This window comes from Mycobacterium sp. 4D054, assembly GCF_052245755.1.
In the GTDB taxonomy this organism is placed as follows: Bacteria; Actinomycetota; Actinomycetes; order Mycobacteriales; family Mycobacteriaceae; genus Mycobacterium.
Map to the genome: position 1 here is coordinate 1 of NZ_JBQQCF010000018.1, position 111,856 is coordinate 111,856.

Consider the following 111,856-nt stretch of genomic DNA (forward strand, 5'->3'; position numbering starts at 1 on the left):
CATACACGTCGGTGTGATGAAAGCCGGCATCGGCGTAATCGCGCTGGCGACAGTGGAACAACACAGCCACAGCTTCAAGCCGCTGCGCGATCGCCGCCGACTCGGCACGCGCCGCCGAACCCATCGCATCGATAAGCTCCCGCGGCTCGACACCCTCGAACATACCTTCGATTATGGCAGGCAGCACTGACACGATGACGCACCAAAAAGCGTGCGCGAAGGGGTGATTCACCGCAGCGGCGCACACCACCGCAGCCGGGTGCCACCGGAGGGCACCGGGTCGACGGTGAATATGCCGTCGGCCTCGACCGCCCGCTGCTGCAGATTGTTCAACCCGCTTCCGGTGATGTCCGCGGGGATACCCCGGCCGTTGTCGACGACCTCGATGCACAGCTGGTCCGAGGCGGTGACGCTGACGTCGAGCGTGGTGGCCGCGGCGTGGCGGACCGCGTTGCTGACGGCTTCGCGGAGAACGGCTTCGGCGTGGTCGGCAAGCACCCCGTCGACCACGGACAGCGGTCCTTTGTACTGCACCGTGGTGTGCAACGTGGGGGTGGTGAACTGGGCGACGGCCTCGTCGAGCCGTTGCCGCAACCGGGTGCTGCCGCCCTGACCGCCATGCAGATCGAAGATCGCGGTGCGGATCTCCTGGATCACCTGCTGCAGGTCGTCGACGCACTCGGTGAGTCGTTCCTGGACGTCGGCGGCGCGGGCCCGCGGAATCGTGCCCTGCAGCGCCAGTCCGACGGCGAACAAGCGCTGGATCACGTGATCGTGCAGATCGCGGGCAATGCGGTCGCGGTCGCTGAGCACGTCGAGTTCGCGCAACTGCCGCTGCGTGCTGGCCAGTTGCCAGGCCAGAGCCGCCTGGTCGACGAACGCCGCCATCATGTCGAGATCGTCGCCGTTGAACGGCGGCGCCGGCTGGGGCCGCACCGCCACCAACACGCCGGCGACCGTCTCGGCTGTCCGCAGCGGCAGCACCAGCGCGGGTCCGGGCCCCGAGTGCTGAAAGTCCAGCTCGTCGAAGCGGCGCGGCGTCCCGGTCGCGAAGACGTCCCCGACCGGGCTGTCCGCGATGGGGATCGCGGTCGAGGTGCTCACCGGGCTGTCACCGGCGGTCGCCGCCACCACCAGCTCGTCGACCGGGCCTTCCAGGTCATCGAGGTCGGGACGCACCGCGACCCAGGTGGTCTGCGCTCCGCTGAGGTGCCGCGATTCGTCGGCGACCAGCCGGAAGACCTTCGCGGGATCGACGCCGGAGAGCATCTCGGTGGCGATGTCGCGGGTGGCCTCGATCCAGGACTGCCGGATCTTGGAGTGTTCGTAGAGCCGGGCGTTCTCGATGGCGATGCCCGCCGCGGCCGCCAGCGCCTGGACCAGGACCTCGTCGTCCTCGCTGAACGGCTGCCCGCCCGCTTTCTCCGTCAGGTAGAGATTGCCGAACACCTCGTTGCGGATACGCACTGGTACGCCCAGAAACGTCCGCATCGGTGGATGGTGTTCGGGGAACCCGACCGAGGCCGAATGCTTCGAGATGCTGTCGAGCCTGATCGGCTTCGGATCGTCGATCAGCACACCCAGCACGCCGCGTCCCTCGGGGAGGTGCCCGATCTTCTCCCTGGTGGCCTCGTCGATGCCCTGGTAGATGAACTCGACCAGCTCGTGGTCGTGTCCGCGCACCCCGAGCGCGCCGTAGCGGGCGTCGACCAGGTCGATCGCGGTTCGTACGATTGTGCGCAATGTTTCGTCGAGTTCCAGCCCCGACGTCACCACCAGCATGGCGTCCAGCAGCCCGTCGAGCCTGTCGCGCCCTTCGACGATCTGCTCGACACGGTCCTGCACTTCGTTGAGAAGTTCGCGAAGCCTAAGCTGAGACAGCGTGTCGCGGAGCGGACGCGCGCCGGTTTCGGCGGCCGGCTTGCCCTTGCGGGTCACGCCACCATGGTGCCATCCGTGCGGACGAAACGTGCAACATCGGTCCGAATCCCCGTGTCAGGCATCCGAATGTGATAGTTGCGCCCGGAAATACCGCTCGGCGTCGTCGCGGTGGAACACCGAGGTGCCCGGGGTCTGCAGCTTCGCCGTGGCCGCCGCCATCCCGAACCGCACCGCCCGCTCCAGCGGCCAACGGCGGGCGAGGCCGACGGTGATGCCGGCGACCATGGCGTCGCCCGCGCCCACACCACTGACCGACGTGACCGGCAGCGCCGGAAACCGTTCGCCATCAGTGGATGTGACCAGCAGCGCGCCCTGCGAACCCAACGACACCACCACCGCTTTCGTCACGCCGCGGTCGATGAGTTCGCGGGCGGCGGCGACTTGCTCCGGTTCCGTTGCCAGCGGTCTGCCGACACACTCGCGGAGCTCACGGACGCTGGGCTTGAGCAGGTGGACTCCGGACGTGACATGGCTCAGCCCGCTCCCGGACGTGTCCAGAATCAGCAAAACGCCTGTAGCCGTGCAGACGTCGGCGACCCGCCGGTAAAAATCGGGCGGCACCCCCGGTGGCAGGCTGCCGCTGGCGACGACGATCTGCGCGGACCTCGCGGAGCGCCGAAGCGCCTCGAGGCACCGCGCCTGTTCACCTGCACTCAGGACGGGCCCGGGGAGAATGAAGCGGTACTGCTTGCCGCTGACCCGCTCGTTGACGGTAAAGCTCTCCCGCGTCGCACCGTCGATGAGCACCGGGTCCTCCGGTACGCCGGAGGCGTGCACCAGATCGATGACCCGCGCACCGGTGGAGCCACCGGCGGTGAACACCGCCGACACCGACGCACCGAGTGCGTGGGCGAAGCGGGCCACGTTGACCCCGCCGCCGCCCGCGTCGTATCTCTCTGCGCGGCAACGGATCTTCTCGGTCGGAACGACTTCGTCGGCCTCGGCGGTGACATCGAGCGCGGTGTTCATCGTCAACGTGACGATCGCCGAGCCGCTCATAGACCGGTGGGGTAGGTCTCGGGAGTCTCGCCGGCCACCCAGACGCTGGTGACCTCCAGCGGCTCCAGCGCGGTGGTCTTGTCGATGTGGATGATCCCGTCGTACTGTTCGCCGGGCCGGACGTGATAGTAGTGGCTCTGCCGCTCGGTGGCGGGCAGGTAGATCACCCCGATGGCGCGCCCGAGCCGGACGTCGTCCAACGGTTCGGCGGCGGCGCGGCTGATCAGGGGCGACACCAGGTACTCGGGACGGTCGACCTCGTGGAACAGCTCTTCCACACTGCCGTTCAGCGCCGGGCGGACCACCTTGCGCTCGGCGACCCCACCCCACTCGCTCGCCGCTGTGACGGTGCCAGCGTAGGTGGTGAAGCCGATCAGGCGGGCCTGTTCGCCGAGGCTCTCGCGTGCCAGCTGCCCGAGAGTCAGCTGGCCGTCGGCACCGACCTCGGTGGCCCGGGCATCGCCGACGTGAGAGTTGTGCGCCCACACCACGAGCCGCGCCGGTTCGGTACCGCCGCGCTGTTCCAGATGCCGGTCCAGGTGGCGGAGCAGCGCCTCCAGTATCGTGGCCATGTGCCGGTCGCGAAGATTCCATGACGTGACCCGGCCACCGAACATCCTCCGGTAGTACATCTCCGCGTCACGGACCGTCTGCGCGTTCTGCTGGGCGTAGAAGAGTTCGTCCTCGGCGAGCATCCCGTCGCGGCGCGCATACTCCAGGGCGTTGCGGTGCAGTTCGACGAGCTGTTCGACCGCTTGGCGTTCGCAGGACAGACCGGCACCGAACGCGGCGGCAAAACCGTAGGCCTGACCGTCGTCGGCCGAAGTGTAGTCGAAGCAGGAGTAGTGCTCGCGTGCCCGCTGCGCCGCAGCAGGATCGACGTTGTCCAGGAAGTGGACGACCTCGCGCATGGACCGGTGCAGGCTGTAGAGGTCCAGTCCGTAGAAGCCCGCCTCCCGGTTGCCGTGCGCGCGGCGCTCGGCATTGCTTGCCCGCAGCCATCCGACGAAATCCCGCACCACGGTGTTGCGCCACATCCACGCCGGGAAACACTCGAAGCCGCTCAACGCCTCTTCGGCCGAGCCGTCACCGCCTTGCCCGCGCACATAGCGGTTCACCCGGTAGGCGTCGGGCCAGTCGGCCTCGGCGGCCACCGCGCAGAAACCCTTCTCCTCGATCAACCACTTGGTGATCTCGGCGCGGGCGTCGTAGAACTCGCTTGTGCCGTGGGAACTCTCGCCGATCAGCACGACGCGCGCGTCACCGATCAGTTCGTCGAGCGCCTCCCGCGGCGGCACACCCGCGGGGGCGTTCACGGCGCAGCGGCCGAGGATCTCCGCGGGAGACTCGGCCAGCCGGATCCGCGCCGTGCCCGTCCCGACGGTCGGGTCTGGAGAAGTTCGCGCACTTCGTCGTCACTGACCTGCCGGAAGTCCCAGAACGACTCCCCCACTGCGAGAAACGGCGTCGGCATTGAGGCGCACACCACGTCGTCGACGAGGCCGGTGAACTCGCGGCACGTGGATTCCGGGGCTGCCGGCACCGCGATGACGATCTCGGCCGGGTCCATCTCGCGCAGCGCCTGCACAGCGGCCAACATGCTCGCCCCGGTCGCGAGCCCGTCGTCGACGAGAATCACCGTCTTACCGGCTAATTCGAGCGGCGGCCGTCCGCCGCGGTAGGCCGCCTCACGACGGAGCAGTTCCCGGCCCTCCCGCTCGGCCACGTCCCGCAGCTGCTGGGGCGACACCCGCAACGCGCGCACCACGTCGTCGTTGACAACCACCCTGCCGCCGCTGGCGAGCGCGCCCATCGCGAACTCGTCGTGGCCGGGCGCGCCGAGCTTGCGCACAATGAACGCATCCAGCGGTGCGCCCAGTGCCGCGGCCACTACCCAAGCCACCGGGATGCCGCCCCGGGCCAACCCGAGGACCACGATGTTTCTCTCGGCCGCGGTATCCGCCGAGCAGACCGGCCAACACCTGCCCCGCTTCGCGGCGATCGCGGAACACTCGTCTGGGCCCGCCGCTCACGGCGCGTCGTGCAATCGTCATGAAGGGACGCTACCCACCGTCCCGGTCCCGAATCTGTGGCACAAAGTCACTTCTTTGGTCAACCATCGGCACCGGAGGCCGTCCAGGGGCACCATGGCTGGCATGGAGGTCGCGGTGATCGAGTCCGCGGGGCTGCAGCAGCTGGTTTCCGCGCTCAAAGACATGGGATTCCGGGTGGTGGGTCCGACCGTGTCCGGCAGTGCGATCGTGCTCGCCGAGATCGACAGCGCCGACGAGCTGCCGGCCGGGTGGGGGGTCGACGTCGCTCCGGGACACTACCGGCTGCGCCGCCGGGACGACGACGCGGTGTTCAACCATTCGGCCGGTCCGCAATCGTGGAAACAGTTCCTGCATCCGCCCCGGCAGAAGATCTGGAGTTCCGGGCCGGGCGGCGCCGACAGCGAGGACCCGCCGGTGCGCTACGCGTTCCTCGGGGTCCGTGGCTGCGACCTCGCCGCGATCGCCGTGCTCAACAGAGTGCTGGGCAGGAGCACCCATCCGGATCAGAGTTTCGCCGAGCGCCTCGGACGCGCGTTCGTCGTCGCGGTCAATTGCACCGAACCGGGAGGTCTGTGCTTCTGCGCCTCGATGGGCACCGGCCCCGGCGCCGGTCCCGGCTACGATCTGGCCCTGACCGAACAGACCGGACAGGACGGCCGCCGCTACCTGGTCGACGTGGCCAGCGAAGCCGGCGCCGACGTGCTGCGCCGGGTGTCGCACCGCGATCCGCACAGTTCCGAAATCGACTGCGCGCGCGACAGTGTCGCCAAGGCGGCACACCACATGGGCCGCCAGATGCCGGCCGGTGACCTGCGCAACCTGCTCGCGGACTCCCGCGAGTCACCGCACTGGGACGAGGTCGCGTCCCGCTGCCTGACGTGTGGCAACTGCACCATGGTCTGCCCGACCTGCTTCTGCACCAGCACCGAAGACGTCACCGACCTCACCGGCACGCATGCCCAACGGTGGCTGACGTGGGCGTCGTGTTTCGAGTTCGACTTCACGTTCGTCCACGAGGGCAGCGTGCGGCAGTCCGGGTCGTCGCGGTACCGGCACTGGCTGACCCACAAACTGGGCACGTGGCACGATCAGTTCGGCACCTCGGGCTGCGTGGGCTGCGGACGCTGTATCGCGTGGTGCCCCACCGGGATCGACATCACCGAAGAGATGACGACCTTGTCGGAACTGGCGGATCCGGGCGATGACTGAGACCGGCCGCACCGCCATGACGCCGGTCCCCTACCGCGTGGTCAGCCGTGTCGTCGAGAACCGCGATTCTGCGACCTTGCGTCTAACGCCGGTCGACGCCGCGCTGCCCCCGCCCGCGCCCGGCGAGTTCATGATGATGTACGCGTTCGGGATCGGCGAGATCGCGATCTCGGTGAGCGGCCTGCCGGATCCGCCGGATCAGACCGTCGCCCACACCGTGCGGGCCGTAGGCGCGGTCAGCCGGGCCCTCCACGATGCCGAACCGAATTCGCTGATCGGCCTGCGCGGACCCTTCGGCACCAGCTGGGCGCTGGCCGGCGCCACCGGCCGCGACCTCGTGATCGTCGCGGGCGGAGTCGGATTGGCGCCGCTGCGGCCGGTGGTGTGCGTCGCGCTGGCCGAACGGCACCGGTTCGGCCGGGTGACGTTGATAGCCGGGGCGCGGACCCGCGAGGACTTCCTGTTCGCCGACGAGCTCGACGGCTGGAGCCGGCAAGGGGTCATTGACGTGCACGTCACCGTCGATGTGCCGGTGCAGGGCTGGCAGGGCGAGACCGGCAACGTCTGCGAGCCGCTGCGCAGGCTGCCGCTGCACCCAGACACCACGACGGCATTCCTGTGCGGGCCGGAGATGATGATGCGCGGCGCAGCCGCCGAGCTGCTGCGAAAAGGACTGGCGCCGAACGCTATCGAACTCTCAGTCGAACGCAACATGCAGTGCGGCGTCGGCTGGTGCGGGCACTGCCAGCTGGGCCCGCTGCTGTTGTGCCGCGACGGTCCGGTCGTCGGCTACGACGTCGTCGGGCCGTTGCTGCAGGTCGAGGAGCTGTAGATGAGTGTCCCCAGGCTCGCGGTGTGGAAGTTCGCCTCGTGTGACGGCTGCCAGCTGACGCTGCTCGACTGCGAAGACGAGCTGCTGACCCTCGCCGGGCAGGTAGAGATCGCCACGTTCCTGGAGGCGTCCAGCGCGATCGCCGCCGGCCCCTATGACGTCTCTCTGGTCGAGGGATCGATCACCACCGCGGCCGACGCGCGGCGGATCGCCGAGATCCGGGCCCAATCGCAGATCCTGGTGACGATCGGCGCGTGCGCGACCGCGGGCGGGATCCAGGCGCTGCGCAACTTCGCCGACGTCGACGAGTTCACCTCGCTCGTGTACGCGCAACCCGAGTACATCGACACCCTGGCGACCTCGACGCCCGCCTCGGCGCATGTCACGGTCGACTACCAGCTCCAGGGGTGCCCGATCGACCGCGGACAACTGCTCGACACCCTCGCGGCGCTGCTGGTCGGCAGGAAACCCCGGCTGCCCGCCAAGACGGTGTGCACCGAGTGCAAGAACCGCGGTGTCACCTGCGTCGTGGTCGCCGACGGCACCCCGTGCCTGGGCCCGGTCACACACGCGGGTTGCGGCGCGCTGTGCCCGTCGCTGTCCCGAGGGTGTTACGGCTGCTTCGGCCCGGCCGCTACGCCGAACACCGCGGCGCTGATCCCGGTGCTGCGCCGCGACGGGATGTCGGGCCCCGACGTCGAGCGGGTGTTCAGCACGTTCAACGTCACCCGCTTCGCCGGCCAACGCAACGACACCGCACGCACCGACACCGAGCGCAACGAGCCGTGAGCGCCGGGAACAACGGAAGCCGCACCCTACGCGTCGGGGCACTGACCCGGGTCGAGGGTGAGGGTGCGCTGAACGTCACGCTGACCGGCGGTGTGGTCGACACCGTGGAACTCAACATCTACGAACCGCCGCGGTTCTTCGAGGCGTTCCTGCGCGGCCGCTCCTACACCGAGACGCCCGACCTCACCGCCAGGGTGTGCGGCATCTGCCCGGTGGCGTACCAGGTCAGCGCGTGCAACGCCATCGAGGACGCCTGCGTTGTGACCGTCGACCCCGAGCTGGTGGCGTTGCGCCGGCTGCTGTACTGCGGCGAGTGGATCCACAGCCACGCCCTGCACATCTTCCTGTTGCATCTGCCCGACTTCCTGGGCTACCCCGACATCGTCGCGATGGCCCGGGACCACACCGAGCTCGTCGAGCGCGGGCTGGCGCTGAAGAAGGCCGGCAACCGGCTGATGGAGCAGCTCGGCGGCCGCGCCATCCATCCGGTCAACGTGCGGTTGGGCGGCTTCTACTCCGTGCCGTCCCGTGCACAACTGCGGCCGCTGGCCGAGCTGCTGCGCCGCGCCCTCGACGACGCGCTGCACACCGCGCACTACGTCGCGCGGCTCGATTATCCGGACGCCGAGTTCGACCACGAGTTCCTGGCGTTGACCGCCACCGACCGCTACCCGATCGAGAACGGGACAGTCGCACGCAGCTCCGGACCGTCGTTCGACGTCCGCGAATTCGGCGACCACGTCGTCGAATCGCAGGTGCCGCATTCCACGGCGCTGCACGCGACCCTGGACGGCGCCCGCTACCTGACCGGCCCGTTGGCGCGGTACTCCCTGAACTCGGCACGCCTGTCCCCGCTGGCAGCCCAGACCGCGGCGGACGCCGGTCTCGTCGCGACCTGCCGTAACCCGTTCCGCAGCATCGTCGTTCGCGCGGTGGAGGTGGTGTACGCGCTCGACGAGGCACTGCGCATCATCGACAGCTACCAACCGCCTCCGCGTCCGCACGTTGACGTGCCGGCCCGCGCCGGGGTCGGGCACGGCGCGAGCGAGGCGCCGCGCGGACTGCTCTACCACCGCTACGAGATCGGCGACGACGGCCTGATCCGCGCGGCCACGATGGTGCCCCCGACGGCACAGAACCAGGCCGCGCTCGAACACGAGATGGGCGTGCTGGTGGGCGCCAACCTCGACCTCGACGACCTCGCGCTGACCTCGCTGTGCGAGAAGGCGATCCGCAACCATGACCCGTGCATCTCCTGCGCCGCGCACTTTCTCACGCTGACGGTCGAACGCCGTTGAACGCGTTGGTGATCGGAGTGGGCAACCCGTTCCGTCGCGACGACGGCATCGGCCCGGTCGTCGCCGCCGAGGTTGGCAAGCTGTCACTCGGCGGGGTGCGGGTCATGGTCGCCGCCGATGATCCCGCCGAGATGATCGATGCGTGGGACGGGACCGAGCTGACTGTGGTGGTCGACGCGGCCGCCTGCGACGACGCCATCCCCGGCCGGATCCGGCGCTGGACGCCCGGCGACGGCCGCACGGGCGCTCCTGTGAGCTCCCACGCACTCGGCCTGCCCGCGGCCTATGCGCTCGGGCAGGTTCTGGGCCATGCGCCGCGGCGGCTGGTGGTGCTCGCCGTCGACGCGGCCGAGGTGGCATTCGGTGACGGGCTGAGCTCCGCGCTCACAGCGGCGGTGCCGACGGTGGTTGCCGCGGTGGTGTCCGAACTTCGGGACGGGCAGCCTTGCGCCGGGATCGTGTCAGGGACCGCCAGCACCCGGGTCAGCCCGGTCATCAAGTGAATTCCACCGTGCCACCGGCGACGAGATTCTGTGACTGGCCCCGGCATTCGACCAGTACCGGCGAGGCGTCACTGGGTTCTGCACTGAGCGTCGAGGACCGCCCCGACACCGTCAACCTGAGCCGGTGCCCGCGGTAGCGGAACGTATAGGCCAGCCTGCCCAGCGGCTCGGGCCACAGCGGGCCGACCACGATCCGGTCACGGCGCAGCTCCAGCCCGGTGAAGCACCGCTGCAACAGGTCGATGCTGCCCGCCATGGCCGCCAGATGGATGCCCTCGGGAGTGGTGCCGCGCTGGATGTCGACCACGTCGGAGGCCATCACCTGACGGAAGTAGTGCATGGCCTGGCGACGGTTGCCGCGGGCGAGCACCCAGGAGTGCACCACCGCGCTCAAGGTGGACCCGTGTGAGGTGCGCTGCCGGTAGTAGTCGATGGTGGCCGGGATCTGATCGGGCACGAAGTTGTAGCCGAGGCGGTCGAACAACTCGTACAGCTCGTCGGCGGACAGCAGGTAGAACAGCATCAACGTGTCGGCCTGCTTGCCCGCCTGGTAGTTGTTGACGCTGTCGCCCTCGGCTTCGAGAATGCGGTCCAGCCGCTGCAGGTTGTCGTAGCGGCTCCGGTACGCCTCCCAATCCAGTTCGCGCAGCTGCTCGTAACCCTCGAACTGGCTGATGACGCCATCGTGGAACGGCACGAACATCCGCCGGCTGACGTCCTCCCACTGCGCGAGGTCCTCGTCACCGACCCCGACCGTCTCCAGAAGCGCCAGCCGGTAGGACAGCGGCAACCGCTCGAGGGCCTCCAGGGTCCGCATGATCACCCACACCGCCATCAGGTTGGTGTAGGCGTTGTTGTCGATTCCGTCGTACTCCCGGCCCGGATAACCGGAGTGGAACTCGTCCGGGCCGATCACCCCGCGGATCACATACCGGTCCCGCTGTGGGTCCAGGCTCGCGGCGCTGACCCAGAACTTGGTGATCTCGACCAGCATCTCGGCGCCGTAGTCGATGAGGAACCCGATGTCTCCGGTGACCTGATAGTGCTGCCAGACGTTGAAAGCGATGGCCAGGCCCACGTGGTGGGCGCGGGCGCTGGCGTCGAGGTTCCACCGACCCGACCGCGGATTCAGATGCAGCCGTTGACTTTCCTCGCGGCCATCGCTGCCCGACTGCCACGGAAACATCGCCCCCGCGAACCCCGCCTCGAACGCAGCCCGTCGGGCCTCGGATAACCGCCGGTAGCGGTACAGCAGAAGCGAGCGGGTGACCTTCGGCAACCGCATGTTCATCACCGGGAAGACGAACAGCTCGTCCCAGAACACGTGGCCCCGGTAGGCCTCGCCGTGCAGTCCCCGCGCCGGCACGCCGACGTCGAGATCGGCGGTGTGCGGGGACAGCGTCTGGAGCAGGTGCAGCTGGTGCAGGCGCACGAGGCGCAACAGATCGGGGTCGTGTCCCATGTCGACGTTGAACCGCTCCCAGAGGTGGGCCCACGCCAGCCGGTGCCGTTCCTCCAGTTCGTCGAAGCCGGGGGTGGCGGCCACTTCACGCTCGGCCGCGGTGACCGGCCCGGAGATGCCATGGTCGCGGCTGGTGTACACCGCGACCACCTTCTCCAGTGTGACGGCACGACCGCCGGTGACCTCGACGGCGATGTCGTGGCCGATCCGGGTGTCGTCCCGGATGATCGCGCGGGCGACCGACGCGGGTTCCCCTCCGGTCAGGCGGTTGCGTGCCGCGACCGCGACCTGGATCTGCGACTCACCGGTCTGCGCCTCCAACAGCACGGCGTCATCGGACAATTCGCGCAGACCGTCGACCGCCAGGTGCCGCGAGGACAGGTCCCGGTACCGCTCCACTCCGAGGTTCTCCACCCCTCCGTCGATCACCGAACGGAATTCCAGTCTCCCGGACCAGTTCTCGGCATGGACGGTGGTCCGCATCGCCGCCACGTGCGGCCGGTGCATCGCCACCAGCCGGCGCTGCCGGACATCGGTGATCCGCCCTTGCCCGTCCCGCATCACGAACTCTCGGGTCAGGGTGGCGCGGCGCAGGTCCAGCGTGCAGACGTAGGAGGTGAGTTCGACCGCGTCGATGTCGAACCACTCCCCGCCGTCGATGCGGAACGTCACCGGCAGCCAGTTGGGCAGATTCACCATGCTCTCGTTGTCGACGGTGGTGCCCGAGATCTCGTCGGTGAGACGGTTGTAGATCCCCGCCGCGTAGGTGCCCGGGTAGTGGGACCGCCCGGCACCGCACTCGGGCGCGGCGCCCCTGGCCGCCAGGTAGCCGTTGCCGAGCGTGCACAGCGCCTCCCGGAGCCGCTCGTCGTCGGGCAGATAGCCGCCGAACGTGAGCATCCACGGATCGTTGGTGATGTCCTGTTCGACGGCGAGCTGATCGGATAGCCGGGTGAGAAAGCGGCAGACGGCTTCTGGCCCGTCAAGGGCGAACCGCGCCGCGGACCGGCGGTCCCCCGATTCCGCGTTGCGGACCACCACGCCGATCCCCCGCAGGCGCACCGCGTCGAAGCCGTCCTCGTCGGTGAGATCGTCACCGATGTACACGGGCAGTAGCAGTTCGTCGCCGTCGATGCGGTCGAGGATCCACTCGACCGCCTTGCCCTTGTTCCAGCCGGTATCCGGTTGCAGCTCGATGACTTTGCGCCCGCCGCCGGCGTGCAGGCCGTGACGCTGACCGATGATCCGCACCGCCGCGACGACGTCGTCGACCGAACCGGGGTCGACGTTGCGATAGTGCACGGCGATCGAGAACCGCTTGTCCTCGATCAACACGCCGTCGACCCCGCCGACCCGCCCGCGCAGCTCGGCCAGGGCACCGGCGAGCACGCGCACGGCTTCCAGACCTGCTTCGTTGTCGTGACGCACCCCGTCCGAGGAGCAGAGTTCGAACCCGTGACTGCCGGCGTACCAGATGCCGGGCACCCCGATCCGGTCCCGGATGTCGGCCAGGCTGCGGCCGCTGATCACCGCGACAGGGCAGCGTGCCGTGAGCGCTTCGAGCATCGCCCGGGCCCCCGGAATCAGCGTCGCCCCGGCCGGATCCCCGACGATGTCTGACAGCGTGCCGTCGAAATCGAGCAGCACGGCGGGAGTTCGCGTCTCGGCCAGTGGCACGATCTCGCTGTAGGACAGCAGCGCGTCGGACAGTTCGGAGATGTGCCGATAGTTGTCGCGCACGGTGACCGCGACCAGATCGGGTATCACGACGTCCGCACCACAGCGGCGCAGGTCCTCGGCGCGGTCGGCCCGGTCCACCCCGATGATCAACGCAAAGCCGCCTTCACGCGCGGCGGTGATTCCCGCGAGCCCGTCGTCGACGACGACGCAGCGCCCCGGATGGACCCCGAGCCGCTTGGCGGTCTCCCGCAGCATCGCCAGATCGGGTTCACCGGGCAAGCCCAGCTCGTCGGCCACGACGCCGTCCACCCGCACGGGGAACAGGTCAGAAACACCTGCAGCATCCAGCAATTCGGCGCAGTCACGGCTGGTCGAGAACACCGCCACGGCGATATCGGCCGCCAACAGCCGGCGCACCAGGTCCACGGTCGAGGCGAACACCGGCACCCCGTCGGCCAGCATGTCGGCGAACAGCTGCTGGCGGCGGTGAACCAGACCCCAGACGCTGGCCTCGTCCAGTCCCTCCGGCGCGCCGTCCGGGACGGCGATCCCGCGGCTCTCCAGGAATCCCTTCACCGCATCGAAAGGCTTTCTGCCGGAGATGAAGTCGCAGAAATCCCGGTCCGTCGCGGCGGACAGATCCTCGCCCGGCGCGGCGGACCGCCGGCTGAGGAAGTCGTCGAATGTGGCCTTCCACGCGGCGGCGTGCAGCGCCGCGGTGTCGGTCACCACCCCGTCCATGTCGAAGAGCACCGCGTCGTGATGGCGCGGATCGATGAACACCGGCAGCCCCATCTCCTCATGCCAGCGCGCCGGAGCCCGTCCCGGAAGGGGACGAAGTCCTTTTCCGCGGTTGAGTGTCCCAGAGAGGACCTAAGCCCCTACCAACTAAGGACTTTCGGCCCGGACGAAAGCGACCTCACACGCTACGCCGGGGCGACGGTGGGGGTGCAGGCTTGACCCATGGACTCAGGAACCCGCCACTCCCACCTGCGCGACATCTCGGCCCTGACCATCGGTGACGCCGAGGAGGCCGGCGGCAAGGGCGCCAACATGGGCGAGCTCGTCGCCGCGAAACTCCCCGTGCCGCCGGGTTTCGTCCTGCTGCGCGACTGCTACCGGGACTCCATGCGCGCCGGCGGCGTCGAGGCGGAGCTGGCGGCGCTGCATCGCGAGGCGCTCGACAACGTTGCCGACACCACGCGGCTCGGTGAGCTTTGCGAGCGCATGCAGGGCCTGGTGCGCAAGGCCGGCGTCGACGACACCACCCGATCGGCGATGCTGGCGGCTTATCACGCGATGGGCCCGGGCACCGTGGTCGCCGTGCGCTCGTCGGCCACCGGCGAGGACGGCGCCGACGCGTCGTTCGCCGGGATGAACGCGACCCTGACCAACATCACCGGCGACGACGGACTCGTCACCGCGGTGACGCGGTGCTGGATGTCGCTGTTCAGTCCGCGCGTCATCACCTACCGGGCCAGCCGCGGTTTCCTCGGCGATCCCGCGATGGCCGTGGTGGTGCAGCAGATGGTCGACTCGGACAAATCAGGTGTGGCCTTCACCGCCGACCCGAGCACCGGCGCACGGGACCGCGTGGTGATCGAAGCCGCGTTCGGTCTCGGCGAGGTGGTGGTCTCCGGCGCGGTGGAACCCGACACCTACGTGGTCTCCAAGGACACCATGCAACCGATCGACGTCCGGCTGGGCAACAAGGCTTTCAAGATTGTGCGGGGTGAGGACGGCACCGACACGCGCGTGCCGCTCGACGACGCCACGGCGGCATCCCGGGTGCTGACCGACGGGGAGCTGCACTCGATCGCCGAGCTGGCGATCGCCACCGAGCGCCACAACGGCTGTCCGCAGGACACCGAGTGGGCCATCGCCGACGGCGCCGCCTACCTGGTGCAGGCCCGGCCGATCACCACGCTCGGGCACACCACCCCGCCGGCCCGGGCCGAGCACGTGGTGCTGGCCCGCGGGCTGGCCGCGGCGCCGGGCATCGCGTCGGGCAAGGTGCGGGTGCTGCAGACACCGGACGAGGGCCACCGCCTGCAGGAGGGGGAGATCCTGGTCGCGCAGATGACGAACCCGGACTGGCTGCCCACGATCCGGCGGGCGGCCGCGCTGGTCACCGACACCGGAGGCATGACATGCCACGCCGCGATCGTGGCACGCGAACTGGGGGTCCCCTGCATCGTCGGCACCCGCACCGGGACCCGGGACCTGCACGACGGCACCACCGTCACCGTCGACGGCGCCCGCGGCGAGGTGGTGTCGGGCCGCGTCGAGCAGGCACCGCAGGTCACGGTGGCCGAACGCTCCGCGCCGGTCGCGGCGACAGGGGAGGTCACCGGAACCCGGGTGTACGTGAACCTCGCGATGCCGGAGAGCGCGGAAACCGTTGCCGCCCAGCCGGTCGACGGCGTCGGACTGCTGCGCGCCGAGTTCATGCTGACCGAGGCGCTCGGTGGTCGCCATCCCCGTGACCTGATCGCGCACGGCGAACAGGAGAGCCTCGTCGAGAAGATGGTGTCCTCGGTGGGCAGGATCGCCGCGGCGTTCGCTCCGCGGCCCGTGGTCTACCGCGCCACCGACTTCCGCAGCAACGAGTTCCGCGGCTTGTTGGGCGGCGCTGAATACGAACCGGTGGAACACAATCCGATGATCGGGTTCCGCGGCTGCTACCGCTACATCAAGGAACCAGAACTGTTCGCGCTCGAGCTGGAGGCGCTGGCCCGGGTGCGGGAGCAATCGCCGAACGTCGCGCTGATGATCCCGTTCGTGCGCACCCGGTGGGAGCTCGAGGAGTGCCTGTCGCTGGTCGATGCGAGCCCGCTGGGCCGCCAACGCGGAGTGCACCGCTGGGTGATGGCCGAGGTGCCGTCGGTGGTGCACTGGCTGCCCGAGTACATCGGCATGGGGATCGACGGGGTCTCCATCGGCAGCAACGACCTGACCCAACTGCTGCTCGGCGTCGACCGGGATTCCGACGTGTGTGCCGAACTGTTCGACGAATCCGATCCCGCGGTGCTGCATGCTATCCGGCGAATCATCCAGACCGCCAACAAGTTCGGAATCACCTCGTCACTCTGTGGTCAGGCGCCGTCGACCAACCCGGCGTTCGCCGAGCACCTGGTGCGGCTCGGCATCACCTCGGTGTCGGTGAACCCCGACGCCGTGGATGCCACCCGCCGGGTGATCGCCGCCGCGGAGCGGCGGATCCTGCTCGCCTCCGCACGGTGACGGTCGACCGGGACCGCGTGGCGACGGTGTCGGTCCCCGAGGCCCTCGCGCCGAACTGAGATTGACCTCCACCGGAACACTGACCGGGGCCGACCTGGAGCACCTCGACGACCACGAGCTCGAAGCGGCGGTCCGACGCACGACGATTTTCGCGCGCATCTCGCCGACTCAGAGCAGACCCTCCCCGGCACTGGTGGTCGCCACCGCGTCGGCAATCGTAGTCGGTGTCGCGCTCACGATCTCACCCCTGGGCCCCCACCTCGGATTCACGCCACTTCCCTGGCAGTTCTTCGCCGCGCTGGCGGTATTGACCCTCGGCTACCTGGTCCTGGTCGATGTCACCAAGACGATGTTTTACGGCGAACCCGTGCATGTGGCCGACGAGCCCCTGCGCACCCGTGGGCGTGCCCACCGGGTGCACCGGCGCGCCGCGCGGTTCAGTCACCCTGCAAGGACCAATGGCCCTAGGCCGGTTCCGCGCGGCTCCCTAACGTGAGAATCACACTCTGCGAACGGAGAACGCGATGACAACCGCGAACAGCTCCATGCCCGTGGTCGCCGGTGTCGACGGTTCGGCGGCGGCGCTGGGCGCTGCGCTGTGGGCGGTGCACGAAGCCGCCGCACGGGGGACCGCACTGCGGTTGGTCTACGTCACCAAGCCGGTCCACCGCAACGCCGCCGAGTACGCCTGCGAGTACGCCGAGGACGTGCGCCGGGGTCGTGAGAGTCTGCGTGAGGCAAAGGCTCTCGCGGAGGCCGCGGGTGAATCCGTGGACGTCGAGACCGCGATCGCCGACGGACCGCCGGCACAGGCGCTGGTCTCGCTGTCCGAGCATGCGCAGATGGTGTGTGTGGGTTCGGTCGGCATCGGCCGGTACGCCCGTTCGATTCTCGGCTCCACCGCCGCGGACGTGGCCGCGAAGGCCCGCTGCCCGGTCGCGGTGATCCGGCCTCGGCCGCGTGACAGCACCGACGGACCGAGCTGGATCATCGTCGCGGTCAACGACCGTCCCCACAACGGCGTCGTCATCGAGCAGGCGCTGCAGGAGGCGGCACTGCGTCATGCTCCGGTGCTGGTTCTGGGCGACAGCGAGGCGGCGGCGTCGACTGACGCACTCGAACAACGAATCCGTCCCTGGCATCAGCGCTACCCGCAGGTGCACGTGTATCCGATCACCGACCGGGCCGACGTCGCGCACTTCCTGAAAAAGCACGACGAACCCGTACTTCTCGCTGTGATCGGTGACGACGAGGCCCACGAGGTCGCACAGATCGTCGGCCACGGCCGCTCCGCGCTGCGGCACGGCGCGTCCTCGGCGCTCGTCGTCCGGTCCTGATGGTTTCCGAAACACCCGCCCAACACACAAGGAGACAGCCATGCGCGAAGCCACCGATCTCGGGATCCTCGTCGGCGTCGACGGCTCATCCGAGTCGCATGCGGCGGTGCGGTGGGCCGCCCAGGAAGCGGTCCTGCGTCAGCGCCCGGTGACACTGATGCACGTCGTGTCGCCGATCGTGGTCACGTGGCCGATCGAGACGGTCGTGTCGAGTTTCTATGACTGGCAGGAAGACAACGCCCAGCGGGTGCTCAAGCAGGCCCAGGAGATCCTGGCCGCAGCGGTGCCGGACGGCGCGCCGCTGGCGGTAAACGTCGAGCTCCGCCACGACGGCATCGTGCCCGAGTTCACCGATGCCTCCAAACACGCCGACGTGCTGGTGCTCGGCAGTCGTGGGCTGGGCCCGGTCGGCGGCGCAGTGCTGGGGTCGGTCAGCCGCACACTGCTGCACCATGCGCGGTGTCCGGTCGTGATCACCAAAGAGGGTGTGGTGCAGAAGGACAGCGGCACACTGCCGGTGCTGCTCGGCATCGACGGTTCCCCGGCGTCGGAGAAGGCCACGGCGTTCGCCTTCGACGAGGCCTCCCGACGCGGCGCCGACCTGGTGGCGCTGCACGCTTGGAGCGACGTCGCCGTCTTCCCGATCCTCGGGATGGACTGGCAGCAGTACGAGCAGCAGGGACACGAGATCCTCGCCGAGCGGCTGGCCGGCTGGCAGGAGCGCTATCCCGACGTTCACGTCCGGCGCCGGATCGTGTGCGACAAGCCGGCCCGGTGGCTGATCGACGAGTCCCGGCAGTGTCAGCTCGTGGTCGTCGGCAGCCGCGGTCGCGGCGGCGTCGCGAGTCTGCTGTTGGGCTCGGTCAGCACCGCCGTCGCCGAGTCGGCGCTCGCGCCGGTCGCCGTCGTGCGCAGCTGAGATGCCCGGCGTGCAGCCGTCCCGCTGGCGCCCCCTCCTGGAGCCCACGTTGACCGTTCTCACCGTCGGGGCACTGGCGGCCGGCGGAGTGGCGTGGCTGTCAGGGGCTCCCCGGGTCGCCGACCTCTGCTGGGCCGCCGGGACGGCCATCGCGATCGTGCCCGCCGTGCTGTGGGTGCTGCTCGCACTGCGCAACGGAAGCCTCGGCGTCGACCTGATCGCGGTGCTGTCGCTGGGGGGCACGCTGCTGGTCGGCGAGTATCTCGCGGGTGCGCTGGTCGCGGTGATGCTGGCCGGCGGCCGCGCCCTGGATGCCGCGGCCTCGCGCCGGGCGTTGCGGGATCTCAAGGCGCTGCTGGAACGGGCGCCCCGCTTCGCTCGGCGCCGCACCGGCGACGAGGTCGAGGTGATCCCCATTGGCGATGTCGTGGTGGACGACATCCTGGTCATCGCCCCCGGAGACGTAGTGCCAGTGGACGGACGCGTCATCGAGTCCGTCGCGGTGCTCGACGAGTCCGCGCTGACCGGCGAATCCCTCCAGGTGGAACGCCCCGCCGGGGACGCCGTGCGCAGCGGAGTGGTCAACGCCGGCGACGTGTTCGCGTTGCGCGTCACGGCGACGGCCGAGGACAGCACCTACGCCGGGGTCGTACGGCTGGCGCAGCAGGCCGGGGCCGAGAGCGCGCCGGTGGTACGGCTCGCCGACCGCTACGCTGCCTACTTCCTGCCGCTCGCGCTGGCGATGGCGGGCATCGCGTGGCTGGTCAGCGGGTCGCCGGTGCGGGCCGTCGCGGTGCTGGTCGTGGCCACCCCGTGCCCGCTGCTGCTGGCCGCTCCGGTCGCGATCGTGTCGGGTCTGTCCCGCGCCTCCCGGTCCGGGGTGGTGATCCGCAGCGGCGGCGCCCTGGAGAACCTCGGCCACGCGAGCACATTGGTGATGGACAAGACCGGCACGCTGACGATGGGCCGACCCGAGGTCGTCGACGTGGTCACGGCTCCGGGCGCCGACACCGCCGAGGTGCTGCGCCTGGCGGCCTCGGTCGATCAGGTCTCCCCCCACGTGCTGGCCGAAGCCATCGTCGCGGAGGCACTGGCCCGCGGCCTGCGGCTGTCGCTTCCGGCCGAGGCCGCGGAGCAGCCCGGGCGGGGGGTCAGTGCGGTGTTGGATGGCCGGCGGGTGAGCGTCGGCAAACTGGGCGACGACGCCGCGCGATCGGAGTGGGCGCAGGGCGCGGTGAACCGGGCGCGCCTGGACAGCGCCGCGCTGGCGTGGGTGTGCGCCGACGGAGAACCGGTCGGTGCGGTACTGCTGCGGGATCCGCTGCGCCGTCAGGCGCCCCGGACGATGCGGCGCTTACGCGAAGCCGGGTTCGATCGCCTGGTGATGCTCACCGGCGACCGGCCCGAACCGGCCCGCGAGGTCGCCACCGTGCTCGGCCTGGACGAGGTGTACACCCAGCAGACCCCCGCCGACAAGGTCGCCGCGGTGCAGCGGGAGCGCACGCGCGCGATCACGGTGATGGTCGGCGACGGCATCAACGACGCCCCCGCGCTGGCAGCGGCCACGGTGGGGGTCGCGATGGGTGCGCGGGGGGCCACCGCGTCGTCGGAGGCCGCCGACATCGTGTTGACCAGCGATCGCCTGGACCGTCTCGCCGACGCGATGGACATCGCCCGGTGGTCGCGGCGCATCGCGGTGCAGAGCGCGGTCGTGGGTATGTCGCTGTCCCTGGTGGCGATGGCCGCGGCCGCGATGGGCTGGCTGCCGCCCGCGGCCGGCGCGCTGTTGCAGGAGGGCATCGACGTGGCGGTCATTCTCAACGCGCTGCGGGCGTTGCGTCACAACCCGCACACCAGGGTCGACGTGGCTGCCCGCACCGAGACGATGCTGCACGGGTTCGCCGCCGAGCACGAGGAGCTTCGCGATGCGGTCGGACAAATCCGCGACAGCGCGGACCGGCTGGCCGCGGGCGCCGACGCGGCCGCATACGAGTCGGTGCGGCAGTGCTACACGCTGCTCACCGACCGGATCCTGCCGCACGAGCGCGCCGAGGAGACCGAGCTGTATCCGGCGCTGGCGGCACCGCTGCGCAGCGGCGAGGCCACCGCCACCATGAGCCGGATGCACGCCGAGATCCAGCGCCTGTCCGACCGCATCGGCACCCACGTGCACCTGGCCGAGACCGCAGGCGGAATCCAGCCCTATCAGGTCGACGACCTGCTGGCGTGCCTCTACGGCCTGCACGCGCTGCTGCGGCTGCACTTCGCCCAGGAGGAGGAGAACTACTTCACGCTGGCGCAGGAGGACGCCGATCGGTGAGGCCGCCGGTGGCTACAGGCCGACGTACACCCGGTAGGCCTCGGCCACCGAGTCGGCCGGCGCTCCCGCGGTATCGACCCGGTGCGCGCCCGGCCAGTCCGCTTCCCGGCCGGAAAGCTCGGCTGCCATCGCGGGGTGGCGTCGGACGCCGACCCGGTCCTGTCCGCGATGCGTCGTTTCGCTTCGGAAGTCGTTAGCGCGCAACGTAATTCAATGATCGGCGAGTACGTCTCGGCCGCCACGGCGTGCGCCTGGCTCCGGTGACCGCCCTCGCGCCACGTCCCGTCCACCACCACCGGGTGCCCGGCGCCGAGCCAGGTGCGCGCCCGGTAGAGCACCTCGTCGTACACCGCCGATATCTTCTCGGGCGCATAGAGACCGGTGCCGAGTTCACCGGACCGGCCCTCGATCTCACCACTGCTGATCAGCTCGCGCCGCACCTCGTCCGTGGAGATCACCTGCGCCCCGATCTTCTCGGCCAGCCCGTGGGCCACCGTCGTCTTGCCGGTGCCCGGCCCCCCGCCGATCACGACCAGCTTCACACTCGCCGACCGCAGACGCGCCAGCGCGATCGACAGGTGCAGCCGGGCGTCGGCCGCGGCGTCGGGATGTCCCTGATCGACCCGCACACAATCGACCTTGGCGCGCACGGTCGCGCGGTAGGCGATACAGAAGTGGTGCAGCGAGCGTGCCGCCACATCCTCGGCCCGGCGGCAGTACTCCTCGAGGAAGAGCGCGGCCAGATCGGGTCGGCCGAGGAACTCCAGATCCATGGCCAGGAACGCCGCGTCGTCGATCCCGTCGACATACCGGAGCCGGTCGTCGAACTCCAGGCAGTCCAGCAGCATCGGACCTTCACCGGTGCAGAAGATGTCCTGGCTGAGCAGATCGCCGTGGCCGTCAACGACGCGGTGCGCGGCGACCCGGGCCGCGAAGAGCGGCTCACGACCGGCGAGGTACTGCATCGCCAACCGCTCGATCTCGATGATCGACTCGTCGGACAGCACGGTGCCGGCGTGCCGCCGCAACTCCGCGAGGTTCTGCTGCCACCGGGCGGTCAGCACCGCCGGGGTGGCCTCCCGGTCGATCGCCGGTCCGCGCTCGGCGCGCGCGTCGAACCGCGCCACCACCTCGGCTATCGACACCAGCCACCGCTCGACCGGGGCGCCGGCGCGCACCAGCGCGGACAGCCGTTCGTCGTCGGGGTACCGGCGCATCACGATCATAGGTTCCGTGTCGCCCGACGGCGACTGGAACTGCCCCAGTCCGAGGTACGACGAGGGCGCCAGCCGACGGTTCAGCTCCACCTCACGCCGGCACGCGGCCTCCCGCCGGTCCTGGGTGCTGAAATCGAGAAAATCGGTGACCACGGGTTTCTTCACCTTGAACGCCCGGCCCCCGACCAGCGCGACCAGGCCGGTATGTGTCTCGTGTACTTCGGCGCCGAGGTCGCCGAGGGCCGTCGAGGGCATGCCGCTCATGGCGGTGATTCTGCTTCAGCACCGCCGCGCGCCGGCAGGGCCACCCGGTCCCGGCGCTGAGGACCATTGGCCCTGGACGCTCCGACCGGCTCCGGTCACAGTGGAGGGGCCGGACGGAGGTTTTCAGATGCGCGACACGGCCGTGGACATCGAGGTCATCACCGACGCCGTGGCCCTGGCCTCCCGCGCGCCGTCCCTGCACAACAGCCAGCCGTGGCGGTGGGTCACCGACGGTGTGGCGGTGATGCTCTTCCTCGACGACGCCGCGGCCCCGCGGCACACCGACCCCACCGGGCGGGAGCTGGTGATCAGCTGCGGAGCGGCGCTCGACCATTTCCGGGTGGCCATGGCGGCGGCGGGCTGGCGGGCCGACACCGACCGGTTCCCGAACCCGAACAACCGCGACCACCTGGCGTCCGTGGACTTCAGCCCCATGGATTTCGTCACCGACGCCCACCGCCGCCGTGCCGATGCCATCCTGCGCCGGCACACCGATCGGCTGCCGTTCGCCGAACCGCCCGACTGGGACGGATTTCTGCGGGAACTCGCCCAGGCGCCGGGCACCGCCGGGGTGTCCCTGCACGTCCTCCCCGACGAGGCGCGGGCCGCGCTCGTAAAGGCCTCGGAGCTGACCAGGGCGGCACGGCGCTACGACTCCGACTATCACGCCGAACTCGTCGGGTGGACCGCCGATGTCGAGGTGGCCGAGGGGATTCCGTCGTCGGCGCTGCTGTCCCCGGCTGAGCGCGATGACACCGACATCGGCCGCGACTTCCCGCCCGCGGGTCACGGTGACCGGCGCGCGGAGATCACCGAGGACCGCGCCAAGGTGGTCGTGCTGTCGACCGGGGATGACGATCGGGACAGTCTGCTGCGGTGCGGGGAGATGCTCTCGTCGTTCCTCCTCGACGCGACCATGGTGGGACTGGCGACGTGCACGCTGTCCCACCTGACCGAGATCGCGGAGAGCCGGAAGACCGTCGCGGGGCTGACCGGCGCGCAGAGTTCTCCGCAGCTGTTGATCCGCGTGGGTTCCGCCCCTGCCGAGCGTGGGCTCGAACCGCCGACCCCTCGCCGTGCGGTCTCGGACGTCCTCCAGGTCAGGGACTGAGCCGTGTCCAGGTCGCCGGCGGTGCTCGTCGGGATCGACGGCTCCCGAACCGGTACCGCGGCCGCGGTCTGGGCCATCGACGAGGCCACCAGCAGAGATCTCCCGTTGCGCCTCGTGCACGCCGTCACCACGACGGCGGGCGGCCAGGTCGGTGCCGATGACCTCGCCCGCGCCGGCCACATCGTCCACAGCGCGCTCGCCGCCGTCGAGGCCGTCGGCACGCCGGTCCGGGTGGAGGCCCAGATCGTCTGTGGCGCAACGGCGCCCATCCTGGCCGCCGCGTCACGCGATGCGGCCCTGCTCTGTCTGGGCTTCACCGACCCCTCTCACGGGAACCGCCAGGTCAGATCCACCGTCGCCGAGGTGGCATCGTCGGCCCGCTGCCCGGTGGCGATCATCCACTCGACGGACCACCTCCGCAGCGCGCGCTGGGTGGTGGCCGAAATCGGCGAGTCCCCGCCCGACGACGCGACGCTGTCACGCGCGGTCGACGAGTCTCTGCTCCGCGACGCCCCGCTGCGCGTCGTGGCGGCGTGGCCGTCCCGCTACCCGGACATCTACGACGATCACGCGGTGGCCAGAAAGAACCGTCTGGTCAGGGCCCGGTGGGAGCGCCGGCTGGCTCCGTGGCGCCGACAGCACCCGAAGCTCGATGTACACGTCACCGCGATCCCCGGGAGCATCCTCAATTACCTTGCCCGGCACCGTAAGAGCATCCGGCTGGCAGTGCTGCCCCACGAACGGGCGGCCGATGTCGCCGAACTGCTCACCCCGTGCGTCGATTGCGGATTCGACATCCTGATCTGCGATGGTCCCCCTGAACCCGCGCCTCAAGACCGGACCAGCAACAGCGAGCAGTCCGGGTAGCCGGGGATCGGATGGCAGTTGCGCCTGCCCACCCCGGCCAGCTCCTGAGCGTCCCGGCGTCCCACCACGGCAAGTCCGACCCCGTTGCCGGACAGTTCGTTTCGGGTGTACTGCCGGCCGGTGCCCGCGGCGACCAGCTCGACGTGCACGTCCGGGTACCGCCGCACCCAGCTGCCGGTGCGCCGGTCGATCTGCCGCACGGTCGCGTGACGGAGCCGGCCCTCGTGCATCGCCAGGCCCACGGCGGCGTCGCTGTCGTCGTCGTCGGAGAGCACCACCGAGATCACGCCGTCGGTCCGCGGTGAACCGTCTCGTCCAGTCCTGATGATCGCGACCGGACAGCCCGCCGCTTCGGCCAGCGCCCGTGCGGTCGGGCCGACCGACTCCGACTCGGAGTCCTCGACCGGCCGGGAGCCGACACAGATCATCGACGCGTGCCGGGACTCCCGCAGCAGGATCTCCCCGGGTGTGCCGGGTTCCGACGCGGTTTCCACCTGCAGCCCGGACCGTCCCGCCGCGGCTTCGGCCCGCTCCAGGGCCCGCGCGAGCACGTCGTCGTCCGGCGCCGGTGTCGCGACGACGTGCACGAGGCGCAGGCACACGCCCAGGGCGAGCGCCTCGGCGGCGGCCCACTGCACGGCGTTGATCGCCGCCCGGGATCCGTCGACACCGACGACCACCGGCGCGTGAGCCAGCGGCGGTTCTGTGCTCATGTCGGGTTGTTCCTGCGGCCGCCGTTGTCGGCGAGGTCGTCGAGATCCCGGTCCCACGCCGCGAACCGAAGATGGTCGAGCCGCAGGCGCAGCAGCAGCCAGGTCGCCGCCCCCAGACCGGTCACCGCCGACCACACCCCGAGCGCGACGATGACCGCCTGGGCGGCGGCGTCCTCGTCGGTCTGCACCTTCTCGACCAGTTCCCCGGATTCGCGCACCGATATCGTCAGCTGCTCGCCGGCGCTCATCCGGTACGTCCTGATCCCGGCGGTGTGCGCGACACCCGCGAAGTTCCAGCCGACTTCGGTCAGGTACGGCTTCTCGTAAGGCTGAGGCGCCGCCCGGCTGTCCTGCACCACGGTCGCCTCGACTGCCCGGTAAGAGAGCCGTTGCGCGGCGAAAGCATGTGCCAGGCGGTCGTATTCGGCGGTGCCGACCGCCCCGGCGACCGGAACGGTCAGCACGCTCGCGACGGCGATCAGCATCACCGCGGTCGCCTCGACGCGGTCGGTCGGCCGGACGAGAGGGCTGCGGGACAGGAGGCGACGTAGCCAGACACCGAGGCCGAGGGTGAAGGTCTGCATAACGGGCTCCGGTCTGCGATGGGTCGGCCTCAGTCAGCGCCGCGCGCCACGATCACAGGGATGCGCGCCGCCTGCGCCACGGCGCTGCTGACCGAGCCGAGCAGCAGGCCGGCGAACCCGCCTCTACCGTGGCTGCCGACGACCAGCAGTTGGGCCCGTCGCGACTCCTCGATCAGCCGGTGCGCCGGATGGTCCTGTGCCACCACCCGCCGAACCAGGACGTCGGGGTACCGCTCACCCCATCCCGCCAGGCGCTGGGCCAGTTCTTCGTCGGCCTGCGCCGCCAGGTCCCCGACGGCCACGTCGACGTAGAAATCGGCTCTGTTCATCCAGGTGTGCACCGCGACGAGCCCGACCCCGCGCCGTGACGCCTCGTCGAAGGCCAGCGCCAACGTCGGTTCCGAAGCCGGTGACGCGTCGACACCGACGACCACCGGCGCCGACAGATCCCCGTCGGTGCGCGGCTGCTCGTCATGGATCACCGCGACCGGGCACCGGGAGTGATGCAGCATCGAGGTGGTGGTGGACCCCAGCAGAAGCCGCCCCAGCGCACTGAGGCCCCGGCAACCGACGACCAGCAGGTCGGCCTGCTCGGACGCATCGACCAGCACCGCTTTCACCCGACCGGACAGGGTCAGTTCCTTGACCGGCACCTGACGCCGATCCTGCAGGGCCGCGGAGACGGCTTTGACCGATTCCGCGATGATCTCAGCCGAACGGCGGTCGAGCGCCTCGGTGTACTGGGGTGTCACCGGCACGTCCAGCCACGGGCCGATCTCGTCGGTCGGTTGGACATGGACCAGCGTCATGGGCACATCCCGCAGCGACGCCTCGCGTGCCGCCCACTGCGCCGCCGCCAGCGAGGTCGGTGAGCCGTCGACCGCCGCGACTACGCCGTACGGCCTGTTCACAGGGAGAGACACTGTGTCACCTTTCGTTCGGGATGTGAGCCGGCGAGACGGTCGTCATCACGGAGCCCCTGCCGGGGTGAGCAACCCGTAGTCACCGTCGAAGCGCCGGTACAGCACGCTGGCCCGGCCCTGTGCGGCGTCGACGAAGAACAGGAACGGCAGGTCGAGCAGGGCCAGGCGCTCGAGCGCATCCTGCTCGCGCAGGCAGGGAAGCGGGTGCGGGCTGATCGTCACGAGTTCCCGATACGGGGTTACCTCACCGGCCAGGGCCGGCGCCACCAACGCCAGACGGTATCCCGTGGGCCCCGACCGGTAGATGACCGCCGCTGTGCCCGAACCGCTTTCGGTGAACAGGTGGAAGTCGTAATCGAGCGGTTCCATCTCCGTCACGGCCTCGTCGACCGTGCACGGCGCCATGGCGTAGGACTTGCGGCGCACCAGCCTGGGCTCCGGCGCCGTCCTTTCCAGAGCCCGGGGACTCCGCTGCGCCTTCTCCTCGTGCCGCCACGGCGGAGCCGCATCCGGGCCGCGCGGCGCATCCCAGCGCTCGGCCAGGTGTTTCAACCGGCGACGCAAGCGCGCTTCCAGCTCGTCGACCGCCTCCCGCGCGGTGACCGCCTCGACCTGCGCGCGCACGAGAAACCCGCCGACCTCGAGATTCGCCTGAGCGATCACCGGTCGCTCCACCGCCGGGTCGTGCCGCCGGGTCAGTCGGACACGCGCGTAGGTCACCGGCCTGCGGGCCAGGCGGGACAATCCGCCGATCTTGGCCTGCGCGTAGTCGGCAGCGCCCGGAAACTCGCCGTGTGTCGTCACATCGACGTCGACGGCCGGAGACGCCTCTACTCGGTTGCTCATGACTCGTTGGTACGCCGTGGCGTCGCAGCACGTTAGGGCCGAAGGTCCTCCGTCGCCGTCGCCGTCGCCGCCACCGTGCTGCGTTCCGCGCGTCGTTTGACGCCGAGCAGGATGCCGCGGGTGACGAACGCCCGCGCCGGCCCGATCAGTTCGGCCAGCACCACCTCGCCCGGATGGCGCAGTGCCAGACGCGATCTGATCAGCAACCGGCAGTGGTCGTCCCGGTGCGGGATCAGCTGAAACGACCACACCATCTCCCACGGCAACCTCGGTGGCGCCGCCCGCAACACGATCGACTGCGGTGCGGTGATCCGCGCGACGGCCATCTCCACGCCGTCGGCCAGACCGAACCACTTTCTGGGCACCAGCCGGACGGAGTCTCCGACGGCCAGGTGCTGCCACTCGGGGTGGATGGTATCGGCGTTGTGGTAGTCCAAACCCGCTGCGTTCTCCAGCATTTCGAAGCTGTACAGCCCGCCGCGATCCTGACCCATCTGCACCAGCCACGGCCAGACCGCGTCGGCAGGCGCATCGATCGAGACCGCCTCGGTGGCCTGCAGCACCGGCGGACCCAGCAACTCGTCACCTGCGAGACGGCCCGATGACTCCTCCTTGGTGGTCCCCCAGTCGCGGAAATAGCGCCGCGCGCCGTACAGCACCGCTGCTGCCACAGCGGCTTTGACCATTCGGTTCGCCATGTCCTCACCTTCGCGCGCACGGCGGTCGCGCACTAGGGCCGGTAGTCCTTCGCGCGCTCGGGCCCACCGAACGGCCCAGGGCGCCACGGGACCATGGGTCCTGGCTCCGGCTGACTTTCGCCTCTACCGCGGACCGGCGTCGCAGCCATACCGTCCGGGTATGGGAAAGCAACGACCATTGTTGGCAGATGTCCTGGCGGCCATCGGTGTCGCGGCGCTGTACCGGGCGCATGTGCGGCCGTGGATCCACACCTGGGGCGCCGACGCCGACGAGGTCGCCGCGACGCTTCCCGGGGATGAACTCGTGGATCCGCAGACACCGCGGACCACCCGAGCGGTGACCATCCGGGCCCCGCGGCACGACGTGTGGCCGTGGCTGGTGCAGATCGGAGAAGACCGGGCCGGCTTCTACAGCTACTCGCTGCTGGAACGCGCAGCCGGCGCCGACATGCACAACGCCGACGCCCTCCACCCCGAGTGGCAGCAGCTGCAGGTCGGGGACACGGTGTGGCTGGCCCGCAGGTACGGCCCGGACGCCCGGCAGATCGTGGCGGCCGTGAAACCGAGATCACACCTGGTTCTCGTGTCCCCGGCCGACTACGAGCTGATCAGGCGCGGCGAAAAGGCCTCCGGCTGCTGGTCTTTCACCCTGCATCGCGAGGCCGGCCGGACCCGGCTGCTGGCCCGCGGCAGCGGTGGCGCGGTCGGCCACTTCTGGTTCGACATCCCGCACTTCGTGATGGAGCAGAAGATGATGCGCGGTATCCGGCAGCGTGCCGAACGATCGCGCCGCCACGACATCGCCGTCGGCGTCCCCGCGCACATGGTCTGATCAGTTGTGCACCACCAGCACCGGCCGTTGCGACCGGTGCACGACCCCGACAGCGACGCTGCCCAGCAGGATCTCCCGCGTCGCCGACCGGCCGCGGGAACCGACGGCGAGTACGGCGGCGTCGTGTCGGCGGGCGCACGCGAGCAGTTCGGCGGCGACTGCGCGCTCGCGTAACCGTCCGATGCCGGAGGGCTCCTTCAAAGGCACCATCTCCAGTCCCTGCGCCGCCGGTCCGGGCGCCACAGCCCCGTCCTCGTCGGGCGCGGCCGCCAGGATCACCCGCCGGCCCGGGAACAGCTGCCGGACACTCTCCACGGCCGCCTCGGCGCCTGCCGACCCGTCGTAGCCCACAACGACGGGCCCGTGGGAAAGCGCGTCCACCTCCTCGGCCAGCAGCGGGTACGGAACCACCAGCACGGGAACGGTGGCGTAATGCACGACCATGTCGCACACGGCGCCGAGGACGGCGTCGCTGAGCTCAAGACCGCGATCCCCGACGATGATGACGTCGGTGTCCAGCTTCTCCGCCAGTTGAGCCAGCCGCAGTCCGTCCGAACCGATCGTGCGTTTGACGATCGGTTCGGCATCCCATTCGGCGGCTGTGGCGAGCGCGACCCCCGTCGTGGCGATCGCCTCGGCCTCGCGCAGCCCTTCACGCTCGATCAACTCGACCAGTTCGTCGGTGGATTGCGCGACGTCGCGCAGGCGCCGCCGCAGTTTCGTGCTGGCGAACGGCGGCGTCCAGATGTGCGCCACCCACGCATGCGCGTTTGGGAACAGCACCCCGCCGGTGTTGATGGCCGCATTCGCGGCCGGTGACCCGTCGTATCCGACCATCACGCTGACCGGCATCCGCACCTCCCCCGCCACGGTCGTCGCTGCGGCCATCAACACCGTCCGCACCGACCGTATTAATCCGCGCCGCGCGTCGCTAGGGACTTAATGCCCCTGTATGACTCTGTCGCCCCGTACCCGATTTGCGCTGGACAGACGGCGCATACTTGATGCGATGACCGGACCTGACCACCAGCCCCGCAAGCCCGTGATCCTGACCGTCGATGACGACCCCGCGGTGTCGCGCGCCGTGGCCCGCGACCTTCGCCGGCATTACGGCGAGAAGTTCCGCATCGTGCGCGCGGAATCGGGGCCGGACGCGCTGGAAACCCTCAACGAGCTGAAGCTGCGCGGCGAGACGGTGGCGGTCTTCGTCGCCGACTACCGGATGCCGCAGATGAGCGGCATCGAGTTCCTCGAAGCGGCGATGGACATCTTCCCGATGGCAAGGCGGGTGCTGCTGACCGCGTACGCCGACACCCATGCCGCGATCGACGCGATCAACGTCGTCGACCTCGACCACTATCTACTCAAACCGTGGGACCCGCCGCAGGAGAAGCTGTACCCGGTGATCGACGCGCTGATCGAGGCGTGGCGCTCCACCGGGGACCGGGCGATCTCGCACACCAAGATCATCGGGCATCCGTGGAATGCGCGGTCGTCGGAGGTTCGCGAGTTCCTGGCCCGGAATCGCCTGTACTACACCTGGTTCCGCTCCGACGAGCCCAAGGGCGCGGCGCTGCTGGAGGCCGCGGGCCAGGACGGGCTGACGCTGCCGGTGGTGATCACCGAGCAGGGTGAGACGCTGATCGACCCGACCGACGCGGAGCTGGCGGCGACGCTGGGCCTGACGACCACCCCGTCCGGGGATTTCTACGACATCGTCGTCATCGGCGGCGGGCCCGCGGGGCTGGCCGCCGCCGTCTACGGCGCGTCGGAGGGGCTCAAGACGGTGCTCATCGAGCGCACGGCCACCGGCGGCCAGGCCGGCCAGAGCTCCCGCATCGAGAACTACCTCGGGTTTCCCGACGGGCTGTCCGGCGCGCAGCTGGCCGAGCGGGCCCGCAGACAGGCCGAGAAGTTCTCCGCCGAGCTGATCACCGCCGCCGAGGTCACCAGGCTCGACGTCGACGGCAACGCCCGCACCGTGCACCTGTCCGACGGCCGCACGATCGGCACCCGCGCGGTGATCCTGGCGATGGGGGTGGAGTACCGGCAGCTACCGGCCGAGGGTTGCGAGGACCTGACCGGCGCCGGGGTCTACTACGGCGCGACGGCATCGGTGGCCGCCGACTGCGACGACGACGAGGTGTACGTGATCGGCGGGGCGAACTCGGCCGGCCAGGCCGCGATGTACCTGGCGCGCACCGCGAAGTCGGTGACGATCGTCAGCAGGCGCACGCTCGAAGACTCGATGTCGCACTACCTGATCCAGCAGATCCGGGCCCAGGACAACATTCGGGAGATGCCCTACACCGTGGTGCACGCGGTGAAAGGCGACGGCCACCTTGAGGGCATCTGCCTGGAGAACACCAAGACCGGTGAACGTGCGGACTTCGCGTGCGGACGGATGTTCATCTTCATCGGCGCCGAACCGCGCACCGAGTGGCTCGACGGGGTCGTGGTGCGCGACGACCACGGGTTCATCCTGGCCGGGCCGGACCTGCGCGACGTCAGCGGCTGGACGCTGGACCGGCCACCGCACCACTTGGAGTCCAGCGTGCCCGGGGTGTTCGTCGCCGGCGACGTCCGCGCCGAATCGGCCAAACGGGTCGCCGCGGCCGTCGGTGAGGGATCGATGGCGGTCATGCTCGTGCACCGCTACCTGGCCGAGACATGAGCACATGCCCACCGTGAGGCGGGCGGAATCAACGCCCGGTGATCCGCGTTTCATTACTTCACTGCCTCTGTAGGAAGGATCCACATGGGTGAGAAGTGTCTGCCCGAGGAACTGCGCACCCTGTTCCTGTTCGAGGCGCTGACCGATGAGCAGCTCGCGACGTTGTGCGCCAACGGCCACATCGCGACGTTCGAGCCGGGGCCGGTCCACACCGAGGGCGACCCGGCGACCTGCTTCTACGTGCTCATCGACGGTGAGCTGGTGATGTCGAAGCGCTCCGGCGGCGTGGACATCGAGACCAACCGGACCTCGCAGCGCGGCGTCTACTGCGGCGCGTGGTCGGCCTACATTCCCGGCGAGGAGCACGTCTACCAGGCCTCGGTGCGGGTGACGCGGCCGTCGCGCTTTTTCGTGCTGGACGCGGAGGCGTTCGCCGAGTTCATGCAGAAGGAATTCCCGATGGCGGTGCATCTGCTGGAGGGCCACATGGTCGGCGGGTTGCGGCAGCGCCAGATCCTCGGCCAGCGGGAGAAGCTGCTCGCGCTCGGGCAGCTGTCGGCCGGGCTGACCCACCAGCTGAACAACCCGGCCGGAGCCACCGCCCGCGCGGTCGCCGACCTGCGTGAGGGGGTCGGCAAGATGCGGCACAAGCTCGCGATGCTCGCCGACGGCAAGTTCACCCCGGCCGCGCTGAAGGTGCTGGTCAGCATCCAGGACGAGGTGGCTGAGCAGGTCGCCAAGTCAAAGTCGCAGGAACTCACGGCGTTGGAGACCTCCGACCGGGAGGATCAGATCGGCGATTGGCTGGAGGCGCACGGCATCTCGGCGGCCTGGGATTACGCGCCGACGTTCGTGGAGGCAGGTCTCGACGTCGACTGGCTGGAGCGGGTCGAGTCCTCGATCGACGACGTGGACTGCTCGGCGACGCTGCCCGGGGCGATCGGCTGGCTGAAGTACACCATCGACAACGAGTTGCTGATGAACCAGATCGCCGAGGCCAGCAAGCGCATCTCGGCGCTGCTGGCCGGCGCCAAGCAGTACTCGCAGATGGACCGCGCCGAATATCAGAGCGCCAACGTCCACGAGCTGATCTACAGCACGATCAAGACGATCTTCGGCGACAAGGTCGGCAAGGACGATGCGGTCAAGCTGGTGTGGGACAAGGATCCCACGCTGCCCGAATTGCAGTGCTATCCAGGCGATCTCAACCAGGTGTGGACCAACATCATCGACAACGCGATCCAGGCGATGGACGGGCACGGCACGCTGACCATCCGCACCTACCGCCAGAGCAGCGACGCCGGCGTGGTCGTCGAGATCTGCGACGACGGACCGGGCATCCCGGAGGACGTCATCGACCGGATCTTCACCCCGTTCTTCACCACCAAGCCGTTCGGCGAGGGCACCGGCCTGGGCCTGGACCTGGCCTGGCGCATCGTCGTCGAGAAGCACCACGGCCACCTGACCGTGGAATCCGTTCCCGGCAACACCCGGTTCATCGTGTCCCTGCCGTGGCAGGCGCCGGCGCCGCGGAACCCGGCAGAGGCCGCCCTCAACGAGTGACATCAAGCCCGAGCTGGGCAGATTCGGCGTCGGCCACCGCGAGTCACATCAGGAGTAACGTAGACCGATCGATGCGCTCACCGATCAGAACGTGGCGAAACCGGGTAGTGACCGTCTGGTGGACGGCGTGGCCTACGGCTCCGTCGACTCCATCGCGGCCCGGCTCAGCGAGCACCTGGATGCAGGTCCCGACAAGCTGGTGCGTGCACTGGCCAAGCTCGCCGGGCCGCTCGGATTGCGAGGAAAGGGATAGAGCATGACCGAAAGTGAGGGCCCGTCGCTGAAGCCCGCCCTGGGCCGCTTCGGCGTCTGGACCGGTACGCCGGTGTCGCCGGATCAGGCCGTCGAGATCGAGAAGCTCGGGTACGGCGCGGTGTGGGTCGGCAAGTCACCGGCGGCGGACCTGGCGTTCGTCGAGCCGATCCTGGAGAAGACGGAGTCGCTTCAAGTCGCGACGGGCATCGTGAACATCTGGACCGCCGACGCCGACGAGGTGGCCGAGTCCTATCACCGGATCGAGAACGCGTTCCCGGGACGGTTCCTGCTCGGGGTCGGGGTGGGGCACCCGGAGCACACCCAGGAGTACACCAAGCCGTACCGGGCGCTGGTCGACTACCTCGACAAGCTGGACGCCGCGAAGGTGCCGACCAGCAGGCGGGTGATCGCCGCGCTGGGCCCGAAGGTGCTGCAGTTGGCCGCGCAGCGCAGCGCCGGCGCCCACCCCTACCTGACCACGCCCGTGCACACCGGCCAGGCCCGCGAATTGCTGGGCCCCAGAGTGTTTCTCGCCCCGGAGCACAAGGTGGTGCTGACCAATGACGCCGAGAAGGCCCGCGAGATCGGCCGGGAGGCCGTGGACTTCTATCTCGGGCTGTCCAATTACCTGAACAACTGGAAACGGCTCGGCTTCACCGACGAGGACCTGACCCGGCCCGGCAGCGACCGGTTCATCGACGCGGTGGTCGCGCACGGGTCGCCGGAGGACATCGCCGCGCGGCTGAACGAACACCTGGCCGCCGGTGCGGACCACGTCGCCATCCAGGTGCTCGGTGGCGACAACGAGTTGTTGTCGACCCTGGAGGAACTGGCCGGCCCGCTGGAACTGACCCGCTGAGCGCTACGGCGATATCGTGGTGCGCTCGTCGATGACGGCCATCGCATCCGTCAGCGCCTGCCGCTGATCCACCGGCCCCTGCGCGTCAAGGGCCAGCAGGAAGGTGTTCTCGGGACCGGGGATCACCACGGTCTTGCGCGCCACGAAGTTCGGTGTGCCGTCGACGTCGGCCTGCCCGGCGATCGCGGTGGCCTGGAAGCCGCCCAGCTCGCTCGGCGTGCCGGTGACCGGGCCGTCCCAGCCGGGAAGACGGGTCACCGCGTTCGGGGCCAGCTCCAGAATCGTGGCGACGTCAAAGGTGCCGCCGTCCAGCCGCGCCATCCGGGCCAGAATCGCCGGCGGGTTCTGGGTGCCCTTGCCCGCGCTCAGATAGATCGCGCCGTAGACGTCCTGCGGCACGTCACTGGCGTCGGTGACCGGTTCCCAGCCGTCGGGCATGGGCAGCTCCACGCCCGGCACCCCGGGGTCGCCGGCCTTGACGATGGTCTGGGTGACGCCGTTGGCGGTCAGGTAGTCGCCGACGGTCTGGCCGCCGGCGGCCGAGGTACTCGTCTCGGAGGCCGAACTGGCCGCCGTGTCGGTGGTCGCACCGCCATCACCGTCGCCGCCGGAGCCGCACCCGGCCACGCCGATCACCACCGCGAGGGCGCCGAGAACGCTCACCGTCGCCGAAATCCGCATGTGCTCTCCCCTGTGCTGACGGCCCACCGTCCTAGGAGAACACAGGGCGGTGGATGCCAGCGTCATTTGCGGTAGATAGGCTCGGTGGCCATGCGGTTGCTGGTGACCGGCGGCGCGGGATTCATCGGAGCCAATTTCGTGCGCCGAGCTGTGCGGCAGCGTCCCGACGTACGCCTGACGGTGTTGGATTCGCTGACCTATGCCGGTAGCCGCGAGTCGCTGCGCGGGGTGGACTCCGAGATCCGCCTCGTCGAAGGCGATGTCACCGATGCCGCGCTGGTCGGCACACTCGTCGCCGACGCCGATGCGGTCGTGCATTTCGCCGCCGAGACGCACGTCGACAACGCCCTGGCCGACCCGGAACCGTTCGTGCACTCGAATGTGCTCGGCACCTTCACGGTCCTGGAGGCCATCCGGCATGCATCCACCACGAGACCGATACGGCTGCACCATATTTCGACCGACGAAGTGTACGGGGACCTGGCGCTCGACGATCCGGCCCGCTTCACCGAATCCACCCCGTACAACCCGTCGAGCCCCTATTCGTCGACCAAGGCGGCGGCCGACATGCTGGTGCGCGCGTGGGTGCGGTCCTACCGGGTGGCCGCGACCCTGTCGAACTGCTCCAACAACTACGGGCCCTATCAGCATGTGGAGAAGTTCATCCCGCGCCAGATCACCAACGTGCTGACCGGACGGCGTCCCAAGCTGTACGGCACCGGGGCGAACGTGCGTGACTGGATCCACGTCGACGACCACAACAGCGCGGTGTGGCGGATCCTGACCGACGGGACGCTCGGGCGCACCTACCTGATCGGCGCCGACGGCGAACGCGACAACCTGACGGTGATGCGGACCATCCTGCGCCTGATGGGCCGCTCCCCCGACGACTTCGACCACGTGACCGACCGGGCCGGCCACGACCTGCGCTATGCCATCGACCCCACCCCTCTTCGGGACGAACTCGGCTGGCGACCGGAGCACACCGACTTCGAAAGCGGGCTGCGCGACACCATCGAGTGGTACCGCGACAACGAATCCTGGTGGGGCCCACTCAAAGATGCTGTGGAGGCAACGTACGAGGAGCGACGGCAGTGAACGTGCGCGAGCTCGACGTCCCCGGCGCGTGGGAGATCACGCCCGTGGTGCACAGCGACGCGCGGGGGGCGTTCTTCGAGTGGTTCACCGACCCCGGGTTCAGCGCGATCACCGGGCACCGGTTCGACCTTCGGCAGGCCAACTGCTCGGTGTCGCGGGCCGGGGTGCTGCGCGGGGTGCATTTCGCGCAGTTGCCGCCGGGTCAGGCCAAGTACGTGTCGTGCATGCGGGGCGCCGTCGTCGACGTCGTGGTCGACATCCGGGTCGGCTCGCCCACCTTCGGCCGGTGGGACGCGGTCGTGCTGGACGACACCGCGCACCGGTCGGTGTATCTCTCCGAGGGACTCGGACACGCTTTCCTTGCACTGCAGGATGATTCGATGGTGAGCTACCTGTGCTCGGCCGGCTACGACCCCGTCCGCGAGCACACCGTCGACCCGCTGGACCCGACCCTGGGAATCGACTGGCGGTCCTGGCTGACGGGCCGCTGGGCCGGCGAGCTGATCCTGTCCGACCGCGACCGGGACGCCCCTTCGCTCGAGCAGGCGCGCGCGGCCGGGCTGCTCCCGACATGGGAGCAGGCGCAGGCATTCGTCGCGGAACTGCGTCAGGAGCGGCGGCCATAGTTCCAGGCCGACGAACCGTCAGCTGTGTTCGGCTCCTCCGCGAGCATCAGCAGGATGCCGGACCGGTGAAACCGCGGCCCGCGCCTCGGAGCGCCGGTTCCACCATGGTTCGATCTTGTCACTAAAGAACGGAATGTACAGCGTGTACATGAGTCCGCCGTAGACCAGCAGATTCACAAAACGGGCCAAGCTGTCGGAAAGCAGGATCATCATGGAACAGTGGAGCCCAACGCCGATCACGAGGGCGACCCAACGCGTGCTCCGGAACCAGAACCCGACGGCGAGAAAGCCTTCGGCGATGACGACGCCGATGCTCATCGGGATCAGCAGCGCTGAAGGAGCCGGCTGCCCGATGACGGTGGCCCATACAGACCGTTCCACCATCGAGATGTGCAGTTCGGTGCCGGAAAGGAAGACGTCGTTGACCTTCGCGAGAGTCCCGAACGCGTACACGATGGTGAGCTGAATCTTGAGGAGCAACGCGACCTCGATGTCGACCGCGAGGATCAACGCAATGAGGATCAACAGGTAGAGGTGGTGGTTGTACGCACCGAACGGGATCAGGAACATCAGGCCCGTGGCGACCACGACCGATGCTGCGAGGCGCCGGCGATAGCCGACGATGAGCGCGATGCCGGCCGCGGCCATCAGCAATCCGCAGGCAACCGCCAGTACACCAATGCTGAACGATCCCGCCGTCGCAACCGTGCCGATCAGCAAAGACACGGCCTTCAATGTGCACAAAGCACCAAACGCGCTGCGGAAGACGTTCAACATGAAACGAACTCGGTAAAGTCGTCAAGCTCGGGGTCATCCGCCCGCCGCTGCACCGCGACCAGCTCGGGGTTCGCGTCGCACAACATCGCAGGGACCGAGTAGTCGTACGCGACGCCGCGGAGGACAGGGATGAGCCCCTCGGTGCTCAGCGCAATTTCTTCGCCGGCATCATCGATGCCGAAGTACTCAATACTCGAGGCCCTGCTGTACATCTGCCAGGAAAACGGGAACTCCGTGGTCGGCTGCGAACCCTCTTTCACCCAGCGGAGCCCAAGAAATCCGGCAGGAACGAGAATCTGGATGCCGACGAACAGCATGGCGAGGATGCGGTTCCGCGGCGAAATAGGGCGCTTCACTACATCGCGCATGACACGGTCCCCTCCGATATCCGACGCCGGACGATCCGCCCGAGACACGAACCGGATGGGCGCGTGCGCAGCGAATCCCCGAACCGCTGCGATCCCGCGTCCCATCTGCATGCCAATTGGGAGCCGACCAGCTGGGGCGCCGGATCGGGCGAAATGTTATGCGCCGACCATACAATTTTCAGCGAACACCTGTAGCTGATTGGCGCACTAAGTCGAAGCCACTCCGACCAGCTTCCGACATCTCTTGTCGTAGACGCCAATCCCGCCTCTTGCCAAGCGCGGTCACGATTACTAGGATATCCAAGTATCTACGCGGAAGGCTTCACCATGACCACACAGACAGCGGATACCCGTATCCCCCATTTCATCGACGGGAAGCGCAGCGAGCTCTCGTCCACCCGTACGGCCGACGTGCTGAACCCGAGCACCGGCGAGGTTCAGGCGCAGGTCCTGCTGGCCAGCAAGGCCGACGTCGACACCGCCGTCGCCTCGGCCGTGGAGGCCCAGAAGGAATGGGCCGCCTGGAACCCGCAGCGCCGCGCCCGCGTGATGATGAAGTTCATCGAGCTGGTCCACGCCAACATCGAGGAATTGGCAGAACTGCTCTCCATCGAGCACGGCAAGACGGTCGCCGACTCCAAGGGCGACATCCAGCGCGGCATCGAGGTCATCGAGTTCGCGATCGGCATCCCGCACCTGCTCAAGGGTGAGTTCACCGAGAACGCCGGCAGCGGCATCGACGTCTACTCCATCCGGCAGCCGCTCGGCGTCGTCGCCGGAATCACGCCGTTCAACTTCCCCGCCATGATCCCGCTGTGGAAGGCCGGCCCGGCGCTCGCATGCGGAAACGCGTTCATCCTCAAGCCTTCCGAGCGGGACCCCTCGGTGCCGGTGCGCCTGGCCGAGCTGTTCGGAGAGGCCGGGCTGCCCGCCGGTGTCTTCCAGGTGGTCCAGGGCGACAAGGAAGCGGTCGACGCGATCCTGACCCACCCCGACATCCAGGCCGTCGGCTTCGTCGGCAGCTCCGACATCGCGCAGTACATCTACTCGACCGCCGCGGCGCACGGAAAGCGTTCACAGTGCTTCGGTGGCGCGAAGAACCACATGATCATCATGCCCGACGCCGATCTCGACCAGGCCGTCGATGCGCTGATCGGCGCCGGCTACGGCAGCGCCGGCGAGCGCTGCATGGCGATCAGCGTCGCGGTGCCCGTCGGCGAAGAGACCGCGAACCGTCTGCGTAATCGCTTGGTGGAGCGTGTCAATCAGCTCCGGGTCGGCCACAGCCTCGATCCGAAGGCCGACTACGGACCGCTGGTCACCGGTGCTGCGCTCGAGCGCGTGCGTGACTACATCGGCCAGGGCGTCGAGGCCGGCGCCGAGCTGGTGGTCGACGGGCGCGAGCGCGCCACCGACGAACTGACCTTTGACGGAGCGGAGCTTTCTGCCGGATTTTTCATAGGCCCCACCCTGTTCGACCACGTCACCACCGACATGTCGATCTACACCGACGAGATCTTCGGGCCGGTGCTGTGCATCGTGCGCGCCAAGGACTACGAAGAAGCGCTGAGCCTGCCGACCAAGCACGAGTACGGCAACGGCGTGGCGATCTTCACCCGCGACGGTGACGCCGCCCGTGACTTCGTGTCCAAGGTCCAGGTCGGCATGGTCGGGGTGAACGTGCCGATCCCGGTCCCGGTGGCCTACCACACCTTCGGCGGCTGGAAGCGGTCCGGCTTCGGCGACCTCAACCAGCACGGGCCGGCGTCGATCCAGTTCTACACCAAGGTCAAGACCGTCACCGAGCGGTGGCCGTCGGGCATCAAGGATGGCGCCGAATTCGTCATCCCCACCATGAAATAGATTCGGAAATGGACTATTTCGGCATGGACGAGGACGAACGCGTCATCGTCGAGACGGCGGCCGCGTTCGCGGAGAAGCGGCTGGCCCCGCACGCGCTGGAGTGGGACGAAACGCACCACTTCCCCACCGACGTGCTGCGCGAGGCCGCCGAACTCGGCATGGCGGCGATCTACTGCCGCGACGACGTGGGCGGCAGCGAGCTGCGGCGTATCGACGCGGTACGCATCTTCGAGAAGCTGGCGACCGCCGATCCGACCGTCGCGGCGTTCCTGTCGATCCACAACATGTGCGCGTGGATGGTCGACAGCTTCGGCACCGAGGAGCAGCGCAAGGAATGGGTGCCACGGATGGCGTCCATGGAGACGATCGCCAGTTACTGCCTGACCGAACCGGGCGCCGGATCGGATGCAAGCGCCTTGCGCACCAGGGCGGTTCGCTCGGGGTCGGATTTCGTCCTGGACGGGGTGAAGCAGTTCATCTCGGGTGCGGGCACCTCCGAGGTCTACGTGGTGATGGCCCGCACCGGCGATGACGGACCGCGCGGCATCTCGACGTTCGTGGTTCCGAAGGACACCCCGGGCCTGAGCTTCGGCACCGACGAGGTGAAGATGGGCTGGAACGCCCAGCCCACCAAGCAGGTCATCTTCGAAGGCGCCCGGGTGCCCGCCGACGCTCTGCTCGGCGGAACCGAGGGTGAGGGCACCGGGTTCGGCATCGCGATGAAGGGTCTCAACGGCGGACGCATCAACATTGCGGCCTGCTCGCTGGGCGGCGCGCAGGCGGCCTACGACAAGTCGGTGGCGTACCTGGCCGACCGGCAGGCGTTCGGCGGGTCCCTGCTCGACGAGCCGACCATCCGGTTCACGCTCGCCGACATGGCCACCGCGCTGGAGACGTCACGGGCGTTGTTGTGGCGCGCGGCAACGGCTTTGGACAACGAGCACCCGGAGCGCGTCGAGTTGTGCGCGATGGCCAAACGCTATGTCACCGACGCCTGCTTCGAGGTCGCCGACCAGGCCCTGCAACTGCACGGCGGCTACGGCTACCTGCGCGAATACGGGCTGGAGAAGATCGTGCGCGATCTGCGGGTGCATCGCATCCTGGAGGGCACCAACGAAATCATGCGCGTGGTGATCGGGCGGTCCGCCGCCGCCCGTGCCCGCGCTTCCTGACAAGAGAGGTCAGACTCTATGACGACGATCGCGTTCCTGGGCCTGGGCAACATGGGCGGCCCGATGGCGGCGAACCTTGTGGCGGCCGGGCACGCCGTGCACGCCTTCGACCTGGTCGACGACCTGAAGGCGGCGGCAAAAGCCAAGGGCGCGAGCGTTTTCGACAGCGCCGCGGCCGCGGTCGCCGACGCCGACGTGGTGATCACGTCGCTGCCCAACGGCACCATCGTCAAGACCGTGTATGACGAGGTGGTGCCGGCGGCCAAGGCGGGCGCCCTGCTGATCGACACGTCCACGATCTCGGTCGACGACGCCCGCGCCATCCACACCCAGGCGACCGGCAAGGGACTGTCCCAGATCGACGCGCCGGTCTCCGGCGGCATCAAGGGCGCCACGGCGGGCACGCTGGCGTTCATGGTCGGCGGCGAGAACGACGCGTTCGAGCGCGCCAAGCCGGTGCTGGAACCCATGGCGGGCAAGATCATCCACTGCGGCGCCTCCGGCGCCGGGCAGGCCGCGAAGCTGTGCAACAACATGGTCCTCGCCGTGCAGCAGATCGCGATCGGCGAGGCGTTCGTGCTCGCCGAGAAGCTCGGGCTACCCGCCCAGTCGCTGTTCGACGTGATCACCGGTGCCACCGGAAACTGCTGGGCCGTGCACACCAACTGCCCCGTGCCCGGGCCGGTTCCGACGTCACCGGCGAACAACGATTTCAAGCCCGGCTTCGCGACGGCACTGATGAACAAGGACCTCGGCCTGGCGATGGCTGCGGTGAACTCGACCGGGGCGTCGGCGCCGCTGGGCACCCACGCCGCCGAGATCTACGAGCAGTTCACCAAGGACCACGCCGAGAAGGACTTCAGCGCGATCATCGAGATGCTGCGCGGTTGAGCCCGCGCCGCACCGCTTAGGCGGCCGTTGGGCTGCGGTGCGTGTCGTTCCACGAGTCGTGCAGGCGCTGACAGTCGCCGACACACCGCGGGGCCGCTGCGTCGCTGTCGATCAGGACGGTCGCCACGCCGGTGGCCGCGGCCGCGCGTCGGCTCTCCTGCGACCCCGCGAACGCCAGACACTCCTGCGCAGGGGCGCCGAGTTCGGCCAGCATGGCCGCGTACAGCTCACCGCGCGGGGCGTCGTCGGTGGTGACGATCGTGGTCACCACGCCGTCGCCGACGAGTTGCCGCACCAGCGGTTCGACCCAGGTATGGCTGCCCGTGCTGATCAGCCCGACGCCGATGCCGGCACCGTAGGCCTCGGCGATGAGCTCCGCCATCCCGGGCCGCGCCGTGATGTCGGCGTCGAGCACCGTCTCGTCGAGGATCATCGCCTTCGTCGCGCAGATCTCGTCGACCAGCAGCTCGGCGAGCACGTCGCATTCGGTCATCACGCCCCGCTTGCGCAGTTCAGCGGCGACGCGGCGACGTTCGTCGGGCAGCGCCTGCAGTTGCCGGTAGCGCGCGGACGTCCACTCGATGTCCAATCCGAGCTCGGCGAACGCCTTGTTGAAGGCGGGCCGGTGACCGGCGTCCTCGATGTCGGCGAGCGCGTCGAGATCGAAGATCACCGCGCGCAGCATCTTCATCGGCTGGGCCGGGGCGCCGTTGGGCTGGGGCCAGTCCCACCAGAATCGGCCGGCCCGCCATGCTCTCTGCTCTGTCGATTGCACGATCAGATCGTGGCGCACGTCACACCTGATCCGCCTCCCCCGCGCGGGGGATTGTCCGGGCCAAGTTGGGCAGCGACCCGCCGGCGCGCCTCTAAGGTGGGGGCCATGGCTGCCGATCCGGTGCGCATCGTGCTGGTCGACGACCACGAGATGGTCATCGAGGGCCTCAAGGCCATGCTCGCCGCGTTCGGCGACCGGGTCACCGTGGTCGGCCAGGCAGTGGGCGCAGACCACGTGCTGGGCGTGGTCGCCGGCCTGGACCCCGACATCGTGCTCTGCGATGTGCGCATGCAGGGCTCCAGCGGGCTGGACGTGTGCCAGCAGCTGCGCGAACGCGACCCCGGCCGCAAGGTGGTGATGCTGTCGGTCTACGACGACGAGCAGTACCTGTACCAGGCGCTGCGGGTCGGCGCATCGGGCTACCTGCTCAAGAGCATCAGCAGCGAGGAGCTGGTCAAACAGCTCGAGTACGTGCACGGCGGCCAGACCGCGATCGACCCGAGCATGGCGGCCCGGGCCGCCGACACCGCGGCCCGGATGCAGCGCGACGAGTTCTGGCCAGGCGCCCGGCACGGTCTGACCCAGCGGGAGAGCGAGATCCTGGCACTGGTGGTCAACGGACTGTCCAACCGCGCCATCGCCGCCAGGCTCATCATCGGCGACGAAACCGTCAAGACCCACCTGAGCTCCATCTACCGCAAGCTCGGCGTGTCCGACCGCACCGGCGCCGTGGCCACCGCGCTGCGGGAAGGCATCTACCAGTGACCCGGCCACTGCTGACCGCCGACCGCGAGCTCGCGCTGCTGCGCGAACTCATCAGGGCCGCATCCAGCGGTCCCGGCGTCGAGCCGCTGGCCGCCGCGGCGGCCAGGATGATCACCGCGGCCACCGACTCCGACGTGTGCTTCGTGCACGTGCTCGACGACACCGAGCGCTCGCTGACGCTGGCCGGCGCCACCCCGCCGTTCGACTCGGAGGTCGGCAAGATCAGATTGCCACTGGGACAGGGTATTTCGGGTTGGGTAGCCGGCAACCGGCAGCCGGTGGTGATCAAGAAGGACAAGGAGTCCGACCCTCGCTACCTGCCGTTCCAGTCGCTGCGCGGCCGCGATTTCACCTCGATGGTGTCGGTGCCGATGGAGACCGACCCGGGCGGACTGGTCGGCGTGCTCAACGTGCACACCGTGGCCGAGCGCGACTTCGGCGACCGCGATGTGGAACTGCTGCTGGTCATCGGTCGCCTGATCGCCGGTGCGATGCACCAGGCCCGGCTGCACCGGCAGCTGGTGGCGCGCGAGCGTGCGCACGAGAACTTCGTCGAGCAGGTGATCGAGGCGCAGGAACTGGAGCGCCGCAGGCTCGCCGGCGACATCCACGACGGCATCTCCCAGCGCCTGGTCACGCTGTCCTACCGCCTCGACGCCGCCGCTCAGGCCGCGAGATCACCGGGCGATCGGGACGCCCTGCACGAGCAGCTGGACCGGGCCCGGGAGCTCGCCGAGCTGACGCTGCAGGAAGCCCGCGCCGCGATCAGCGGGTTGCGACCGCCGGTGCTCGACGACCTCGGGCTCTCCGGCGGGCTGGCCAGCCTGGCCCGCTCGATCCCGCAGATCACGATCGACGTCGACCTCGACGACACCCGCCTCCCCGACCACATCGAGCTGGCCCTGTACCGCATCGCGCAGGAATGCCTGCAGAATGTCGTCAAGCACGCCGACGCCTCGCTGGCACGGCTGGTGTTCCGGGTCGACGACAACACAGCCAGGCTCGAGATCGCCGACGACGGAGTCGGTTTCGACACCTTCGAACATCCGTTGGGCAGTGACGAGATGGGTGGTTACGGGCTGTTGTCGATGGCCGAGCGCGCGGAGATCGTCGGCGGCCGGCTCAACATCCGCTCCCGGCCCGGCTCGGGCACCACCGTCACCGCGACGATCCCGCTGCCGCCGGTCACCCACCCGGCCGCGGACACCGACCGGACGTGAGCTGACGCGTCAGAAGTCGCCGGCGCTGTGGCGCAGTGTCTGGATCGCCTCGGCCAGCGTCCGGGACTGTTCGGCCGAGATACCGATGTCGGCGAACACGTCGTTGTTCAGCGTCACCGTCGCATCCTCGACCGTCGAGCGGCCCAGCTCGGTGATCCGCACCAGCGTGGTGCGGCCGTCGGTCGGGTGCGGCACGCGTTCGACCAGACCGTCGGCCTCCAGCCGGCGGATCGCGTGCGTGACGCTGGTGACGTGCACCTGCAGCCGGTCGGAGGCCTTGGTGATCGGCAGCGCCCCGGTACGGCTGAAGGCCAGCAGGCGCAGCAGCTCGAACCGCGAGAAACTCAGGTCGTAGGGCCGCAGCGCGGTCTCCACCCGGGCCAGCAGGATCTGATGGGCCCGCATCACCGAGGTGACCGCGACCATGCCGTCGGCGACGTCCCCCCACCCGGAGCGTTCCCAGTTCGCGCGCGCGGTGGCGATCGGGTCGCGCCGTTCGGATGCCACGCCTCTTCTTACCGCACGGCCCGCACCGGTTCACAGCCGCCGTTCCAGCAACACCTTTCCGTCCGGCGCCGACACCAGCTGCACGGCCGCGATCTGCGTCATGGGCATCGGGGTGGTGGCGCTGGGCAGAGCGGTGGCGCCCGAGACGCCCAGCCAGGTGGCGATCTCGCTGCGGCTCCCGTCGTGGCCGATCACCACCATGCCGAGGTTCTGCGGGGGCGCGTCCCGGCGTCCCCAGTCCCCGTACGAACAGGCCATGTCGATGCGCGTACCCCAGCCGTAGCCTTCGAGCGCGATGCTGGCGTTGATCGGCGTCTCGGCGAGCTTGGTCATCTCCTGCATCTGCGCGACGGGCTGATCAGACGGCGGCCGGATCACGAGCACCAGCGCCACGGCCAGCGCCGCGGCGGCCACCCCGACCGCGGCCGTGGTGAGCCACCGGGCGCGGCGGCGCCGCGCACCGGCGCGCTCGATCGCGTCGACGTCGTCGGCCGCCAGCACGGCCAGCATCTGCGGCATGTCGGTGATCTCGGTGACCGCCGAGCGGCAGTGCCGGCAGCCGGCCAGGTGATGTTCGTACTCGCGGCGTTCGTCACCGTCGAGCGCGCCGAGCACATACGCGGCGTCCCACGTCAGGTAGCGGTCCTGCATCACGGCGTCACCCCCATCTCCTGCAGTCCGAGCCGCAGCGCGCGGACCGCGTAGTGCAGCCGGGACTTCACGGTGCCCTCCGGGATCCTCAGGTCCGCGGCGATCTGTCCCGTGGTCCAGCCCTGGTAGTAGGCCCGCCGCACGACGGCCCGGTGTTCGTCGGACAGCCTGCCCAGCGCAGTGCGCAGCAGCATCCGGTTCAGCGTGGTGTCCGACTCGTCGGGTGAGGCCCGGTCGGCGACATACTCGACGTCGGGCATCCCGGTCTCGTGACGGGACCGGGCGCTGCGGTGTTCGTCGATGATCATGTTGCGCGCGACGGTGAACAGCCAGGCTCGCGCCGAGCGGTCGGCGTCGGCGGTGACCTCGGGGTGGCGCCACGCCCTCAGCAGCGTCTCCTGCACGATGTCCTCGGCCCTGGCCCGATCACCGGTCAGCCGCAGCGCGTAACTCCAGAGCGCGGCCGCATGCTCGTCGTAGAGCGCCCGCATCGTCGCCGGATCGTCCATCACGTCCTCCGTCTACGACACGACGGCGGAGGACGATCGGTTCAGACCGGTCTCAGGCGGTCAGAATCCTCGGTCCGTCGTCGGTGACCGCGACAGTGTGCTCCCAGTGTGCCGCGCGGGAGCCGTCGGCGGTGACGACGGTCCAGCCGTCGTCGAGCACGATCGTCTTGCTCGTCCCGAGGGTGAGCATCGGCTCGATGGCCAGCACCGAGCCCGGGGCCAGGTACGGACCGCGGCCCGGTGACCCCTCATTGGGCAAAAACGGGTCCATGTGCATCTCGCGGCCGATGCCGTGGCCGCCGTAACCGGCGACGATGCCGAACGTGCGGCCGTGCCGCTTCGCCGCGGCCCGGGTGCCCTGCTCGATCGCGTGCGAGACGTCGGTCAGCCGGTTGCCCGGCACCATGGCGGCGATGCCGGCCTCCATGGATTCCCGGGTGGCGGCCGACAGCGCATCGTCGACGGCGATGACGCCGCCGACGCCGAACGTGACCGCCGAGTCGCCGTGCCAGCCGTCGAGGATGGCGCCGCAGTCGATCGACACCAGATCCCCGGCCGCCAGCTTCTCGTCAGCGGTCGGGATGCCGTGCACCACGCGGTCGTTCACCGACGCGCAGATCGACGCCGGGAAGCCGTGGTAGCCGAGGAATGACGGAACACCTCCGCCGTCCCGGATCACCGATTCGGCGACGGCGTCGAGCTCGAGCGTGGACACGCCCGGCGCGGCCGCGGCCCGCACCGCGCGCAGGGCGGCGGCGACCAGCGCGCCGGCGGCGGCCATCGCGTCCAGCTCACCGGCAGTGCGCTGGGGAACGACCTTGCGGCTGCGGAGCCCGGGAATGGAGACCATTCAGCGGCCGAGCGCGGTGAGCGCCCGCTCGAAGACCTTGTCGAGCTCGCCGACGGCGTCGACGGTCTTGAGGTCGGCGGAGTAGTAGTCCAGCAGCGGCGCGGTCTCGTCCCGGTAGACCTTGAACCGGTTGCGGATCACGTCCTCGGTGTCGTCGGCGCGACCGCGGCCCTTCAGACGGGAGACCAGTTCCTCCTCCGGGACCCGGAACTCGACCACCGCGTCGAGCGCCTGGCCGCGCTTCTCCAGCATCTCGGCGAGGGCCTTGGCCTGCTCCACCGAGCGCGGGAAGCCGTCGAGGATGAAGCCCTGCTTGGCGTCCTCGTCGTCGAGGCGGTCGTCGACCAGCGCGTTGGTGAGCGTGGCGGGGACCAGGTCGCCGGCGTCGAGATACTTCTTGGCCTCGATGCCCAGCTCGGTGTTGTTGCTGATGTTGTGACGGAACAGATCGCCGGTCGAGATGTGCGGGATGCCGAGCTTCTCCGCCAGCTTCGCGGCCTGCGTACCCTTGCCCGCGCCGGGCGGTCCCAACAACACGATTCTCACTTGAGGAACCCTTCATAGTTGCGCTGCATGAGCTGGCTTTCGATTTGCTTGACGGTGTCGAGCGCGACGCCCACGGCGATGAGGACGGCGGTACCGCCGAACGGCAGGTTCTGCACCGAACCGGTGTTGCCGATCTCAAGGAACAGGTTCGGCAGCACGGCGATGATGCCGAGGTAGATCGAGCCCGGCAGCGTGATGCGAGACAGCACGAACCGCAGGTAGTCGGCGGTCGGCTTGCCCGGGCGGATGCCGGGGATGAAGCCGCCGTACTTCTTCATCTCGTCGGCGCGTTCCTCGGGGTTGAACGTGATCGAGACGTAGAAGTAGGTGAAGAACACGATCAGGCCGAAGTAGATCGCTATGTAGACCGGGCTGCTCGGGTCGGTCAGGTACTCGGCGACGAAGGTCTGCCACCACCCGGTGCTCGGGGTGTCGCTGGCGCTGGTGATCAGCTGGGTGATCAGGTGCGGGATGTAGATCAGCGACGACGCGAAGATGACCGGGATGACGCCGGCCTGGTTGACCTTCAACGGCAGATAGGTCGACGTGCCGCCGTACATCTTGCGGCCCACCATGCGCTTGGCGTACTGGACCGGGATACGGCGCTGACCCTGCTCGACGAAGACCACGCCGACGACGATCGCGACGGCCGCGAGACACACCAGCGTGAAGACCATGCCACCGCGGCTGTCCAGGATGTTCTTGCCCTCACCCGGGATCGACGCCGCGATGCTGGCGAAGATGATCAGCGACATGCCGTTGCCGACGCCGCGCTCGGTGACGAGCTCGCCCATCCACATGACCAGCGCCGCGCCGGCGGTCATCACGATGACGATGACGGCCAGGGTGCCGATGTTGAGGCCCTCGCTCTGCCCCTCGATGATGTCGAGCGCACAACCCTGCAGCAGCCCGCCGTTGGCGGCCAGCGCCACGATGCTGGTCGCCTGCAGGATCGCCAGCGCGATCGCGAGGTAGCGGGTGTACTGAGTGAGCTTCGTCTGGCCTGCCTGCCCCTCTTTGCGCAGCTGCTCGAAGCGCGGGATCACCACGCCGAGCAGCTGCACGATGATGCTCGCGGTGATGTAGGGCATGATGCCCACCGCGAACACCGACAGCTGCAGCAGCGCGCCGCCGGAGAACAGGTTGATCAGCGAGTAGATCTGTCCGGACTCGCCGCCGCTGACCTGGGCGATGCACTGCTGCACGTTCGGGTAGTTCACCCCCGGCGACGGCACCGAGGCGCCGACCCGGTAGAGGATCACGATGCCGAGCGTGAACAGGATCTTTCGCCTCAGATCGACTGTCCGCAGTGATGAGATGAAAGCCGAGAGCACTCTTTCCTCCTGCACGGCCGGTCGATCTCGGCGTGCTCATGTGGCTGGCGGAACCAGCGTCGTGGTTAAGGCGTGGGCGCGACGGCACGAGCAGGCAGAACAGCCTGCGCAAGTCACGCGTTCAAACAGTCTACGAGACTAACAGTTGCAGGTTGGTTGCCCCGAATCCGGCGGCCCCGGAATCGGCGTACATTCGAAGGCAGTTATTAACCTGGCTAATTAATAGGAACAGGATTTCCGCGCATGCCACGTACCGACAACGACACCTGGGACCTCGCCTCGAGCGTGGGTGCGACCGCGACGATGGTCGCCGCCGCACGCGCGGTGGCCACCCGTGCCGAGCAGCCCGTGATCGACGATCCATTCGCCGAACCGCTGGTGCGCGCGGTCGGGGTCGACTTCTTCACCCGTCTGGCCACCGGTGAGCTGACGACGGCCGAACTGGACGCCCGTGACGGCGGCGAGTCCCCCGTCGGGATGAGCCGGTTCGCCGACGGCATGGCCGCCCGCACCCGGTTCTTCGACGACTTCTTCGCCGCCGCGATCGCCGCCGGTGTCCGGCAGGGCGTCATCCTGGCCTCCGGCCTGGACGCCCGCGCCTACCGGCTGACGTGGCCCGAGGACATGACGCTGTTCGAGATCGACCAGCCCGAGGTGCTGGAGTTCAAGGCCCGGACGCTGGCCGACCTCGGCGCCGCCCCGTCGACGACGTTGAAGACGGTCGCCATCGATCTGCGCAACGACTGGCCCGCGGCGCTGGCCGAGGCCGGCTTCGATGCGAGCGCGCCGACGGCGTGGATCGCCGAGGGGCTGCTGGGCTACCTGCCGCCGGAAGCGCAGGACCGGCTGCTGGACACGATCACCGAGCTGAGCCCGGCGGGCAGCCGGCTGGCGGTCGAGGCCGTGCCCACTCATCAGGACGTCGACGACGACGAGCTGCGCGAGCAGATGAAGGAGTCCACCGACCGCTGGCGGGCCCACGGGTTCGACATCGACTTCTCCGACCTCGTGTTCACCGGGGATCGCGCGGAGGTCGACGAGTACCTGCGCGACCGCGGCTGGACCGTGGACGCGACACCCACCAACGACCTGCTGACCCGGTACGGCCTGACGTCGTTGAGCCCCGACGAGCGCTTCGGCGACGTGCGGTACGTCAACGCGAGCAAGTAGAGGGGACCGCAGATGGCACGCACCGAGGGCGACTCCTGGGATCTTACGTCGAGCGTCGGGGCGACGGCGACGATGGTCGCCGCTGCGCGCGCCATCGCCAGCCGCGAACCCGCGCCGCTGATTGACGACCCGTATGCAGCACCATTGGTGCGCGCGGTCGGGATCGAGTTCTTCACCAAGGTCGTCGCCGGAGAGATCGACTACGCCTCCGGTGACGACTCCGGGGGAGCCTCGTTAATGACGGACGTGATGGCAGTCCGGACGCGGTTCTTCGACGACTTCTTCGCCGACGCGTGTGGAGCCGGGCCGCAACAGATCACGCAGGCCGTCATCCTGGCGTCGGGGCTGGACTCCCGCGCCTACCGGCTGGATTGGCCGACGGGCACCACCGTGTTCGAGATCGACCAGCCCGCCGTCATCGAGTTCAAGACGGCGACGCTGGCGGCACTGGGCGCCCAGCCTGCTGCACAACTGCACACCGTTGCGGTCGACCTGCGCGACGACTGGCCGGCCGCGTTGCGCGAGGCCGGCTTCGACGCGGACGTGCCGACCGCGTGGATCGCCGAGGGGCTGCGCGTCTATCTGCCGCCGGATGCGCAGGACCGGCTGTTCGACGAGATCACCCACCTGAGCGCGCCGGGTAGCAGGCTGGCCACCGAGTACCACCCCGATGCCGGGGCGAGCATCGGCGAACGCGGCTGGGGCCTGCGCGATCAGTTTCAGGACCAAGGTCTGGATCTCGACGTGGCGAGCCTGTTCCACACCGCGGCCCGACGTTTTCGCGAAGTACGGCCGCAAGTTCCACGCCCCCGAACGCCTTGCCGCGCTGCGTGATTCGATAGCGCTTACCGCAGACCTCCCCGAAAGGAACTCTCATGACACGCACTGATGGGGACACCTGGGATCTGACCTCGAGCGTCGGCGCCACCGCAACGTCGGTGGCCGCGTCCCGGGCGTTCGCGAGCCGAGCTCCCGACCCGCTGATCCACGACCCGTATGCCGAGCTCCTCGTCGAGGCCGTCGGCATCCCGCACTTCGTCAAGGTCGCCACGGGCGAGATCGACTTCACGGTCGGCGCCGACGATGATCCGCTGTTCGGCGCCGACCAGATGAAGAGCCACATCGCGGTGCGCACCCGCTTCTTCGACGACTTCTTCACCGACGCGGGCGCCGCCGGTATCCGCCAGGCCGTCATCCTGGCCTCGGGGCTCGACACCAGGGCCTACCGGCTGGCCTGGCCCGCGGGCACCGTCGTCTACGAGATCGACCAGCCGTCCGTCATCGAGTTCAAGACCCGGGTCCTCGACGATGCCGGCGCAGCGCCCACCACCGACCGTAGGACCGTCGGGATCGATCTTCGCGAGGATTGGCCGAAAGCGTTGCACGAGACGGGTTTCGACCGGTCGACTCCGACGGCGTGGATCGCCGAGGGGCTGCTCATCTACCTGCCGCCCGAGGCGCAGGACCGGCTGCTGGACAACATCTCGGATCTCAGCGCGCCCGGCAGCCGGCTGGCCACTGAGCACATGGACATCAAGGCGATGACCGGCGACTGGGCCAAGGCGATGACCGCGCGCGCCCGCAGGCACGGCAGCGACATCAACCTCGAGGAGCTGTTCTACAACGGACCCCGCGCGAGCGCCGGCGACCACCTGCGCGCGCAGGGTTGGCAGACGGAGGTACTGACGAGCTCGCAGGCCTACGTCCAGAACGGTTTTGAGCCCGTCGACGACGCGCTGCGCGCGATGGTCGGCGATTCCGGTTACCTCACAGCGACGTTGGGATAGAACCCATGGCGCGCACCGCAGACGATTCCTGGGATCTGGCCTCCAGCGTGGGAGCGACGGCGACGCTGGTCGCGACCGGCCGGGCGGCGGCCAGTGCCGATCCCGACCCGCTGATCAACGACCCGTTCGCCGAACCTCTGGTTCGGGCCGTCGGCATCGAGTTCTTCACGAAGCTGCTCGACGGTGAGATCGACCTGTCGCAGTTCCCCGACAGTTCGGCAGAGCGTGCGCAGGCGATGATCGACGGAATGGCGGTGCGCACCAAGTTCTTCGACGACTGTTGCGTGGCGGCGACAGCCGCCGGTGTCGCGCAGGTCGTGATCCTGGCCTCCGGGCTGGATGCCCGCGCCTACCGACTGGCGTGGCCGGCGGGCACCGTCGTCTACGAGCTCGACCAGCCGAAGGTGATCGCGTTCAAGACTCAGACATTGAACGGTCTCGGCGCTGCGCCGACGGCGATCCATCGGCCCGTGGCGATCGACCTTCGCGAGGACTGGCCCGCGGCGTTGCGGGAAGCCGGGTTCGACTCGTCACAGCCCACCGCGTGGCTGGCCGAGGGGCTGCTCATCTACCTACCGCCCGAAGCCCAGGACGCGTTGTTCGACCGGATCACCGCGCTGTCCGCGCCGGGTAGCACGATCACCACCGAATACGCGCCCGGCATCATCGATTTCGACGCGGCCAAGGCGAGCGCGCTCTCCGAACCGTTGCGCGACTACGGTCTCGATCTCGACATGCCGTCGCTGGTGTACGCCGGTGCCCGCAGCCACGTCATGGAATATCTGAGCGGTAAGGGCTGGACCGTCACCGGCGCTCCTCGCCTCGAGCTGTTCGAGCGCTACGGCCGAACCGTGCCGGCGGGCGCCGAGGACACTGACCCACTCGGCGAGATCGTCTACGTCAGCGCGACTTTGGCTCAGTAACTGTCGCCGCCTGGCTGCCTTCTCAAATGTCGCGCGGCTCAGCCACAGTCGTGCGCGATGCCATGGCCGGGTCCAACAGAGTGACGGTGCGTGGGGCGGTCGGGGTCTCGATCCGCCGGATGAGCCGCGAGACCGCCAATCTGCCCATTTCGGTGTAGTTGTTGTCGACCGTGGTCAACCCGATGTATCCGAGTTGCGCCAGGTAACTGTTGTCGTAGCCGACGACGCTCAGGTCGTCGGGAACCGCGAGCCCGATCTCTCGTGCCTCTGACATCGCGATGACAGCCGCGTAGTCGTTGTTGGCGAAGATTGCCGTCGGGCGCCCCGTCGGCGCAAGCAGAGCGCGCGCCGCTCGGCGGTCGCCGTCTTCGCTGCGATCACTGATCTCCACCCGGATTTCATCGCCGATACCGTTGCGCTGCATAGCATCTCGATAGCCCTGAATGCGCAGTTCGGCAGCCCGGCCCGTACCGCCGAGGTGCGCGATCCGTCGATGGCCCCGCTCAACCAGATGTGCCACGGCCTTTACCGCGCCTTCGAAGTCGTCGCCGGTGACGACGTCGACCGTCGGCAGATCGGGTTCCCGACCCGATGCGACGACCGTAGGGAGCGATTGCGCGGTCCGCAGAAGTTGGTCAGTCGCGGGCAGCGTGCCCAGACACAGCAGCCCGTCCACGCCGGCATCGACAAATGCGTCGAGAACCGATGCGTCGGTTTCGATCTGCTGATCCTCGGCAAGGAACAAGTTCAGCCCATTGGCGGTGAGCTCGGCCCTGACGGATGCCAGCAGATCGATGTACCACGTGTTGTGCAGATCGCTGACCACGGCTCCCACCGTGAATGTCCGCTGCGAGACCAACGACCGCGCGGCGCGGTTGGGCTTGTACCCGAGCTCTTCGACGGCCGCGAGCACTGCGGCGCGCTTCGCGGCCGTGACGTTGTCGCCGTTGCGGAGCACCAACGACACCAGTGATTTGGAGACCCCGGCACGCTCGGCGACGTCGAAGATCGTCGGACGACCTCGTTGACTCCCACCGTTGACCGCGGCGCCGTCCTGCTTCGTCATATCGATGTCCCAGTTCACAGTATGGAGCGTTCTAAGCTAGAGAGTACCGCAGCCTACCTATGCTTGAGAGCCCCGCGTCGAGTTGACACGCCACCAATCCAATAATTGGCCAGTTCAGAGGCGTTCGAGATGTTGACACAGTTGTGTGACGTGCACTACATTCAGGCTTTGGAACGCTCCAAACTAGAGAAAGCGAATCAGATGACTGCACGACGCATTTTGCGCGTCGCCCTCGTCGGTGCGGGCGCCGCAGGACAGGCCCACGCCTTCGGATGGCGCAACGTGTCGATGGCTGCCGGCCTCGACCACGTCGACGTCGACCTGGCCGTCGTCGTCGACCCCAACGTGGGCCTCGCCCAGAAAACTGCCGACCGCTACGGCTACCGCACCGCCTCGGCGGACCTGCAGTCCGCGCTCGCCGACTCGACCATCGACGCCGTGAGCGTGGCACTGCCCAACAGCGTTCACGCCGACGTGTTGCCCGCGATCCTGGCGTCTGGCAAGCACGTCCTCACCGAGAAGCCCATCGGGCGCAGCGCCACCGAAGCGGCGCCGCTGGCGGCGGCGGCCGACCAGTCATCCGCGGTGACGGGTGTCGGGTTCTCGTTCCGCCGGTTGCCGGGCCTGGCGGCCGTCCAGGGCGCGGTCGCCGACGGCGCAATCGGCGACGTGCACAGCTTCACCGCGTGGTACAACGCCGACTACGGCTCCTCGCCCGAGGCGCCCTTCGGCTGGCGCTACGCCAAGGACACCGCGGGCGCGGGCGCCCTCATCGACATCGGCACCCACGCCATCGACACCGTGCAGTACGTCATAGCGCCGGTTCGCCGGGTGATCTCGTCGACGATGCAGACCGCCATCACACGGCGGCCGATCCCGGGCACCTCCGACTTCGGCGTCGTCGACACCGACGACATCGCGCTGCTCACCGTCGCACTCGAGAACGGGGCCGTAGGGCAGATCCACATCAACCGCATCGCCACGGGTATCCCGAACTCACTGGGCATTCAGGTCCACGGCTCAGCGGGCCACGCCCGTTTCGACTCAATCTCCGCCGGCGAGTTCCATCTCCACATCGACGACGGCGCAGGCGCGCTGTCCGGGCCGCGTCGCGTGTTCGCCGGACCTGCGCACCCCTACTTCTCCGACGTCGCCGCGATGCCCGGTGGCGGTGTGGGCACCGGGTATGCCGAGGCATTCGTCGCCGAGATCCAGCATTTCGTTCGCTGCATCCTCGCCGACCAGCCGATGGACACCAGCTTCGCCTCCGCACTGCATGTCATGCGTGTGGTGGACGCCGCCATCGCGGCAGCCGGCAGCGGCTCTCCCGTCGCGGTCGCCCAGCCCGTCAACGCCTGATCGCTTTCGAACACACACCAAAACGAGGACATTCGATGACCACCTCAGAAATCGCCGCCCCCGCGACTGCCAACCCTGACTACGCACGCCTGCAACTGGGCACCGCCCCCGACTCGTGGGGTATCTGGTTTCCCGATGATCCGCAGCAGCCGCACTGGTCGGTGTTCCTCGACGAGGTCGTCGAAGCCGGGTTCCGGACGATCGAACTCGGGCCGTTCGGATACCTGCCCACAAATCCCGAACACCTGAAGGACGAACTCGGCAAGCGCGGCCTGTCGCTCACCGCAGGCACGGTCGGCGCCGCAACTCATCGAGGGGCAGACGCGTTCGAGTCATCGCGACGCGACGCGTTCGAGGTCTGCGAACTACTCGCGGCGATGGACGTCGAACACCTCGTGGTGCTGCCCGAGATGTTCACCGACCTGCAGACCGGTGAGCTGAACCAGCCCGCCGAACTCACGGCCGAGCAGTGGGGTGACCTGGTCGGCGGGCAGAACAAACTCGGCCGGATGATCAAGGAGCAGTATGGCATTCAGCTCGCATTTCACCCGCACGTCGACACGCATGTCGAGACCCAGCAGTTCATCGACACGTTCCTCGACGACACCGACCCCGATGCCGTTGCGCTGTGCCTGGACACCGGACACGTCGAGTACTGCGCCGGCGACAACCGCGAGATCGTTCGTCGCCATCCCGACCGGATCAGCTACATCCACCTCAAGCAGGTAAATCCCGCCGTCGCCGCCAAAGCCCGTGCGGACAAGGTCGGTTTCTACGAGGCAGTACAGCGCGGCGCCATGGTCGAACCGCCGTTGGGTGCACCCGACATGAAGCCGCTCCTCGACGACCTCGCTGCATTGAACCGCGACCTGCGCCTGATCATCGAGCAGGACATGTATCCCGCAAAGCCGGGGAACGCCAAAGCAATTGCCACCCGCACGCGGGAGTACTTCACCAGCATCGGCCTGTTACCGGCCGAGCAATGACGCCGACAACGAAGTCGCGCCGGAAAGGAAGAACGAGATGAAACTGCTCTCTATCGGCCGCCGCACGGTGGTTCTCTCAGTCGCAGCGCTGACGCTCACCGCGTCGATGACTGCGTGCTCCAGCACCGGAGGCAAGCCCGCGTCGAACGGCAGCGGGATGACGGCCGGTACCGCTGACACCCCGCACAAGGTGGTGGCGATGATCGCACATTGGGGTCCCGGCGTTCCGTTCGCCGACCTGATCCGCAAGGGCGCCGAAACCGCGGCAGCCAAGGACAACATCGAACTGCGATTGTCGACAGATCCCGAGGCTCCGGCCCAGGCGAACTTCGTCCAGGCCGCCATCGACAGCCGGGTCGACGGTATCGCCGTCACCCTAGCCAAACCCGATGCGATGGCCCCCGCGATCCAAAAGGCTATCGACGCAGGCATTCCCGTCGTCGCGCTGAACTCCGGCTTCGACAACTGGAAACAGATGGGCATCTCGGCCTTCTTCGGGCAGGACGAGATCGTCGCGGGCACACAGGCGGGTGAACGACTCCGAGCCGAAGGCGCCCAACGGACTCTCTGCGTCGTCCACGAACAGGGCAACGTGTCGCTGGAGGCACGCTGTGAAGGTGTCAAGCGGGGCCTGCAGGGCGGCGCCGTCGAGAACCTGTACGTCAACGGCAACGACATGCCGTCCGTCCAAGCGACCATCACCGCCAAGCTTCAAGAGGACCCCTCGATCGATCACATCCAGACCCTCTACTCAGGCATCGCGATGGCCGCGGTGCAGGCGAAGGAGCCCGCCGGTAGCGACGCGACCGTGACGACGTTTGATACCGACGCCCAGTTGGTGGACGCCATCAAAGCGGGTGACGTGGCGTGGACGGTCGACCAGCAGCCCTTCCTGCAGGGGTATCTGGCTGTCGACAGTCTCTGGCTGCTGCTCAACAACCGCAACACCATCGGCGGCGGGCAGGCGGTGCTGACAGGCCCTGCTTTCGTCGACGACAGCAACATCGATGTGATCGCTGACCTTGCCAAACAAGGAACCCGCTGAGCCTTATGCCAACAGCCCTACCGGCACCACGAACCCCGGATCCCACGACCGCACCGAAGCTCCGCTGGGCCGTCGTGGGACCGGGGTGGATCGGCCAACGCTTCGTCGAAGCGGTTACGACCCACACAGGCCAACACGTCGTCGCGGTGTCGTCCCGATCAGCCTCGCGCGCAGAGCGGTTCGCTGCCCAATGGGGCATCGACAAGTCCTACACCAGCTACGAGCTCATGCTGTCGGACCCCGATATCGACATCGTGTACATCAGCACCCCGCACATCGAGCATCACTCCTGCGCCCTCGCCGCATTGGCGGCCGGGAAGCACGTCTTGGTAGAAAAGCCGATGGGCATCAACGCTTCTGAGGCGCGCGAAGTCTTTCTGGTGGCTCAGCAGGCGGGCTTGTTCGCCGGCGAGGCGATGTGGTCGAAATTCCTGCCGAAGTTCGACGTCATCCGCCAGATCCTCGATGGCGGGGTCCTGGGCGAACTGCGCACGGTCGTTGTGGACAATGGCGAGTTCTTCAGGCCAGACCACCGCATTTACGATCCGCAACTGCTCGGAGGCCCGATGCTGGATATGGGGATCTATCCCGTCTCCTTCGCGCACTGGGTACTGGGCGCGCCCGAGGTGGTCCGCGCCATCGGGCAGCAGGCGAATGATCACATCAATGGCCAGTTCTCGGCCGTCCTGGGCCATGCCGGGGGTCACCAGTCGGCGATCAACACCACCATCATGGCCGACACCCCGCGCGACGCAACCATCGCCGGCGAGCTCGGCTACCTGTCGATACCCGGCCCCTATTACCAGCCCGGGCCGTTTACCATCCAGCTGCGCGATGCCGCGCCGATGACGTACGAGGAGCCCCGTGCCGGACACATCGGCGGGCTGCACTTCTCCGCTACCGAGGCGGCGCGAATCATCGGCGGCGGAGGAACAGCTTCGATCATCCATCCACCCTCGGCAGTCCTCGACACCCTCGACATGATGGACCGCATCCGCCACGACCTCGGAATAATCTACCCAGGAGAAGAACAGTGACCGTCCGCGTCGGTGTCATCGGAGTCGGCGTCATGGGCGCCGACCACGCCCGCAAACTGAACGGCTGTGTGGCGGGCGCGGCGGTCACCGCGGTTGCCGACGTCAATGCCGACGCCGCCGCGCGGATCGCCGCACAGATGCGCGGTGCGACGGTCCGCGAGAACGGCTTCGCGCTGATCGACAGCGACGATGTCGACGCGGTGGTCATCGCCTCGCACGATTCGACCCACGCCGACCTCGCGCTCGCCGCGGTGAAGGCCGGCAAGCCCGTACTGTGCGAAAAGCCTTTGGCACCGACGGCTTCCGAGGCGAGCATCGTGGTCGAAGCCGAGAGGGCCGCGCGCGGTTCGCTCATCGGCTTGGGTTTCATGCGACGGTTCGATCCCGCCTACACAGAGTTGAAGGCGGTCGTCGATTCCGGGGAACTCGGCCCGATCCTCGTGTCGCACTGCGTCAGCCGGACCGTCGAGGCCTACCCCGGCGGAGACTCGGCATCCACGGTCACCAACGCCGCCATCCACGAACTCGACGTGATGCCGTGGCTTCTCGGTTCGCCCGTCACGTCGGTCACCTGGCATTGCGGTAGGACCTCGAGCAGATCAGGGATGCGCCAGGACCCGCAGATCATGTTGCTGCGCACCGCTTCCGACGTTCTGATCACCGTGGAGGTATTTCTCAACGCCGGGTACGGTTACGACACCCGGTGTGAGGTCGTCGGGGAGGACGGCACCGCAGCACTGACCTTGCCCGCCCACGTGGTGCGGGATTCCCAGAGCACACGAGGTATCGGGTATCCGGAAAACTGGCTTTCCCGTTATGCCGACGCCTACCGCATCGAGTTGCAGGAGTGGATCGACTCGATCGAGAAAGGCCGGCCGTCGACATTGGCGACCGCCGAAGACGGACTGCAGGCCGCGCTCGTGGCCGACGCCGTCATCGAATCCATGAACAACGGCGGCGCCCCCGTGGCAGTCTCGTGAGGGCAATCATCCTCGACGGCACTGGTCACGAGGGCGTCGAAGAGATCCCGGACCCCAGTCCGGGCCCGACCGAAGTGGTCCTACGGGTCGACTTCTGGCGGCTGGAAAGGTTCGTACCACTTCCATTGTGCGTGTTCGCCGGTCGGGCCTTTACAGGGCGCGACGGCAGGGGGCGACGTGGTCGGTGGACGTGCCAGCGACCCTGGTGGTAGCGGGCCACCGTCGCTGTCGGTGACTGTCAGCTGGCCGGCCGTTCCCGTGATCGTGATGCCGCCGCGGTGGTGCAGCCGGTGGTGAAACGGACAGACCAGCACCAGATTCCACAATTCGGTGGGGCCGCCGTCCTCCCAGTGCACGATGTGGTGGGCATGAAGACCGCGGGTGGCTCCGCATCCGGGAACCACGCAGCAATGGTCGCGGAGCTCCAGCGCCAGGCGCAACCGACGGCTGATGGTGCGGGTCGTCCGACCCGCCCCGATCGGTTGGCCGGCACGTTCGAACCACACCTCGCAGGACGTATCACAGGTCAGGTATTGACGCTCATCTTCAGTCAGCAGCGGCCCTAGATGCAAGGAGCCCACGCGCCGTTCGACGTCAACGTGAACCACGACGGTGGTGTGCTGTCCGTGCGGGCGTCGCGCCACGTCGGCATCCCAACCGGCCTCCACCAGTCCCATGAACCCGTCGACGGAGGTCGGCATCGGGGGCACCTGATCCGAGGCACCGTCGGCGTGGTCGCGTTTCCATTCGGCGATCTGCGCACCCCGGTGCGAGGCCAGCGCGGCATCGAACTTCGCCGCCTCCACCCGCGACAGCCGGATCCGATACGTGGTGTACTCGCCGCCCTCAGTCCTGGTGATGGTGGGTTTCGGCTCGGGCTTCGGATCGGGGGGCCGCGGTTCGAGCTTCACCGCGGTACGCAACTGGGTGACCGTCGCCGATTCGGCGAACTGTGCGTAGTGCGCGTCCGAGCCGTCGGCGGCCCGCTCAGCGATGACCCCGACCTGGTCCAGCGACAACCTGCCCTCGCGCATTCCTTCGGTGCAGCGGGGAAACTGATCAACGCGGCGGGCGATCGCGACGACGGTTTCTGCGTTGCGCGGTGAGGTGCCCAATTTCCAGGCCACCAACGCCTCCATCGACCGGACACCGGTCATCCCCGCCAGCCCCTCTCGGTCGATCTCGGCGATGATCTCCACCAGCCGGCCGTCGATCGCGTTGCGCTGACCCGTCAGCTCCGCCACCTCCGCGAACAATTCCTCGAGACGCTCTTTCGGACCCACTTCAAGAGTGAAAGGTGCTGCGGTCGAGGACATAACGCCATCCTGGCAGAGGGGTACGACAATTCCGGCACACTGGCGAAGGTGGATCCGACGCCAACGACATGGACTTTGACGCAAGCAACAGACCTCCCCGAGGGGGTGGTCGGCTGGGACTCGTTCGGTGACGGCCCCGCGCGATATCGCGCCCGCACTCGCCCGACTCGGACGCCGCGTCTACGTCTTCGATTACCCCGGTAACGGGCAATCGGAGAAGCACGAACGCCAGGACCTCACGCTCGCGGCGCAGCAGGGACGCAACTTCGCCGAACTGCTACGGCAGTGGGGCTTGGACCGTCACAGCCTGGTGGCCTGCGACATCGGTGGCGCGACCGTACTGCGCGCACTACTGCTCGAAAACAGCGCGTATTCAGACGTCTTTCAGTTCGACGCCGTCACCGGCGGTGGCACTTGGGAACACGGCTTGTTCGGGCTCATCCGGCAGCACCACGAGGTGTTCGAACAACTTCCGGCCTACACCCACCCACGAAGCACTCGTCACCGCGCACCTGCGCAACGGCACCCACGCCGGGTACCGCCCCGGCGTCCTTGCGACATACCTGGCCCCGTGGTTGGGTGACGACGGCCAGGCGGCCTTCTACCGGCAGTACCGGCAACTCAGCCAGGGCGACACCGCCGACTACGAAAAGCTGCTGGGCACCGTCGACACCCCGGTGACGCTGTTATGGGGCCGGGACGACCGCATTCTTCCTGCGCCTCACGGTGATTGGATCGCACAGCGCATCCCCACCCGCAGCCTGACGTGGATCAGGGACGCCGGCCACCTCCTACCTGAGGATTAGCCCGCCCAACTGCTGGAGCGCCTGGTCGAACACCTCAGTCACAGTGAGAGCAGAGATACGGAGTAGGGGCCGAAGGTGTGACGATTGCGAGGTTCTCCAACTGCGCCTGTGCGATCAGCATCCGATCAAACGGATCACGGTGACGTGGCGGCAGTTCCGCCACCTGTAGCGCATGGCTGTGCCGGATCGGAAGGGCGACAACACCAGAACGACGCATACGGTCGGGGACGCACTCCGCCGAAGGCGCGGGCAACGCCAGTTTGCCGAGCCCGTACTTGACCGGTATTTTCCACCAGCTCGCCGAGATGCGACAACAATTCGTTGCTCATGTCTTCGAACATCGCCAGCACATCGTGCCGAATTCGGGTCGGCTCCGTCTGCAGCCCTAGCCAGACATGCGTGTCCAGCAGCAGCCTCATCCTTCAAACGCCCGTAGTTCGTCCTCTGGCTGCGGCGCGTAGAAGTTGTCGGGCACCGTGAACGAGCCTGCATCGATGCGGAACTCACGGCGCCTGCGCGCCCAGCTCGGCACCATCACCGCGACAGGCTCACCACCGCGGATGATGGTGATTTCCTCCCCGGCCTCGACCCTGCGCAGCAATCTGGACAGGTTCGTCTTGGCCTCGTGCACGCCGACTTCCATCCTGCCATTTTGGACTAAGTCCATGATGACGAATCGGACCCCCTAGTACCGCGTCTCCCCCAGCCACAGCACGTTGACACCGGTGAGTGAACGTTGCGTCTGATCGACCACACCCAGCACCGAGCGAATCGCCATGGCCCCCAGGAGATCCGGCAGCGATGCTGCGGCGGGTTGCGAAGAAGGCTTGGGCCGCAGCACGTCCCGCAGCGACGAGCCGGGCAGGTTCTCGATCTGCACCTTGGCGTCCACGTCAAGGCCGGCCAGCGCCTTGGCGCGCCGGATCGCGGTGCGCAGCCCGCCGAGCTCGTCGACCAGACCCCGCTGTAGTGCGTCGGCTCCGGTCCACACCCGACCCCGGGCGACCCGCTCGACGTCTTCGACGCTCATGCCGCGGCCGTCGGCGACCCGCGCGACGAAGTCGGTGTAGAACAGGTCGGCTTCGGCCTCGACGTGGGCCTGCTGCTCGTCGGTGAACGGCGCGTTGATCGACCAGGCGTCGGCGTTGGCGTTGGTACGCACCGTGTCCGACCCGACACCGAGACGGTCCTTGAGTTCGCGCGCGACGAACTTGCCCGTCACCACGCCGATCGATCCGGTGATGGTGCCGGGGTTGGCCACGATGGCGTCGGCGGCCATCGACACGTAGTAGCCGCCCGACGCCGCGACGGCGCCCATCGACGCGACCACCGGCTTGCCGCGCTCGCGGGTGCGCACCACCTCGCGCCAGATCGTCTCCGAACCGGTGACCGAGCCGCCCGGGCTGTCGACACGCAGCACGATCGCGGCGACGTCGTCGTCGGCGGCGGCCTGCCGCAGCGCCGCCGCGATGGTGTCGCCGCCGGAACTGGAGCTGCCCATCGGGGACATCTGCCGTCCGCCGCGGCCGCTGACGATCGGCCCGGCGACGGTGACGACCGCGACCTTGGGATGGCTCTTGATCGCCGGCACGGCCGGCTTCTTGGCGCGCGCGTAGCGCGCCAGGTACAGCCGGGGCGGGGCGTCGTCGCCGTCGGGATCGCCGGACTCCGCGGAGACACCCTCGGCGCCGACCAACTCCGCGATGCGGCCGTAGGCCTCGTCGCGGAAGCCGATGCGGTCCACGAGGCCGGCGGCCACGGCATCGTCGCGCAGCAGCGGCGCGCGGTCGGCCAGCGTGTCCAGGGCAGCACGATCCACCTTGCGTGAAGCGCTCACCGCATCCCACACCTGTGCGCGCAGCCCGTCCACCAGCGCGGTGTCGGCCTCGCGGTGCGCGTCGGTGTAGCGGTCCTGGGTGAAAAGGTTTGCCGCCGACTTGTATTCGCCGCGGGCGACGAACTGCGCTTCCACGCCGAGCTTGTCGAGCGCGTCCCGCAGGAACAGCGCGCTGGTGGCGAATCCGACCAGGCCCACGGTGCCCGACGGCTGCATCCACACCTCGCCGAACGCCGAGGCCAGATAGTAGGACAGCGTGCCAGGGTAGGTCTCGGCCCACGCCAGCGACGGCTTCTTGGCGGTGAACGCGACGATCGCCTCGCGCAGTTCCTGCACGGGTCCCGGTGGGGCGGCGTCGATCTGGACGCGGGCTATCAGACCGGCGACGCGGGGATCGTCGGCGGCACGGTGGATCGCGGCCACCGCCTCGCGTAGCAGCAGCGGTCTCCCGGCGCCGTTGATCAAGGCCATCGGGTCGAAGCCGGCCGATTCCGGCGGTGCGGTCTGCAGGTCCAGCTCGAGGACGCATCCGTCGGGCACGCCTTGGTGGCGGGCGGTGTCGAGCTTACGGGCGAAATCACGGACGTCGTCGAACCCGGGCACCCCGGACAGCAGAGAGAACATGGTTCGAGCGTACCGACGCCGAACGGGCGGTCAGCGCCCCAAGTACCGGCTGTACTGCGGACAGTAGACGGCCACCGAGAGCCTGGTCAGGCCGACGGCCTGCTCGCGTTCGAGGCCGTTGCCCGCCAGCGTGTTGACCACCCCTCGCACCACCGGCACCGGGTTCGGGTTGCCGGTCAGCCCGGTGGTGAGCATCTCGCAGATCCGCTTGCCGACGGTCGGCGCGTCATCGTCGGCGCCCAGCGGAATCCCCATCGTGTTCACCGCATTGGTGAACTTCTCGTCTTGGGTCTCGGCGTGCGCGGTCGCGACACCGGAGAACATGGCGAGGCCGGCGGCGACCATCGCGGCGGCGAGGGTCCGACGGTGGCGAATCATGGCGTGCTCCTTGGCTGTATCCCCGGGCGAAGTGTAGTTCGTGATCGCCAACCGTGCCGTTACAGCAAAAACCCCTGCCGAAGCAGGGGTTTTTGTCGGACAGCCGAAATTACAGCTCGGTGACGGTGCCGCCGGCGGCGGTGATCGCCTCGCGGGCGTGAGCGCTGAACTTGTGCGCGGTCACGTCGACCTTGACGGTCAGCTTGCCGTCGCCGAGCACCTTGACCAGCACGTTCTTGCGAACCAGGCCCTTGGCCACCAGCTCGTCGACACCGACGGTGCCCCCTTCGGGGAACGCTTTGTTGATGTCGCCGACGTTGACCGGGGCGTACTCGGTGCGGAAGCGGTTGCGGAAGCCCTTGAGCTTGGGCAGCCGCATGTGGATCGGCATCTGGCCGCCCTCGAACGTCACCGGGACGTTCTTGCGGGCCTTGGTGCCCTTGGTGCCGCGGCCGGCGGTCTTACCCTTGGAGCCTTCACCGCGACCGACGCGGGTCTTGGCCTTCTTCTCGCCCGGGGCCGGGCGCAGATCGTGAAGCTTGATCGGAGCCATGGGTTCTAAACCTCCTCGACCGTCACCAGGTGGTGCACGGTCTTGATGAGTCCACGCGTCTGGGCGTTGTCCTCACGGACCACGGACTGGCGGATCTTGCGCAGCCCGAGCGTCCGCAGGGACTCCCGCTGCTTCCAGCGCGCACCGATGGTGCTGCGCACCTGGGTGATCTTGAGCTCTGCCATGATTTACGCCGTTCCCTCACGCGCGGCGGTGGCAGCCAGGGCCTCGGCCTCACGGCGGGCCTTGAGCATGCCAGCGGGCGCTACATCCTCAATGGGCAGGCCACGGCGCGCCGCGACCTCTTCGGGACGCTGCAGCAGCTTGAGCGCGGCAACGGTGGCATGCACCACGTTGATCGCGTTGTCGCTGCCCAACGACTTGGCCAGCACGTCGTGCACACCGGCGCATTCCAGCACCGCGCGGCACGCGCCACCGGCGATGACACCGGTACCGGGGCTGGCCGGACGCAGCATGACCACACCGGCCGCGGCCTCACCCTGGACCGGGTGGGTCACGGTGCCGCCGATCAGCGGAACCCGGAAGAAGTTCTTGCGCGCCTCTTCGACACCCTTGGCGATCGCGGCGGGGACCTCTTTGGCCTTGCCGTAGCCGACACCGACCATGCCCTTGCCGTCGCCGACGATCACCAGCGCGGTGAAGCTGAACCGGCGACCGCCCTTGACCACCTTGGAGACGCGGTTGATCGTGACCACGCGCTCCAGGTAGTTGCTCTTCTCGCGGTCGTCACGGCCGCCGCGGCCGCCACGATCGTCACGGCGTCCACGTCCGCCGCGGTCGCCCCTGCCACCGTCGCGGCCGTCGCTCGACGGCCCGCCGGCTCCTACAGCCTGCTCGGCCATCATGCATTCCTTCCGTTAATGGTCAGTCGGGACATCAGAACTTCAACCCGCCCTCGCGCGCGGCGTCGGCCAGAGCCGCGATCCGTCCGCCGTAGGTGTACCCACCACGGTCGAACACGACCTCGTCGATGCCCGCGGCCTTGGCACGCTCGGCGATCAGCTGACCGACCCGGGTGCTGGCGGCCTTCTTGTCGCCCTCGGTTGCCCGCACGTCGGCCTCGATCGAGGACGCCGCGGCCAGCGTGACGCCCGCAAGATCGTCGACCAGCTGCACGTGGATGTGCCGCGAGGACCGGTTGACCACCAGGCGCGGACGCTCGGCGGTGCCGGAGACCTTCTTGCGTAGACGCGCATGCCGGCGCAGCCGCGACGTGCGCCGCGTCTCGGAGATGCTCTTGCCGACCGGCGTGTGGCCGGCGGCCTCTTTGGCTTTGGTGTTGGTAGCCATCTACTACTTACCCGTCTTTCCGACCTTGCGACGGATCTGCTCGCCCTCGTAGCGGATCCCCTTGCCCTTGTAGGGATCGCTCTTACGCAGGCGGCGGATGTTCGCCGCGATCTGGCCGACCTTCTGCTTGTCGATACCGGAGATCGAGAACTTCGTCGGCGTCTCCACCGTGAAGGTGACGCCCTCGGGAGCGGTGATCAGCACCGGGTGGCTGTAGCCCAGGGCGAACTCGAGGTCGCTGCCCTTGGCCACCACGCGGTAGCCGACGCCGAAGATCTCCATCCTGGTGGTGTAGCCCTGCGTCACACCGGTCACCAGGTTGGCGATCAGCGTGCGGGACAGGCCGTGCAACGAACGGTTGCGCCGCTCGTCGTTGGGGCGGGTGACCACGATCGCGCCGCCCTCGTCACGGGAGACCGCGATCGGCTCGGCGACGTCGAGGGTCAGCGTGCCCTTGGGGCCCTTGACGGACACATTCTGTCCGTCGATCGTCACATCGACCCCGGTGGGAACCGGGACCGGCTGCTTTCCAATGCGAGACATGTATCTAGCCCTCCCTCACCACACGTAGGCGAGGACTTCGCCGCCGACGCCCTCGCGGGCGGCCTGGCGGTCGGTCCTCAGACCGGACGACGTGGAAATGATCGCCACACCGAGCCCGCCGAGCACGCGCGGCAGGTTGGTGGACTTCGCGTACACCCGCAGACCCGGCTTGGACACCCGGCGCAGGCCCGCGATGCTGCGTTCGCGGCTCGGGCCGTACTTCAGTTGCACCACCAGGGACTTGCCCACCCGGGCGTCCTCGGTGCGGTAGTCACTGATGTAGCCCTCGGACTTCAGGATCTCGGCGATGTTCGCCTTGATCTTGCTGTGCGGCAGGGTCACTTCGTCGTGATACGCCGAATTGGCGTTGCGCAGACGCGTCAAGAAGTCTGCGATCGGATCCGTCATGGTCATGACAGCCGGTTCACCTTTCTCGCGGCGGTTCCCGGTCGGGGCCTACCGCAACTGTCTTGTAGTGGTTGGCTGGCTTACCAGCTGGACTTCTGCACGCCGGGCAGCTCACCCGCGTGCGCCATCTCGCGCAGGCAGATGCGGCAGAGGCCGAACTTGCGGAACACCGAGTGCGGACGACCGCAACGGTTGCAGCGGGTGTAGGCCCGCACCTTGAACTTGGGCTTCTTGTTGGCCTTGATGACCAGAGCCTTCTTTGCCATGTGCTCAGTTCTCCTTGAACGGGAAGCCGAGCGCCCGCAGCAGCGCACGCCCCTCGTCGTCGTTCGTCGCCGAGGTGACGACGGTGATGTCCATGCCACGCGGGCGGTCGATGCTGTCCACGTCGATCTCGTGGAACACCGACTGCTCGTTGAGCCCGAAGGTGTAGTTGCCGGTGCCGTCGAACTGCTTGGGCGAGAGGCCGCGGAAGTCGCGGATACGCGGCAGCGAGATCGAGATCAGGCGGTCCAGGAACTCCCACATCCGGTCGCCGCGCAGCGTGACGCGCGCACCGATCGGCATGCCCTCGCGCAGCTTGAACTGGGCGATGGACTTGCGGGCCCGGCGGATCTCCGGCTTCTGACCGGTGATCAGCGTGAGGTCGTTGACCGCACCGTTGATCAGCTTGGCGTCGCGGGCGGCGTCACCGACGCCCATGTTGACGACGACCTTGGTGACGCCCGGGATCTGCATCACGTTGGCGTAGCCGAATTCCTTCTGCAGGGCGTCGCGGATCTCTTCGCGGTAGCGCTGCTTCAGGCGCGGCTGCGGCCGTTGATTCGACTCCGTCGAATGTGTCTTTTCAGTGGTGGTCATCAGATGTCCTTGCCGTTGGACTTGGCGATGCGGACCTTTTTGCCGGTCTCGTCGTCCTTGCGGAACCCGACGCGCGTCGGCTTGCCGTCGGAATCGAGCAGCATCACATTGGACACCGAGATCGGCGCCTCCTGCGTGACGATGCCGCCCGAGGACGCGCCACGCTCGGTGCGCGACTCGGGGGTGTGCTTCTTGATCCGGTTCACGCCCTCGACCAGAACCTTGTTGCGGTCGGGGTAGGCCACCAGGACCTTGCCCTTGGCGCCCTTGTCCTTGCCCGAGATGACGAGCACGGTGTCGCCCTTACGGACCTTCATCTACAACACCTCCGGGGCGAGCGAGACGATCTTCATGAAGCGCTTCTCGCGCAGTTCGCGACCGACCGGCCCGAAGATGCGGGTGCCGCGGGGGTCGTTGTCGTTCTTGATGATGACGGCGGCGTTCTCGTCGAACTTGATGTAGCTGCCGTCGGCGCGGCGGCGCTCCTTGACCGTGCGCACCACGACCGCTTTGACGACGTCGCCGCGCTTGACGTTGCCACCGGGGATGGCGTCCTTGACGGTCGCCACGATGACATCACCGATGCCGGCATAGCGCCGCGACGAGCCGCCGAGCACGCGGATGCACAAGATCTCCTTGGCGCCCGTGTTGTCGGCGACCTTGAGCCGCGATTCTTGCTGAATCACTAGATCTCCTCGACCTGGTTACTGTGTGCACGCAGGATTACCGACCCTGACGTGCGCGGTCTTTGTTCCCCAAGAGCACGCGGGGCTCTCTCCGCACGGAGACAACCGAGGTCTGCCCTAGGCAACCGTTACATACTAGGTGAGCTCGGGGAATGCTCCAAATCCCCGCGGAACGGACCGACACGGTGACCGGCACGAACTCTCCACGTATTCTCCACACAGCCTTCAAGCAACGCCCGCCGGTCCGGCGCAGCATCATTGTCGTGACGACCACACCGACCGCCAGATCCGAAGCGGCACAACGACTGCAGCACCCGTCCGGTACCGAGTTCGAGCGCGGGGTGCTGACTCTGGTCCCGATGCTGCACCGGCGTGCGCACGCCTACACCGGCAACACCGCCGACGCCGAGGACCTGGTGCAGGAGACCCTGCTCAAGGCCTATCGCGCGTTCCACACGCTGGGACCGGACCCCTACCTGAAGGCCTGGCTGCTGTGCATCCTGCGCAACACCTGGATCGCGAAGTACCGGGCCGCCCAGTGCCGGCCCGCCGAGGCGTTGACCGGGGAGTTCGACGACGACGCCGGACAGAGCACCTCCGCCGAGCAGCTCGCGCTGCGTGACGTCGCCGAACCCGGCCTGGTCGCGGCCATGGCCGAGCTGTCGGAACCGATGCGGCTGACCCTCTACTACACCGCGGTCGAGGGCATGTCGTGCCGCGAGGTCGCCGAGCTGATGGGGGTGCCCGAGGGAACGGTGATGTCGAGGATGCACCGGAGCCGGGCGCAGCTGCGCCGCCGACTCGGCCGGCGTACCACCACGCATCGCAAGCCGATGTGCGTGGCCGCGCTGTCCTGAGACTTGCGCGCGCGAAGGGCCGGCACCGGGGCTGCATGACGTGGCCGCGCCGTCGCTGCGGTACGGGAACCGGCCGTGCCAGGTGCCGGCCAGCGAGCAGCCGCCGTCGAGGTCGACGAGATCGGTCGGCAGGGCCCGGCTAGTCCTTGGCGAAGGCGCGGGCGAAGTCCCGTTCGAGGTCGGTGTACGGGGCGCCCGACACGTCCACGTTGACCCGCGAGATCGTCCCGCCGGTGAACGGGTTGGGCGGACGGTAGGCCGCCGATACCGGCGATCCGGTGTTGCGCCCGACGCTCAGCGAGGCCCCGGCGAGCCCGAAAGTCCCGGGGTGGACCCGCATCTCGGCCAACGCCGCGACCTGCGTGGTGTCGACGAACAGTGCCGCGTCGCCGATCGGAGTGTGGCTGCCCTCGGCGGTGCCGGTGCGGGTGAAGGTGAACCCGAGGGTGTGCGCACCAGGGGGCACCGGATCGGCCGCCGCGACGGTCTGCTCGTACTCGCCGAGGAAGTTGTAGCAGAAGTGCAACCGGCCGCCCTGCAGATACATGACGTAACCCCCGTGTGCCGCACCGTGTTTGACCACCACGCCGTCGGCACCGTCCGGACCGATGGTGACCTCGGCGAGCACCGCGAACGAGCGGCCGCGAAGTTCTACCACGGCGCCCATGCCGACGTCGGCGGTGCCGGGGTAGTACACGTAGGCGTTCCGCTCGCCGGCGAGGTAGGGACGCCACCGTGACATGGTCTCCAGGAGATTCAGGTCGCCCAACGGCAGTCCGTTGTACTTCTGAGCCTCGGCGAACCACAACGCCTTGAGTTCTTCGAGTCGTTCCGGATGTTCGGCGGCGAGGTCGCGGCACTGGCTGCGGTCGGCCTCGATGTGGAACAGCTCCCAGCGGTCGTCGTCGAAGTGCGACCAGCCGGCGGGCGAGGCCGCGTGAATGGTGTTGGCGAACCAGCCCCGGTGCCAGATGCCTCGCGTGCCGAGCATGGTGTAGAACTGCGTCTCCTTGCCGGTGGGTGCGGTCGGGTTATCCAGCGCCACTTTGAAACTGACACCGTCGAGGGGCTTCTGTGCGACTCCCCGCACCGTGGCCGGTGCGGTGATGTCGAGAAGGTCGTACACGGTCGGGGTGATGTCGCAGACGTTGACGTAGTTGTCCCGCACCTCGCCGTGCGCGGCAATACCATTGGGCCAGGAGATGATCGCCGGGTCGGCGATGCCGCCCTCATGTGAGGCGTAGCGCTTGAACAGCTTGTACGGGGTGTTGAACGCCATGGCCCACCCGGTCGGGTAGTGGTTGTACGTCGCGGTGCCGCCGAGTTCGTCATAGGCCTTCAGGCTCTCCGCCACCGAGTCGATGTAGCCGTTGAAGAACTTGACCTCGTTGACCGACCCGTTGGGCCCGCCCTCACCGCTGGCGCCGTTGTCCGAGATCACCACGATGATGGTGTTGTCCAACTGGCCGGACTCCTCCAGATAGTCCAGGATCCGCCCGATCTGGGCGTCGGTGTAGGACAAGAAGCCGGCGAACACCTCGGCCATCCGCTCGAACAATCGCTTTTCATCGGCGCTCAACGAGTCCCAGGGACGCACGGTGTCCTGGACCGGCCAGGGTTCTCCGTTGGGGCCCTTGACATCTGAGTACGGATTCATCGGCGAGAGTTCGGTGTCCGCCGGGACGATGCCGAGCCGCTTCTGGTTCTCCAGCACGATCTCGCGGTAGCGCTCGTAGCCCATGTCGAACACACCGGAATAGCGGTCGGCCCACTCCTTGAAGACATGGTGGGGAGCGTGGCCGGCACCCGGGCACACGTAGGAGAACCACGGCTTGTCCGGTGCGATGACCTTTGAGTCGCGGATGAACTCGATGGTCCGGTCGGCGAGATCAGCCGAAAGGTGGTAGCCCTGCTCGGGTGTCGCGGGCGGGGCCACGGGGTGGTTGTCGTACATCAGGTCCGGATACCACTGGTCGGTCTCACCGCCCATGAATCCGTAGAACCTCTCGAAGCCCCGCGACAGCGGCCAGTGCCGCTTGGTGGCGGCAAGGTTGGATTCCTCCAGCGGAGTCAGATGCCATTTGCCGATGCAATAAGTGTTGTAACCGTTCTCGGCGAGTACCTCCGAGAGCAGTGCGGTGTCGAACGGGATGCGGCCGTTGCAGTTCGGAAAACCGTCGGTGAACTCCTCGATGGTCGCCATCCCGACCGTGGTCGGGTTGCGTCCCGTCAGCAGCGAGGCCCGCGTCGGTGAGCACAGCGCGGCGGTGTGGAACTGCGAAAGCCGCACCCCACGTTCGGCGATGCGGCTCATGGTGGGCATGTTCACCAGCCCACCGAAGCAGTCCCAGGTGGCGATGCCGATGTCGTCCCAGACCAGGTACAGGACGTTGGGTGCGTCCGGTTGCGCCGTCGGCGCGGCGAACGGGCCCCAGTCCGGTTCAGAATCCCGGATGTCGACTTCGATCCTGCCCTTGAATTCCGACGTCACCTTCGGAGATTACACCGCTCGCCCGCTGGTCAGCCCGGGAACGGGAGACGATTGCGTCGGCGTACGTGCGAACCACAGGCCCACGGCGGCCAGCGGAACCGTCTAGCCCAACCACCAGCAGATGCCTGCGACGGCGTGTAACTAGCTGCCCTCACTACCTCGTAACCTGTTGCCCCACAACGGTTCAGTGCGATTATAGACACCGGGCTCAGGCATCACCGGGTGCGCAGATACCGCGCTCGTCGTCACGGACGTTCAGGACGCCGCCGCCTGCCACGCAACAGGATCGACACGACGGCCACGATGATCAGGATCGCCACACCGGCTACCGCGACCCAGACCCACGACGGCGTCCCCGGGGCAGCGACCTGCGTGACGCTCTGTTCAGCCTCGATGACGGGTTCGGGCATGGTGTCGAGCATCACGGGTGGGGTGCCGGGCGCGCCGATGAGCGCCGTACCGGACAGCGACTGCCAGCGCCTGACATCGCTGCCCAGCCAGTCGAGCAACAAATCCAGTTGCTCGGGCGCGTTGTGGGACGTGGCAACCAGGACACTGCGCCTTCCGTCGTGGACCGTCTGCAGCGAACCGAAACCGAGCGCAGGATCGAGAGTCAGAGTGGTGGTCTCACCCGGCGCGTCGGCGCGCTTGACGGTGAGCTCGCCACCGTCCCCAGCCGCGACCGGGAGGGCGATTCCCGGATCTGTCCATTCATCAGGGCTGATAAGCACCGCCGGGGCACCGTCTGAGACGGCGTCGGCGAGCGACATCACCGCGGCGTCGATCGGTACCCCGCTGAGTCGCTGCAGGCCCACCATGATCGCGACGGCCCGGCGAACGTTGTCGAACCCTTCGCCGACACCGACCACGGTCCGCGGCATGAGCGTCTGCGGCAGTGACTGAAACCCGCCCGGCACCGGCGAGGCAGCTGCTGTGCTCACGACCGGGCTGTCACCGTCGATGGTCAACGTTGCCGGCTCGAAGTCCTGGCAGTATCCGGTGCCGCCGCTGATGTCGAGGGCGACCGTCATGTTCGTGAAGCGTTGCAGGAGGTGATCGGGGACATCGACCCACCGATCGATCTCGCCGCTCGAATCAGTGGGCCAGCGGTCGATGTTCTCGTCACCGATGCTGATCACCACCTGTCCGCCGACGGATTGAGGCAGCGGAGTGTAGGACCCGCGCAGGTGCACCCGTATCCCGTGCACGGCGCGGCCGAGCCTGGTTTGATCCAGGCCGAGGCTGAGCTGAGGCTCCACAGCAGTGACAGAGCTACCAGGCTGACCGAGACCACGCAATGTCGTCTTGTCCCCCGGCAACTGAATATTCGAATCCGCCTGCCCGGCAACAGCCTTCGCTGAAAGCGCGAGCGGGGCCAGGTCGCCGGTCAGCAGTCGGGCCTGATTGGTCAACTCGTCGCCGGGGCCGCCGACACGCAGGGCGGGGACCCCGCCGGTGTCCAGCAACGAGAGACCGCTCGCACGCCACGTCGTCGCCCTCCGCTACGACGACGTGGCGTGCGAGCGGACCGGATGGTTCCGTCGGGCCGGTTTGCCCGTTTGCCAGCGGAGCGACCGTCACGGTCGGATTCTGGGCGCCGTAGCGGGACGCGACGGCGGTCGCCAGCTGGACGACGGCATCGGACTCCGAGGGCGATGGTTGTTCGTCGACAAAGATCGTCAGCTGGCGCAGCACCGGGGTAAGGAAGTCGGCCACCGTCGAGGGCGTCTGCTCTGCCCCGGCGAAGGTGACGCTGGGGTCGCTGAGTTCGAGCGCGTTGGTCGGGTCCAGACAATATCCCTCCATCGGGAGCAGATATGTCCGCAGCGTGACCGTGACCGCATTATCGACGACATCGGCGCGGTCGAGCGGAATCGCGATAGGCGCCGGCGCACCTGGTGCGACATCGACTCGGCCGATCGTCCGTCCGTCCTGGACCGCGGTGACGGTCGCGGTCCGCACATTCACCGGCAGTTGCGTAAAAGCATTCAGTGCAACGGGTTCGAGTCCTTGCGATACGGGGAAAGTCACGGTCTGCGTGCCTTGGATTCCGTAAAACGCGAGGTGGGGCCGACCACCAAGCTGGACCAGCGGCAGGGTGGACTCCGACGAGACACCGGGGTCGCCGGGCGGCTGCGCATTTGCCATCGGGGATGTCAGCAAAATAATCGGGCAGATTGCGGTGAGCAACCGCGCAAGGATTGCAGCGTGGCGCTTCATTGCTGGTGAGCGTACCGGCATATGTCGCTGCGCAAACGCTGTTATCACTGACGCGACGAAACCCCCGGCCGCCGGAGCGAACGGGGGTTTCGACGACGATCTGGTGCTACTTGGCCTTCTCGAGCACCTCGACCAGACGCCAGCGCTTGGTCGCCGACGTCGGCCGGGTCTCCATCAGCGAGACGCGGTCGCCGACACCGGCGTCCTCGTTCTCGTCATGGGCCTTGACCTTCTTGGTGGTCCGGATGATCTTGCCGTACAGGGGATGCGACTTACGGTCTTCGAGCTCGACGACGATCGTCTTCTGCATCTTGTCCGACACGACGTAGCCGATGGCGGTCTTGCGGCGACCGCGCGGCTTCTCGGTGGGCGGGGTGTACTTGGCGCCCTTCTGGGCGCCGGCGGTATCTGCCATCAGGAATCCTCACCTCCGGGTCCGGCGGCCAGACCCAACTCACGTTCACGCAGCACGGTGTAGACCCGCGCGATCTCCTGCCGGACCGTACGCAGCCGGCGGTTGTTGGCAAGCTGTCCGGTGGCCATCTGGAAGCGCAGGTTGAACAGCTCTTCCTTGGACTCGCGGAGCTTGTCGGTCAATTCTTCGTCGGTGAGCTCGCGCAGTTCGCCGGGCGTCGTCCCAACTGCCATCAGAACTGCTCCTCTCTTGTGACGATGCGTGCCTTGATCGGCAGCTTGTGGATCGCACGAGTCAGCGCCTCACGGGCGATCTTCTCGTCCGGGTAGCTGAGCTCGAACAGGACACGGCCGGGCTTGACGTTGGCGACCCACCACTCCGGCGAACCCTTACCGGAACCCATGCGGGTCTCGGCGGGCTTCTTGGTCAGCGGGCGGTCCGGGAAGATGTTGATCCACACCTTGCCGCCACGCTTGATGTGCCGGTTGATGGCGATACGCGCCGACTCGATCTGCCGGTTGGTGATGTAGGCATGGCCCAGGGCCTGGATGCCGTAGTCACCGAAGCTGACCGAGGTCCCGCCGCTGGCGATACCACGCTGCTTCGGGTGGTGCTGCTTGCGGTGCTTGACCTTGCGGGGAATCAGCATGACTAGCTCTCCGTATTCTGCGCTGCTGCGGCCTCGGTGCCCTGGGTCGCCTCGGCGACGGCGGGAGCCTCGGCGGCCCGGCCGGCATCGGTGCTCGTCGCGGTCGTGCCCGACGCGCCGCTGCGGCGCGGCCGGGTGCCGGACGGACGCTCACGACGCGGACGGTCCGCGGCGGGCGCGGCGGCGGTCAGCTCACGCTTGCCACCGACGATGTCGCCCTTGTAGATCCACACCTTGACGCCGATGCGGCCGAAGGTGGTCTTGGCCTCGTAGAGGCCGTAGTCGATGTCGGCACGCAGGGTGTGCAGCGGGACGCGGCCCTCGCGGTAGAACTCCGAGCGGCTCATCTCGGCACCGCCGAGGCGGCCCGAGCACTGCACCCGGATGCCCTTCACGTTGGGCTGACGCATCGCCGACTGGATCGCCTTGCGCATCGCGCGGCGGAACGCCACACGGTTGCTCAACTGCTCGGCGACACCCTGCGCCACCAGCTGGGCCTGGCTCTCGGGGTTCTTCACCTCGAGGATGTTCAGCTGGACCTGCTTGCCGGTCAGCTTCTCCAGGTCGGCGCGGATGCGGTCGGCCTCGGTACCGCGACGGCCGATCACGATGCCCGGACGCGCGGTGTGGATGTCCACCCGGACGCGGTCGCGAGTGCGCTCGATCTCGACGTCGGCGATGCCGGCGCGCTCCAGGCCGGTGGCCAGCAGCTTGCGGATCGCGACATCTTCCTTGATGTAGTCCGCGTACTGCTTGTCGGCGTACCAGCGGGACTTCCAGCCGGTGGTGATGCCGAGCCGGAAGCCGTGCGGGTTGATTTTCTGGCCCACTACTCCGAGCCCTCCTTCGAGTTATCGGCTGCTGCGGTCTTGGAGGACGCAGCCTTGCTGGCCTGCGCACGACGCGCGCGCGCCGCCGAAGCCGAAGCTCCCTGTTTCTTCTGCGGACGGCTTTCCACGATCACCGTGATGTGGCTGGTGCGCTTGCGGATCCGGAACGCACGCCCCTGGGCGCGCGGGCGGATGCGCTTGGCGGTCGGGCCCTCATCGGCGTGGATGGTGGCGACCACCAGCGTGGTCGGGTCCAGTCCCTCGTTGTTCTGCGCGTTGGCCGCGGCGCTGGCGATCACCTTGGCGACCGGCTCGCTGGCCGACTGCGGGGCCCAGCGCAGGATGTCGAGGGCCTCCTCGACGGTCTTGCCGCGTACCAGGTCGATGACACGGCGCGCCTTGGTGGCCGAGATACGCACGAAGCGTGCCTTGGCCTGCGCAGACGGATACACGGTGCCTTGCAATGCAGTAGTCATCTCTAGCGCCTCTTGGACTTCCGGTCGTCCTTGATGTGACCCTTGAAGGTCCGGGTGGGGGCGAACTCGCCCAGCTTGTGCCCGACCATCGCCTCGGTGACGAACACCGGGACATGCTTGCGACCGTCGTGGACGGCGAAGGTGTGCCCGATGAAGTCGGGGATGATGGTGGACCGACGGGACCAGGTCTTGATGACCTGCTTGGTGTTCTTCTCGTTCTGGACGTCGACCTTCTTGAGCAGATGGTCGTCGACGAACGGGCCCTTCTTCAGGCTGCGTGGCATCGCTTTACTCCCTAGCGCTTCTTGCCGGTGCGCCGGCGACGGACGATGAGCTTGTCGCTCGCCTTCTTCGGCTTGCGGGTACGGCCCTCGGGCTTGCCCCACGGGCTCACCGGGTGGCGGCCACCGGAGGTCTTACCCTCACCACCGCCGTGCGGGTGGTCGACCGGGTTCATCACGACACCACGGACGGTCGGGCGCTTGCCCTTCCAGCGCATGCGGCCGGCCTTGCCCCAGTTGATGTTGGCCTGCTCGGCGTTGCCGACCTCGCCGACGGTGGCGCGGCAGCGCACGTCGACGCGGCGGATCTCACCGCTGGGCATACGAAGTGCGGCGTAGGTGCCTTCCTTGCCGAGCAGCTGGATCGACGCACCGGCCGAGCGGGCCAGCTTGGCGCCGCCGCCGGGACGCAGCTCCACCGCGTGGATCAGCGTGCCCGCGGGGATGTTGCGCAGCGGCAGGTTGTTGCCGGGCTTGATGTCGGCGTTGGCGCCGGACTCCACGATCGCGCCCTGCTTGAGTCCCTGCGGCGCGATGATGTAGCGCTTCTCGCCGTCCAGGTAGTGCAGCAGCGCGATGTTCGCGGTGCGGTTGGGGTCGTACTCGATGTGCGCGACCTTGGCGTTGACGCCGTCCTTGTCGTGCCGACGGAAGTCGATCACCCGGTAGGCGCGCTTGTGGCCGCCGCCCTTGTGCCGGGTGGTGATCCGGCCGTGTGCGTTACGCCCGCCCCTGCCGTGCAGCGGACGAACCAGCGACTTCTCCGGGTGATCGCGAGTGATCTCGGCGAAGTCGGAGACGCTCGAGCCGCGGCGACCGGGGGTCGTCGGCTTGTACTTGCGAATTGCCATGATTCTGTGGGTCTCCCTGCCGGCTAGGCCGGCGCTCCGAACAGGTCGATGGGCTTGCTTCCGGCCGCCAGCGTCACGATCGCGCGCTTGGTGCCCTTGCGCTGGCCGTAGCCGGTGCGGGTGCGCTTGCGCTTGCCCGGCCGGTTGGCGGTGTTCACCGAGTCGACCTTGACCTTGAAGATCTTCTCGATCGCGATCTTGATCTGGGTCTTGTTGGAGTCCGGGTGCACGATGAACGTGTAGACGTTGTCCTCGATCAGTCCGTAGGACTTCTCCGAGATCACCGGCGCCAAGATGATGTCGCGGGGATCGGTCACGGTAGCCATCAGGCCGACACCTCCTCGGTCTTGGTGTTCGCTGCGATGTACGCGTTGAGTGCCTCGACGCTGAAGATCACGTCATCGGCCTTGAGCACGTCGTAGGTGTTCAGCTGATCGGGCGAGATCACGTGCACACCAGGCAGATTCCGCACGCTCAGGACGCTGGTCTCGTCGGCGCGGCCGATCACCACGAGCACCTTGTGGTTTCCGGACGCGCGATCGGCTACAAGCGTGGCCAGGAACGACTTCGCGCTCTTGGTCGACGGGGTCTGACCCTCGACGATCTCGGTGACGGCGTGGATCCGGTCGTTGCGGGCCCGATCAGAAAGAGCCGAGCGCAAAGCCGCGCGGATCATCTTCTTCGGGGTCCGCTCGCTGTAGTCGCGCGGCTTGGGGCCGTGCACGACGCCGCCGCCGGTGAACTGCGGCGCCCGGATCGAGCCCTGGCGGGCGCGGCCGGTGCCCTTCTGGCGGTACGGCTTCTTGCCGCCGCCGGAGACCTCACCGCGGGTCTTGGTCGAATGCGTGCCCTGGCGCTTGGCGGCCAGCTGCGCGTTGACCACCTGGTGCATCAGCGCGATGTTGGGTTCCACGTCGAAAAGCTCGGCGGGCAACTCGATGTTGCCGTCCGTCTTCCCGGCGGGGGTCCTCACCTCAATGTTCAAAGTCATGCCTTCTCGCCTCGCTTGATTGCGCTGCGGACAACCACCAGACCGCCGTTGCGTCCGGGGATGGCGCCCTTGATCAACAGCACGCCGTTCTCGGCGTCAACCTTGTGCACCTTCAGGTTCTGGGTCGTCACGCGGTCGCTGCCCATCCGGCCCGACATGCGCGTGCCCTTGAACACCCGGCCCGGGGTGGCGCAGCCACCGATCGAGCCCGGCCGACGGTGCACGGCCTGGGCGCCGTGGCTGGCGCCCTGGCCACGGAAGCCGTGGCGCTTCATGGTGCCGGCGAAGCCCTTGCCCTTGCTGGTGCCGGTCACGTCGACGTAGGCGCCGTCGGCGAAGATGTCCGCCGTCAGCTCCTGGCCGACCTCGTACAGAGCGGCCACATCATCGTTGTCGTCCAACCTCAACTCGGCGAGGTGGCGGCGCGGGTTCACACCGGCGGCCGCGAACTGGCCCGACACCGGCTTGTTCACCTTGCGCGGGCTGATCTCGCCGTAGGCGAGCTGCACGGCGCTGTAACCGTCACGCTCCGGGGTCCGGATGCGGGTCACGACGTTGGGCCCGGCCTTGACGACCGTCACCGGCACGACCTTGTTGTTCTCGTCGAACACCTGCGTCATGCCCAGCTTGGTGCCCAGAATGCCGCGCCGCGGTGCGGCCGAATTGCTATTGCTAGCCATTTCTCGGGAATTCCTTTACTGGATGTTGACGTCGACGCTGGCCGGCAGATCGATGCGCATCAGCGCGTCGACCGTCTTCGGCGTGGGGTCGAGGATGTCGATCAGCCGCTTGTGGGTGCGCATCTCGAAATGCTCCCGCGAGTCCTTGTACTTGTGCGGGGACCGGATGACGCAATACACGTTCTTCTCGGTCGGCAGCGGCACCGGGCCGACCACGCTGGCTCCCGTCCGGGTGACCGTCTCGACGATCTTGCGCGCAGAGGCGTCGATCGCCTCATGGTCGTAGGCCTTGAGCCTGATGCGGATCTTTTGTCCCGCCACGCTTCTCCTACCTCACTACTAACAGCCCGAAATCGGGCCTGGCTGTGCCGCCGCTGTTTACCTGTCTGTGGTTCACCGGTCCACGCGGTCGGGTGTGTCGCCCGTTCGCACACTCTTACGCGGCGGAATTCGTCGCGATCAAGGTTGATGGACCGGATACGCCCCGCGAGGGGCGCTGGTCGCATGCCCGACCAGGCGAACCTGGCCCAAGGCAACCCGAACAGTATGCCTCAGAACCGGGCCTGCTCCAAATCCCTGGTGGTCGGCTTTCCCGGGCGACCGAGCGCTATTCCAGGCTTGCCCAGAACGGGCACTGGTGCACCTCGCCGAAGTCACCCACCATACGGCTGCCGTCGGGCTGCAGCGACATGACCTGCTGCACGTCGGGACCGAGCGGCGGCCATTCCGGCTGCCCTGGGGCGCGCGGCGCTCCGGTCCTCACGAACGCCGCCCAGAAATCGATCATCTGATCACCGAGCCTGATCTGCGCCTCGTCGGGCGGTGAGGCGCCGCCGACATCGAACAGGTAGCGCAGTTCCAGCGAGTGGCTGGCCCCGACCGGGAACGGCAGCGTCCGCAGCGGCTCGGGCGCCGGCGCGTTGCGGTCGTTGAACTCGTAGAAGAAGACGTCGGCTGCCCGGCTCAGCTCCCGGGCCCAGCGCTCGTTGGGACACGCCAGGACGCCGTCGGTGACGGTCGCGGCGTAGGCCAGCGCGACGTCGGGGTAGGCGTCCAGCGGATAGCGTCCGGCGACGGCGTGCGCATCGGCGCCGAAGGTGTCGGCGAGCAGACGCGGGTAATCCTGCGGCAGGTAATCCCGGCCGTCGCGCAGGCGCTGCAGCGCGACGAACAGCGTCCACTCGTCGCGCGTCGTGCCCATCAGCACCGGCACCGGGGCCGCACGGCGTTCGCCGAACGCGTCGACCGGGTCTTCGGGTAACACGGCCGAACCGGTCACGGGCCCGCTCAACCGATCGTCGCCGATGCCGTAGTACCAGACCGGGGTGCGCAGCTTGTTACCCGCAAGCGCGCGCAGACACTCGGCGGCCGTCGCCGGATCCGCGCATCCCGCCCCGGCGGCGTACTCGATGCTGCGTTGCTCGGCGACCGGCAGCGGGAGCTGAGCCTGGCACGGTCCGCTCATGATGATCGCCGCGTCGAACAGGCCTTGCGAATCCGGTGCGACCAAGTGATCGCACACCGACATGCCGCCTGCGGACTCCCCCGCCACGGTGACCCGGCCCGGGTCACCGCCGAAGTTGGCGATGTTCTCGCGGACCCAGCGCAACGCGGCCTGCTGGTCGGCCAGTCCGTAGTTGCCGGCCCGCCCGGGCGCTGCGAGCGACGGGTGGGCCAGGAAGCCCAGCGCTCCGAGCCGGTAGTTGACGGTGACCACGACGATGTCGCCGCGCGCGGCCAGCCGCCGCGCGTCGTAGATGCCGCCGCTGCCCGCGACGAACGAGCCGCCGTGGATCCACACCATCACCGGCCTCGGCTCATCGGTCCCGCCGGCCGGCGTCCACACGTTGAGGTTGAGGCAGTCCTCGTCGGTCTGCCTGCCGAGTTCCATGTCGCCGGACAGGTCCTGCAGGCATCGCGGCCCGAGCGCGGTCGCGTCCCTGACGCCGTCCCACGCCACCGCAGGTCGCGGGTCCTGCCACCGCAACGGTCCGACAGGTGCTGCGGCGTAAGGGATTCCGGCGAACAGACGATGGTCCTCGGCGACGGTGCCGCGCACCGCACCCGCCGCGGTCGGCACCTGTGCGGGATCGCCAGACGGGGCCGTCACCGGGCCGGGGGCGCCCGCGTCGCCTCGGCCGCATGCGACCAGCAGCGCGAGCAGAGCCAGCACGGCGAGCCGTCGAGTGGGCACGAGTAACGAGCGTAGCCGCGATCTCCGGCGGGCTGCTCCGGCGATCCGGAATTCACTGCGCCGATTCCTCCGGTGTGGTGGCGCCGATCACATAGACTGTGCTTGACACCTGTCAAGCACAGTTTGTGAGGAGCGCCGTGAGCACACCGACGATGGACCGGGAGTCGCTGGAAGCGGCGAAGGTACTGGCGGACCCGACGGCCTACGCAGACGACGAGCGGCTGCACGCCGCACTGTCGCATCTGCGCGCCAACCACCCCGTCGCCTACGTCGAGCACGGCCCGTACCGGCCGTTCTGGGCGATCACCAAGCACGCGGACATCATGGCGATCGAGCGCGCCAACGACCTGTTCCTGTCGGAGCCGCGCCCGCTGCTGGTCACCGCCGAGGCCGACGACCTGGCCAAGGCCCAGCAGGAGATGGGGGTCGGCCTGCGCACGCTGATCCACATGGACGACCCGCACCACCGCAAGGTGCGTACCATCGGCGCAGACTGGTTCCGCCCGAAAGCCATGCGGGACTTGAAGGTCCGCGTTGACGAGCTCGCCAAACGCTACGTCGACAAGATGCGCGAGATCGGCCCGGAGTGCGATTTCGTCACCGAGATCGCGGTCAACTTCCCGCTGTATGTGATCCTGTCGCTGCTCGGTCTGCCCGAAGACGACTTCGGCCGGATGCACATGCTGACCCAGGAGATGTTCGGCGGCGACGACGACGAGTACAAGCGCGGCACCACCCCAGAGGAACAGATGGCCGTGCTGACCGACTTCTTCAACTACTTCGCGGCGCTGACGGCCTCGCGGCGGGAGAACCCGACCGAGGATCTGGCCTCGGCGATCGCCAACGGACTCGTCGACGGCGAACCGATGTCAGACATGGACACGCTGTCCTACTACGTCATCGTCGCCAGCGCCGGCCACGACACCACCAAGGATGCGATCTCGGGAGGCCTGCTCGCGCTGATCGAGAACCCGGGCGAATTGGCCCGTCTACAAGGCGATCTCAGCCTGATGCCGACCGCCGTCGAGGAGATGATCCGCTGGTCCACCCCGGTCAAGGAGTTCATGCGCACCGCCGCCGAGGACACCACGGTGCGCGGTGTGCCGATCGCCAAGGGCGAGTCGGTGTATCTGGCGTACGTCTCGGCGAATCGCGACGAAGAGGTTTTCACCGACCCGTTCCGGTTCGACGTGGGCCGAGATCCCAACAAACACTTGGCCTTCGGCTACGGCGTGCACTTCTGTCTCGGCGCTGCGCTGGCCAGGATGGAGATGAACAGCCTGTTCAGCGAGCTGCTGCCGCGGCTGGAGTCGATCGAGCTCGCCGGCCGGCCCGAGTTGTCGGCGACGACGTTCGTCGGCGGGCTCAAGCACCTGCCGGTCCGGTACTCGTTGCGCTGAGCGCGGCGGTCGCCAGGAAGCCGTCGACGGCGGCGATGGCGACGGTGCGGTAGTCGAAGTCGACCAAGGTGCTGATCCGGCCGAACGCCAAGGGACCGATCAGCAGCGCGAACGCCGTCGCGCGATCGACAGATCCCAGCGCCGCCGCCGCGTCCGGGCTGTCGAACACCGCGTCGAACGGCGCGGAGTACTGCTCGGCGATGCGTTCCCGCAGTGACCGCACCCCGTCTCCGCCGCCGGCGCTGGGCACCACGCTGATGTCGGGCCCCAGTGACAGCCACGCCATCGCGGTCAGCGTGGTCGGCGCCTCGGCGATCGAGTCGGCCCACCCCGCCACGATCGCGATCAGACGGTCCCGCAGGCTGCCCTCGGCCGGCGGCATCGGCGGCGGCGGGATCAGACCCGTGAACGCCGCCGCCACCAGATCGTTGCCGCTCGGGAAGTGGCGGTAGAGGGTAGCCCGCGCGACGTTGGCCTTGCGGGTGACGGCGTCGATGGTGACCGCGCTCGGTCCGCCGGCCCGCAGCAGTGCTGTCGCCGCCTCGAGCAGCCGGGCCTTCGATCGCGCCGGCCTCGGGTCACCACTTACCGCGGTCATGTTTCCTGCACCTCCACTGGGGGAACGAGACTACTGGTCTTGCTACGAGACTGATAGTCTCGATTCCACGCTTTTGAGACTGTCGGTCTCGAACCCTGCTGAAGAGAGACGACATGGTCGACACCCTTCCTCGCTCTGACCAGGATATGGATGCCGAGGTCGCCGCGCTGTCACGGCGGGCGCGAATCTGGCTGCTCATCGTCGCGAGCGTCGACGTCGTCATGGTCATCGCGTCGATGGTGGCGCTCAACGCCGCGCTTCCCGACATCGCGGTGCAGACCTCGGCGACCCAGACGCAGCTGACGTGGGTCGTCGACGGCTACACCCTCGCACTGGCATGTCTGCTGCTGCCCGCCGGCGCGATCGGTGACCGGTACGGCCGGCGCGGCGCATTACTGGTCGGACTGGCGATCTTCGCCCTCGCCTCGGCGGCGCCGGTGTTCTTCGACAGTCCGACTCAGATCATCGCCTCCCGGGCCGTCGCAGGTGTCGGTGCGGCGCTGATCATGCCGGCCACGCTCTCGCTGCTGACGGCGGCATTCCCGAAGTCTGAGCGCAACAAGGCCGTCGGCATCTGGGCCGGCGCCGCAGGTTCGGCGGCAATAGTCGGCTTCCTCGGCACAGGCGTTCTGCTGCACTACTTTTCGTGGCAGTCGATCTTCTACGCCTTCGCCGGCGGCGCACTGCTGATGTTTATGTTGACCTGCACCATCGGCTCGTCACGCGACCAGACCGCAGCCCCGATCGACTGGCTCGGCGGGGCGTTGGTCGGCATAGCGATCGCGGTGTTCGTGCTCGGCGTGGTCGAGGCACCCGTGCGCGGATGGACCGATCCCGTGGTCCTCGGGTGCATGGCCGGCGGCGTGGCACTGGCCGTGTTGTTCGCCGTCGTGCAGCTGCGCCGGACCCACCCGCTGCTCGACGTGCGACTGTTCCGCCGACCGGATTTCGCGACCGGCGCGGTGGGGATCACATTCCTGTTCCTCGCAAACTTCGGGTTCTTCTTCGTCGAGATGCAGTTTATGCAGCTGGTCATGGGATACACAGCCCTGCAAACCGCATTCGCGTTGTCGCCGTTGGCTGTTCCGATTCTGATCTTCAGCGCCTGCCTGCACCTCTACCTTCCCAGGGTGGGGCTACGCTTCGCCGTCAGCGTCGGCCTGCTGCTGATCGCGGTTGGGTTGTTCATGATGCGGTTCCTCGATGCGGACTCCACCTTCATCGACCTGATGTGGCCCATGCTGATCGCCGCATCGGGCATCGGATTATGCACGGCGCCGACCACGTCGGCGATCATGAACGCGGTACCCGACGAGAAGCAGGGTGTCGCGTCGGCGGTCAACGACGCGACCCGCGAGGTCGGTGCGGCGCTCGGTATCGCCGTCGCAGGCTCGATTCTGGCTGCCGTCTACCACAGCTCCCTTGCGCCGAAGCTGACCGCGTTCCCGCAGCAGGTGCGGGACACCGCGACGGACTCGCTGGCCTACGCCCTGTCGATCTCCGATCAGCTCGGGCCGCAGGGTGACCATCTCGCCGGACTTGCCCAGAGCGCGTTCATGCACGCCGCGGACCAGGCACTTCTGGTGCTGGCTGGGGCCGTCCTTGCCGGATCTCTGTTCATAGCGGTGTGGGCGCCGGGACGCGACGGGCAACAGTGGGCGGCCCTGCGGCGGCGCCGGTCAGCGCCTGGCGAGGATGCTCCTTAATCTGCGCTGACGAACTCGGCGGCGCGGTGGCCCGCCATCACGATCGTCGCGTGCGGTCCCCGGCTGGGAATGTCCGGCAGGATCGATCCGTCGACCACCCACAAATTCGACACGCCGTACACCTGGCAGCGCTCGTCCACGACGGCGCCCATCTTGGCGGTGCCGCACAGGTGCTGCGACGTCGCCCAGGATGCGTCGGATCGGATTGTCGGGTCGGCGATTTCGTGTGCCAGCCGAGTGCCCTCGCGCAGCAGTTCGACATCGGCGGGTTCGCTGTCGTAGCGGTGCTCGATGACCGGAGCGGCCTCGGGATCGGCCGAGGTGATCCTCACCCGACCCCGGGAGCGTGGCCGCATCAGCGTGACACCCAGATGCGGCTGATCGGTCGGGTCGTGGCGGCGGCCGGTCATCATGGCGCCGAATCCCGCGGTGTAGGGCCGGATCTCGATGCCGTCCCCGGTCGTCAGCACCGCCTCCAGCGGCGGCACACCGTGGGTGGGCGGCCAGGTCACCGGCAGCACCCACTCTGGGTGGTCGATGGTGTCGACGCCGACGGGAAGGTCGATCTCGACGTCGACGCCTGCCGCCCTCAGGTCCCGCTGCGGGCCGACGCCGGACACCATCAGCAGCTGGGCCGAGGCGATGGCGCCGGCGCACAGCACGATCCGGTCCGCGGTCAGAGTCACCGCCCCATCGGGCCCTGAACAGTCCACCCCGACCACCCGCCCCGCCGAGAACCGCAGCCGTCGCACCCTGGTGTCGGTCAGCAGCTCGAGGTTGGCACGCTGCAGCGCCGGCTGCAGGAACGCTCCTCCGGGGCCGACCCGGGTGCCGCCGTTGATGTTCAGCGGCACCGCCCCGACTCCCGGCGGCACCGGCTCGCCGGGGGCCGATGCGTTCAGGTCCTCGATCCACGCGAATCCCGCCGAACGGCACGATTCCACGAATTTCGCTGTGCAACCATCGAATTCGGCGACCCTGCGCACGGCGATCGGCCCGGACGAACCGTGCAGCGGGCCGTCGAAATCCAGGTCGGTCTCGATCGCGACGAAGTGCGGGAGCACGTCGCGCCAGGACCAGCCGTCGAGTCCCCACCCGTCCACGTCATCCGGCAGGGCCCGGCAGAAGTACCCGCCGTTGACCGCGCCGGAGCCGCCGACCACCGCTCCGCGCATGATGTGCGCGTGCCGTTCGGGGTGGTCGGTGAGCACGGTCCGGTAGCGCCGGACCACCGAGCTGGCCACCCCGATCGGCAGCCGGAGGCCGTCGGTGATCTGGCTGCCCACCCTGGGGTCGAACGGTCCGGGGCCGGCCTCCACCACCGTGACCTGGCAGCTGTCGTCGGCGGAAAGACGTTCGGCAAGCACCGATCCGGCACTCCCGGCGCCGATGATCAGGAATCGCACTAGGTTCGGATCTGCGGTTTCAGGGCGCCGGCGTGACGCTCGCGGATGACACCGGTCCACAGGCCCAGCCCGTAGGCGACGTCGTCGAGCCGCTTGAGCAGCAGGTAGGTCACCGGCCCCACCCGCTTGGTGTCGTCGTCGGCGTGGCCGTGGCGGGAGGCCCAGTCGAACACGCCGTCGAGCACCGCGGCGACGACCACCACCCGGCGGCAGCGCCGCGACAGCACCGCGGCGACCAGTGCGATCGGCCAGTAGTGCCGGCAGATCGCCGACGCGAGCTGCAGCGCCGCCGACCACAGCCCCTGCGCGGCCACCACCGCCACCTCCATCGGCTCGGTCTGCACGCTCGCCAGCGACTTCGCGATCCGGCGGCCGGTGACCACGGCGACCACGATCGAGGCCAGGTAGCCGATCCCGGACCCGAGCGCGACGAGCATCCACACCACCAGCGTCCAGCCCGAGATCACCAGCGGTGCGGTCTTGCCGGGATGACGGATGGTCAGCGGAGCGGCCGAAGAACCATAGAAAGACTTGCGGGCGAACCACTTTCGTAGCTCAGTCCGGTGATCGTGGGCCACCATCGCGATCGGCTCGTAGCGCAGGCGGGCACCGGCCTCGTTGAGGCGCCAACACAGGTCGACGTCCTCTCCGGAAACCAGTGATTCGTCGAATCCTGCGACCTCCAGCAGCGCGCTGCGCCGGCAGATGATCGCGGCGCTGGGCACATAGGACACCGTGCCGAAGGGGACGACCGGGGCCTCGCGCAACCCCAGATCCAGCGACGAGCGCACCGCCTCGTAGCGGGCCACCACGCTGTCGGACTGGTTGAGCGCCACGATCCGCGGCGCCACCAGGGCCACGGCCGGGTCGCAGAAATGCCCGAGCAGCGCCTCCAGCCAGCCCTTGCGCGGGACCACGTCGGAGTCGAGGAATGCGACGAGATCGGTGGTGCACATCGCCAGCCCGGCATTGCGGGCCGCCGCTGGACCCTTGCTCCTGTCGTGGCGCAGCACCCGGACTTCGCAGCGCATGTCCGCGAAGTCGGATTCGGCCACGGGCACCGCCGAACCGTCGTCGACGATCACCACGCGCACCCCGCGCAGCGCCGCGACCAGCCTGATGAGCCCAGAAGCATTGTCACGCACCGGGATCACGACGGTGACGTCGCGGTGCGAAGGTCCGCTGAGCGGCCGCGGATGCGCGACGGTGGCGTCGAGCAGCGTGCGGGCGAGCTGGGCGCTGACCGCGTCGTGCACTTCCAGCCTGCCCCCGGTGAGCATGGTCTGGGCGGCCGGCGCGAGCCGCAGCAGGCGAGTCGGCGAACCACCGAGCAGGGCGGCGCCCTCACCGAGCACCCGCACCCGCCGGTCCACCTGGACGGCGAAACCGTCCGGAAGCCGAGGCCCCGTCATGTCAGCATCCCCTCGCGGTCGGGCGCCCATCGACGGACCCGAACCGCACACGCATCGACCATTTCGGCAAAGATCCTCCTCCCCTCCTGCGCGGTCGCCGTGGTGGGGTCCCCCAAGATCCCCAGCGAACTCACAGCGGCCACTCCCCCACGGAGCATCTCAGACATCAGCTCCGACAGCGGCGCCCGATTACCGGGCACCAGTTCATCCTGCCTGACGGCTTCCGGTGAGATATGTAGCAATACGGATGTTTCGGTGTGCCCGGCATGCGCGTCGGCGTTCCTCGACGTGCAGGACGACCAGACCACGTCCCGTCCCTCGTACCGCAGCAGGCCCACCGCACGGCGCAGCGCCTCGACGTTCCCGCCGTGCCCGTTGACGAACACGACCCGTGGCGCCCAACGGCACGCGGAGCGGGCGAATTCGGTGAGCAGTTCCGCCAGTACCGGTGTGCCAATCGAGACGGTTCCGGCGAATCCTTCGTGCTCACCGCTGGCGCCGTAACCGACGGCCGGCGCGAGGATCCACTGCGTCCGCTGCCCCCGGTTCTCGTCCCGCAGCCTGGTCACCAGCGCGTCGGCGACCGCTGTAGCGATCCGGGTGTCGGTGTCGAGCGGCAGATGGGGTCCGTGCTGCTCGGTCGAGCCGACCGGAACGATCAATGCGGGCGTCTGCTCGGTCAGTGTGTGGTGCAGCTGCCTCGACGTTGAGTTCCCGAGCTCACGGGGGAAGACCACGCGACGATGGTAGGCCGAATTCACCTGGCGTGCGCCGAATGTTGGTGCATGCGAAGCAACTTATTTCCCGAACTGCGCGAGGGGCCGGTCGGGCAGCCCCGTCAGCCCCCTGCGCCCCGTCCGTATCAGGCGCCGAGCGTCCTGGTGAACCCGTCCGGAACCAGGATGTCCTCCCGGGTCAGCTCGTGGATCGAGGACTTGCCCAACCCCATCAGCGCCGAGTCGATGCCGCCGCGCAGAATGTCGAGCACGTTCTCCACACCCGCCTGCCCGTTGGCCGCCAGACCCCACAGGTAGGCGCGGCCGATCATGACCGCCCGGGCTCCCAGAGCAACGGCCTTGACGACGTCGCTGCCACGCCGGATCCCGCCGTCCAGCAAAACTTCGACCTGATCGCCGACGGCGTCGGCGATGGCCGGCAGGCAGCGGATCGCAGCCGGTGTGCCGTCGAGGTTGTTGCCGCCGTGGTTGGACACCGTGATCGCCGAAACCCCAGCGTCCACAGCGCGTTTGGCGTCGTCGACGCGGACGGTGCCCTTGAGCAGGAACGGGCCGCCCCACTGCTCGCGCAGCCAGGCCACATCCTCCCAGGTCGGCGGCGGCGTGCCCATCCACTGTCCGTAGGCCTCGAAGAACGTCGGACCGGGTTCGCCGCGGCGGCCCTGGTTGGGCACCCGCAGGTCCGGCGGCCGCAGATGCTTGGCGAAGCTGAGGAACCAGCGCGGCTTGGTGATGACCTCGGGCGACATCCGGATCATGGTCTTGAGATCCATCCGCTCCGGGATCGTCGGGCTGCCCCAGTCCCGGCCGTGCGCGAAACTCCAGTCGGTGGTCAGGATCAGGCCTTTGGCGCCCGCCGCCCTGGCCCGCTCCATGCGCGCCAGGATGTCGTCGCGGCTGCCCAGCCAGTAGATCTGGAAGAAGATCTTGTCGTTGACCGCGGTGACCTCCTCCATGGGCTTGCTCGCGAACGAGGACAGGCCCATCGCGGTGCCCCGCGCCGCGGCCGCGCGCGCCACCGCCACCTCGCCGTCTGGGTCGATGGCCTGGACGCCGGTCGGCGAGATGATGACCGGCAGCGAGATATCCTGTCCCATCACCGTTGTCGCCATCTCACGCTTCTCGGTCGCGCCGATGACGTGCGGCGCGAAGCCGAGCTCGGAGAAGGATTCGACGTTGTCGGAGACCGTCACGCCCTTCTCGCTGGCCGAGATCAGCGACGAGTACGCGGACTTCGGCAGCCGCTTCTTCGCGCGCTGCTGGGCGATGGCGACGGTTTCGAACCAGGTGTCACGTGCCATGGGGGTCTATACCGGGCTTTCGTTGCAGAATTTCTTGGGAGGAGCGCTCAGCAGGGTGAGCGGGATGGGGCCCTTCGGCGTGCGGCCGCCCGAGCGGGAATGGTCCACGCTGGACTTGGGCTTGTCGCGTTCGAGCGCCAGGGCGGGCTCGCCGTAGCCCTGCACGCACTCCGGGTCCGGCCCGTCCATCGGCAGGCCGGTGAAGAACTTCGCGGCCATGCAGCCACCGCGGCACGCGTCGTAGTGCCCGCATCCGCTGCAGGCGCCGGCCGACTGCGGCTCACGCAGCTCCCGGAACAGCTCGGAGTTCTGCCACACATCTTGGAAACCGTTGCTGGTCAGAATGTTTCCGGCGAGGAACTTGTCGTGGATGGCGAACGGGCAGGCGTAGACGTCACCGACCGGATCGATGAGGCACACGACGCGGCCGGCACCGCACAGGTTCAGGCCGGCCAGCGCGCCGGGCTCGCCGAGGCCGGACAGGTGGAAGAAAGAGTCGCCGGTGAGCACCCGCTCGCCGTGGGCGACCAGCCAGTCGTAGAGCTGGACCTGCTGAGCCGCGGTCGGGTGCAGTTCGTCCCAGACGTCGGCGCCGCGGCCCGACGGGCGCAGCCGCGTGATGCGCAGGGTGGCGCCGTAGGTGTCGGCGAGAGCCTTGAAGTCGTCGAGCTGGTCGATGTTGTGGCGGGTCACCACAACGGAGATCTTGGCGTCTTTGAAGCCGGCCTCTTTGAGGTTCTCCAGCGCGCGTACGGCCATCGCGAACGAGCCGGGACCGCGCACCGCGTCGTTGACCTCGGCGGTCGCGCCGTCGAGTGAGATCTGAACATCGACGTAGTCGCTGGCGGCCAGTTTCGCGGCTACCTCCGGGGTGATCCGGACGCCGTTGGTCGAGAACTTCACGCCCACGTGGTGTTCGGTCGCGTAGTCGACGAGCTCCCAGAAGTCGCTGCGCACAGTGGGTTCGCCGCCGCCGATGTTGACGTAGAACACCTGCATGCGCTCGAGCTCGTCGATGATGTCCTTGCACTGCTGGGTGGACAGCTCACGCGGATCGCGTTTGCCCGACGAGGACAGGCAGTGCACACACGACAGGTTGCACGCGTAGGTGAGCTCCCACGTCAGGCAGATGGGCGCGTCCAAGCCGCGCTCGAACTGGTCAACCAGCCGGGGCACCGGGGCGGCGAGTGTCATGGGGTCTCTCCTGGGTCGGCGATGAGCATCTGCGACTGGACGAGCACACCCAGCGCATGGAAGTAGGGCGCCTGGGCGTCGTCGTCGATTCCGGCGGCGCGGCAGGCAGAACGAGCGTCGGGGTGATCAGAAAGCGAATTGATCACCTCGACGATCGTCCGGTTCTTCAGAAACGACAGCTTGCGGGTTCCGAAGTGGTAGAGCAGTGCGCCGAACGGCTCCGGCCGCACCGCCACCTGCGGATGCAACCGCCAGTGCCGGTCGGCATCAAAGGTCGGCGCAGTCATGCTCAGTAGACCCCGCACATCCCGTCGATCGAGACCTCTTCCACCAGGCTCTCGGTCACCAGCTCCTCGGCCTGAGCGTGCTGATTCTGATCCATTGATCTGGCCTTTCTACTGACTGGACCCCGGGTAGGGTCTCGACTTTGTGATGTAGGTCGCTAACAATATGGCATCGGGTGCCGGAACGGAAGAGGAAATCGCGATGACCGCCGCCAAGCCGCGCGTGGGCCGCCGCCGGTCCACGAGTTTCGAGCACATCAGCGACGTCGCGATCGACTTGTTCATGACCCGCGGCTTCGACGACGTCAGCGTCGATGACGTCGCGGCGGCCGCCGGGATCGCCCGGCGCACCCTGTTCCGCTATTACCCGTCCAAGAGCGCGCTGCCGTGGGGCGATTTCGACGCCCACCTCGAACGCATGCGGGAGCTGCTCGACGAACTCGACCCGAGCGTGCCGATCCGCGACGCACTACGCACCGCGCTGCTGGCCTTCAACGACTTCGACGACACCGACCGACACCGGCAGCGAATGCGACTGATTTTGGAAACCGAAGCGCTACAGGCATATTCGATGACGATGTATGCGGGTTGGCGCGCCGTGGTCGCGGCGTTCGTGGCAGGACGGCGGGGAGTGGACCCGGCCGAGCTGATGCCGCAGACGGTGGCGTGGACGATGCTGGCCGTGTCGCTGTCAGCCTACGAATACTGGCTGGCCGACGAATCGGTGTCACTGGCCGCCGCGTTGGGCGACGCGTTCGACATGCTCGCCTCGGGTCTTGCCGGTCTGGAAACTGGGGTGTCGGAGTTCGGCGCCTGACGGCGACGATAGGGATGTGAGCGCCCAACCGGATGGCGAGCACGCTCCGCGGGCAATGCTCGCGCTGTACGACGAGGCCCTACCCGCCGTATACGGGTACTTCGTCAGGCGCTGCGGTGACCGCGGGACGGCCGAGGACCTGACGTCGGAGACCTTTCTGGCGGCGATGGATGCTGCCAGGAAACCGTCCCCGCCGAACCTGACCGTGCCCTGGCTGATCGGAGTGGCCCGCCACAAGCTGGCGGACCACTACCGGCGGCGCCACGATCGGTTCTCGGTGCCGGTGGCCGAGCTGCCCGAACCCGCCGATCCCCACGACACATGGGATGGGCACGTGGACCGCATCGTCGCCGAGCAGGTACTGGCCCGGCTGCCCGAACAGCACCGCACCGTGCTCGCGCTGCGCTACATGGACGACTGCTCGGTGCCCGAGTGCGCCGAGCTGATCGGGCGCACGGTACACGCCACAGAGGCGTTGCTGGTGCGGGCGCGGCGGGCGTTCCGGGCCGAGTACCCACAACTGGAAGGAGGACTGCCGTGACCGGACACGATCCGCTCGACGTACTTCGCGGCGGCGACCTCCCCGTGACGCCGGATCCCAAGTTCGCGCAGCGACTGCGCGCCAGGCTGGAGTCGGCGGCGAATCTCTTTGCACAGCAACCTGATCGAACCCAAGGAGTGACCATGAGCGGAACAGACACTGCACTCGCCGAGCTTTCGCGGCCCGCGCCGGTCTTGACGAGCGCCGCGGTCCCCTACCTGACCGTCGCCGACGCCCGCGCCGCGATCCGCTGGTACGGCGACGTCTTCGGCGCCGTGCTGGTCGGCGACCCGGTGGAGATGGACGACGGCCGGGTCGGCCATGCCGAGCTGGCTCTGTCCGGCGGCGTGCTGTACCTGGCCGACGAGTATCCCGAGATCGGACTGAAAGCGCCCTCGTCTGAGTCTGTCTCGGTGAGTCTGATGCTTCCCGTCAGCGACACCGACGAGACGCTGGACCGCGCCAGGATCAGCGGCGCGCGCATTCAGCGTGAACCCTACGAGGCCCACGGGGGACGCAACGCCGCCCTCTTCGACCCGTTCGGACACCGCTGGATGCTTACGGGGCCGGCGACAGGCGCCGCGCTGCCGATCCAGCACGGCGACGTCGGTTATGTGTCGGTGTGGACGCCGGATGCGCGCCGGGCAGCGGCCTTCTACGGCCATGTGCTGGGGTGGGTCGTCGATTCCGCGACGCAGACCGTCACCAACGTCGGGCAGCGGATCGGGCTCGCGTCCGCCCCAGAGCAGCACACGCTGTTCTGCTGCTATGCGGTGACGGACCTCAAGGGCGCACGAGAGAGCATCTTGGCCGGCGGTGGGACCGTCGGCGAGGTTGAGGGATTCCCGTTCGGTGATCTGTTGCGCGCGAGGGACTCCCAGCGAGTCGAGTTCGGCGTGTATGTGCCGGAGCGGACGGAACCGAGGCCGTTGCTCAACGGTGGGGGCCAGGGCGAGCTGTCGTACATCACCTATCAGGTGCCGGACTCGGCGGAGTTCAAGGCGTTTTACAGCGGGGTGATGTTCTGGAGGTTCTCACCGGGAAGGGTCGAAGACGGCTGGGGAATTGAAGGGGCACACCCGATGTCGGGCGTTGCGGGCGGCACCACACCCGCGGTGATCGTGCCGATGTGGACCGTCGACGACATCGACACTGCGGTGTCCCGCGTGCGGGAAGCCGGCGGCACCGTGATCGAGGAGCCCTCGGAGCAGTCATACGGCAAGTCCGCGCTGTGCGCCGACGACCAGGGCACGCGCTTCTATCTCGGGGAGCTCTAGAACGGTGGTGGATCGTCGCCGTAATCGGGTGGAGGCTGCGCCTTTCGGGGTTGCTGCTCGATGACTCGTTGCGCGGCGTTGTATTCACGCTCGGCTTTGATGCGGGCAGCCCTGTCCGCGGCTCGGGTGCGTTGCCGTTTGGGCATCTGGACATCGCGACCCCACCCCGGTGGTGGCTGGGTCATCGGCGGCAGTTCCGCGGTCGTCGTGTTCCACGTCGGGAAGAACAACCGACTGCCGGGTGTCGTCGTGTAGGTCTGCCCGGCCGGCGTGGTCCAGATGACGGTGCCATCGGGTAGTTGTTTGTCCCGCCAGCCGTCGGGACCGCCCCAGAATGTTTTCATCAAGTGGTGAGTTCGGCACTTGCAGTGCATGTTCGACGCGTGAGTGGGCCCGTACGGGTATGGCACGACGTGGTCGATGTCGCAGCGTTCGGCGGGAACATCGCATCCTGGGAAGCGGCAGAACAGGTCGCGGGCGCGGATGAATGCGGCCAGCTTCGCCGAGGGCTGGTAGTGCGGTTCGGGATCAGGGCCGGGCAGCCACAACGGCGTGATCAAGGCTCCCGAGCGGATGGCTTCAGCCAACGCCGCGGTCGGCAGGACCTGAGCCCCCGCAAGCAACGCCACCCCGGAATTCTTTGCGCAGGAATCGGTCTCGGCCTCGGGGGCAATCACCTGCTGAGCGGCGTCGACCGCAGCCTCGTCGGCGATCACGTGAATCACGACGTTCGATTTAGCCGGACCACTCGCGGTGCACGCCGAAGACCCGCACCGGCACGGCAGATGATCTTCGCCTCGACCGATCGCGCCCATGGCATCCGATCGCCGCTCGCCCATCGGCCGCGGATCCGCGTCACACAGACCCTTGACGAGCCTGGCGATTCGCGCTTTGTACGCCGCGGCGTCGGGAGGCAGGATCAACCCCCAGATCGAGGTGACCTCGTTGGGATCGTCATGAGCCCCGATATGCACATCCCGCTTCTTGAGAACGTCCTTCGCACGGCGTACCGCGTCGCGGTCGTGGCGCTCGATCTCGGCGTTGATCGCCTTGACCAGTTTATCGTCGGACAGCGGCCCCCATTTCTCGGCCTTGCCTGCCAGCCCCGCATCGACGACGGCGATGAATTCGTCGGTGACCAGGTGCGTGCGCCAGGTGATCTCGGAGATCAACCGGGCACTCAGACGGCCCTGCTCGTACAGGGCCGCAACCCTGGGCAGTCGGTGGCGCAGCGCCGTCGCAATGCACATCTGGGCCGAGGCGCGCTGCTGGCTGACCGACAGTGCGGCGCCGACGTGGCACGCGGCATTCTTCCACGGATCGAAGGCCCACATGCCTCGTTCGTCGTCATCCTCGACCGTCAGATCCACCAGTTCGGCGATCGCGGCCAACTTGCGCGCAGCAGCCTGGGCTTCCTCGCGCGCAGCCTGCTCGATCGCAGCGATCAAGGCCGGCTCATCCAGCCCCGCATGCATTCTTCCGAACATGTGTTCGATACTACCGGGCCGCGGGGACAAATCCGCCGCCTCTTCACAACCCTCGCCGAGATTGCATCCACGGCGGCAATATCACGGAAATCACCGCACCAGAAGCAATCTCGGCGTGAAACCTAGCCGAGCAGTTCCGAAATCGGCGCACCCGCGGCGATCTTGGCCCGCACCTTCATCACCTTGCCCGGGAACCCACCTCCGACCACGCCGACCACGATGCCATCGCGCTCGTAGTAGGCCAGGAACTTGCGTCCGTCGTCCTCGACGATGTGCACGGTGTCGGTGGCCTCGGGCTCACCGAGGGCCTGGATCTTCACGTCGTACTGGTCGCTCCAGAAGTACGGCACCGAGACCGCGGCAGGCGGTTCCTGACCGAGCATGGTCGGCACCAGAACGCGCGCCTGGTCGGCGACGTTGCTCCAATGCTCAACGCGCACTTGACCGCCGACGGTGTCACGCCACGAAGCGACGTCACCGATGGCCCACACGTGTGGCGCGCTCGCCCGGCCGGCCTCGTCGCAGACCACACCGTTGTCGACCTCGATCCCGCTACCAGCGAGCCAGTCCGTCGCCGGATGCGAACCGATCCCGACGATGACGATGTCGGCATCGAGCTCCGAGCCGTCGCTCAGCGTGACCTTGCGGACGCGGTCGTCCCCGCTTACGCCCGAGACGCCGACACCGCAACGGACATCGACCCCCTCGGCCCGGTGCAGTCTCGTGACCAGCTCGCCGATCGGCTGCCCCAGCACCGACGCCAGCGGCGCGGGCTGCGGCTCCACGAGCACCACGTCGACGCCCATCTTGCGCAGGCTGGCAGCGACCTCGCAGCCGATGAATCCGGCGCCCACGACGACCGCGTGCCGCGCCGTACCGGCCTCCTGCCGGAGGGCGAGACTCTCGTCGAAGTTACGCAGTACATGGATGCCCGGCAGGTCCGGAAAGGACGGAATGCGCTTCGGCACAAGCCCGGTCGCGATGACGAGCTCGTCGTAACCGAGCTGCGTTCCGTCGCCGAGGGTTACGGTCTGCGCGGCGGTGTCGACCGACTTCACGCCGTTGCCGAGCAGCACGGTGATGTTGTTCTCGGCATAGAACTCCGCCGGCTTCAACGTCACGTCGTCGGTCTCGGCGCGCAGCACCTCTTTGGACAGCGGCGGCCGGTCATACGGCAGATGGTCCTCGTCGCTGACGATCGTGACGGCTCCCGCATACTCCGACCGACGCAGCTGCTCAGCCGTGCGCGCAGCGGCCAGGCCGCCGCCCACGATGACGACACCGCCTGCTGCCCGGGAATCCTCAGAAGTGCTCACGTGGGCTTTGTACACGATGGCAACCGGACGATGTGCGCCACCCCACAACTACCCGCTCAGCGCGGCGCGCGCTCGATCAGGTTGGAGAGCACCACGATGCTCTCACTGCGCTCGATGTCGGCGCTGGCCCGGATGCGTTCCAGCGCCTCCTCCAGGTGGCGCATGTCGCGCGCGAGCACATGCAGGATCGCGTCGGAGGTGCCCGTCACCGTCGCGGCGCTGACCACCTCCGGGATGTCCTTCCAGGCCGCACGCAGCTGCGTGGGCGCGATCGTGCCGTGACAGAACACCTGGACGTAGGCCTCCGTGGTCCAGCCCAGCGCGCTGCGGTCGATCACCGTCGTGAATCCCTTGATGACACCGGCGTCCACCATGCGGTCCACCCGGCGCTTGACCGCCGGCGCAGACAGGTTCACCTGCTGCCCGATGTCGGCGAACGTCGCTCGCGCGTTGTCGGCCAGCTCGGCCAGGATGCGCTCGTCTGTCTCATCGAGACGGTCCATCACCACTCCCGCGCAACAAAGCCCCACAGAACAGCACCCAGCACAACAGATCTGCGGTAGACACGCAAGATTCGTCGATTGATTGCGTCAACTACCCTCCTTATCGTTGATTCGTGACGACTGACCTCGCCGGCGCCCCGGATACCGCGCAGACCGTTGAACGCACCGCGCGCCCGCGCCGCTATGTCATGACCGCGCCCCTGTACTTCGCCGTGGAGTACGAAATCAACCCGTGGATGGACGCGTCGGCACCCGTCGATCCGGAGCGCGCGCTGTCTCAGTGGGAGGCGCTGCGCAACACGTATCTCGACCTCGGCCACACCGTCGATCTCGTGGAACCGCTGCCGGGGTTGCCGGACATGGTCTACGCGGCCAACGGTGGCACGGTCATCAACGGCGCAGCCGTGGTCGCCCGGTTCGCGCACCCCGAACGCGCCGGCGAGGCGGTCGCCTACGCGGAATGGATGTCATGCAACGGCTACGTTCCCGCGCGAACCCGGCACGTCAACGAGGGGCAGGGCGACTTCCTGACCGTCGGCTCCAACCTCCTTGCCGGTCACGGGTTCCGCACCGACCGGCGGGCGCACGCGGAGGTCGGCGCACACGTCGGCATGCCGGTCATCAGCCTGGAGCTCGTCGACCCGCGTTTCTACCACCTCGACACCGCGCTGGCCGTGCTCGACGACGCCACTGTCGCCTACTACCCGCCGGCGTTCGCGCCGGCCGCCCGTGCGGCACTGGCCGACCTGTTCCCCGACGCCATCGAGGTCGCCAGCGCCGATGCCTACGTGCTGGGCCTCAACGTCGTCTCCGACGGTCTCAACGTGGTGTTGCCCTCGGCTGCAACGGGTTTCGCCCAGCAGCTGCATCAGGCCGGCTTCCGGCCGGTGCCCGTCGACCTGTCCGAGCTGCTGAAGGGAGGCGGCTCGGTGAAATGTTGCACGCTGGAGGTACACCCATGACGGCCATGATTTCGCGCACCGCTTCCACCGTCGACCTCGACAGCCGTCACGTCGCGCACAACTACTCGCCATTGCCCGTTGTGGCCGCGAGCGCGGAGGGCGCCTGGATCACCGACGTGGAGGGTAGGCGCTATCTCGATTGCCTGGCCGCGTACTCCGCGGTGAACTTCGGGCACCGCCACCCCGAGATCATCGCCGCGGCGCACGCCCAACTCGACGCGGTGACGCTGGTGAGCCGCGCCTTCCACTCCGACCGTCTGGCCCCGTTCTGCGCGGCACTGGCGGGGCTGTGCGGCAAGGACATGGTGCTGCCGATGAACAGCGGCGCAGAGGCGGTCGAGAGCGGCATCAAGGTGGCACGCAAGTGGGGGGCCGACGTCAAAGGGGTCAGCGACTCCAACATCGTGGTGGCACACAACAACTTCCACGGCCGCACCACGACGATCATCAGCTTCTCCGACGACGAGACCGCCCGTCGCGGATTCGGTCCGTATACGCCCGGCTTCCGGGCGGTGCCGTTCGGGGACGCCGACGCCCTCTCCCGCGCCATCGACGACGACACCGTTGCCGTGCTGCTGGAACCGATCCAGGGTGAGGCCGGCATCATCGTCCCACCCGACGACTACCTGCCGCGGGTACGCGCACTGTGCACCCAGCGCGACGTGCTGATGATCGCCGACGAGATCCAGTCCGGCCTGGCTCGCACCGGGCGGACGTTCGCGTGCGACCACTGGGACGTGGTGCCGGACGTCTACCTGCTGGGCAAAGCCCTCGGCGGGGGCGTCGTGCCGCTGTCGGCGGTCGTCGCCGACCGCGACGTCCTCGGCGTGCTGCATCCCGGTGAGCACGGCTCGACCTTCGGCGGCAACCCGCTGGCCGCGGCGATCGGCCGCACCGTCGTCGGCATCCTGGAGCGAGGCGAATTCCAGCAGCGCGCAACTGAACTCGGAGCCCACCTGCACGCACGGCTGCGTGGGCTGATCGGCCGCGGCGTGGTCGCGGTGCGCGGCAAGGGATTGTGGGCCGGTGTCGACATCGACCCGGTCCACGGCACCGGAAAGCAGGTCAGCCTGCGGCTGACCGAGCTCGGCGTGCTCGTCAAGGACACGCAGGGATCGACGCTGCGCTTCGCGCCGCCACTGGTGATCACCGCCGACGAGATCGACTGGGCGGTCGACCGATTCGCCGAAGTGCTGGGCGCCTAGTACTTCATCGTGCCGCGGTCCACCGCGATCTGCGAGCCCGAGATCGTGGCCGACGCGTCGCTGGCCAGCCAGGCCACCACCTCGGCGACCTCCTCGGCCGTCATGAATTCCTGCAAGCCCGGCTTGCCGTCGCGGGCAACCGGTTTGAACGGCATAGGGGCGAAGCTGTGCAGGAAGGTGGGGTACTTCGAGAAGATCTGCATCATCGCGTCCTTCTCGATCATCGGGGTGTCGATGGAGTACGGGTGAATGGAGTTCACCCGGATACCGAACTCCCCGGCCTCCAGGGCCAGCGCGTTCGTCAGCGCCACCAGCCCGTGCTTGGACGCCGCGTAGTGCGCGTTGCCCGGGGTGGCCTTCAACCCGGCCGACGAACTGACGATGACGATCGAGCCGCCGTTGCCGGCCGCGATCATCGCCGGCACCGCGGCGCGGATGGTGCGCCAGGTGCCGTTGAGGTTGACGTCGACGACGGTGTCCCACTGCTCCGCCGACATCTCCCAGATGCGGCCCCAGCTCAACACCCCGGCGTTGGCCACCACGATGTCGAGCCGGCCGAACTGCTCGACGGCGTCGGCGACGAGCTGCTGCTGGGCCGCCAGGTCACGGATGTCGACCTCGCGGGCGAGCACCTTGCGACCGGTCGCCTCCACCAGGCGCACCGTCTCGGCCAGATCCTCGGCTGTCGGCATCGCATAGGTGATGGTCTCCGAGACCGGCTTACAGACGTCGATCGCGACGATGTCGGCGCCGTCGGCCGCCAACCGAACCGCGTGCGCGCGGCCCTGACCGCGCGCGGCTCCGGTGATCAGCGCGACGCGACCTTCAAGGGGTGCACCTGATGCCATGGGGATCAGGCTAACAGCAGAATTAGAACGTGTTCTAGAGTCCGCCGATCACAGGTCCGCGATGATCTGCCGGCGCTTGGCGGCGTACTCGTCATCGGTGATCGAACCGGTGGCGCGGAGGGTCTCGAGCTCCTGAAGACGTTGCGCCGTGGTCGGTTCGGCCGACGGCGCCAGGTAGGCGGTGGCCGCCGGCACCGGTGGCGGCGGGACCTGCGCAGCGGCGGCTTGGCGGACGATGTTCTGCACCTGCTGGCGCGCCGCGGGATTGGAACGAAGGTCGATCATGGCGTCCATCCCGATGCCGTGGGCCTTGAGCACCTGCAGGATCTCCATCAGCGCGTCGGTCTGGCCGGTGAGGTCGTAGGTCCGGTTGTCGTCGGAGACGCTGAAGGTCGCAGGCATCATCCCGCTCACCAGAGCGCTGCGCTCCCAGTCGATCTGGTAGTCGTTCGTGGCGGGGTCCACCAGCACGGCGAGCTTACGGCTGGTGATCATCGGCAGCCGGCTCACCGACGCGACGACCTGATCCTGCGTCGAGAACGGCGTGATGCCGGGGCCGGACACCTGCAGGTCGAGCTTGACCAGCGGCTGGTCGTTGATCCGGGTGTTGGTCTCGTGGATGCCGACGACCTGCCCCAGGGCCAGCACGCCGGAGGCCTCCAACGCCTGCTTCTTGGCCGCCGAGCGGACGCCGAGGTTGGTGATCACCAGCGCGATCAGCACGTCGACGGCGGTGATCAACAGACCGACCCAGAACATCCACTTCATCAGCGGGTCACCGCCGGTCGCGAAGTAGATCGCCAGGAAGATGGGACCGACGATGCCGCAGAGCAGCACGAAGAGCTGGATCTTCACATATCGCCAGAAAGTCGACATGCGGTGATTATGACCGTTGAACGGCTCAGGAACCTGCTGTTACCTGCACGGGAGCCGCGGGCAGCGGCGCGGGAGCCTGACTGACGAGCTGGTACAGCGGCATCGTCCACGGATCCATCGCGCTGGCCCGGCGGGCGTAGCTGGTGTGCACCGCCACCGCCGCCGGGTTCATCTCGTCCTCGGCCTCGGGATCGTAGTCGCATACCGCGTCGCCGAGATCGCACACGCTGATCGTCCGGGCGCCCATCGTGGGCGGCAACGGTGCGGGCGCATGAGCGAGGATCGGCCAGTCCTGCGCGACGCCCTTGCCGGCGCCCGGCACCGACACCACCGAGCCGATGTTGATGGTCGGGTCCTGCGGCAACCGGTCGCCGTCGGCGACGAGCAGCGCGGCCGCCAGGTTCGGGCTGGCGTCGAGGGAATGCAGGTTGCGGTGCACGACCATGGCGCCCTGCGAGTAGCCGGCCAGCACCACCTGGGTGGACGGGCACTGCGCGACGAACGCCTGGTACTGCTGGCCGAGCGCGGCCGTGCCGGTGTCGACGCTGCCGATGAAACCAGCCCAGTCCAGGATGCCGCCGTCTTCGGGCACCTCGGTGGCGGGATAGTTCACGGCCTCGGCGGTGATCGTCCGGCCGGTCTGCTGCACCAGCGAGGCGAAGTCGCGGTAGGACTTGTACACGACCCGCCCCATGCCCGCGTCGGCGGACAGGTCACCGGCGCGCTCGCCGGAACCGGCGGCGCCGATCCAGTGGACGTCGGGACAGGCGGGCTGGGCGGATGCGGTACCGGCCGTCAAGCCCATGATGGCAGCGCCGCCGAGAACGGCGGCGCCCGCGACTGCGGCAATGCCAGAACTGCTCACTACGAACCTCTTCACTTCGAACCCGGCCGACCCCTCGACAGCCGTCGCACCATACATCGGACTTGCCGTCGGGGGCGTTACACGGCTTCCCCCACACAAAAGTGGCGCCCACCCGTTCGGGTGAGCGCCACTGTTGTTGGCTGAGCCTAGATCACTTGATGATCTTGGTAACCCGGCCGGCGCCGACGGTACGGCCGCCCTCGCGGATCGCGAAGCGCAGGCCCTCATCCATGGCGACGGGCTGGATCAGCTTGACGGAGATGTCGGTGTTGTCACCGGGCATCACCATCTCGGTGCCCTCGGGCAGGGTCACCACGCCGGTCACGTCCGTGGTCCGGAAGTAGAACTGCGGCCGGTAGTTGTTGAAGAACGGCGTGTGGCGGCCGCCCTCGTCCTTGGACAGGATGTAGACGCTGCCCTCGAACTCGGTGTGCGGGGTGGTGGTGCCGGGCTTGACCACAACCTGGCCACGCTCGACGTCCTCGCGCTTGATGCCGCGCAGCAGCAGACCGACGTTGTCACCGGCCTGGCCCTGATCGAGCAGCTTGCGGAACATCTCGACACCGGTGACCGTGGTCTTGGTGGTGTCGGGACGGATGCCGACGATCTCGACTTCCTCGTTCACGTTGATGATGCCGCGCTCGACGCGACCGGTGACCACGGTGCCGCGGCCGGTGATCGTGAAGACGTCCTCGACGGGCATCAGGAACGGCTTCTCGGTCTCGCGGACCGGATCCGGGATCGACTCGTCGACGGCCTCCATGAGCTCCTCGACCGACTTGACCCACTTCTCGTCGCCCTCGAGCGCCTTGAGCGCCGAGACCTTGACGACCGGGGCTTCCTCGTCGAAGTCCTGGGCGGCCAGCAGCTCGCGGACCTCCATCTCGACGAGCTCGATGAGCTCCTCATCGTCGACCATGTCGGCCTTGTTCAGGGCCACCAGGATGTAAGGCACGCCGACCTGGCGGGCCAGCAGCACGTGCTCGCGGGTCTGCGGCATCGGGCCGTCAGTGGCGGCGACCACCAGGATCGCGCCGTCCATCTGGGCGGCACCGGTGATCATGTTCTTGATGTAGTCAGCGTGACCGGGGGCGTCGACGTGTGCGTAGTGACGCTTGTCGGTCTGGTACTCCACGTGGGAGATGTTGATGGTGATACCGCGCTGACGCTCCTCGGGCGCATTGTCGATCTGGTCGAATGCGCGCGACTCGTTCAAATCGGGGTACTTGTCGTGCAGAACCTTGGTGATTGCTGCAGTCAGCGTGGTCTTGCCGTGGTCAACGTGACCGATGGTCCCGATGTTGACGTGCGGCTTCGTCCGCTCGAACTTCGCCTTCGCCACTTCTGTGTCCTCCTGGACTGTGTTGGTGCTTTGGTTAAAGCAGGTTGGTTTCTTCAGTTGTGGTCCGAAGACCCGGGCCAGATTACTGACCCGTGGCCTTCGCGATGATCTCCTTCGACACGTTCGCCGGAACCTCGGCGTACGAGTCAAACACCATGGAGTAGTTCGCCCGGCCCTGGGTCTTCGACCGGAGGTCTCCGACGTAGCCGAACATCTCCGAGAGCGGAACCTGCGCCTTGACGACACGGGCACCGCTCCGCTCCTCCATGGCCTGGATCTGACCACGGCGGGAGTTCAGGTCGCCGATCACGTCGCCCATGTAATCCTCGGGCGTGGTGACCTCGACGGCCATGATGGGCTCCAGGATGACCGGCTGCGCAGCCTGCGCGGCCTTCTTCAGCACCTGGGAGCCGGCCACCTTGAACGCCATTTCCGACGAGTCGACCTCGTGGAACGCGCCGTCGAGCAGGGTGACCTTGAGGTTCACCAGCGGGTAGCCGGCGAGCACGCCGTACTGCATCGCGTCCTGCGCACCGGCATCCACCGACGGGATGTACTCGCGCGGGATGCGGCCACCGGTGACCTTGTTCTCGAACTCGTAGGTGGCACCGTCCTCGCCGCTGAACGGCTCGAGGTCGATGAGCACCTTCGCGAACTGACCGGAGCCACCCGTCTGCTTCTTGTGGGTGTACTCGACCTTCTCGACCTTGCGGCGGATGGTCTCGCGGTAGGCCACCTGCGGCTTGCCGACGTTGGCCTCGACCTTGAACTCGCGGCGCATGCGGTCGACCAGGATGTCCAGGTGGAGCTCGCCCATGCCGCCGATGACGGTCTGGCCGGTCTCCTGGTCCAGGTGCACCTTGAAGGTCGGGTCCTCTTCGGCGAGCTTCTGGATCGCGGTGCCCAGCTTCTCCTGGTCGCTCTTGGTCTTGGGCTCGATGGCGACCTCGATGACCGGATCCGGGAACGTCATCGACTCCAGCACGATCTGGTCGTTGGGGTCGCTCAACGTGTCACCGGTGGTGGTGTCCTTGAGCCCGATCACGGCGTAGATGTGGCCGGCCGAGGCACGCTCGACGGGGTTCTCCTTGTTGGCGTGCATCTGGAACAGCTTGCCCAGCCGCTCCTTCTTGCCCTTGGTCGAGTTCACGACCTGCGAGCCGGACTCGACGGTGCCCGAGTACACGCGGACGTAGGTCAGCTTGCCGAAGAACGGGTGCACGGCGATCTTGAAGGCCAGCGCCGAGAACGGCTCGTCGGTCGACGGCTTCCGGGTGATGACCTCGTCTTCCTTGCCGGGCACGTGACCCTGCACGGACTCGACGTCCAGCGGCGACGGCAAGTAGTCGATGACCGCGTCGAGCATGGGCTGCACGCCCTTGTTCTTGAACGCGCTGCCGCACAGCACCGGGTACAGCTCGCTGGCCACGGTCAGCTTGCGGATCGCGCCCTTGATCTCCTCGACCGACAGCTCCTCACCGCCGAAGTACTTCTCCAGCAGCGCCTCGTCGGTCTCGGCGACCGTCTCGATCAGCTTGGTGCGGTACTCCTCGGCCTTGTCGGCCAGATCGGCGGGGATGTCCTCGACCTCGTACTTCTCGCCGAGGGCGGTCTCGCCGCGCCACACCTTGGCCTTCATCTCGACCAGGTCGATGATGCCGATGAAGTCGTTCTCGGCACCGATCGGCAGCTGGATGACCAGCGGCTTGGCGCCGAGGCGCTCCTCGATGGTGCGCACGGTGAAGTAGAAGTCCGCGCCGAGCTTGTCCATCTTGTTGACGAAGCAGATGCGCGGCACGTCGTACTTGTCGGCCTGACGCCACACCTGCTCGGACTGGGGCTCGACGCCTTCCTTGCCGTCGAAGACGGCGACCGCACCGTCGAGCACGCGCAGGGACCGCTCCACCTCGACGGTGAAGTCGACGTGTCCCGGGGTGTCGATGATGTTGATCTGGTTCTGGTTCCAGAAACAGGTGACGGCAGCCGAGGTGATCGTGATGCCCCGCTCCTGCTCCTGCTCCATCCAGTCGGTCGTGGAGGCACCGTCGTGCGTCTCACCGATCTTGTAGTTCACACCGGTGTAGTAGAGGATGCGCTCGGTCGTCGTCGTCTTACCGGCATCGATGTGGGCCATGATGCCGATGTTGCGGACCTTGCTCAGGTCGGTCAGCACGTCCTGTGCCACGGAAGTCTTCTCTCTCGCTTGATCGTTGCTGTCGTCAGCTGTGGCTACTCACGCCCGCGAGCATTGCCCGCGGGCGTGCGATCACCAGCGGTAGTGCGCGAAGGCGCGGTTGGCCTCAGCCATCTTGTGGGTGTCCTCGCGCCGCTTGACGGCGGCACCCAGGCCATTGCTGGCGTCGAGGATCTCGTTGGCCAGGCGCTCGACCATGGTCTTCTCGCGACGCTGCTTGGAGAAGCTGACCAGCCACCGCAGGGCCAGGGTGACCGAACGGTCCGGACGGACCTCGACGGGCACCTGGTAGGTGGCGCCACCGACGCGGCGGCTACGGACCTCGAGCGCCGGCTTGACGTTGTCCATGGCCCGCTTCAGCGTGACCACGGGGTCGGTGCCGGTCTTCTCACGGGCCTGTTCGAGCGCACCGTAAACAATGCGTTCGGCCAGCGATTTCTTCCCGTCCAGCAGAACTTTGTTGACCAGCTGGGTGACCAGCTGCGACCCGTAGACCGGGTCGTTGACCAACGGACGCTTGGGCGCGGGTCCCTTGCGCGGCATCAGCTCTTCTCCTTCTTCGCGCCGTAGCGGCTGCGGGCTTGCTTACGGTTCTTGACGCCCTGCGTGTCCAGTGACCCGCGGATGATCTTGTACCGCACGCCGGGGAGGTCCTTCACACGGCCGCCGCGCACCAGCACCATCGAGTGCTCCTGCAGGTTGTGGCCCTCACCCGGGATGTATGCGGTGACCTCGACCGCGCTGGTCAGGCGCACGCGCGCGACCTTGCGAAGTGCCGAGTTCGGCTTCTTCGGGGTCGTGGTGTACACGCGGGTGCACACGCCGCGACGCTGCGGGCTGCCCTTGAGGGCCGCGGTCTTCACCTTGGCGATCTTGTCGCGGCGACCCTTACGGACCAGCTGGTTGATGGTTGGCATGTACCGGCTTTCTCTGTTCCTCGTCGTTCTGACGTGCGTGCTTGGTTCGTTTTAAGTTCTCTGTACTGCTGTTATGCCCGCGAGGGTTACCCCGCGTCCGGGCGTGTCGCATGCGGCCGCCGCTGACTGCAGGACAGTTTCACGGCACCCCGCGAGAGCGAGACATGCGAATTCGCCCGGCGTACAGGCATGCTGCGCCGTATCAGCCAGGCACGAACGTCCACAATACCAGGGCCGCATACCTCAACAAAACCCGCTGACCTGCGAATCTCCGATCGTTACTGCTCAGCGGAGGCGCATACCGGCGGCCAGCCGGGCCACCATGTCGGTGAACACGGCGTCGGTGTCGATGCCCGCCATCACCCCGGTCATCTCCAACAGCACGAACCCGTGCATCGCCGACCAGAACTCCAGCGCGGCGTGGAACGCGGCGTCGCTCTCCAGCCCGAACGTGCCCAACACCTCGATGACGGGCGCCGCCGCGGCGTGCGTCGCCTCGGTGAATTCCGGGTCGTCGCCCCCGAGCGGCATCCGGGTGAACGCCGAGTACCGGCCCGGGTGGTGATGCGCGTAGCTGCGGTACGCGCTGGCCATGACCATCACCGCGTCGTCGGGGGTGCGGCCCTGCCCGACGGTGTTGAGCATGTCGATGATGTCGCCGACCACCCGCATGCGCACCGTGCGGCGCAGGTCGTCGAGGCTGTGCACGTGGTTGTAGAGCGACGGCCCCTTGGTGCCGAGCTGATTGGCCAGGGCGTTGATGGTCAGCGCATCCCAGCCTTCGCGGTCCAGGAAGGTCAGCGCGGCGTTGACGATGGTGTCGCGACTGAGCTTGGCGGATCGCGGCGGCCGAGCAGCCATGCCATCCCCCTCGCGTCGGTCAGGTCGCCCGGGATGAGCCGGGCCAGCGAGCAACTCTAGTTCACGCGCTGTTGGCTGAGCTGCGCCAGTTGTTCGATCACCCCGCACAGATCGGGCATGGCGGTGGCGTTCATCGTCTGGATCGACCAGGTGATCACGTCGGCCCCCTTGGCGACATAGATGCTGCAGGCGGTCTCGTCATAGGCCTTGAAACCCTTGTTGCCGTCGACGGTCATCTCGGTCAGGGTGCGGCCGGCGCGCTCTTCGAGTTCCCGCTCGGTGTTCATGTCGCTGCCGCGGTACCACCACGTGGAGATACCCATGCCGGCGCCGACGCTGTCGGTCATGGTGTCCTCCTGCCAGAAGCAGCCGGCGTCGCTGACCACCGCAGGGACGTAGAGGTCGGGGCCGGCCGCGGCGGCGATGTCGGCGTCGGTGATGCCGTTGCAATCCACGCTCTCGAAGCCCGCAGCGCCCGCCGGCACAGCCGGCCCGTCCGCGCCGTCGTGTTCGGGCCCGCCGCATCCGGCCAGCAGCACGCCGATCGCCAGGCCCGCGCAGAGGCGGGCGGTGATGCGAATGCTCACGTCACATGTCCGAGCGCAGTGTCGCCGACAGCAGTTTCTCGGCGTCGATGCACGGATCGCCGGTCGTTTGCCCCCGGTACTGCACCCACCAGCTCAGCACTCCCGAGCCCGCCGCAGCCGTGGCCGAGCAGGCGGCCCCGGTGGTGTCGCGGCGCGCGGCGAAGGCTTTGCGCCGCTCGACCACGACGTCGGTGACGGCGGCGCCGCGGGCGGTGGCCAGGTCGCGTTCGCGTTGCAGGTTCCCGGCGTCGAACCAGGAGAACGTCACGTCGACGGTCGCCGTCCCAGCCGCGCGGCGGGAGAGGATGTACTGGCACACCGCCCCGCTGTAGGGCCGGGTGATCGCGTCGGCGCCGAGCATGGCCGCGACGGTGGTGTCGTCGAGCAGGCCGCAGCGGTTCTCGAGGTAGCCGTAGCTCCGATCGGCGTCCACGGCGACGACGTCGGCACGCTGCGCCGTTCCGGTCACGGTCTGCGCACAGCCCGCAACCGTCGCCGTCGTGGCGAGCGCCACGGCGAGGGACCGTCCGACACCACCAAAAACCCGGAGCATCGCAGCTCACGGTACCTGTCTTGGTGAAGCCCGACAGTGCGAGCGCGCGACGTCGTAGGCTGCCGGTGTGACTTCATCGGTTGGCGGGCGTCTGTGCACGGTGAGCGGACTTGTGGTGATGGCTGCACTGGCCTCGGTGAATCCGGCGGCGCACGCCAAGAACGGCGATACGCACATCACCGGGATCGGCATCGAGCAGACCATCGACTGCAATCAAGCCACGCTGATCGTTTTGGGCAACAACAACCGGATCAACGCGCTCGGAACCTGCTGGGCGGTGACGGTCCAGGGTTCGTCGAACGTGGTGATCGCCGACAACGTGATCAACGACATCACGGTGTACGGCTGGGATCAGACGGTGTTCTATAAAAACGGCGAGCCGGTCCTGTGGGACCGCGGCCGCGAATTGGGGATGACAAACCGCATCGATCGGGTACCCGCCTAGGCATGCTGCTTCGTCGCCTGCCACTTCTCGGACTTGCCGGCGCCGCGACCTTCGCGGTGGTACTCACCGGATGCGGATCCACCAGTGACGACACCAATAGGCCGACGGCGACGGCCGGAACGTCGGGGGCGCAGGTCGAGATCGGCAACACCATCAACTACGGGTCGTTCGGCACCACCGCGGAGATCGACTGCGCCGACGGCAAGTCACTGAATGTCGGAGGTTCCAACAACACGTTGACGGTGGTCGGCACGTGCGCGAACGTCAACATCGGCGGCGCCGACAACAAGATCTCCATCGACCGCGTGGACACCGAACTGTCCGTGGTCGGGCTGAACAACACCGTCACCTATCGCGACGGCGATCCCAAGGTCAACGACACCGGCAGCAACAACAGCATCACCAAGGGCTGACCGCTCCTACGCCTTCTGGCCGTGCCGGCCGGCGCCGGACGCGAACCGGGCCGCGCCCTCCAGCGATTCGGACGCCACCCGCGACAGACTGCCGAACTCGACGTCCATCGCTTCGGCCTCCGACATGCCCCACTGGCTCAGCACCGACATCCGGTCCGACCGCAGGCACTGCTGCGGCAGGGCGGCCAGCTCGGCGGCCAGCTCCTCGGCCCGGTGCCGCGCTTGCCCTTTCGGCACCACCCGGTTGGCCAGGCCGATGGCGAAGGCCTCGTCGGCATCGACCGCGCGGCCGGTCAGGATCAGGTCCATCGCTCGGCTGTGCCCGATCAGCCGCGGTAGTCGCACGGTGCCGCCGTCGATCAACGGGACGCCCCAGCGACGGCAGAACACCCCCATCACGGCGTCCTGCTCGACCACCCGCATGTCGCACCACAGCGCCAGTTCCAGCCCGCCGGCGACGGCGTATCCGCTGATCGCGGCGATCACCGGTTTGGACAGCACCATCCGGCTCGGCCCCATCGGCCCCGGTCCGGTGCGGTGCACCGGATTCGACTGCGGCGTGCCCATCGCCTTGAGATCGGCTCCGGCACAGAAGGTTCCGTTGTCGCCCCAGAGCACGGCGACGGCGGCCGACTCGTCCTTGTCGAACTCCTCGAACGCGGCGTGCAGCTCCAGCGCCGTCGGGCCGTCGACGGCGTTGCGCGCGCGGGGGCGGTCCAGCACCACCGTCGTCACCGCGCCGTTCTTCTCCACCCTCACACTCATCGGGCCTCCGTCAGTTCCACACCGTCGCGCCGCGAGACCATCTCGGCGGCGAAGTCTTCGTACGCGGCGCGCAGCGGCGCGCCGGGCCAGTCGGCGGGTAGTAGTCCGTCGGGCAGCACCGGATCGGTCAGCAGGTGACGCACGATGGCCGCCGCGACCACGAACCGTTGTGGAACGTCTCGCGCGGCGGCCATCCGGGCGAGAAGTTCCCGTCCGCGCGCCGCCCAGCCGGCCAGATCCCACAGTTGGGCGGCCAGCGCCACCGGGTCACCGTCGCGGGCCCGCAGCACACGCACCCGTGCGGTGATGTCGGGGCCGAGGTCGAGGTCGACGTTCGCCGGGCGCATCCAGACACCCTCCCGCAGCTCACCGAAACGCCTGTCCTGCAAAGAGTTCCGCAACTGGGCCCGGGTCCTGGCGTCCGTGCCGACACTGGTGATGATCAGAGTGGTCCAGCTACCGTCCCAGTCGTGCCGCCGCGGGGTGATCGCGTCGTCCTGCCGGCGCTGGCGGGCCAGCAGCCGGTCCGAGAGCCGGTATCCGTCCTGCGACCGCACCAGGTCTCCGGCGCCGACCATGCGCGTCAGGGCCACCCGCACCGTCGACTCCCGGATCCCGAAATCGCTGGTGAGCCGGATCAATTCGGCGGCCGTCGCCCACGCCGGGTGGGCGCCGAGCAGCACGCTCAGCACCACCGAGCGGGCCGTCATCCGCATCGGTCACACCCCGGAGGTGGTACGGCCGTGGTCACCGAACGGTTCGTCTCGTTGACGCACCGCCTCACGGAAGCCGTGTTCGCGGGCCTGCGCGACGAAATCGTGCCCCTCCGGCGTGTGGCGGGCGATACCGTCGAACACCATCGAGATCATCGCGCTGTTGGCGACGCCCTGGTTGTACAGCGCGCTGTTCATCGCGAGCTTGACCATGATCAGCTGGTTGACCGGCACGGCGGCGATCCGTTCGACCAGTCGCTCGGTGCGGTCGTCGAGGTCGGCCGGGTCGGGCGCCTCCACGGCCAGGCCCCACTCGGCGGCCTGTGCGCCGGTGAGGCAATCCCCGGTCAGCAGAAGACGTTTGGCGCGTTGATCGCCCAGCCGGTGGGCCCACATGCCCGCCGCGGGCACACCCCACACCCGGGTGGGCGGATAGCCGATCTTGGCGTCCGCGGCAGCGATCACCTGATCGGCGTGCAGCGCGATGTCGGTGCCGCCGGCCACGCAATAGCCGTGGATCTTCACCACGGTCGGCTTGTCGCACCGCATCAGGCTGGAGAAGCCCCGCACGAAACGGCTCATCATCTGATAGTCGATCATCGGATCCCACGGCCGATCGGGCAGATGGTTAATCGCCTGGGTCCTGCCGGACAGCACGGTGTCGCGGTAGGGGCTGCCGCCACCCGCCGACGAGGATCCCTCTGCGTATGCCGACAGGTCGAAACCCGCACAGAAGCCTTCCCCGCGGCCGGACACCAGGATCACGTGGACGTCCGGGTCGAGGTCTGCGCGTTCGACGAGCGCCGAGAGCTCCAGGGGCGTGTCGGCGATGATCGCGTTGCCCTTCTCGGGGCGGTTGAAGGTGATACGGGCGACTCGGTCGGTGACCTCGTAGGTCATCGTCTTCAGGTCGTCGAAGTCGACGGGCCTGATCGCGTGGGTCATCAGGCTTTGACCATTGTCGGGTTGAGGTCCTCTAGCTGGGTATCTGGCATGTCTTTCATGTTACGTTTTTTCGACAGTCGCACAACAGCCGTAACAGCCATTTCGGGCCGATTCCCGAGGACGAATTTAGCTCGCGCGGGTGGAGAAATC

General features: G+C 68.1%; 118 protein-coding genes and 4 pseudogenes. 45 read left to right on the top strand and 77 right to left on the bottom strand.

Annotated elements, in window-relative coordinates:
* Positions 1–228: 228 nt before the first annotated feature.
* The 3 genes and pseudogenes from ACTWP6_RS14685 to ACTWP6_RS14695 form a co-directional block, all read right to left on the bottom strand.
* Entirely contained in the window at positions 229–1,938 is a 1,710-nt protein-coding gene (locus ACTWP6_RS14685; protein WP_443188061.1) for a GAF domain-containing protein, read from the bottom strand.
* Between the two features lie 57 nt (positions 1,939–1,995).
* Positions 1,996–2,940, bottom strand: coding sequence for a 1-phosphofructokinase family hexose kinase (locus ACTWP6_RS14690; protein ID WP_443188062.1), 945 nt, complete (start codon positions 2,938–2,940; stop codon positions 1,996–1,998).
* Positions 2,937–4,994: pseudogene (locus ACTWP6_RS14695) on the bottom strand (erythromycin esterase family protein). Before ACTWP6_RS14695 ends, ACTWP6_RS14690 begins: the two are co-directional and overlap by 4 nt.
* 102 nt (positions 4,995–5,096) lie before the next feature.
* Between ACTWP6_RS14695 and ACTWP6_RS14700 the strand changes: the two are divergent.
* Genes ACTWP6_RS14700 through ACTWP6_RS14720 form a run of 5 tightly spaced genes read left to right on the top strand, consistent with a single transcriptional unit; the run spans position 5,097 to position 9,625 of the window.
* A complete protein-coding gene (locus ACTWP6_RS14700; RefSeq protein WP_443188063.1) occupies positions 5,097–6,203 on the top strand; it encodes a 4Fe-4S dicluster domain-containing protein in 1,107 nt (368 codons plus the stop codon).
* Positions 6,196–7,035, top strand: a complete 840-nt coding sequence (locus tag ACTWP6_RS14705; RefSeq protein WP_443188064.1) for an FAD/NAD(P)-binding protein — start codon at positions 6,196–6,198, stop codon at positions 7,033–7,035. The genes ACTWP6_RS14700 and ACTWP6_RS14705 overlap by 8 nt, the downstream gene beginning before the upstream one ends.
* A complete protein-coding gene (locus ACTWP6_RS14710) occupies positions 7,036–7,824 on the top strand; it encodes an oxidoreductase (RefSeq protein ID WP_260757372.1) in 789 nt (262 codons plus the stop codon). It abuts the gene before it with no gap.
* The gene (locus ACTWP6_RS14715) at positions 7,821–9,122 is read left to right on the top strand and encodes a Ni/Fe hydrogenase subunit alpha (protein WP_443188065.1); all 1,302 of its coding nucleotides are present in this window, start codon (positions 7,821–7,823) and stop codon (positions 9,120–9,122) included. Before ACTWP6_RS14710 ends, ACTWP6_RS14715 begins: the two co-directional genes overlap by 4 nt.
* Entirely contained in the window at positions 9,119–9,625 is a 507-nt protein-coding gene (locus tag ACTWP6_RS14720) for a hydrogenase maturation protease (protein ID WP_443188066.1), read from the top strand. Before ACTWP6_RS14715 ends, ACTWP6_RS14720 begins: the two co-directional genes overlap by 4 nt.
* On the opposite strand, the gene otsB is transcribed toward ACTWP6_RS14720, so the two are convergent.
* On the bottom strand, positions 9,618–13,562 hold the full coding sequence (otsB, locus tag ACTWP6_RS14725; RefSeq protein ID WP_443188067.1) for a trehalose-phosphatase: 3,945 nt from the start codon (positions 13,560–13,562) through the stop codon (positions 9,618–9,620). The two genes, ACTWP6_RS14720 and otsB, sit on opposite strands and share 8 nt — an antisense overlap.
* Positions 13,563–13,730: 168 nt before the next feature.
* On the opposite strand from otsB, the gene ppsA reads away from it, so the two are divergent.
* From ppsA to ACTWP6_RS14750, 5 genes are all read left to right on the top strand, one after another.
* Positions 13,731–16,010, top strand: coding sequence for a phosphoenolpyruvate synthase (gene ppsA, locus ACTWP6_RS14730; protein WP_443188068.1), 2,280 nt, complete (start codon positions 13,731–13,733; stop codon positions 16,008–16,010).
* A 61-nt stretch (positions 16,011–16,071) separates the two neighbouring features.
* Positions 16,072–16,506, top strand: a complete 435-nt coding sequence (locus ACTWP6_RS14735) for a hypothetical protein (protein ID WP_443188069.1) — start codon at positions 16,072–16,074, stop codon at positions 16,504–16,506.
* Between the two features lie 28 nt (positions 16,507–16,534).
* A complete protein-coding gene (locus tag ACTWP6_RS14740; protein WP_443188070.1) occupies positions 16,535–17,347 on the top strand; it encodes a universal stress protein in 813 nt (270 codons plus the stop codon).
* Positions 17,348–17,387: 40 nt separating this feature from the next.
* Positions 17,388–18,266 (top strand): universal stress protein, encoded by an 879-nt coding sequence (locus ACTWP6_RS14745; RefSeq protein ID WP_443188071.1) that lies wholly within the window; start codon positions 17,388–17,390, stop codon positions 18,264–18,266.
* Between the two features lies 1 nt (position 18,267).
* Complete coding sequence (locus ACTWP6_RS14750; RefSeq protein ID WP_443188072.1) at positions 18,268–20,586, top strand: heavy metal translocating P-type ATPase; 2,319 nt, start codon at positions 18,268–18,270, stop codon at positions 20,584–20,586.
* Here ACTWP6_RS14750 and ACTWP6_RS14755 read toward each other — a convergent pair.
* Complete coding sequence (locus ACTWP6_RS14755) at positions 20,550–22,067, bottom strand: bifunctional aminoglycoside phosphotransferase/ATP-binding protein (protein ID WP_443188073.1); 1,518 nt, start codon at positions 22,065–22,067, stop codon at positions 20,550–20,552. The two genes, ACTWP6_RS14750 and ACTWP6_RS14755, sit on opposite strands and share 37 nt — an antisense overlap.
* 127 nt (positions 22,068–22,194) lie before the next feature.
* Between ACTWP6_RS14755 and ACTWP6_RS14760 the strand changes: the two genes are divergently transcribed.
* Complete coding sequence (locus ACTWP6_RS14760; RefSeq protein ID WP_443188074.1) at positions 22,195–23,178, top strand: Acg family FMN-binding oxidoreductase; 984 nt, start codon at positions 22,195–22,197, stop codon at positions 23,176–23,178.
* 3 nt (positions 23,179–23,181) lie between these two features.
* Positions 23,182–24,045, top strand: coding sequence for a universal stress protein (locus ACTWP6_RS14765; protein ID WP_443188075.1), 864 nt, complete (start codon positions 23,182–23,184; stop codon positions 24,043–24,045).
* Here the strand turns inward: ACTWP6_RS14765 and ACTWP6_RS14770 are convergent.
* Genes ACTWP6_RS14770 through ACTWP6_RS14790 form a run of 5 tightly spaced genes read right to left on the bottom strand, consistent with a single transcriptional unit; the run spans position 24,009 to position 27,809 of the window.
* Positions 24,009–24,758, bottom strand: a complete 750-nt coding sequence (locus ACTWP6_RS14770) for a universal stress protein (RefSeq protein WP_443188076.1) — start codon at positions 24,756–24,758, stop codon at positions 24,009–24,011. The genes ACTWP6_RS14765 and ACTWP6_RS14770 overlap by 37 nt on opposite strands.
* On the bottom strand, positions 24,755–25,342 hold the full coding sequence (locus ACTWP6_RS14775) for an Rv1733c family protein (protein WP_443188077.1): 588 nt from the start codon (positions 25,340–25,342) through the stop codon (positions 24,755–24,757). Before ACTWP6_RS14775 ends, ACTWP6_RS14770 begins: the two co-directional genes overlap by 4 nt.
* 29 nt (positions 25,343–25,371) lie before the next feature.
* On the bottom strand, positions 25,372–26,265 hold the full coding sequence (locus tag ACTWP6_RS14780) for a universal stress protein (protein WP_443188078.1): 894 nt from the start codon (positions 26,263–26,265) through the stop codon (positions 25,372–25,374).
* A gap of 45 nt (positions 26,266–26,310) precedes the next feature.
* Positions 26,311–27,111 carry a ribosome hibernation promotion factor gene (locus tag ACTWP6_RS14785; protein ID WP_443188079.1) on the bottom strand — a complete coding sequence of 267 codons (801 nt, stop codon included), beginning with the start codon at positions 27,109–27,111 and terminating at the stop codon, positions 26,311–26,313.
* 32 nt (positions 27,112–27,143) lie between these two features.
* A complete protein-coding gene (locus tag ACTWP6_RS14790) occupies positions 27,144–27,809 on the bottom strand; it encodes an SRPBCC family protein (RefSeq protein WP_443188080.1) in 666 nt (221 codons plus the stop codon).
* Between the two features lie 160 nt (positions 27,810–27,969).
* On the opposite strand from ACTWP6_RS14790, the gene ACTWP6_RS14795 reads away from it, so the two are divergent.
* The gene (locus ACTWP6_RS14795) at positions 27,970–28,641 is read left to right on the top strand and encodes a hypothetical protein (RefSeq protein ID WP_443188081.1); all 672 of its coding nucleotides are present in this window, start codon (positions 27,970–27,972) and stop codon (positions 28,639–28,641) included.
* On the opposite strand, the gene ACTWP6_RS14800 is transcribed toward ACTWP6_RS14795, so the two are convergent.
* Positions 28,642–29,493, bottom strand: a complete 852-nt coding sequence (locus tag ACTWP6_RS14800; protein ID WP_443188123.1) for a universal stress protein — start codon at positions 29,491–29,493, stop codon at positions 28,642–28,644.
* Between the two features lie 157 nt (positions 29,494–29,650).
* Between ACTWP6_RS14800 and ACTWP6_RS14805 the strand changes: the two genes are divergently transcribed.
* The 4 genes from ACTWP6_RS14805 to ACTWP6_RS14820 all read left to right on the top strand — a co-directional run bounded on the left by ACTWP6_RS14805 (position 29,651) and on the right by ACTWP6_RS14820 (position 33,992).
* Positions 29,651–31,315, top strand: a complete 1,665-nt coding sequence (locus ACTWP6_RS14805; protein WP_443188082.1) for an FAD-dependent oxidoreductase — start codon at positions 29,651–29,653, stop codon at positions 31,313–31,315.
* Between the two features lie 84 nt (positions 31,316–31,399).
* Positions 31,400–32,878, top strand: a complete 1,479-nt coding sequence (locus tag ACTWP6_RS14810) for an ATP-binding protein (RefSeq protein ID WP_443188083.1) — start codon at positions 31,400–31,402, stop codon at positions 32,876–32,878.
* A gap of 91 nt (positions 32,879–32,969) precedes the next feature.
* The gene (locus tag ACTWP6_RS14815) at positions 32,970–33,131 is read left to right on the top strand and encodes a hypothetical protein (RefSeq protein WP_443188084.1); all 162 of its coding nucleotides are present in this window, start codon (positions 32,970–32,972) and stop codon (positions 33,129–33,131) included.
* A gap of 3 nt (positions 33,132–33,134) precedes the next feature.
* Positions 33,135–33,992, top strand: coding sequence for an LLM class F420-dependent oxidoreductase (locus ACTWP6_RS14820; protein WP_260757350.1), 858 nt, complete (start codon positions 33,135–33,137; stop codon positions 33,990–33,992).
* A 3-nt stretch (positions 33,993–33,995) separates the two neighbouring features.
* Here ACTWP6_RS14820 and ACTWP6_RS14825 read toward each other — a convergent pair whose 3' ends face one another.
* Positions 33,996–34,673, bottom strand: a complete 678-nt coding sequence (locus tag ACTWP6_RS14825) for an LpqN/LpqT family lipoprotein (RefSeq protein WP_260757349.1) — start codon at positions 34,671–34,673, stop codon at positions 33,996–33,998.
* A gap of 90 nt (positions 34,674–34,763) precedes the next feature.
* Here ACTWP6_RS14825 and rfbB point away from each other — a divergent pair, with 90 nt between their 5' ends.
* Both rfbB and ACTWP6_RS14835 read left to right on the top strand, forming a co-directional pair.
* The gene (gene rfbB / locus ACTWP6_RS14830; RefSeq protein WP_260757348.1) at positions 34,764–35,771 is read left to right on the top strand and encodes a dTDP-glucose 4,6-dehydratase; all 1,008 of its coding nucleotides are present in this window, start codon (positions 34,764–34,766) and stop codon (positions 35,769–35,771) included.
* Positions 35,768–36,397: a dTDP-4-dehydrorhamnose 3,5-epimerase family protein gene (locus tag ACTWP6_RS14835; RefSeq protein WP_260757347.1), complete on the top strand. Its 630-nt coding sequence runs from the start codon at positions 35,768–35,770 to the stop codon at positions 36,395–36,397. The genes rfbB and ACTWP6_RS14835 overlap by 4 nt, the downstream gene beginning before the upstream one ends.
* An 18-nt stretch (positions 36,398–36,415) precedes the next feature.
* Here ACTWP6_RS14835 and ACTWP6_RS14840 read toward each other — a convergent pair whose 3' ends face one another.
* Together ACTWP6_RS14840 and ACTWP6_RS14845 are read right to left on the bottom strand one after the other, a co-directional pair.
* Complete coding sequence (locus ACTWP6_RS14840; protein WP_443188085.1) at positions 36,416–37,174, bottom strand: hypothetical protein; 759 nt, start codon at positions 37,172–37,174, stop codon at positions 36,416–36,418.
* Positions 37,168–37,542 (bottom strand): hypothetical protein, encoded by a 375-nt coding sequence (locus ACTWP6_RS14845; protein ID WP_443188086.1) that lies wholly within the window; start codon positions 37,540–37,542, stop codon positions 37,168–37,170. The genes ACTWP6_RS14840 and ACTWP6_RS14845 overlap by 7 nt, the downstream gene beginning before the upstream one ends.
* Before the next feature lie 327 nt (positions 37,543–37,869).
* Between ACTWP6_RS14845 and ACTWP6_RS14850 the strand changes: the two genes are divergently transcribed.
* Genes ACTWP6_RS14850 through mmsB form a run of 3 tightly spaced genes read left to right on the top strand, consistent with a single transcriptional unit; the run spans position 37,870 to position 41,468 of the window.
* A complete protein-coding gene (locus ACTWP6_RS14850) occupies positions 37,870–39,405 on the top strand; it encodes a CoA-acylating methylmalonate-semialdehyde dehydrogenase (protein ID WP_443188087.1) in 1,536 nt (511 codons plus the stop codon).
* Between the two features lie 8 nt (positions 39,406–39,413).
* The gene (locus ACTWP6_RS14855; RefSeq protein WP_443188088.1) at positions 39,414–40,577 is read left to right on the top strand and encodes an acyl-CoA dehydrogenase family protein; all 1,164 of its coding nucleotides are present in this window, start codon (positions 39,414–39,416) and stop codon (positions 40,575–40,577) included.
* An 18-nt stretch (positions 40,578–40,595) separates the two neighbouring features.
* Positions 40,596–41,468: a 3-hydroxyisobutyrate dehydrogenase gene (gene mmsB / locus ACTWP6_RS14860; RefSeq protein WP_443188089.1), complete on the top strand. Its 873-nt coding sequence runs from the start codon at positions 40,596–40,598 to the stop codon at positions 41,466–41,468.
* Positions 41,469–41,484: 16 nt separating this feature from the next.
* Here the strand turns inward: mmsB and ACTWP6_RS14865 are convergent, their stop codons facing one another.
* A complete protein-coding gene (locus ACTWP6_RS14865) occupies positions 41,485–42,243 on the bottom strand; it encodes an HAD family hydrolase (protein WP_443188090.1) in 759 nt (252 codons plus the stop codon).
* A 105-nt stretch (positions 42,244–42,348) separates the two neighbouring features.
* On the opposite strand from ACTWP6_RS14865, the gene ACTWP6_RS14870 reads away from it, so the two are divergent.
* Together ACTWP6_RS14870 and ACTWP6_RS14875 are read left to right on the top strand one after the other, a co-directional pair.
* Entirely contained in the window at positions 42,349–43,008 is a 660-nt protein-coding gene (locus ACTWP6_RS14870) for a response regulator (RefSeq protein WP_443188091.1), read from the top strand.
* Positions 43,005–44,228, top strand: coding sequence for a GAF domain-containing sensor histidine kinase (locus tag ACTWP6_RS14875; RefSeq protein WP_443188092.1), 1,224 nt, complete (start codon positions 43,005–43,007; stop codon positions 44,226–44,228). Before ACTWP6_RS14870 ends, ACTWP6_RS14875 begins: the two co-directional genes overlap by 4 nt.
* Positions 44,229–44,237: 9 nt before the next feature.
* Here ACTWP6_RS14875 and ACTWP6_RS14880 read toward each other — a convergent pair whose 3' ends face one another.
* Genes ACTWP6_RS14880 through secY form a run of 6 tightly spaced genes read right to left on the bottom strand, consistent with a single transcriptional unit; the run spans position 44,238 to position 48,625 of the window.
* Positions 44,238–44,735 (bottom strand): MarR family winged helix-turn-helix transcriptional regulator, encoded by a 498-nt coding sequence (locus ACTWP6_RS14880; protein WP_443188093.1) that lies wholly within the window; start codon positions 44,733–44,735, stop codon positions 44,238–44,240.
* Positions 44,736–44,765: 30 nt separating this feature from the next.
* Positions 44,766–45,386, bottom strand: coding sequence for a zf-HC2 domain-containing protein (locus tag ACTWP6_RS14885; protein WP_443188124.1), 621 nt, complete (start codon positions 45,384–45,386; stop codon positions 44,766–44,768).
* A complete protein-coding gene (locus ACTWP6_RS14890) occupies positions 45,386–45,895 on the bottom strand; it encodes a sigma-70 family RNA polymerase sigma factor (RefSeq protein ID WP_260757336.1) in 510 nt (169 codons plus the stop codon). The genes ACTWP6_RS14885 and ACTWP6_RS14890 overlap by 1 nt, the downstream gene beginning before the upstream one ends.
* Positions 45,896–45,947: 52 nt before the next feature.
* Entirely contained in the window at positions 45,948–46,745 is a 798-nt protein-coding gene (gene map / locus ACTWP6_RS14895; RefSeq protein ID WP_443188094.1) for a type I methionyl aminopeptidase, read from the bottom strand.
* Entirely contained in the window at positions 46,746–47,291 is a 546-nt protein-coding gene (locus ACTWP6_RS14900; RefSeq protein ID WP_260757333.1) for an adenylate kinase, read from the bottom strand.
* Complete coding sequence (gene secY, locus ACTWP6_RS14905; protein WP_260757332.1) at positions 47,288–48,625, bottom strand: preprotein translocase subunit SecY; 1,338 nt, start codon at positions 48,623–48,625, stop codon at positions 47,288–47,290. The genes ACTWP6_RS14900 and secY overlap by 4 nt, the downstream gene beginning before the upstream one ends.
* A gap of 243 nt (positions 48,626–48,868) precedes the next feature.
* On the opposite strand from secY, the gene ACTWP6_RS14910 reads away from it, so the two are divergent.
* From ACTWP6_RS14910 to ACTWP6_RS14925, 4 genes and pseudogenes are all read left to right on the top strand, one after another.
* A complete protein-coding gene (locus ACTWP6_RS14910; RefSeq protein ID WP_443188095.1) occupies positions 48,869–49,795 on the top strand; it encodes an SAM-dependent methyltransferase in 927 nt (308 codons plus the stop codon).
* Positions 49,796–49,807: 12 nt separating this feature from the next.
* Positions 49,808–50,569: pseudogene (locus tag ACTWP6_RS14915) on the top strand (class I SAM-dependent methyltransferase); the annotation flags it as partial.
* A gap of 101 nt (positions 50,570–50,670) precedes the next feature.
* On the top strand, positions 50,671–51,582 hold the full coding sequence (locus ACTWP6_RS14920) for a class I SAM-dependent methyltransferase (protein WP_260757330.1): 912 nt from the start codon (positions 50,671–50,673) through the stop codon (positions 51,580–51,582).
* 5 nt (positions 51,583–51,587) lie between these two features.
* The gene (locus ACTWP6_RS14925) at positions 51,588–52,505 is read left to right on the top strand and encodes a class I SAM-dependent methyltransferase (RefSeq protein WP_260757329.1); all 918 of its coding nucleotides are present in this window, start codon (positions 51,588–51,590) and stop codon (positions 52,503–52,505) included.
* A gap of 22 nt (positions 52,506–52,527) precedes the next feature.
* Here the strand turns inward: ACTWP6_RS14925 and ACTWP6_RS14930 are convergent, their stop codons facing one another.
* Positions 52,528–53,331 (bottom strand): substrate-binding domain-containing protein, encoded by an 804-nt coding sequence (locus ACTWP6_RS14930; RefSeq protein WP_443188125.1) that lies wholly within the window; start codon positions 53,329–53,331, stop codon positions 52,528–52,530.
* Positions 53,332–53,391: 60 nt separating this feature from the next.
* A pseudogene (locus ACTWP6_RS14935) lies at positions 53,392–53,571 on the bottom strand (LacI family DNA-binding transcriptional regulator); the annotation flags it as partial.
* A 201-nt stretch (positions 53,572–53,772) separates the two neighbouring features.
* Between ACTWP6_RS14935 and ACTWP6_RS14940 the strand changes: the two are divergent.
* The 5 genes from ACTWP6_RS14940 to ACTWP6_RS14960 are packed head-to-tail and all read left to right on the top strand — an operon-like array spanning position 53,773 to position 58,978.
* Complete coding sequence (locus ACTWP6_RS14940; protein ID WP_260757327.1) at positions 53,773–54,930, top strand: Gfo/Idh/MocA family protein; 1,158 nt, start codon at positions 53,773–53,775, stop codon at positions 54,928–54,930.
* Positions 54,931–54,965: 35 nt separating this feature from the next.
* On the top strand, positions 54,966–55,916 hold the full coding sequence (locus tag ACTWP6_RS14945; RefSeq protein ID WP_260757326.1) for a sugar phosphate isomerase/epimerase family protein: 951 nt from the start codon (positions 54,966–54,968) through the stop codon (positions 55,914–55,916).
* 37 nt (positions 55,917–55,953) lie between these two features.
* Positions 55,954–56,961 carry a substrate-binding domain-containing protein gene (locus tag ACTWP6_RS14950; RefSeq protein ID WP_443188096.1) on the top strand — a complete coding sequence of 336 codons (1,008 nt, stop codon included), beginning with the start codon at positions 55,954–55,956 and terminating at the stop codon, positions 56,959–56,961.
* A gap of 5 nt (positions 56,962–56,966) precedes the next feature.
* Positions 56,967–57,998: a Gfo/Idh/MocA family protein gene (locus tag ACTWP6_RS14955; RefSeq protein WP_260757325.1), complete on the top strand. Its 1,032-nt coding sequence runs from the start codon at positions 56,967–56,969 to the stop codon at positions 57,996–57,998.
* Positions 57,995–58,978 carry a Gfo/Idh/MocA family oxidoreductase gene (locus tag ACTWP6_RS14960; RefSeq protein ID WP_260757324.1) on the top strand — a complete coding sequence of 328 codons (984 nt, stop codon included), beginning with the start codon at positions 57,995–57,997 and terminating at the stop codon, positions 58,976–58,978. The genes ACTWP6_RS14955 and ACTWP6_RS14960 overlap by 4 nt, the downstream gene beginning before the upstream one ends.
* Positions 58,979–59,058: 80 nt before the next feature.
* Here the strand turns inward: ACTWP6_RS14960 and ACTWP6_RS14965 are convergent, their stop codons facing one another.
* Complete coding sequence (locus ACTWP6_RS14965) at positions 59,059–60,294, bottom strand: DUF222 domain-containing protein (RefSeq protein ID WP_443188097.1); 1,236 nt, start codon at positions 60,292–60,294, stop codon at positions 59,059–59,061.
* 127 nt (positions 60,295–60,421) lie between these two features.
* Between ACTWP6_RS14965 and ACTWP6_RS14970 the strand changes: the two genes are divergently transcribed.
* Together ACTWP6_RS14970 and ACTWP6_RS14975 are read left to right on the top strand one after the other, a co-directional pair.
* On the top strand, positions 60,422–60,877 hold the full coding sequence (locus ACTWP6_RS14970) for an alpha/beta hydrolase (RefSeq protein ID WP_260757320.1): 456 nt from the start codon (positions 60,422–60,424) through the stop codon (positions 60,875–60,877).
* Positions 60,870–61,100 (top strand): alpha/beta fold hydrolase, encoded by a 231-nt coding sequence (locus ACTWP6_RS14975; protein WP_260757319.1) that lies wholly within the window; start codon positions 60,870–60,872, stop codon positions 61,098–61,100. Before ACTWP6_RS14970 ends, ACTWP6_RS14975 begins: the two co-directional genes overlap by 8 nt.
* Before the next feature lie 34 nt (positions 61,101–61,134).
* On the opposite strand, the gene ACTWP6_RS14980 is transcribed toward ACTWP6_RS14975, so the two are convergent.
* From ACTWP6_RS14980 to rplN, 14 genes are all read right to left on the bottom strand, one after another.
* Positions 61,135–61,317, bottom strand: a complete 183-nt coding sequence (locus ACTWP6_RS14980) for a PIN domain-containing protein (protein ID WP_396885171.1) — start codon at positions 61,315–61,317, stop codon at positions 61,135–61,137.
* A gap of 198 nt (positions 61,318–61,515) precedes the next feature.
* Positions 61,516–61,743, bottom strand: a complete 228-nt coding sequence (locus tag ACTWP6_RS14985; protein WP_260757318.1) for a type II toxin-antitoxin system Phd/YefM family antitoxin — start codon at positions 61,741–61,743, stop codon at positions 61,516–61,518.
* Between the two features lie 42 nt (positions 61,744–61,785).
* Positions 61,786–63,561: a signal peptide peptidase SppA gene (gene sppA, locus ACTWP6_RS14990; protein ID WP_443188098.1), complete on the bottom strand. Its 1,776-nt coding sequence runs from the start codon at positions 63,559–63,561 to the stop codon at positions 61,786–61,788.
* 30 nt (positions 63,562–63,591) lie between these two features.
* Complete coding sequence (locus ACTWP6_RS14995; RefSeq protein ID WP_260757316.1) at positions 63,592–63,939, bottom strand: DUF732 domain-containing protein; 348 nt, start codon at positions 63,937–63,939, stop codon at positions 63,592–63,594.
* Positions 63,940–64,048: 109 nt separating this feature from the next.
* Positions 64,049–64,492 (bottom strand): 50S ribosomal protein L15, encoded by a 444-nt coding sequence (gene rplO, locus ACTWP6_RS15000; RefSeq protein ID WP_260757315.1) that lies wholly within the window; start codon positions 64,490–64,492, stop codon positions 64,049–64,051.
* 5 nt (positions 64,493–64,497) lie between these two features.
* Complete coding sequence (gene rpmD / locus ACTWP6_RS15005; RefSeq protein WP_003929541.1) at positions 64,498–64,677, bottom strand: 50S ribosomal protein L30; 180 nt, start codon at positions 64,675–64,677, stop codon at positions 64,498–64,500.
* 3 nt (positions 64,678–64,680) lie between these two features.
* Positions 64,681–65,355 carry a 30S ribosomal protein S5 gene (gene rpsE, locus ACTWP6_RS15010; RefSeq protein ID WP_260757314.1) on the bottom strand — a complete coding sequence of 225 codons (675 nt, stop codon included), beginning with the start codon at positions 65,353–65,355 and terminating at the stop codon, positions 64,681–64,683.
* Positions 65,356–65,389: 34 nt separating this feature from the next.
* On the bottom strand, positions 65,390–65,803 hold the full coding sequence (gene rplR, locus ACTWP6_RS15015; protein WP_260757312.1) for a 50S ribosomal protein L18: 414 nt from the start codon (positions 65,801–65,803) through the stop codon (positions 65,390–65,392).
* Positions 65,804–65,806: 3 nt separating this feature from the next.
* Complete coding sequence (rplF, locus tag ACTWP6_RS15020; protein ID WP_260757311.1) at positions 65,807–66,346, bottom strand: 50S ribosomal protein L6; 540 nt, start codon at positions 66,344–66,346, stop codon at positions 65,807–65,809.
* A gap of 15 nt (positions 66,347–66,361) precedes the next feature.
* Positions 66,362–66,760, bottom strand: a complete 399-nt coding sequence (gene rpsH / locus ACTWP6_RS15025; protein WP_067961986.1) for a 30S ribosomal protein S8 — start codon at positions 66,758–66,760, stop codon at positions 66,362–66,364.
* A 74-nt stretch (positions 66,761–66,834) separates the two neighbouring features.
* Positions 66,835–67,020 carry a type Z 30S ribosomal protein S14 gene (locus ACTWP6_RS15030; protein ID WP_260757310.1) on the bottom strand — a complete coding sequence of 62 codons (186 nt, stop codon included), beginning with the start codon at positions 67,018–67,020 and terminating at the stop codon, positions 66,835–66,837.
* A gap of 4 nt (positions 67,021–67,024) precedes the next feature.
* The gene (rplE, locus tag ACTWP6_RS15035; RefSeq protein WP_260757308.1) at positions 67,025–67,615 is read right to left on the bottom strand and encodes a 50S ribosomal protein L5; all 591 of its coding nucleotides are present in this window, start codon (positions 67,613–67,615) and stop codon (positions 67,025–67,027) included.
* On the bottom strand, positions 67,615–67,932 hold the full coding sequence (rplX, locus tag ACTWP6_RS15040) for a 50S ribosomal protein L24 (protein ID WP_260757307.1): 318 nt from the start codon (positions 67,930–67,932) through the stop codon (positions 67,615–67,617). Before rplX ends, rplE begins: the two co-directional genes overlap by 1 nt.
* Positions 67,933–68,301, bottom strand: coding sequence for a 50S ribosomal protein L14 (gene rplN, locus ACTWP6_RS15045; protein ID WP_014814254.1), 369 nt, complete (start codon positions 68,299–68,301; stop codon positions 67,933–67,935).
* Positions 68,302–68,564: 263 nt separating this feature from the next.
* Here rplN and ACTWP6_RS15050 point away from each other — a divergent pair, with 263 nt between their 5' ends.
* Positions 68,565–69,158 (top strand): RNA polymerase sigma factor, encoded by a 594-nt coding sequence (locus tag ACTWP6_RS15050; RefSeq protein WP_260757305.1) that lies wholly within the window; start codon positions 68,565–68,567, stop codon positions 69,156–69,158.
* A gap of 139 nt (positions 69,159–69,297) precedes the next feature.
* Here ACTWP6_RS15050 and ACTWP6_RS15055 read toward each other — a convergent pair whose 3' ends face one another.
* From ACTWP6_RS15055 to ACTWP6_RS15125, 15 genes and pseudogenes are all read right to left on the bottom strand, one after another.
* Positions 69,298–71,649 carry an arylsulfatase gene (locus ACTWP6_RS15055; protein WP_443188099.1) on the bottom strand — a complete coding sequence of 784 codons (2,352 nt, stop codon included), beginning with the start codon at positions 71,647–71,649 and terminating at the stop codon, positions 69,298–69,300.
* A 245-nt stretch (positions 71,650–71,894) separates the two neighbouring features.
* Positions 71,895–72,908: a hypothetical protein gene (locus tag ACTWP6_RS15060; RefSeq protein ID WP_443188100.1), complete on the bottom strand. Its 1,014-nt coding sequence runs from the start codon at positions 72,906–72,908 to the stop codon at positions 71,895–71,897.
* Between the two features lie 13 nt (positions 72,909–72,921).
* Positions 72,922–73,869 carry a hypothetical protein gene (locus ACTWP6_RS15065; RefSeq protein ID WP_443188101.1) on the bottom strand — a complete coding sequence of 316 codons (948 nt, stop codon included), beginning with the start codon at positions 73,867–73,869 and terminating at the stop codon, positions 72,922–72,924.
* A 106-nt stretch (positions 73,870–73,975) separates the two neighbouring features.
* Positions 73,976–74,284 (bottom strand): 30S ribosomal protein S17, encoded by a 309-nt coding sequence (gene rpsQ / locus ACTWP6_RS15070; protein ID WP_260757302.1) that lies wholly within the window; start codon positions 74,282–74,284, stop codon positions 73,976–73,978.
* Positions 74,284–74,517, bottom strand: coding sequence for a 50S ribosomal protein L29 (gene rpmC / locus ACTWP6_RS15075; protein WP_067962002.1), 234 nt, complete (start codon positions 74,515–74,517; stop codon positions 74,284–74,286). Before rpmC ends, rpsQ begins: the two co-directional genes overlap by 1 nt.
* Positions 74,517–74,933: a 50S ribosomal protein L16 gene (gene rplP, locus ACTWP6_RS15080; protein ID WP_067962004.1), complete on the bottom strand. Its 417-nt coding sequence runs from the start codon at positions 74,931–74,933 to the stop codon at positions 74,517–74,519. The genes rpmC and rplP overlap by 1 nt, the downstream gene beginning before the upstream one ends.
* Before the next feature lie 2 nt (positions 74,934–74,935).
* Positions 74,936–75,763 (bottom strand): 30S ribosomal protein S3, encoded by an 828-nt coding sequence (gene rpsC / locus ACTWP6_RS15085; RefSeq protein ID WP_260757300.1) that lies wholly within the window; start codon positions 75,761–75,763, stop codon positions 74,936–74,938.
* Positions 75,764–75,794: 31 nt separating this feature from the next.
* A pseudogene (gene rplV / locus ACTWP6_RS15090) lies at positions 75,795–76,239 on the bottom strand (50S ribosomal protein L22); the annotation flags it as partial.
* A 2-nt stretch (positions 76,240–76,241) separates the two neighbouring features.
* Positions 76,242–76,523 (bottom strand): 30S ribosomal protein S19, encoded by a 282-nt coding sequence (rpsS, locus tag ACTWP6_RS15095; protein WP_003892827.1) that lies wholly within the window; start codon positions 76,521–76,523, stop codon positions 76,242–76,244.
* 11 nt (positions 76,524–76,534) lie between these two features.
* Positions 76,535–77,371 carry a 50S ribosomal protein L2 gene (rplB, locus tag ACTWP6_RS15100; RefSeq protein ID WP_260757296.1) on the bottom strand — a complete coding sequence of 279 codons (837 nt, stop codon included), beginning with the start codon at positions 77,369–77,371 and terminating at the stop codon, positions 76,535–76,537.
* 23 nt (positions 77,372–77,394) lie between these two features.
* Positions 77,395–77,697 carry a 50S ribosomal protein L23 gene (gene rplW / locus ACTWP6_RS15105; RefSeq protein ID WP_443188102.1) on the bottom strand — a complete coding sequence of 101 codons (303 nt, stop codon included), beginning with the start codon at positions 77,695–77,697 and terminating at the stop codon, positions 77,395–77,397.
* Entirely contained in the window at positions 77,697–78,362 is a 666-nt protein-coding gene (rplD, locus tag ACTWP6_RS15110; protein WP_443188103.1) for a 50S ribosomal protein L4, read from the bottom strand. The genes rplW and rplD overlap by 1 nt, the downstream gene beginning before the upstream one ends.
* Positions 78,359–79,042, bottom strand: coding sequence for a 50S ribosomal protein L3 (gene rplC / locus ACTWP6_RS15115; protein WP_443188104.1), 684 nt, complete (start codon positions 79,040–79,042; stop codon positions 78,359–78,361). Before rplC ends, rplD begins: the two co-directional genes overlap by 4 nt.
* Positions 79,043–79,057: 15 nt before the next feature.
* Complete coding sequence (rpsJ, locus tag ACTWP6_RS15120) at positions 79,058–79,363, bottom strand: 30S ribosomal protein S10 (RefSeq protein ID WP_003883485.1); 306 nt, start codon at positions 79,361–79,363, stop codon at positions 79,058–79,060.
* 286 nt (positions 79,364–79,649) lie between these two features.
* Positions 79,650–81,236: a carboxylesterase/lipase family protein gene (locus ACTWP6_RS15125; protein ID WP_443188105.1), complete on the bottom strand. Its 1,587-nt coding sequence runs from the start codon at positions 81,234–81,236 to the stop codon at positions 79,650–79,652.
* Between the two features lie 137 nt (positions 81,237–81,373).
* Here ACTWP6_RS15125 and ACTWP6_RS15130 point away from each other — a divergent pair, with 137 nt between their 5' ends.
* A complete protein-coding gene (locus ACTWP6_RS15130) occupies positions 81,374–82,636 on the top strand; it encodes a cytochrome P450 (RefSeq protein ID WP_443188106.1) in 1,263 nt (420 codons plus the stop codon).
* Here ACTWP6_RS15130 and ACTWP6_RS15135 read toward each other — a convergent pair.
* Positions 82,602–83,234, bottom strand: a complete 633-nt coding sequence (locus ACTWP6_RS15135) for a TetR/AcrR family transcriptional regulator (RefSeq protein ID WP_260757259.1) — start codon at positions 83,232–83,234, stop codon at positions 82,602–82,604. The genes ACTWP6_RS15130 and ACTWP6_RS15135 overlap by 35 nt on opposite strands.
* A gap of 113 nt (positions 83,235–83,347) precedes the next feature.
* Between ACTWP6_RS15135 and ACTWP6_RS15140 the strand changes: the two genes are divergently transcribed.
* Positions 83,348–84,940 (top strand): MFS transporter, encoded by a 1,593-nt coding sequence (locus ACTWP6_RS15140; protein WP_443188107.1) that lies wholly within the window; start codon positions 83,348–83,350, stop codon positions 84,938–84,940.
* On the opposite strand, the gene mftG is transcribed toward ACTWP6_RS15140, so the two are convergent.
* The 7 genes from mftG to mftA all read right to left on the bottom strand — a co-directional run bounded on the left by mftG (position 84,937) and on the right by mftA (position 91,372).
* Positions 84,937–86,346 carry a mycofactocin dehydrogenase MftG gene (mftG, locus tag ACTWP6_RS15145; RefSeq protein ID WP_260757257.1) on the bottom strand — a complete coding sequence of 470 codons (1,410 nt, stop codon included), beginning with the start codon at positions 86,344–86,346 and terminating at the stop codon, positions 84,937–84,939. The genes ACTWP6_RS15140 and mftG overlap by 4 nt on opposite strands.
* Entirely contained in the window at positions 86,346–87,758 is a 1,413-nt protein-coding gene (gene mftF, locus ACTWP6_RS15150) for a mycofactocin biosynthesis glycosyltransferase MftF (RefSeq protein WP_260757255.1), read from the bottom strand. Before mftF ends, mftG begins: the two co-directional genes overlap by 1 nt.
* Positions 87,755–88,519 (bottom strand): mycofactocin biosynthesis peptidyl-dipeptidase MftE, encoded by a 765-nt coding sequence (gene mftE / locus ACTWP6_RS15155; protein WP_443188108.1) that lies wholly within the window; start codon positions 88,517–88,519, stop codon positions 87,755–87,757. The genes mftF and mftE overlap by 4 nt, the downstream gene beginning before the upstream one ends.
* Positions 88,520–88,620: 101 nt before the next feature.
* Complete coding sequence (gene mftD / locus ACTWP6_RS15160) at positions 88,621–89,796, bottom strand: pre-mycofactocin synthase MftD (protein WP_260757253.1); 1,176 nt, start codon at positions 89,794–89,796, stop codon at positions 88,621–88,623.
* Between the two features lie 6 nt (positions 89,797–89,802).
* On the bottom strand, positions 89,803–90,990 hold the full coding sequence (mftC, locus tag ACTWP6_RS15165) for a mycofactocin radical SAM maturase (RefSeq protein WP_260757252.1): 1,188 nt from the start codon (positions 90,988–90,990) through the stop codon (positions 89,803–89,805).
* On the bottom strand, positions 90,987–91,277 hold the full coding sequence (gene mftB, locus ACTWP6_RS15170) for a mycofactocin biosynthesis chaperone MftB (RefSeq protein WP_260757251.1): 291 nt from the start codon (positions 91,275–91,277) through the stop codon (positions 90,987–90,989). The genes mftC and mftB overlap by 4 nt, the downstream gene beginning before the upstream one ends.
* A gap of 2 nt (positions 91,278–91,279) precedes the next feature.
* Positions 91,280–91,372 (bottom strand): mycofactocin precursor MftA, encoded by a 93-nt coding sequence (gene mftA / locus ACTWP6_RS15175; protein ID WP_222880338.1) that lies wholly within the window; start codon positions 91,370–91,372, stop codon positions 91,280–91,282.
* 104 nt (positions 91,373–91,476) lie between these two features.
* On the opposite strand from mftA, the gene mftR reads away from it, so the two are divergent.
* From mftR to ACTWP6_RS15190, 3 genes are all read left to right on the top strand, one after another.
* The gene (gene mftR / locus ACTWP6_RS15180) at positions 91,477–92,091 is read left to right on the top strand and encodes a mycofactocin system transcriptional regulator (protein WP_260757250.1); all 615 of its coding nucleotides are present in this window, start codon (positions 91,477–91,479) and stop codon (positions 92,089–92,091) included.
* Between the two features lie 16 nt (positions 92,092–92,107).
* The gene (locus ACTWP6_RS15185; protein WP_443188109.1) at positions 92,108–92,632 is read left to right on the top strand and encodes an RNA polymerase sigma factor; all 525 of its coding nucleotides are present in this window, start codon (positions 92,108–92,110) and stop codon (positions 92,630–92,632) included.
* Between the two features lie 143 nt (positions 92,633–92,775).
* On the top strand, positions 92,776–93,909 hold the full coding sequence (locus ACTWP6_RS15190) for a VOC family protein (RefSeq protein WP_443188110.1): 1,134 nt from the start codon (positions 92,776–92,778) through the stop codon (positions 93,907–93,909).
* Here the strand turns inward: ACTWP6_RS15190 and ACTWP6_RS15195 are convergent.
* The 3 genes from ACTWP6_RS15195 to ACTWP6_RS15205 form a co-directional block, all read right to left on the bottom strand.
* Positions 93,906–95,396 carry a DUF222 domain-containing protein gene (locus tag ACTWP6_RS15195; protein ID WP_443188111.1) on the bottom strand — a complete coding sequence of 497 codons (1,491 nt, stop codon included), beginning with the start codon at positions 95,394–95,396 and terminating at the stop codon, positions 93,906–93,908. The genes ACTWP6_RS15190 and ACTWP6_RS15195 overlap by 4 nt on opposite strands.
* A 122-nt stretch (positions 95,397–95,518) precedes the next feature.
* Positions 95,519–96,727: an NAD(P)/FAD-dependent oxidoreductase gene (locus ACTWP6_RS15200; RefSeq protein WP_443188112.1), complete on the bottom strand. Its 1,209-nt coding sequence runs from the start codon at positions 96,725–96,727 to the stop codon at positions 95,519–95,521.
* 41 nt (positions 96,728–96,768) lie between these two features.
* Complete coding sequence (locus ACTWP6_RS15205) at positions 96,769–97,215, bottom strand: Lrp/AsnC family transcriptional regulator (RefSeq protein ID WP_260757245.1); 447 nt, start codon at positions 97,213–97,215, stop codon at positions 96,769–96,771.
* A 113-nt stretch (positions 97,216–97,328) separates the two neighbouring features.
* Here ACTWP6_RS15205 and ddaH point away from each other — a divergent pair, with 113 nt between their 5' ends.
* Together ddaH and rocD are read left to right on the top strand one after the other, a co-directional pair.
* A complete protein-coding gene (ddaH, locus tag ACTWP6_RS15210) occupies positions 97,329–98,177 on the top strand; it encodes a dimethylargininase (RefSeq protein ID WP_396885155.1) in 849 nt (282 codons plus the stop codon).
* Complete coding sequence (rocD, locus tag ACTWP6_RS15215) at positions 98,174–99,382, top strand: ornithine--oxo-acid transaminase (protein ID WP_443188113.1); 1,209 nt, start codon at positions 98,174–98,176, stop codon at positions 99,380–99,382. The genes ddaH and rocD overlap by 4 nt, the downstream gene beginning before the upstream one ends.
* Here rocD and ACTWP6_RS15220 read toward each other — a convergent pair.
* The 10 genes from ACTWP6_RS15220 to ACTWP6_RS15265 form a co-directional block, all read right to left on the bottom strand.
* Positions 99,379–100,230, bottom strand: a complete 852-nt coding sequence (locus tag ACTWP6_RS15220) for a mycofactocin-coupled SDR family oxidoreductase (protein ID WP_443188114.1) — start codon at positions 100,228–100,230, stop codon at positions 99,379–99,381. The genes rocD and ACTWP6_RS15220 overlap by 4 nt on opposite strands.
* 48 nt (positions 100,231–100,278) lie before the next feature.
* Positions 100,279–101,106, bottom strand: coding sequence for an SHOCT domain-containing protein (locus tag ACTWP6_RS15225; RefSeq protein WP_443188115.1), 828 nt, complete (start codon positions 101,104–101,106; stop codon positions 100,279–100,281).
* 25 nt (positions 101,107–101,131) lie between these two features.
* Positions 101,132–101,911, bottom strand: coding sequence for a cutinase family protein (locus ACTWP6_RS15230; RefSeq protein ID WP_443188126.1), 780 nt, complete (start codon positions 101,909–101,911; stop codon positions 101,132–101,134).
* A 211-nt stretch (positions 101,912–102,122) separates the two neighbouring features.
* A complete protein-coding gene (gene tuf, locus ACTWP6_RS15235; RefSeq protein WP_067961228.1) occupies positions 102,123–103,313 on the bottom strand; it encodes an elongation factor Tu in 1,191 nt (396 codons plus the stop codon).
* An 82-nt stretch (positions 103,314–103,395) separates the two neighbouring features.
* A complete protein-coding gene (gene fusA / locus ACTWP6_RS15240; RefSeq protein WP_443188116.1) occupies positions 103,396–105,498 on the bottom strand; it encodes an elongation factor G in 2,103 nt (700 codons plus the stop codon).
* 81 nt (positions 105,499–105,579) lie between these two features.
* A complete protein-coding gene (gene rpsG, locus ACTWP6_RS15245) occupies positions 105,580–106,050 on the bottom strand; it encodes a 30S ribosomal protein S7 (RefSeq protein WP_260757240.1) in 471 nt (156 codons plus the stop codon).
* A complete protein-coding gene (rpsL, locus tag ACTWP6_RS15250; protein WP_003929602.1) occupies positions 106,050–106,424 on the bottom strand; it encodes a 30S ribosomal protein S12 in 375 nt (124 codons plus the stop codon). Before rpsL ends, rpsG begins: the two co-directional genes overlap by 1 nt.
* 285 nt (positions 106,425–106,709) lie before the next feature.
* Positions 106,710–107,285, bottom strand: a complete 576-nt coding sequence (locus ACTWP6_RS15255; RefSeq protein ID WP_443188117.1) for a TetR/AcrR family transcriptional regulator — start codon at positions 107,283–107,285, stop codon at positions 106,710–106,712.
* A gap of 56 nt (positions 107,286–107,341) precedes the next feature.
* Positions 107,342–107,872: a DUF3558 family protein gene (locus tag ACTWP6_RS15260; protein ID WP_443188118.1), complete on the bottom strand. Its 531-nt coding sequence runs from the start codon at positions 107,870–107,872 to the stop codon at positions 107,342–107,344.
* 1 nt (position 107,873) lies between these two features.
* On the bottom strand, positions 107,874–108,425 hold the full coding sequence (locus ACTWP6_RS15265) for a DUF3558 domain-containing protein (protein WP_443188119.1): 552 nt from the start codon (positions 108,423–108,425) through the stop codon (positions 107,874–107,876).
* Between the two features lie 118 nt (positions 108,426–108,543).
* Here ACTWP6_RS15265 and ACTWP6_RS15270 point away from each other — a divergent pair, with 118 nt between their 5' ends.
* On the top strand, positions 108,544–108,870 hold the full coding sequence (locus tag ACTWP6_RS15270) for a DUF3060 domain-containing protein (protein ID WP_260757952.1): 327 nt from the start codon (positions 108,544–108,546) through the stop codon (positions 108,868–108,870).
* A gap of 2 nt (positions 108,871–108,872) precedes the next feature.
* Positions 108,873–109,283, top strand: coding sequence for a DUF3060 domain-containing protein (locus ACTWP6_RS15275; protein ID WP_260757204.1), 411 nt, complete (start codon positions 108,873–108,875; stop codon positions 109,281–109,283).
* A gap of 6 nt (positions 109,284–109,289) precedes the next feature.
* On the opposite strand, the gene ACTWP6_RS15280 is transcribed toward ACTWP6_RS15275, so the two are convergent.
* The 3 genes from ACTWP6_RS15280 to ACTWP6_RS15290 are packed head-to-tail and all read right to left on the bottom strand — an operon-like array spanning position 109,290 to position 111,706.
* Positions 109,290–110,048 carry a crotonase/enoyl-CoA hydratase family protein gene (locus tag ACTWP6_RS15280; RefSeq protein WP_443188120.1) on the bottom strand — a complete coding sequence of 253 codons (759 nt, stop codon included), beginning with the start codon at positions 110,046–110,048 and terminating at the stop codon, positions 109,290–109,292.
* Positions 110,045–110,758, bottom strand: a complete 714-nt coding sequence (locus ACTWP6_RS15285) for a PaaX family transcriptional regulator C-terminal domain-containing protein (protein WP_443188127.1) — start codon at positions 110,756–110,758, stop codon at positions 110,045–110,047. The genes ACTWP6_RS15280 and ACTWP6_RS15285 overlap by 4 nt, the downstream gene beginning before the upstream one ends.
* 9 nt (positions 110,759–110,767) lie before the next feature.
* Positions 110,768–111,706, bottom strand: coding sequence for a crotonase/enoyl-CoA hydratase family protein (locus ACTWP6_RS15290; RefSeq protein WP_443188121.1), 939 nt, complete (start codon positions 111,704–111,706; stop codon positions 110,768–110,770).
* Between the last annotated feature and the right edge of the window lie 150 nt (positions 111,707–111,856).

Coding starts and splice junctions, on each gene's coding strand:
- mftR (WP_260757250.1), top strand. CDS start 91,477: ATGACCGCCGCCAAGCCGCGCGTGGGCCGCCGCCGGTCCACGAGTTTC.
- rplO (WP_260757315.1), bottom strand. CDS start 64,492: ATGGCTCCGATCAAGCTTCACGATCTGCGCCCGGCCCCGGGCGAGAAG.
- rpsE (WP_260757314.1), bottom strand. CDS start 65,355: ATGGCCGAGCAGGCTGTAGGAGCCGGCGGGCCGTCGAGCGACGGCCGC.
- rplP (WP_067962004.1), bottom strand. CDS start 74,933: ATGCTGATTCCCCGCAAGGTCAAGCACCGCAAGCAGCACCACCCGAAG.
- rplB (WP_260757296.1), bottom strand. CDS start 77,371: ATGGCAATTCGCAAGTACAAGCCGACGACCCCCGGTCGCCGCGGCTCG.
- ACTWP6_RS14820 (WP_260757350.1), top strand. CDS start 33,135: ATGACCGAAAGTGAGGGCCCGTCGCTGAAGCCCGCCCTGGGCCGCTTC.
- ACTWP6_RS15140 (WP_443188107.1), top strand. CDS start 83,348: ATGGTCGACACCCTTCCTCGCTCTGACCAGGATATGGATGCCGAGGTC.
- ACTWP6_RS14795 (WP_443188081.1), top strand. CDS start 27,970: ATGGGAAAGCAACGACCATTGTTGGCAGATGTCCTGGCGGCCATCGGT.
- rplE (WP_260757308.1), bottom strand. CDS start 67,615: ATGACCACCACTGAAAAGACACATTCGACGGAGTCGAATCAACGGCCG.
- ACTWP6_RS14755 (WP_443188073.1), bottom strand. CDS start 22,067: ATGAGCGGCATGCCCTCGACGGCCCTCGGCGACCTCGGCGCCGAAGTA.
- rplD (WP_443188103.1), bottom strand. CDS start 78,362: ATGACTTTGAACATTGAGGTGAGGACCCCCGCCGGGAAGACGGACGGC.
- rplX (WP_260757307.1), bottom strand. CDS start 67,932: ATGAAGGTCCGTAAGGGCGACACCGTGCTCGTCATCTCGGGCAAGGAC.
- ACTWP6_RS14850 (WP_443188087.1), top strand. CDS start 37,870: ATGACCACACAGACAGCGGATACCCGTATCCCCCATTTCATCGACGGG.
- ACTWP6_RS14750 (WP_443188072.1), top strand. CDS start 18,268: ATGCCCGGCGTGCAGCCGTCCCGCTGGCGCCCCCTCCTGGAGCCCACG.
- ACTWP6_RS15135 (WP_260757259.1), bottom strand. CDS start 83,234: ATGACCGCGGTAAGTGGTGACCCGAGGCCGGCGCGATCGAAGGCCCGG.
- ACTWP6_RS14785 (WP_443188079.1), bottom strand. CDS start 27,111: ATGAGCAACCGAGTAGAGGCGTCTCCGGCCGTCGACGTCGATGTGACG.
- sppA (WP_443188098.1), bottom strand. CDS start 63,561: ATGTTCTCTCTGCTGTCCGGGGTGCCCGGGTTCGACGACGTCCGTGAT.
- rpsH (WP_067961986.1), bottom strand. CDS start 66,760: ATGACCATGACGGATCCGATCGCAGACTTCTTGACGCGTCTGCGCAAC.
- ACTWP6_RS15285 (WP_443188127.1), bottom strand. CDS start 110,758: ATGACGGCCCGCTCGGTGGTGCTGAGCGTGCTGCTCGGCGCCCACCCG.
- ACTWP6_RS15195 (WP_443188111.1), bottom strand. CDS start 95,396: ATGTTCGGAAGAATGCATGCGGGGCTGGATGAGCCGGCCTTGATCGCT.
- ACTWP6_RS14770 (WP_443188076.1), bottom strand. CDS start 24,758: ATGAGCACAGAACCGCCGCTGGCTCACGCGCCGGTGGTCGTCGGTGTC.
- ACTWP6_RS15190 (WP_443188110.1), top strand. CDS start 92,776: ATGAGCGGAACAGACACTGCACTCGCCGAGCTTTCGCGGCCCGCGCCG.
- ACTWP6_RS14920 (WP_260757330.1), top strand. CDS start 50,671: ATGACACGCACTGATGGGGACACCTGGGATCTGACCTCGAGCGTCGGC.
- ACTWP6_RS14805 (WP_443188082.1), top strand. CDS start 29,651: ATGACCGGACCTGACCACCAGCCCCGCAAGCCCGTGATCCTGACCGTC.
- ACTWP6_RS15030 (WP_260757310.1), bottom strand. CDS start 67,020: ATGGCAAAGAAGGCTCTGGTCATCAAGGCCAACAAGAAGCCCAAGTTC.
- rpsG (WP_260757240.1), bottom strand. CDS start 106,050: ATGCCGCGCAAGGGACCCGCGCCCAAGCGTCCGTTGGTCAACGACCCG.
- ACTWP6_RS15265 (WP_443188119.1), bottom strand. CDS start 108,425: ATGCTCCGGGTTTTTGGTGGTGTCGGACGGTCCCTCGCCGTGGCGCTC.
- mftA (WP_222880338.1), bottom strand. CDS start 91,372: ATGGATCAGAATCAGCACGCTCAGGCCGAGGAGCTGGTGACCGAGAGC.
- ACTWP6_RS14790 (WP_443188080.1), bottom strand. CDS start 27,809: ATGGCGAACCGAATGGTCAAAGCCGCTGTGGCAGCAGCGGTGCTGTAC.
- mftF (WP_260757255.1), bottom strand. CDS start 87,758: ATGACGGGGCCTCGGCTTCCGGACGGTTTCGCCGTCCAGGTGGACCGG.
- ACTWP6_RS14870 (WP_443188091.1), top strand. CDS start 42,349: ATGGCTGCCGATCCGGTGCGCATCGTGCTGGTCGACGACCACGAGATG.
- rfbB (WP_260757348.1), top strand. CDS start 34,764: ATGCGGTTGCTGGTGACCGGCGGCGCGGGATTCATCGGAGCCAATTTC.
- rplC (WP_443188104.1), bottom strand. CDS start 79,042: ATGGCTAGCAATAGCAATTCGGCCGCACCGCGGCGCGGCATTCTGGGC.
- ACTWP6_RS14710 (WP_260757372.1), top strand. CDS start 7,036: ATGAGTGTCCCCAGGCTCGCGGTGTGGAAGTTCGCCTCGTGTGACGGC.
- ACTWP6_RS14985 (WP_260757318.1), bottom strand. CDS start 61,743: ATGGAAGTCGGCGTGCACGAGGCCAAGACGAACCTGTCCAGATTGCTG.
- ACTWP6_RS14950 (WP_443188096.1), top strand. CDS start 55,954: ATGAAACTGCTCTCTATCGGCCGCCGCACGGTGGTTCTCTCAGTCGCA.
- rplW (WP_443188102.1), bottom strand. CDS start 77,697: ATGGCTACCGTGACCGATCCCCGCGACATCATCTTGGCGCCGGTGATC.
- rpmC (WP_067962002.1), bottom strand. CDS start 74,517: ATGGCAGTTGGGACGACGCCCGGCGAACTGCGCGAGCTCACCGACGAA.
- ACTWP6_RS15230 (WP_443188126.1), bottom strand. CDS start 101,911: ATGGGCTTGACGGCCGGTACCGCATCCGCCCAGCCCGCCTGTCCCGAC.
- ACTWP6_RS14700 (WP_443188063.1), top strand. CDS start 5,097: ATGGAGGTCGCGGTGATCGAGTCCGCGGGGCTGCAGCAGCTGGTTTCC.
- ACTWP6_RS14940 (WP_260757327.1), top strand. CDS start 53,773: ATGACTGCACGACGCATTTTGCGCGTCGCCCTCGTCGGTGCGGGCGCC.
- rplF (WP_260757311.1), bottom strand. CDS start 66,346: ATGTCTCGCATTGGAAAGCAGCCGGTCCCGGTTCCCACCGGGGTCGAT.
- ACTWP6_RS14980 (WP_396885171.1), bottom strand. CDS start 61,317: ATGCGTCGTTCTGGTGTTGTCGCCCTTCCGATCCGGCACAGCCATGCG.
- ACTWP6_RS14825 (WP_260757349.1), bottom strand. CDS start 34,673: ATGCGGATTTCGGCGACGGTGAGCGTTCTCGGCGCCCTCGCGGTGGTG.
- ACTWP6_RS14885 (WP_443188124.1), bottom strand. CDS start 45,386: ATGCAGGACCGCTACCTGACGTGGGACGCCGCGTATGTGCTCGGCGCG.
- rpsS (WP_003892827.1), bottom strand. CDS start 76,523: ATGCCACGCAGCCTGAAGAAGGGCCCGTTCGTCGACGACCATCTGCTC.
- rocD (WP_443188113.1), top strand. CDS start 98,174: ATGACGGCCATGATTTCGCGCACCGCTTCCACCGTCGACCTCGACAGC.
- ACTWP6_RS14760 (WP_443188074.1), top strand. CDS start 22,195: ATGCGCGACACGGCCGTGGACATCGAGGTCATCACCGACGCCGTGGCC.
- mmsB (WP_443188089.1), top strand. CDS start 40,596: ATGACGACGATCGCGTTCCTGGGCCTGGGCAACATGGGCGGCCCGATG.
- mftD (WP_260757253.1), bottom strand. CDS start 89,796: ATGGCACGTGACACCTGGTTCGAAACCGTCGCCATCGCCCAGCAGCGC.
- mftC (WP_260757252.1), bottom strand. CDS start 90,990: ATGACACTCGCCGCCCCGGTGCCCCGGCTGGTTGACCAGTTCGAGCGC.
- ACTWP6_RS14840 (WP_443188085.1), bottom strand. CDS start 37,174: ATGTTGAACGTCTTCCGCAGCGCGTTTGGTGCTTTGTGCACATTGAAG.
- ACTWP6_RS15275 (WP_260757204.1), top strand. CDS start 108,873: ATGCTGCTTCGTCGCCTGCCACTTCTCGGACTTGCCGGCGCCGCGACC.
- otsB (WP_443188067.1), bottom strand. CDS start 13,562: ATGGGGCTGCCGGTGTTCATCGATCCGCGCCATCACGACGCGGTGCTC.
- map (WP_443188094.1), bottom strand. CDS start 46,745: ATGGTCTCCATTCCCGGGCTCCGCAGCCGCAAGGTCGTTCCCCAGCGC.
- ACTWP6_RS15290 (WP_443188121.1), bottom strand. CDS start 111,706: ATGACCCACGCGATCAGGCCCGTCGACTTCGACGACCTGAAGACGATG.
- ACTWP6_RS14955 (WP_260757325.1), top strand. CDS start 56,967: ATGCCAACAGCCCTACCGGCACCACGAACCCCGGATCCCACGACCGCA.
- mftB (WP_260757251.1), bottom strand. CDS start 91,277: ATGACTGCGCCGACCTTTGATGCCGACCGGCACTGGCGGTTGCATCCG.
- ACTWP6_RS14855 (WP_443188088.1), top strand. CDS start 39,414: ATGGACTATTTCGGCATGGACGAGGACGAACGCGTCATCGTCGAGACG.
- rpsQ (WP_260757302.1), bottom strand. CDS start 74,284: ATGGCAGATACCGCCGGCGCCCAGAAGGGCGCCAAGTACACCCCGCCC.
- ACTWP6_RS14745 (WP_443188071.1), top strand. CDS start 17,388: ATGCGCGAAGCCACCGATCTCGGGATCCTCGTCGGCGTCGACGGCTCA.
- ACTWP6_RS15225 (WP_443188115.1), bottom strand. CDS start 101,106: ATGTCGACTTTCTGGCGATATGTGAAGATCCAGCTCTTCGTGCTGCTC.
- ACTWP6_RS14800 (WP_443188123.1), bottom strand. CDS start 29,493: ATGCCGGTCAGCGTGATGGTCGGATACGACGGGTCACCGGCCGCGAAT.
- ACTWP6_RS15280 (WP_443188120.1), bottom strand. CDS start 110,048: ATGAGTGTGAGGGTGGAGAAGAACGGCGCGGTGACGACGGTGGTGCTG.
- ACTWP6_RS14995 (WP_260757316.1), bottom strand. CDS start 63,939: ATGATTCGCCACCGTCGGACCCTCGCCGCCGCGATGGTCGCCGCCGGC.
- ppsA (WP_443188068.1), top strand. CDS start 13,731: ATGGACTCAGGAACCCGCCACTCCCACCTGCGCGACATCTCGGCCCTG.
- rpmD (WP_003929541.1), bottom strand. CDS start 64,677: ATGGCAGAGCTCAAGATCACCCAGGTGCGCAGCACCATCGGTGCGCGC.
- ACTWP6_RS15205 (WP_260757245.1), bottom strand. CDS start 97,215: ATGGACCGTCTCGATGAGACAGACGAGCGCATCCTGGCCGAGCTGGCC.
- ACTWP6_RS14890 (WP_260757336.1), bottom strand. CDS start 45,895: ATGGACGATCCGGCGACGATGCGGGCGCTCTACGACGAGCATGCGGCC.
- ACTWP6_RS14965 (WP_443188097.1), bottom strand. CDS start 60,294: ATGTCCTCGACCGCAGCACCTTTCACTCTTGAAGTGGGTCCGAAAGAG.
- ACTWP6_RS14810 (WP_443188083.1), top strand. CDS start 31,400: ATGGGTGAGAAGTGTCTGCCCGAGGAACTGCGCACCCTGTTCCTGTTC.
- ACTWP6_RS14910 (WP_443188095.1), top strand. CDS start 48,869: ATGCCACGTACCGACAACGACACCTGGGACCTCGCCTCGAGCGTGGGT.
- ACTWP6_RS14775 (WP_443188077.1), bottom strand. CDS start 25,342: ATGCAGACCTTCACCCTCGGCCTCGGTGTCTGGCTACGTCGCCTCCTG.
- ACTWP6_RS15270 (WP_260757952.1), top strand. CDS start 108,544: ATGGCTGCACTGGCCTCGGTGAATCCGGCGGCGCACGCCAAGAACGGC.
- ACTWP6_RS15255 (WP_443188117.1), bottom strand. CDS start 107,285: ATGGCTGCTCGGCCGCCGCGATCCGCCAAGCTCAGTCGCGACACCATC.
- ACTWP6_RS15220 (WP_443188114.1), bottom strand. CDS start 100,230: ATGGCATCAGGTGCACCCCTTGAAGGTCGCGTCGCGCTGATCACCGGA.
- ACTWP6_RS14925 (WP_260757329.1), top strand. CDS start 51,588: ATGGCGCGCACCGCAGACGATTCCTGGGATCTGGCCTCCAGCGTGGGA.
- rpsL (WP_003929602.1), bottom strand. CDS start 106,424: ATGCCAACCATCAACCAGCTGGTCCGTAAGGGTCGCCGCGACAAGATC.
- ACTWP6_RS14705 (WP_443188064.1), top strand. CDS start 6,196: ATGACTGAGACCGGCCGCACCGCCATGACGCCGGTCCCCTACCGCGTG.
- ACTWP6_RS14690 (WP_443188062.1), bottom strand. CDS start 2,940: ATGAGCGGCTCGGCGATCGTCACGTTGACGATGAACACCGCGCTCGAT.
- ACTWP6_RS14945 (WP_260757326.1), top strand. CDS start 54,966: ATGACCACCTCAGAAATCGCCGCCCCCGCGACTGCCAACCCTGACTAC.
- ACTWP6_RS14845 (WP_443188086.1), bottom strand. CDS start 37,542: ATGCGCGATGTAGTGAAGCGCCCTATTTCGCCGCGGAACCGCATCCTC.
- rplR (WP_260757312.1), bottom strand. CDS start 65,803: ATGGCTACCAACACCAAAGCCAAAGAGGCCGCCGGCCACACGCCGGTC.
- ACTWP6_RS15065 (WP_443188101.1), bottom strand. CDS start 73,869: ATGAAGCGCCACGCTGCAATCCTTGCGCGGTTGCTCACCGCAATCTGC.
- ACTWP6_RS14740 (WP_443188070.1), top strand. CDS start 16,535: ATGACAACCGCGAACAGCTCCATGCCCGTGGTCGCCGGTGTCGACGGT.